Source organism: Pseudorhodobacter aquimaris (genome assembly GCF_001202025.1).
In the GTDB taxonomy this organism is placed as follows: Bacteria; Pseudomonadota; Alphaproteobacteria; order Rhodobacterales; family Rhodobacteraceae; genus Pseudorhodobacter; species Pseudorhodobacter aquimaris.
Genome location: NZ_LGHS01000070.1, coordinates 57,672 through 170,358, shown reverse-complemented (window position 1 = coordinate 170,358; position 112,687 = coordinate 57,672). Strand labels below are relative to the sequence as shown.

General features: G+C 59.6%; 116 protein-coding genes, 1 other RNA gene and 1 pseudogene (2 of these 118 only partly in view). 68 read left to right on the top strand and 50 right to left on the bottom strand.

Annotated elements, in window-relative coordinates; all coding sequences use genetic code 11:
* Positions 1-1,038, top strand: the final stretch of a protein-coding gene (locus tag AKU94_RS15230; protein WP_050528105.1) for an efflux RND transporter permease subunit. The gene continues 2,340 nt to the left of window position 1, outside the view; only the last 1,038 of its 3,378 coding nucleotides appear in the window; its start codon lies off the left edge, out of view; its stop codon occupies positions 1,036-1,038.
* Here AKU94_RS15230 and AKU94_RS15225 read toward each other — a convergent pair.
* Positions 1,035-1,814 carry an alpha/beta hydrolase gene (locus AKU94_RS15225; RefSeq protein WP_050528104.1) on the bottom strand — a complete coding sequence of 260 codons (780 nt, stop codon included), beginning with the start codon at positions 1,812-1,814 and terminating at the stop codon, positions 1,035-1,037. The genes AKU94_RS15230 and AKU94_RS15225 overlap by 4 nt on opposite strands.
* Before the next feature lie 83 nt (positions 1,815-1,897).
* On the opposite strand from AKU94_RS15225, the gene AKU94_RS15220 reads away from it, so the two are divergent.
* The 4 genes from AKU94_RS15220 to AKU94_RS15205 all read left to right on the top strand — a co-directional run bounded on the left by AKU94_RS15220 (position 1,898) and on the right by AKU94_RS15205 (position 5,346).
* The gene (locus AKU94_RS15220) at positions 1,898-3,382 is read left to right on the top strand and encodes an NAD-dependent succinate-semialdehyde dehydrogenase (protein ID WP_050528167.1); all 1,485 of its coding nucleotides are present in this window, start codon (positions 1,898-1,900) and stop codon (positions 3,380-3,382) included.
* A 137-nt stretch (positions 3,383-3,519) separates the two neighbouring features.
* Positions 3,520-4,053, top strand: coding sequence for a peptidoglycan-binding domain-containing protein (locus AKU94_RS15215; protein ID WP_050528103.1), 534 nt, complete (start codon positions 3,520-3,522; stop codon positions 4,051-4,053).
* A gap of 163 nt (positions 4,054-4,216) precedes the next feature.
* The gene (locus AKU94_RS15210) at positions 4,217-4,603 is read left to right on the top strand and encodes a hypothetical protein (RefSeq protein ID WP_050528102.1); all 387 of its coding nucleotides are present in this window, start codon (positions 4,217-4,219) and stop codon (positions 4,601-4,603) included.
* Positions 4,604-4,680: 77 nt separating this feature from the next.
* Positions 4,681-5,346: a sirohydrochlorin chelatase gene (locus AKU94_RS15205; RefSeq protein WP_050528101.1), complete on the top strand. Its 666-nt coding sequence runs from the start codon at positions 4,681-4,683 to the stop codon at positions 5,344-5,346.
* Here the strand turns inward: AKU94_RS15205 and AKU94_RS15200 are convergent.
* From AKU94_RS15200 to AKU94_RS15155, 10 genes are all read right to left on the bottom strand, one after another.
* Positions 5,343-5,540: a hypothetical protein gene (locus tag AKU94_RS15200; RefSeq protein WP_332307235.1), complete on the bottom strand. Its 198-nt coding sequence runs from the start codon at positions 5,538-5,540 to the stop codon at positions 5,343-5,345. The genes AKU94_RS15205 and AKU94_RS15200 overlap by 4 nt on opposite strands.
* Before the next feature lie 25 nt (positions 5,541-5,565).
* Complete coding sequence (locus tag AKU94_RS15195) at positions 5,566-7,119, bottom strand: nitrite reductase (RefSeq protein ID WP_050528099.1); 1,554 nt, start codon at positions 7,117-7,119, stop codon at positions 5,566-5,568.
* A complete protein-coding gene (gene nirJ / locus AKU94_RS15190) occupies positions 7,094-8,308 on the bottom strand; it encodes a heme d1 biosynthesis radical SAM protein NirJ (RefSeq protein WP_050528098.1) in 1,215 nt (404 codons plus the stop codon). Before nirJ ends, AKU94_RS15195 begins: the two co-directional genes overlap by 26 nt.
* A gap of 3 nt (positions 8,309-8,311) precedes the next feature.
* Positions 8,312-8,797, bottom strand: a complete 486-nt coding sequence (gene ahbB / locus AKU94_RS15185) for a siroheme decarboxylase subunit beta (protein WP_050528097.1) — start codon at positions 8,795-8,797, stop codon at positions 8,312-8,314.
* The gene (locus AKU94_RS15180; RefSeq protein ID WP_050528096.1) at positions 8,794-9,267 is read right to left on the bottom strand and encodes an Lrp/AsnC family transcriptional regulator; all 474 of its coding nucleotides are present in this window, start codon (positions 9,265-9,267) and stop codon (positions 8,794-8,796) included. Before AKU94_RS15180 ends, ahbB (AKU94_RS15185) begins: the two co-directional genes overlap by 4 nt.
* Complete coding sequence (ahbB, locus tag AKU94_RS15175; protein WP_050528166.1) at positions 9,267-10,244, bottom strand: siroheme decarboxylase subunit beta; 978 nt, start codon at positions 10,242-10,244, stop codon at positions 9,267-9,269. The genes AKU94_RS15180 and ahbB (AKU94_RS15175) overlap by 1 nt, the downstream gene beginning before the upstream one ends.
* A 2-nt stretch (positions 10,245-10,246) precedes the next feature.
* The gene (locus AKU94_RS15170) at positions 10,247-11,389 is read right to left on the bottom strand and encodes a cytochrome D1 domain-containing protein (RefSeq protein ID WP_050528095.1); all 1,143 of its coding nucleotides are present in this window, start codon (positions 11,387-11,389) and stop codon (positions 10,247-10,249) included.
* A gap of 4 nt (positions 11,390-11,393) precedes the next feature.
* On the bottom strand, positions 11,394-11,690 hold the full coding sequence (locus AKU94_RS15165; RefSeq protein WP_050528094.1) for a c-type cytochrome: 297 nt from the start codon (positions 11,688-11,690) through the stop codon (positions 11,394-11,396).
* Positions 11,683-12,486: a uroporphyrinogen-III C-methyltransferase gene (cobA, locus tag AKU94_RS15160; RefSeq protein WP_050528093.1), complete on the bottom strand. Its 804-nt coding sequence runs from the start codon at positions 12,484-12,486 to the stop codon at positions 11,683-11,685. The genes AKU94_RS15165 and cobA overlap by 8 nt, the downstream gene beginning before the upstream one ends.
* Positions 12,487-12,563: 77 nt before the next feature.
* Positions 12,564-14,330 (bottom strand): nitrite reductase, encoded by a 1,767-nt coding sequence (locus AKU94_RS15155; RefSeq protein WP_050528092.1) that lies wholly within the window; start codon positions 14,328-14,330, stop codon positions 12,564-12,566.
* A gap of 135 nt (positions 14,331-14,465) precedes the next feature.
* On the opposite strand from AKU94_RS15155, the gene AKU94_RS15150 reads away from it, so the two are divergent.
* From AKU94_RS15150 to AKU94_RS15110, 9 genes are all read left to right on the top strand, one after another.
* The gene (locus AKU94_RS15150) at positions 14,466-16,466 is read left to right on the top strand and encodes a 4Fe-4S binding protein (protein WP_050528091.1); all 2,001 of its coding nucleotides are present in this window, start codon (positions 14,466-14,468) and stop codon (positions 16,464-16,466) included.
* An 11-nt stretch (positions 16,467-16,477) separates the two neighbouring features.
* Complete coding sequence (locus AKU94_RS15145) at positions 16,478-17,677, top strand: NnrS family protein (protein ID WP_050528165.1); 1,200 nt, start codon at positions 16,478-16,480, stop codon at positions 17,675-17,677.
* Positions 17,674-18,546 carry an FAD:protein FMN transferase gene (locus tag AKU94_RS15140; protein ID WP_050528090.1) on the top strand — a complete coding sequence of 291 codons (873 nt, stop codon included), beginning with the start codon at positions 17,674-17,676 and terminating at the stop codon, positions 18,544-18,546. Before AKU94_RS15145 ends, AKU94_RS15140 begins: the two co-directional genes overlap by 4 nt.
* A 98-nt stretch (positions 18,547-18,644) precedes the next feature.
* Complete coding sequence (locus tag AKU94_RS15135) at positions 18,645-19,097, top strand: c-type cytochrome (protein ID WP_050528089.1); 453 nt, start codon at positions 18,645-18,647, stop codon at positions 19,095-19,097.
* Positions 19,098-19,109: 12 nt separating this feature from the next.
* Complete coding sequence (locus tag AKU94_RS15130; protein ID WP_050528088.1) at positions 19,110-20,507, top strand: cbb3-type cytochrome c oxidase subunit I; 1,398 nt, start codon at positions 19,110-19,112, stop codon at positions 20,505-20,507.
* A 5-nt stretch (positions 20,508-20,512) separates the two neighbouring features.
* Positions 20,513-21,319 (top strand): CbbQ/NirQ/NorQ/GpvN family protein, encoded by an 807-nt coding sequence (locus tag AKU94_RS15125; protein ID WP_408633703.1) that lies wholly within the window; start codon positions 20,513-20,515, stop codon positions 21,317-21,319.
* Between the two features lie 8 nt (positions 21,320-21,327).
* Complete coding sequence (locus AKU94_RS15120) at positions 21,328-23,286, top strand: nitric oxide reductase activation protein NorD (RefSeq protein WP_050528164.1); 1,959 nt, start codon at positions 21,328-21,330, stop codon at positions 23,284-23,286.
* On the top strand, positions 23,283-23,843 hold the full coding sequence (locus tag AKU94_RS15115; protein WP_050528086.1) for a cytochrome c oxidase subunit 3: 561 nt from the start codon (positions 23,283-23,285) through the stop codon (positions 23,841-23,843). The genes AKU94_RS15120 and AKU94_RS15115 overlap by 4 nt, the downstream gene beginning before the upstream one ends.
* Entirely contained in the window at positions 23,840-24,088 is a 249-nt protein-coding gene (locus AKU94_RS15110; RefSeq protein WP_050528085.1) for a cytochrome C oxidase subunit IV family protein, read from the top strand. Before AKU94_RS15115 ends, AKU94_RS15110 begins: the two co-directional genes overlap by 4 nt.
* Here AKU94_RS15110 and AKU94_RS15105 read toward each other — a convergent pair.
* Both AKU94_RS15105 and AKU94_RS15100 read right to left on the bottom strand, forming a co-directional pair.
* Positions 24,085-24,651: a DUF4202 domain-containing protein gene (locus AKU94_RS15105; RefSeq protein ID WP_050528163.1), complete on the bottom strand. Its 567-nt coding sequence runs from the start codon at positions 24,649-24,651 to the stop codon at positions 24,085-24,087. The two genes, AKU94_RS15110 and AKU94_RS15105, sit on opposite strands and share 4 nt — an antisense overlap.
* Entirely contained in the window at positions 24,651-25,349 is a 699-nt protein-coding gene (locus AKU94_RS15100) for a Crp/Fnr family transcriptional regulator (RefSeq protein WP_050528084.1), read from the bottom strand. The genes AKU94_RS15105 and AKU94_RS15100 overlap by 1 nt, the downstream gene beginning before the upstream one ends.
* Positions 25,350-25,499: 150 nt before the next feature.
* Here AKU94_RS15100 and smpB point away from each other — a divergent pair, with 150 nt between their 5' ends.
* From smpB to rsgA, 6 genes are all read left to right on the top strand, one after another.
* Complete coding sequence (smpB, locus tag AKU94_RS15095) at positions 25,500-25,976, top strand: SsrA-binding protein SmpB (RefSeq protein WP_050528162.1); 477 nt, start codon at positions 25,500-25,502, stop codon at positions 25,974-25,976.
* An 80-nt stretch (positions 25,977-26,056) separates the two neighbouring features.
* A complete protein-coding gene (gene sseA, locus AKU94_RS15090) occupies positions 26,057-26,917 on the top strand; it encodes a 3-mercaptopyruvate sulfurtransferase (protein WP_050528083.1) in 861 nt (286 codons plus the stop codon).
* Positions 26,918-26,950: 33 nt separating this feature from the next.
* On the top strand, positions 26,951-28,135 hold the full coding sequence (locus AKU94_RS15085) for an amino acid aminotransferase (RefSeq protein WP_050528082.1): 1,185 nt from the start codon (positions 26,951-26,953) through the stop codon (positions 28,133-28,135).
* Positions 28,136-28,768, top strand: a complete 633-nt coding sequence (locus tag AKU94_RS15080) for an HAD family hydrolase (protein ID WP_050528081.1) — start codon at positions 28,136-28,138, stop codon at positions 28,766-28,768. It abuts the gene before it with no gap.
* A gap of 36 nt (positions 28,769-28,804) precedes the next feature.
* An RNA gene (ffs, locus tag AKU94_RS19350) (signal recognition particle sRNA small type) lies at positions 28,805-28,903 on the top strand.
* Between the two features lie 14 nt (positions 28,904-28,917).
* Positions 28,918-30,030 carry a ribosome small subunit-dependent GTPase A gene (gene rsgA / locus AKU94_RS15075; RefSeq protein WP_232295779.1) on the top strand — a complete coding sequence of 371 codons (1,113 nt, stop codon included), beginning with the start codon at positions 28,918-28,920 and terminating at the stop codon, positions 30,028-30,030.
* Here rsgA and AKU94_RS19345 read toward each other — a convergent pair.
* Complete coding sequence (locus tag AKU94_RS19345) at positions 30,027-30,443, bottom strand: protein-tyrosine phosphatase family protein (protein ID WP_083445084.1); 417 nt, start codon at positions 30,441-30,443, stop codon at positions 30,027-30,029. The two genes, rsgA and AKU94_RS19345, sit on opposite strands and share 4 nt — an antisense overlap.
* Positions 30,444-30,536: 93 nt before the next feature.
* On the opposite strand from AKU94_RS19345, the gene AKU94_RS15065 reads away from it, so the two are divergent.
* From AKU94_RS15065 to AKU94_RS15050, 4 genes are all read left to right on the top strand, one after another.
* Positions 30,537-32,279 carry a DNA polymerase III subunit gamma/tau gene (locus AKU94_RS15065; protein ID WP_050528080.1) on the top strand — a complete coding sequence of 581 codons (1,743 nt, stop codon included), beginning with the start codon at positions 30,537-30,539 and terminating at the stop codon, positions 32,277-32,279.
* A gap of 53 nt (positions 32,280-32,332) precedes the next feature.
* Positions 32,333-32,677 carry a YbaB/EbfC family nucleoid-associated protein gene (locus AKU94_RS15060; protein WP_050528160.1) on the top strand — a complete coding sequence of 115 codons (345 nt, stop codon included), beginning with the start codon at positions 32,333-32,335 and terminating at the stop codon, positions 32,675-32,677.
* Between the two features lie 3 nt (positions 32,678-32,680).
* Complete coding sequence (recR, locus tag AKU94_RS15055) at positions 32,681-33,280, top strand: recombination mediator RecR (protein WP_050528079.1); 600 nt, start codon at positions 32,681-32,683, stop codon at positions 33,278-33,280.
* A 324-nt stretch (positions 33,281-33,604) separates the two neighbouring features.
* Positions 33,605-34,384 (top strand): LytTR family DNA-binding domain-containing protein, encoded by a 780-nt coding sequence (locus AKU94_RS15050; protein ID WP_198144921.1) that lies wholly within the window; start codon positions 33,605-33,607, stop codon positions 34,382-34,384.
* A 42-nt stretch (positions 34,385-34,426) separates the two neighbouring features.
* Here AKU94_RS15050 and AKU94_RS15045 read toward each other — a convergent pair whose 3' ends face one another.
* Entirely contained in the window at positions 34,427-35,173 is a 747-nt protein-coding gene (locus AKU94_RS15045; RefSeq protein WP_050528077.1) for a DUF1013 domain-containing protein, read from the bottom strand.
* A gap of 126 nt (positions 35,174-35,299) precedes the next feature.
* Here AKU94_RS15045 and AKU94_RS15040 point away from each other — a divergent pair, with 126 nt between their 5' ends.
* Complete coding sequence (locus AKU94_RS15040; protein ID WP_050528076.1) at positions 35,300-35,944, top strand: ribonuclease T2 family protein; 645 nt, start codon at positions 35,300-35,302, stop codon at positions 35,942-35,944.
* A 39-nt stretch (positions 35,945-35,983) separates the two neighbouring features.
* Here AKU94_RS15040 and AKU94_RS15035 read toward each other — a convergent pair whose 3' ends face one another.
* Both AKU94_RS15035 and AKU94_RS15030 read right to left on the bottom strand, forming a co-directional pair.
* On the bottom strand, positions 35,984-36,976 hold the full coding sequence (locus tag AKU94_RS15035; RefSeq protein WP_050528075.1) for an NAD(P)H-quinone oxidoreductase: 993 nt from the start codon (positions 36,974-36,976) through the stop codon (positions 35,984-35,986).
* Positions 36,977-36,982: 6 nt separating this feature from the next.
* Positions 36,983-37,744, bottom strand: coding sequence for a COQ9 family protein (locus tag AKU94_RS15030; protein WP_050528074.1), 762 nt, complete (start codon positions 37,742-37,744; stop codon positions 36,983-36,985).
* A gap of 106 nt (positions 37,745-37,850) precedes the next feature.
* Here AKU94_RS15030 and rpsU point away from each other — a divergent pair, with 106 nt between their 5' ends.
* The 4 genes from rpsU to ald all read left to right on the top strand — a co-directional run bounded on the left by rpsU (position 37,851) and on the right by ald (position 40,867).
* A complete protein-coding gene (gene rpsU / locus AKU94_RS19340; RefSeq protein ID WP_083445082.1) occupies positions 37,851-38,057 on the top strand; it encodes a 30S ribosomal protein S21 in 207 nt (68 codons plus the stop codon).
* Between the two features lie 155 nt (positions 38,058-38,212).
* Positions 38,213-38,911: a phosphatidylserine decarboxylase gene (locus AKU94_RS15020; protein ID WP_050528072.1), complete on the top strand. Its 699-nt coding sequence runs from the start codon at positions 38,213-38,215 to the stop codon at positions 38,909-38,911.
* Positions 38,911-39,660, top strand: coding sequence for a CDP-diacylglycerol--serine O-phosphatidyltransferase (pssA, locus tag AKU94_RS15015; RefSeq protein ID WP_232295778.1), 750 nt, complete (start codon positions 38,911-38,913; stop codon positions 39,658-39,660). Before AKU94_RS15020 ends, pssA begins: the two co-directional genes overlap by 1 nt.
* An 88-nt stretch (positions 39,661-39,748) precedes the next feature.
* Complete coding sequence (gene ald / locus AKU94_RS15010) at positions 39,749-40,867, top strand: alanine dehydrogenase (RefSeq protein WP_050528071.1); 1,119 nt, start codon at positions 39,749-39,751, stop codon at positions 40,865-40,867.
* 57 nt (positions 40,868-40,924) lie between these two features.
* Here the strand turns inward: ald and mscL are convergent, their stop codons facing one another.
* The gene (mscL, locus tag AKU94_RS15005; protein WP_050528070.1) at positions 40,925-41,359 is read right to left on the bottom strand and encodes a large conductance mechanosensitive channel protein MscL; all 435 of its coding nucleotides are present in this window, start codon (positions 41,357-41,359) and stop codon (positions 40,925-40,927) included.
* A 203-nt stretch (positions 41,360-41,562) separates the two neighbouring features.
* A complete protein-coding gene (locus AKU94_RS15000; RefSeq protein WP_050528069.1) occupies positions 41,563-42,522 on the bottom strand; it encodes an L-threonylcarbamoyladenylate synthase in 960 nt (319 codons plus the stop codon).
* A gap of 120 nt (positions 42,523-42,642) precedes the next feature.
* Between AKU94_RS15000 and AKU94_RS14995 the strand changes: the two genes are divergently transcribed.
* From AKU94_RS14995 to AKU94_RS14970, 6 genes are all read left to right on the top strand, one after another.
* Positions 42,643-44,355, top strand: a complete 1,713-nt coding sequence (locus AKU94_RS14995; RefSeq protein ID WP_050528068.1) for an acyl-CoA dehydrogenase — start codon at positions 42,643-42,645, stop codon at positions 44,353-44,355.
* A 5-nt stretch (positions 44,356-44,360) separates the two neighbouring features.
* Positions 44,361-45,392 carry an MBL fold metallo-hydrolase gene (locus AKU94_RS14990; RefSeq protein ID WP_050528158.1) on the top strand — a complete coding sequence of 344 codons (1,032 nt, stop codon included), beginning with the start codon at positions 44,361-44,363 and terminating at the stop codon, positions 45,390-45,392.
* Entirely contained in the window at positions 45,385-45,870 is a 486-nt protein-coding gene (locus tag AKU94_RS14985) for a DUF6173 family protein (protein ID WP_050528067.1), read from the top strand. The genes AKU94_RS14990 and AKU94_RS14985 overlap by 8 nt, the downstream gene beginning before the upstream one ends.
* 73 nt (positions 45,871-45,943) lie before the next feature.
* The gene (locus tag AKU94_RS14980) at positions 45,944-46,078 is read left to right on the top strand and encodes an aa3-type cytochrome c oxidase subunit IV (protein WP_050528066.1); all 135 of its coding nucleotides are present in this window, start codon (positions 45,944-45,946) and stop codon (positions 46,076-46,078) included.
* A gap of 51 nt (positions 46,079-46,129) precedes the next feature.
* Positions 46,130-46,744 (top strand): hypothetical protein, encoded by a 615-nt coding sequence (locus AKU94_RS14975; RefSeq protein ID WP_050528157.1) that lies wholly within the window; start codon positions 46,130-46,132, stop codon positions 46,742-46,744.
* Entirely contained in the window at positions 46,741-47,325 is a 585-nt protein-coding gene (locus AKU94_RS14970) for a GNAT family N-acetyltransferase (RefSeq protein WP_050528065.1), read from the top strand. Before AKU94_RS14975 ends, AKU94_RS14970 begins: the two co-directional genes overlap by 4 nt.
* 1 nt (position 47,326) lies before the next feature.
* Here AKU94_RS14970 and AKU94_RS14965 read toward each other — a convergent pair whose 3' ends face one another.
* Both AKU94_RS14965 and greA read right to left on the bottom strand, forming a co-directional pair.
* Positions 47,327-48,322: a hypothetical protein gene (locus tag AKU94_RS14965; protein WP_050528064.1), complete on the bottom strand. Its 996-nt coding sequence runs from the start codon at positions 48,320-48,322 to the stop codon at positions 47,327-47,329.
* Between the two features lie 24 nt (positions 48,323-48,346).
* Positions 48,347-48,817, bottom strand: coding sequence for a transcription elongation factor GreA (gene greA, locus AKU94_RS14960; protein WP_050528063.1), 471 nt, complete (start codon positions 48,815-48,817; stop codon positions 48,347-48,349).
* Positions 48,818-49,072: 255 nt separating this feature from the next.
* Between greA and AKU94_RS14955 the strand changes: the two genes are divergently transcribed.
* From AKU94_RS14955 to AKU94_RS14945, 3 genes are all read left to right on the top strand, one after another.
* Positions 49,073-50,722, top strand: a complete 1,650-nt coding sequence (locus AKU94_RS14955) for an electron transfer flavoprotein-ubiquinone oxidoreductase (protein ID WP_050528062.1) — start codon at positions 49,073-49,075, stop codon at positions 50,720-50,722.
* A gap of 140 nt (positions 50,723-50,862) precedes the next feature.
* Positions 50,863-52,557 (top strand): tetratricopeptide repeat protein, encoded by a 1,695-nt coding sequence (locus AKU94_RS14950; RefSeq protein WP_050528061.1) that lies wholly within the window; start codon positions 50,863-50,865, stop codon positions 52,555-52,557.
* Positions 52,550-53,371 (top strand): 4-(cytidine 5'-diphospho)-2-C-methyl-D-erythritol kinase, encoded by an 822-nt coding sequence (locus AKU94_RS14945; RefSeq protein ID WP_198144924.1) that lies wholly within the window; start codon positions 52,550-52,552, stop codon positions 53,369-53,371. The genes AKU94_RS14950 and AKU94_RS14945 overlap by 8 nt, the downstream gene beginning before the upstream one ends.
* Here AKU94_RS14945 and AKU94_RS14940 read toward each other — a convergent pair.
* Positions 53,364-54,356: a polyprenyl synthetase family protein gene (locus AKU94_RS14940; RefSeq protein ID WP_050528059.1), complete on the bottom strand. Its 993-nt coding sequence runs from the start codon at positions 54,354-54,356 to the stop codon at positions 53,364-53,366. The two genes, AKU94_RS14945 and AKU94_RS14940, sit on opposite strands and share 8 nt — an antisense overlap.
* Positions 54,357-54,440: 84 nt before the next feature.
* On the opposite strand from AKU94_RS14940, the gene AKU94_RS14935 reads away from it, so the two are divergent.
* The gene (locus tag AKU94_RS14935) at positions 54,441-54,656 is read left to right on the top strand and encodes a putative signal transducing protein (RefSeq protein WP_050528058.1); all 216 of its coding nucleotides are present in this window, start codon (positions 54,441-54,443) and stop codon (positions 54,654-54,656) included.
* A gap of 196 nt (positions 54,657-54,852) precedes the next feature.
* A complete protein-coding gene (locus tag AKU94_RS14930; RefSeq protein WP_083445088.1) occupies positions 54,853-55,017 on the top strand; it encodes a YdcH family protein in 165 nt (54 codons plus the stop codon).
* A 26-nt stretch (positions 55,018-55,043) separates the two neighbouring features.
* On the opposite strand, the gene yddG is transcribed toward AKU94_RS14930, so the two are convergent.
* The 6 genes from yddG to AKU94_RS14895 form a co-directional block, all read right to left on the bottom strand.
* Positions 55,044-55,907, bottom strand: coding sequence for an aromatic amino acid exporter YddG (gene yddG, locus AKU94_RS14925; protein WP_050528156.1), 864 nt, complete (start codon positions 55,905-55,907; stop codon positions 55,044-55,046).
* Positions 55,908-56,331: 424 nt separating this feature from the next.
* Positions 56,332-56,682 (bottom strand): ATP-binding protein, encoded by a 351-nt coding sequence (locus tag AKU94_RS14920; RefSeq protein ID WP_050528056.1) that lies wholly within the window; start codon positions 56,680-56,682, stop codon positions 56,332-56,334.
* 342 nt (positions 56,683-57,024) lie between these two features.
* Positions 57,025-57,351, bottom strand: a complete 327-nt coding sequence (locus tag AKU94_RS14910) for a hypothetical protein (protein WP_050528054.1) — start codon at positions 57,349-57,351, stop codon at positions 57,025-57,027.
* A 1,392-nt stretch (positions 57,352-58,743) separates the two neighbouring features.
* Complete coding sequence (gene phbB, locus AKU94_RS14905; RefSeq protein WP_050528053.1) at positions 58,744-59,469, bottom strand: acetoacetyl-CoA reductase; 726 nt, start codon at positions 59,467-59,469, stop codon at positions 58,744-58,746.
* A gap of 104 nt (positions 59,470-59,573) precedes the next feature.
* Entirely contained in the window at positions 59,574-60,749 is a 1,176-nt protein-coding gene (locus tag AKU94_RS14900) for an acetyl-CoA C-acetyltransferase (RefSeq protein ID WP_050528052.1), read from the bottom strand.
* A gap of 159 nt (positions 60,750-60,908) precedes the next feature.
* Positions 60,909-61,727 carry an EAL domain-containing protein gene (locus AKU94_RS14895; protein WP_050528051.1) on the bottom strand — a complete coding sequence of 273 codons (819 nt, stop codon included), beginning with the start codon at positions 61,725-61,727 and terminating at the stop codon, positions 60,909-60,911.
* A 133-nt stretch (positions 61,728-61,860) separates the two neighbouring features.
* Here AKU94_RS14895 and AKU94_RS14890 point away from each other — a divergent pair, with 133 nt between their 5' ends.
* The gene (locus AKU94_RS14890; RefSeq protein ID WP_050528050.1) at positions 61,861-62,433 is read left to right on the top strand and encodes a DNA-3-methyladenine glycosylase I; all 573 of its coding nucleotides are present in this window, start codon (positions 61,861-61,863) and stop codon (positions 62,431-62,433) included.
* Here the strand turns inward: AKU94_RS14890 and AKU94_RS14885 are convergent.
* On the bottom strand, positions 62,430-62,984 hold the full coding sequence (locus tag AKU94_RS14885; RefSeq protein ID WP_050528049.1) for a TlpA disulfide reductase family protein: 555 nt from the start codon (positions 62,982-62,984) through the stop codon (positions 62,430-62,432). The two genes, AKU94_RS14890 and AKU94_RS14885, sit on opposite strands and share 4 nt — an antisense overlap.
* 27 nt (positions 62,985-63,011) lie before the next feature.
* Between AKU94_RS14885 and argH the strand changes: the two genes are divergently transcribed.
* The 6 genes from argH (at position 63,012) to AKU94_RS14865 (ending at position 68,857) form a co-directional block, all read left to right on the top strand.
* Positions 63,012-64,421 (top strand): argininosuccinate lyase, encoded by a 1,410-nt coding sequence (gene argH / locus AKU94_RS14880; protein ID WP_050528048.1) that lies wholly within the window; start codon positions 63,012-63,014, stop codon positions 64,419-64,421.
* Positions 64,418-64,582, top strand: coding sequence for a hypothetical protein (locus AKU94_RS19780; RefSeq protein ID WP_157056567.1), 165 nt, complete (start codon positions 64,418-64,420; stop codon positions 64,580-64,582). The genes argH and AKU94_RS19780 overlap by 4 nt, the downstream gene beginning before the upstream one ends.
* A 12-nt stretch (positions 64,583-64,594) precedes the next feature.
* Positions 64,595-64,717 carry a hypothetical protein gene (locus tag AKU94_RS20670; RefSeq protein ID WP_269744969.1) on the top strand — a complete coding sequence of 41 codons (123 nt, stop codon included), beginning with the start codon at positions 64,595-64,597 and terminating at the stop codon, positions 64,715-64,717.
* Entirely contained in the window at positions 64,717-65,031 is a 315-nt protein-coding gene (locus tag AKU94_RS14875) for a DUF2834 domain-containing protein (RefSeq protein WP_050528047.1), read from the top strand. The genes AKU94_RS20670 and AKU94_RS14875 overlap by 1 nt, the downstream gene beginning before the upstream one ends.
* 79 nt (positions 65,032-65,110) lie before the next feature.
* The gene (gene lysA, locus AKU94_RS14870; protein WP_050528046.1) at positions 65,111-66,376 is read left to right on the top strand and encodes a diaminopimelate decarboxylase; all 1,266 of its coding nucleotides are present in this window, start codon (positions 65,111-65,113) and stop codon (positions 66,374-66,376) included.
* A 39-nt stretch (positions 66,377-66,415) separates the two neighbouring features.
* Positions 66,416-68,857, top strand: coding sequence for a DUF4175 domain-containing protein (locus AKU94_RS14865; RefSeq protein WP_050528045.1), 2,442 nt, complete (start codon positions 66,416-66,418; stop codon positions 68,855-68,857).
* A 42-nt stretch (positions 68,858-68,899) separates the two neighbouring features.
* Here AKU94_RS14865 and AKU94_RS14860 read toward each other — a convergent pair whose 3' ends face one another.
* Complete coding sequence (locus tag AKU94_RS14860) at positions 68,900-69,757, bottom strand: zinc-ribbon domain-containing protein (RefSeq protein WP_198144920.1); 858 nt, start codon at positions 69,755-69,757, stop codon at positions 68,900-68,902.
* Between the two features lie 176 nt (positions 69,758-69,933).
* Between AKU94_RS14860 and AKU94_RS14855 the strand changes: the two genes are divergently transcribed.
* From AKU94_RS14855 to AKU94_RS14845, 3 genes are read left to right on the top strand one after another with little or no spacing between them, the layout of a single operon-like run.
* On the top strand, positions 69,934-70,605 hold the full coding sequence (locus AKU94_RS14855) for a cell division ATP-binding protein FtsE (protein ID WP_050528043.1): 672 nt from the start codon (positions 69,934-69,936) through the stop codon (positions 70,603-70,605).
* Complete coding sequence (locus tag AKU94_RS14850; protein WP_050528042.1) at positions 70,602-71,501, top strand: cell division protein FtsX; 900 nt, start codon at positions 70,602-70,604, stop codon at positions 71,499-71,501. Before AKU94_RS14855 ends, AKU94_RS14850 begins: the two co-directional genes overlap by 4 nt.
* A complete protein-coding gene (locus AKU94_RS14845) occupies positions 71,501-72,235 on the top strand; it encodes a lysophospholipid acyltransferase family protein (RefSeq protein ID WP_050528041.1) in 735 nt (244 codons plus the stop codon). Before AKU94_RS14850 ends, AKU94_RS14845 begins: the two co-directional genes overlap by 1 nt.
* A 12-nt stretch (positions 72,236-72,247) precedes the next feature.
* On the opposite strand, the gene AKU94_RS14840 is transcribed toward AKU94_RS14845, so the two are convergent.
* The 3 genes from AKU94_RS14840 to fnrL form a co-directional block, all read right to left on the bottom strand.
* Positions 72,248-73,249, bottom strand: coding sequence for an LLM class flavin-dependent oxidoreductase (locus tag AKU94_RS14840; RefSeq protein WP_050528040.1), 1,002 nt, complete (start codon positions 73,247-73,249; stop codon positions 72,248-72,250).
* A gap of 69 nt (positions 73,250-73,318) precedes the next feature.
* On the bottom strand, positions 73,319-74,224 hold the full coding sequence (locus AKU94_RS14835; RefSeq protein WP_050528039.1) for a PhzF family phenazine biosynthesis protein: 906 nt from the start codon (positions 74,222-74,224) through the stop codon (positions 73,319-73,321).
* A 6-nt stretch (positions 74,225-74,230) separates the two neighbouring features.
* Positions 74,231-74,971, bottom strand: a complete 741-nt coding sequence (fnrL, locus tag AKU94_RS14830; RefSeq protein WP_050528155.1) for a transcriptional regulator FnrL — start codon at positions 74,969-74,971, stop codon at positions 74,231-74,233.
* 68 nt (positions 74,972-75,039) lie between these two features.
* Between fnrL and hemN the strand changes: the two genes are divergently transcribed.
* Positions 75,040-76,395 (top strand): oxygen-independent coproporphyrinogen III oxidase, encoded by a 1,356-nt coding sequence (gene hemN, locus AKU94_RS14825; protein ID WP_050528038.1) that lies wholly within the window; start codon positions 75,040-75,042, stop codon positions 76,393-76,395.
* On the opposite strand, the gene AKU94_RS14820 is transcribed toward hemN, so the two are convergent.
* From AKU94_RS14820 to AKU94_RS14795, 6 genes are all read right to left on the bottom strand, one after another.
* Positions 76,392-77,624, bottom strand: coding sequence for a glycosyltransferase (locus tag AKU94_RS14820; RefSeq protein WP_050528037.1), 1,233 nt, complete (start codon positions 77,622-77,624; stop codon positions 76,392-76,394). The two genes, hemN and AKU94_RS14820, sit on opposite strands and share 4 nt — an antisense overlap.
* A complete protein-coding gene (locus tag AKU94_RS14815) occupies positions 77,621-79,216 on the bottom strand; it encodes an ABC transporter ATP-binding protein (RefSeq protein WP_050528036.1) in 1,596 nt (531 codons plus the stop codon). The genes AKU94_RS14820 and AKU94_RS14815 overlap by 4 nt, the downstream gene beginning before the upstream one ends.
* Positions 79,213-80,313, bottom strand: coding sequence for an ABC transporter permease (locus AKU94_RS14810; protein ID WP_050528035.1), 1,101 nt, complete (start codon positions 80,311-80,313; stop codon positions 79,213-79,215). Before AKU94_RS14810 ends, AKU94_RS14815 begins: the two co-directional genes overlap by 4 nt.
* Complete coding sequence (locus tag AKU94_RS14805; RefSeq protein ID WP_050528034.1) at positions 80,313-81,389, bottom strand: microcin C ABC transporter permease YejB; 1,077 nt, start codon at positions 81,387-81,389, stop codon at positions 80,313-80,315. Before AKU94_RS14805 ends, AKU94_RS14810 begins: the two co-directional genes overlap by 1 nt.
* Positions 81,390-81,414: 25 nt before the next feature.
* A complete protein-coding gene (locus tag AKU94_RS14800; protein WP_050528033.1) occupies positions 81,415-83,304 on the bottom strand; it encodes an extracellular solute-binding protein in 1,890 nt (629 codons plus the stop codon).
* A gap of 165 nt (positions 83,305-83,469) precedes the next feature.
* Positions 83,470-83,985, bottom strand: coding sequence for a c-type cytochrome (locus AKU94_RS14795; protein ID WP_050528032.1), 516 nt, complete (start codon positions 83,983-83,985; stop codon positions 83,470-83,472).
* Between the two features lie 119 nt (positions 83,986-84,104).
* On the opposite strand from AKU94_RS14795, the gene AKU94_RS14790 reads away from it, so the two are divergent.
* Positions 84,105-84,935 carry a prephenate dehydratase gene (locus AKU94_RS14790; RefSeq protein WP_050528031.1) on the top strand — a complete coding sequence of 277 codons (831 nt, stop codon included), beginning with the start codon at positions 84,105-84,107 and terminating at the stop codon, positions 84,933-84,935.
* 21 nt (positions 84,936-84,956) lie between these two features.
* Here AKU94_RS14790 and AKU94_RS14785 read toward each other — a convergent pair whose 3' ends face one another.
* Positions 84,957-85,433 carry an SRPBCC family protein gene (locus AKU94_RS14785; RefSeq protein ID WP_050528030.1) on the bottom strand — a complete coding sequence of 159 codons (477 nt, stop codon included), beginning with the start codon at positions 85,431-85,433 and terminating at the stop codon, positions 84,957-84,959.
* A 99-nt stretch (positions 85,434-85,532) separates the two neighbouring features.
* The gene (gene nudC, locus AKU94_RS14780; protein ID WP_050528154.1) at positions 85,533-86,489 is read right to left on the bottom strand and encodes an NAD(+) diphosphatase; all 957 of its coding nucleotides are present in this window, start codon (positions 86,487-86,489) and stop codon (positions 85,533-85,535) included.
* A gap of 339 nt (positions 86,490-86,828) precedes the next feature.
* On the opposite strand from nudC, the gene AKU94_RS14775 reads away from it, so the two are divergent.
* Positions 86,829-88,688 (top strand): bifunctional 2',3'-cyclic-nucleotide 2'-phosphodiesterase/3'-nucleotidase, encoded by a 1,860-nt coding sequence (locus AKU94_RS14775; RefSeq protein WP_198144919.1) that lies wholly within the window; start codon positions 86,829-86,831, stop codon positions 88,686-88,688.
* On the opposite strand, the gene AKU94_RS14770 is transcribed toward AKU94_RS14775, so the two are convergent.
* Complete coding sequence (locus AKU94_RS14770) at positions 88,670-89,968, bottom strand: ammonium transporter family protein (protein WP_050528029.1); 1,299 nt, start codon at positions 89,966-89,968, stop codon at positions 88,670-88,672. The genes AKU94_RS14775 and AKU94_RS14770 overlap by 19 nt on opposite strands.
* Before the next feature lie 279 nt (positions 89,969-90,247).
* Between AKU94_RS14770 and AKU94_RS14765 the strand changes: the two genes are divergently transcribed.
* From AKU94_RS14765 to AKU94_RS14735, 7 genes are all read left to right on the top strand, one after another.
* Positions 90,248-92,446, top strand: a complete 2,199-nt coding sequence (locus AKU94_RS14765; protein WP_050528028.1) for a transglycosylase domain-containing protein — start codon at positions 90,248-90,250, stop codon at positions 92,444-92,446.
* Positions 92,447-92,611: 165 nt separating this feature from the next.
* Entirely contained in the window at positions 92,612-94,348 is a 1,737-nt protein-coding gene (locus AKU94_RS14760; protein WP_050528027.1) for a type I secretion system permease/ATPase, read from the top strand.
* On the top strand, positions 94,345-95,652 hold the full coding sequence (locus tag AKU94_RS14755; protein ID WP_050528026.1) for an HlyD family type I secretion periplasmic adaptor subunit: 1,308 nt from the start codon (positions 94,345-94,347) through the stop codon (positions 95,650-95,652). Before AKU94_RS14760 ends, AKU94_RS14755 begins: the two co-directional genes overlap by 4 nt.
* Positions 95,653-95,760: 108 nt before the next feature.
* Positions 95,761-96,222, top strand: coding sequence for a RidA family protein (locus tag AKU94_RS14750; RefSeq protein ID WP_050528025.1), 462 nt, complete (start codon positions 95,761-95,763; stop codon positions 96,220-96,222).
* 102 nt (positions 96,223-96,324) lie between these two features.
* Positions 96,325-97,095: a glycerophosphodiester phosphodiesterase family protein gene (locus AKU94_RS14745; protein WP_050528024.1), complete on the top strand. Its 771-nt coding sequence runs from the start codon at positions 96,325-96,327 to the stop codon at positions 97,093-97,095.
* 18 nt (positions 97,096-97,113) lie between these two features.
* The gene (locus AKU94_RS14740) at positions 97,114-98,277 is read left to right on the top strand and encodes a GNAT family N-acetyltransferase (RefSeq protein WP_050528023.1); all 1,164 of its coding nucleotides are present in this window, start codon (positions 97,114-97,116) and stop codon (positions 98,275-98,277) included.
* A gap of 11 nt (positions 98,278-98,288) precedes the next feature.
* The gene (locus AKU94_RS14735) at positions 98,289-98,573 is read left to right on the top strand and encodes a 4a-hydroxytetrahydrobiopterin dehydratase (protein WP_050528022.1); all 285 of its coding nucleotides are present in this window, start codon (positions 98,289-98,291) and stop codon (positions 98,571-98,573) included.
* Between the two features lie 3 nt (positions 98,574-98,576).
* On the opposite strand, the gene rnd is transcribed toward AKU94_RS14735, so the two are convergent.
* Positions 98,577-99,734, bottom strand: a complete 1,158-nt coding sequence (gene rnd / locus AKU94_RS14730; protein ID WP_050528152.1) for a ribonuclease D — start codon at positions 99,732-99,734, stop codon at positions 98,577-98,579.
* A gap of 116 nt (positions 99,735-99,850) precedes the next feature.
* Positions 99,851-100,339: a peroxiredoxin gene (locus tag AKU94_RS14725; protein ID WP_050528021.1), complete on the bottom strand. Its 489-nt coding sequence runs from the start codon at positions 100,337-100,339 to the stop codon at positions 99,851-99,853.
* 108 nt (positions 100,340-100,447) lie between these two features.
* On the opposite strand from AKU94_RS14725, the gene AKU94_RS14720 reads away from it, so the two are divergent.
* The 3 genes from AKU94_RS14720 to AKU94_RS14710 are packed head-to-tail and all read left to right on the top strand — an operon-like array spanning position 100,448 to position 102,888.
* On the top strand, positions 100,448-101,650 hold the full coding sequence (locus AKU94_RS14720) for an NAD(P)/FAD-dependent oxidoreductase (RefSeq protein ID WP_050528020.1): 1,203 nt from the start codon (positions 100,448-100,450) through the stop codon (positions 101,648-101,650).
* Entirely contained in the window at positions 101,650-102,222 is a 573-nt protein-coding gene (gene rsmD, locus AKU94_RS14715) for a 16S rRNA (guanine(966)-N(2))-methyltransferase RsmD (RefSeq protein ID WP_050528019.1), read from the top strand. Before AKU94_RS14720 ends, rsmD begins: the two co-directional genes overlap by 1 nt.
* Positions 102,223-102,234: 12 nt before the next feature.
* On the top strand, positions 102,235-102,888 hold the full coding sequence (locus AKU94_RS14710) for an HAD family hydrolase (protein WP_050528018.1): 654 nt from the start codon (positions 102,235-102,237) through the stop codon (positions 102,886-102,888).
* 2 nt (positions 102,889-102,890) lie between these two features.
* Here the strand turns inward: AKU94_RS14710 and map are convergent, their stop codons facing one another.
* Positions 102,891-103,775 carry a type I methionyl aminopeptidase gene (map, locus tag AKU94_RS14705; RefSeq protein WP_050528017.1) on the bottom strand — a complete coding sequence of 295 codons (885 nt, stop codon included), beginning with the start codon at positions 103,773-103,775 and terminating at the stop codon, positions 102,891-102,893.
* Positions 103,776-103,926: 151 nt separating this feature from the next.
* Here map and AKU94_RS14700 point away from each other — a divergent pair, with 151 nt between their 5' ends.
* Genes AKU94_RS14700 through AKU94_RS14690 form a run of 3 tightly spaced genes read left to right on the top strand, consistent with a single transcriptional unit; the run spans position 103,927 to position 106,304 of the window.
* A complete protein-coding gene (locus AKU94_RS14700; protein ID WP_050528016.1) occupies positions 103,927-104,646 on the top strand; it encodes a competence/damage-inducible protein A in 720 nt (239 codons plus the stop codon).
* Positions 104,646-105,362 (top strand): GNAT family N-acetyltransferase, encoded by a 717-nt coding sequence (locus tag AKU94_RS14695; RefSeq protein WP_050528015.1) that lies wholly within the window; start codon positions 104,646-104,648, stop codon positions 105,360-105,362. Before AKU94_RS14700 ends, AKU94_RS14695 begins: the two co-directional genes overlap by 1 nt.
* Positions 105,363-105,371: 9 nt before the next feature.
* Positions 105,372-106,304, top strand: coding sequence for an OmpA family protein (locus AKU94_RS14690; protein WP_050528014.1), 933 nt, complete (start codon positions 105,372-105,374; stop codon positions 106,302-106,304).
* Here AKU94_RS14690 and AKU94_RS14685 read toward each other — a convergent pair whose 3' ends face one another.
* A complete protein-coding gene (locus AKU94_RS14685; protein WP_050528013.1) occupies positions 106,305-107,210 on the bottom strand; it encodes a LysR family transcriptional regulator in 906 nt (301 codons plus the stop codon).
* 347 nt (positions 107,211-107,557) lie between these two features.
* Here AKU94_RS14685 and AKU94_RS14680 point away from each other — a divergent pair, with 347 nt between their 5' ends.
* Complete coding sequence (locus AKU94_RS14680; RefSeq protein WP_157056563.1) at positions 107,558-107,794, top strand: EF-hand domain-containing protein; 237 nt, start codon at positions 107,558-107,560, stop codon at positions 107,792-107,794.
* Between the two features lie 537 nt (positions 107,795-108,331).
* Positions 108,332-109,159 (top strand): annotated as a pseudogene (locus tag AKU94_RS14670) (IS481 family transposase); the annotation flags it as partial.
* A 39-nt stretch (positions 109,160-109,198) separates the two neighbouring features.
* On the opposite strand, the gene AKU94_RS14665 reads toward AKU94_RS14670, so the two are convergent.
* From AKU94_RS14665 to AKU94_RS14650, 4 genes are all read right to left on the bottom strand, one after another.
* Positions 109,199-111,214: an NADPH-dependent 2,4-dienoyl-CoA reductase gene (locus AKU94_RS14665; protein ID WP_050528010.1), complete on the bottom strand. Its 2,016-nt coding sequence runs from the start codon at positions 111,212-111,214 to the stop codon at positions 109,199-109,201.
* A 120-nt stretch (positions 111,215-111,334) separates the two neighbouring features.
* Positions 111,335-111,703, bottom strand: a complete 369-nt coding sequence (locus tag AKU94_RS14660) for a hypothetical protein (RefSeq protein ID WP_050528009.1) — start codon at positions 111,701-111,703, stop codon at positions 111,335-111,337.
* A gap of 15 nt (positions 111,704-111,718) precedes the next feature.
* Positions 111,719-112,498, bottom strand: coding sequence for a DUF6478 family protein (locus tag AKU94_RS14655; protein WP_050528008.1), 780 nt, complete (start codon positions 112,496-112,498; stop codon positions 111,719-111,721).
* 126 nt (positions 112,499-112,624) lie between these two features.
* Positions 112,625-112,687, bottom strand: the 3' end of a protein-coding gene (locus tag AKU94_RS14650; RefSeq protein ID WP_050528007.1) for a hypothetical protein. The gene runs 522 nt beyond the window's last position; 63 of the gene's 585 nt are visible here — the last part of the coding sequence; its start codon lies off the right edge, out of view; the stop codon is at positions 112,625-112,627.

Below are 112,687 nucleotides of genomic sequence, written 5' to 3'. Positions count from 1 at the left end.
CTTACGGCTGATTTTCTCGAAAGCACATTGCTGCGCGCCAGCCCCGGCGTCTACGTCCCCCTGGGCGATATCGTCACCGTAGAGCGTCGCTCCGGTTTCTCCACAATCCGGCGTGAAAACGGGCTGCGCATCGTCACCGTTTCGGGCGATATCGCCGAGGACGACCCCGCCCGCGCCGCCGAGGTCCAGCGCGCCCTGACCGAAGATATCCTGCCCAAGCTGGAACAGGAATTCGGCGTCACCACCCGCCAAAGCGGATTGGCCGAACAACAAAGCGCATTTCTGGGCGATGCTGTCCTTGGCCTGATGCTGTGTCTTTTGGGGATTTATATGGTGCTGGCCTGGGTCTTTGCCAGTTGGACACGCCCTGTGGTGGTGATGGTTGTGATCCCCTTTGGTTTGATCGGGGCGGTTTACGGGCATCACTTCTGGGGGGTGCCGCTGTCGATGTTTTCCATCGTTGGCATGATCGGGATGACGGGGATTATCATCAACGATTCCATTGTTCTGGTCTCTACCATTGATGAATACTCTGAAAAGCGCGGGCTATATCCGGCGATTGTCGACGCGGTATCGGACCGGTTGCGGCCAGTGTTCCTGACGACGGCGACCACCGTGATGGGCCTTGCGCCCTTGCTCTATGAACGTTCCTCACAGGCGGAATTCTTGCGGCCCACGGTGATCACGCTGGTCTACGGGCTGGGGTTCGGGATGGTTCTGGTCCTGCTTTTGGTGCCGGCGGTGCTGGCGGTGCAGGCCGATTTCGGTCGTCAGCTCGGGGCATTGCGGCGCGGGTTGCGCGCCCGAGCAGCCCCGCATCTGCGCCTGTTGCTATGGGGCGCTTTGGTTGCGGTGGCGGCATGGTTCGCACTGACCCTTGGCGGGGTTCTGGTGACGGGCGCGCCGCTTGTGCCGCTGGGGGTTGAGGGCACATCTGCGGTGCTGGGGTTGTTTTTGGGCGGCACGGTGGCGCTTTTGTTGGCCACCTATGCGCTCGGGTTTTGGCTGCTTGGCAAGCGGCAAGCGGGCAGGCCCTAGCCCAGCCCACCAACCAAAGCCTCCACCAAGGGCGAGGCAGGGTCTTCCAGCGCATCGATCACATCGAAATGGTGCCTGCCCGCAGCAACCGTCCAATCGCAGCCCCAATGTTCCGACAAAAGCCGCGCCTGCCACAGAAAGCTGGGCCGTTCCTGCCCGCCGACCCAGACGTGAGCCTGCATGTTGCGGCGCAAATCCAGCCGCGCGGGGCTTTGGGCGGCAATCTCGGCATCATCCAGCCGCAATGTCGCCTGCATATCCGTATGGCGCAGTGGCTCCAGCTCTGCCAAGGGGGATATCGGCACCACCCGCACCACATCCGGCACCGCCAGATCGGCGCATCCCATCCGCGCCGCCAGATGCCCGCCCGCCGAATGGCCGGTCACAACCTGCGGGCCGGGCACATGGGCCGAGATGGCGGCCAAGGCCTGCACCATCTCGGCCGTCATCGCGGTCAGCCGCGCCTCGGGTGCCAGCGTATAGGAGGGCATCGCACAGGCCCATCCCCGCGCCAGAACCCCTGCCGCCAAATGTGACCAGATCGAATGGTCAAAGGCCATCCAATAACCGCCATGGATAAAGGTAACACAGCCTTTGGCCTCCCCCTCGGGGATAAAAAGATCAAACCGTTGCCGCGCGCCCGAACCATAAGTCAATGCCTGCGCCCGCGCCCCCAAACCTGCGCGAAACGTTGCCGCTTTGGCCGTCCAGCGCGGGGGGTAATCCTCGGCACCTGCAATAAAGGCCCCATTCGCATAGGCCAGATCCATATCCATTTTTGTCCCCTTCTTTGCTCGCAGAACTAGACATCCATGCCCGCCCATGGTTTGCATATGCCGAACCTGAAGGGGAGGCTTTTATGTCCAATACATCCACTGCAACCGATCTTCGCGCAATGCTCAAAGATCCCAGCCTGCTGGCCACGCAGGCCTATGTCGCCGGCGAATGGGTCGATGCCGATGATGGCGGCACGTTTGAGGTAACAAACCCGGCACGCGGCGATGTCATCTGTTCGGTCCCGAACCTTGGCCGTGCCGAAACCGCCCGTGCGATTGCCGCCGCCAATGACGCGATGAAGGAATGGGCCGCCCGCCCCGCCAAGGAGCGCACCAACATCCTGCGCGCCTGGTACAATCTGATGATGGAAAACCAGGATGATCTGGGCGCGATCCTGACCGCCGAGATGGGCAAACCGCTAGCCGAAGCCAAGGGAGAAGTGGCTTATGGTGCCTCCTTTATCGAATGGTTCGCCGAAGAGGCCAAACGCGTTTACGGTGAAACCATCCCCGGTCATATGCACGACAAGCGGATCACCGTCCTGAAACAGCCCATCGGGGTTGTCGGCGCGATCACGCCGTGGAACTTTCCCAACGCGATGATCACACGCAAATGCGGTCCAGCACTGGCGGCGGGCTGTGGTTTTGTCTCGCGGCCTGCGGCGGAAACACCTTTGTCGGCGCTGGCGCTGGCGGTGCTGGCCGACCGCGCGGGCCTGCCCAAGGGGATCTTTTCGGTCATCACCTCCAAGCGGTCCTCGGACATCGGCAAAGAGTTCTGTGAAAACCCGATCGTGCGCAAGCTGACCTTTACCGGGTCCACCGAAGTCGGGCGGATCTTGTTGAAACAGGCCGCCGATCAGGTGATGAAATGCTCGATGGAGCTGGGCGGGAATGCGCCGTTCATCGTCTTTGATGACGCCGATCTGGATGCGGCCGTTCAGGGGGCGATGGCGTCGAAATTCCGCAATAACGGGCAGACCTGCGTTTGTGCCAACCGGATCTATGTGCAGGCCGGTGTCTATGACGCCTTTACGCAAAAGCTGGCCGAGGCTTTGGCCAAGACCAGCGTCGGTGACGGCTTGACGGATGCGGTGGAATTCGGGCCGTTGGTCAATGTGGCCGCGGTTGAAAAGGTCGAGGAACATATCGCCGATGCCGTCGCCAAGGGTGGCCGCGTCGTGACAGGCGGCAAACGTCATGCGCTCGGCGGCTCCTTCTTTGAGCCGACCATCGTGACCGGCGTCACCCAGGATATGAAGGTCGCGCAGGAAGAGACCTTTGGCCCTATGGCCCCGCTGTTCAAATTCGACAGCGAGGAAGAGGTGATCGCGCGCGCCAATGATACCATCTTTGGTCTTGCCGCCTATTTCTATGCCCAGAACATCGGCCGCGTTACGCGTGTTCAAGAAGGTCTGGAATATGGCATCGTCGGCGTGAACACCGGTATCATTTCAACCGAAGTGGCGCCCTTTGGCGGGGTCAAGCAATCCGGCCTTGGCCGCGAAGGCAGCCGTCACGGCATGGAAGACTTCTTGGAAATGAAATACGTCTGCCTGTCCGTCTAAGGCCGGTCTGAAGCGAAACCTTTGGAAACGGCCGGTTGTTATCACTTAACAACCGGCCGTTTTTGTCTAACACGGCCTCAAGGCGCATGGTTTTCCCATCACCCCGATTGGCGGGTATCCGAAGAAAGGGAACTATCATGCTGCTGCATTCCAAAACAATCGCTACGGCCTGTGTGCTGTCATTGACGCTGGGGCTTGCCGCCCCGGCACAGGCCTTGGGCAAGAAAGAGCGTAATGTGCTGATGGGCATCGCCGCCGTCGCCGTAGTTGGCGCCATTATAAACAACGATCGCAAATCAAAGGCCGAAGCCGCGCCACAGCGCCACCCCCATAGAGCGCCGGCCTATCAGCCACATAAACCCCAATACACACCTCCCAAGGCCCATATACCCCGCCATAAAACCGGTCGGGTGATCGGCAATGCCGCGCCGTACGGGTCGGGACTATATGACACCGCCGCCGCGCGGGTTTTCAACAACTACTCCTACCGCGAGCGGGTGAAAATCCAGCGGCGGCTTGCGCGGGCAGGCTTTTATAACAGCACGATTGACGGGTCGTTTGGGCCCGGCACTTATCAGGCCGTCTATCAATATGCGCGCAGGTCGGGTAATCAGAACGCGCTCGGCTCTGTTGTCGGCGCGCGCCAGATCTATCGCGCCCTGCTGGGATAGGGGCACACCCCGCGGCGGGTGGCCACCAAGGGCCACCCCGTTCAAGATTACGCAGTCCGGATCGGCATCCGGTCGCGGAATTCGGCAAAAACCCGCGCACTGCGCTTGCATCTGGCCCGCAACAGCCCCCATAGGAAGGGTCCGGCCATAAGGGGGCAGTGACGTGCAGGATTTACTCGAGCCAATCATCCACAAAACCAAAGTCTTTGACCTGCAAATGCCCATCAAGCACAGCGGCCTGTCCATTGGTGACACCGCAGAACTACGGCTGGACAAGAACGGGGTGATTACCGTTTGGTGTGTTGTCACCAAGAAACGACTTTTGATACGCCGCAAGGTGATGGCGCATCTGGGCAATCTTCGGGCCACAGCAGATCAGATATTGTCCCCTGCCCTGCGCCGGGGCGACCACCTGCGCGTGCGTGTGGTCGGTTTGACGCCCGAACATCTTGCCCCCGATGGCAAGGCTGAGATGTATATCTCTGTCTGGGGAACGGCGCGAAATTTCCAGCCTGCAAAACCGGCCCCCGCCGCAGAAAAACCAGACTGATCACACCGCTTGTCAGGGTCTGCGGTCGTCCTATATCAGAACCGTTAGCGTAACGTATCGAACAGGGGACGGGATTTATGACACATGAGGCGATCCTGGTATCCCACGGCTCTCCGGCTGATCCGGTGCCGCAAGAGGCTACAATGAAGGCCTTGGCGGTTCGCGTCGGGATGTGGCTGCCCGGATGGCAGATCAGGGGCACGACGCTGGCCATGCCCGGCGCGCTGGAAGCGGCCTTGGGCGCTATGCAGTCACCGTTGATCTATCCGTTCTTTATGGCCGAGGGTTGGTTCACCCGCACCAATTTGCCGCGCAGGCTGGCCGCAGCAAATGCGCAAGACCTGCAACAGCTCCCTCCTTTTGGCACAGATCCGGCCCTAATTGACCTGATCGCAGCCGCCCTTCCCGATCATGGCGATGTCTTACTTGCGGCACATGGCAGCAAGGTGTCGAGAACCTCATCCGATACGACCTACCTGATGGCCCGGGAACTGGAGGCGCGCGGGATCGGTCCCATCACCGCAGCCTTTGTCGAAGAGGCCCCCTTTTTGGTCGATGTGGCGCGTGAAATGGGCGCTGGCACATGCATACCCTTCTTTGCGCTCAGCGCGGGGCATGTGGTCGGCGACCTGCCCGAAGCCTTGGCCGAGGCGCAATTCGACGGCCCGCTGCTGCCCCCGATCGGTGAGGATATCGGCGTGGCGCGGCTGATTGCCAATGCGCTGGCGCGTGCCGCCGCTTAGGCCTGCTTGCGGCCCTCGGCCTCTCGGATCAAGCCGCGCACCCAGCGCGCGACCGCCCATGTCGCAGGCAGTCCCAAGGGCAATGACGCCCACATTGCATTATAGGGCGAAAGCGCGGGCAGGCCTAGCCACGTCCCGATCAGCCCCACCATGAACAGATTGATCGCAACCGCCGAGGTCGCAAAGGGCCACAAAATCAGCCCCAGCTTCCACAGGTTCTCAGTGGCTGGTTCCGTCTTCGAATGAGATTTTGTTCCAGACATTGTATTTCCCCGAAGGTTTGCGCATCGGAAGGCGCTTGATTTCCGTCTGTGTTGCCGCGTCAAACACGATTACCGCACCATCATCTTCCCAAATAGAGACCAGCGCATGGCTGCCATCCTTGGTAAACTCGGTATGGGCCACGGTCAGGCCCGGCTCTGGTATCAACACTTTGACCACCTCAAGGCTTTGCTTGTCAATCAGGTGCATCTGACCCTTATTCGGGCCGGTAAACACCCCCGCCCAGATATAAGGCGTGCCTGAGTGACTGCGCAGGAAAAAACCGGGGCCAGAAGTTTCAATCACCTTGATCAGCGACCAATCCGTCATATCGATGATAGAAATCCGCCCCTCTTGCAAATGCGGTGAGGCCATGACGCGATGATCCCCCCGCATCCAAGTGATCCCGGACCCCAGATGCGGCATGCCCGGTAACGGCAGGGTTGCGACCTCTCGGCCGACATCCAGATTGACCACGACACCGGAATCGGCACCCCGGTTGGCACCGATCAAATGGCGGTAATCGGGATCGAAAAAGAAATCATCCAAGGGGGCCGAGACATCAATCCGGCGGCGTGCGAACAGGCCTTGCTCCGCACCCAGCGATTCTTTCATGCCTGTCTCATGGCTATGGACAAAGCCGTCATGGAACGGGCCGCCATCGGGGTCGGTCGTCACCTCCCAGATCTCGGGGACATCCTTTAGCGCCAGCACAAAGGATGCCCGCTGTGGCGCCTGATAGACGGCGGAAACGCGGCTTGGCGTGCCGTCGCGTCCTTTGACCTCCATGACCTTAGCCACGGAAAGATCATCGGTCGACAGGATGGTCAGCGTCTTGGGAAGGTAGCTGGCCACCGCCAGCCATTTGCCATCATGGCTCATCGCGATATTGCGGCTGTTAATACCGGCGCGGATGCGGCCCACCTCTTGCAACGACCAGATGTCATATTTCTGCACCCAGCCATCGCGCGACATCACAAAGACAAAGCGCCCGTCGGGGCTGAACTTTGGCCCGCCATGCACGGCATAGGGGGTTTCAAACCGGTCAAGAACCTCGAATGTATCGCCGTCCAGCACCGAGATATGGCTGTCGCCAGTTTCCACGACCAGCGTGATATTCATCGGGTCGGCGGTAAAGACCGGCGCTGTGGCGGGGGTATAATCCGACATCAAATCGCGGCTTTGCATGATCTCATCCGCGCCCCAAACCGGCGGCGTGGCCAAGGGTGCCGAGATATATTCCGCAACGGCCGCAATATCTGCCGCCGAAAGCGTGGTGTGAAAGCTGGGCATCTGGGTCATGGCGCGGCCCTGATCGATCACCGCCTCAAGTGCGGCCCCCTTCAGGCGGCCAAGGCTTTCGGGGATCAAGGCCGGGCCGGTGCCGCCCAGACGGGTATCGGCATGGCAAGAGGCGCATTGATCGGCATAGATCATCGCACCATCGGGCGCGGCCAGAACCGGACCCGCCAGCAGCGCGCAAAGACTAGTTGAAACGATGTGCCGGATCATGGCTTTTGCCTCGGAATGGAGTGACGGTCAGGCGGCTGGCATCCTCGATGCCAATCTCCTCGTTGGTCAGATAGCAGGCCGGATCTTCGGCCCAGGGGTCGCCCGTCACCTGTAGCGCGCGAATGCGGGTGTTCCCGCCGCAAACCGCCTTGAAGGCACAGTCACCACAGCGCCCCTTCAGTGGGCGCGGGCGCTGGCGCAAGGTGGCCAGCATATGGTCATCCCCCGTCCAAAGTTCGCTGAACGGTGTTTGCTTGACGCTTCCCACAGTGTAATCGGACCAATAGGTATCGGGATGGACCTTGCCTTGCGGGTCGATATTGCCCACGCCAAGCCCCGATGAATTTCCGCCCCATGCCTCAAGATGCGTGCGCAGATGGGCGATTTTTTCGGGCGCAAAGCGGGCCTCGGCCCATTGCAGGAAATAAACCGCGTCAGCATCATTATTGCCCGTCACCACTTCGAATGCGTCACCCGCCTGCACGGCCTCCCATGCGCGGTCCATCAACAGGTCCATCGCGGCGCGGGTGTGGTCGTGAACGGTATCCTCACCACGGTGTTTGTCGCCCCGACCGGCGTAAACCAGATGCGAGAGGTAGAATTTATCCACCCCCTCGGCACGGCACAGATCGATCATCGCGGGCAGGGTTTCGGCATTGTCCTTGGTCAGGGTAAAGCGCAGGCCAACCTTGACGCCGCGCGCCTTGCAGGCCCGAACGCCGGCCAACGCCTCATCAAACGCGCCCTCGACCCCGCGAAACCAGTCGTTGACCTGACCGATCCCGTCCAGCGAAATCCCGACATAATCAAAGCCAAGCGCATGGATACGGTCGATATTATCGGCAACTTTGGTCCCATTGGTCGACAGCGACAAATGCCGGAAGCCCAAAGATTTCGCATGTTCGGCCAGTTCAAAGAAATCAAACCGCGACAGGGGTTCGCCCCCTGACAAAATCAGCGCAGGGATGCCAAAGCTGTGCAGATCATCCAAGACACCGATTGCCTGCTCATGGCTCAACTCCCCCGGAAACGGCACGTCGGCGGATGTGGTATAGCAGTGACGACATTTGAGGTTGCAGGTGCGGGTAAGGTTCCAGATCACCACCGGTTTGACATTGCCCGGACGCGCGCGGCGGCGCGGGGCGGTCGGGGTGATAAGTTCATGCATATACTGGCTTAGGCGGAACATGCGTCAAGCCCTTTCTGTCAGGCGCATCCCGGTCTTTTTCAGGATGCGGGTTGAATAGAGTATGTCGCTGGCCCGGCAATCATTACCAAGAAGACCGGCAATTTCGGCGCGCAGCCCCTCTACCGCGTCGCGGGTTTCGCCATGAATCATGGCAAACAGGTTATAGGGCCATTCCGGCAGGCTGCGCGGCCGCAAATAGCAGTGGGACACGAAATGCAAAGCCCCGATTTGCGGCCCGATTTCCGAGGCACGATCATCAGGCACGTCCCAAACGCTCATCCCGTTGGCAACCATGCCCAGGGCATAATGGTTGGGCGCAAGGGCGATGCGGCGAATGATGCCTTCCTCTTGCAACCTGGTGAAACGGGCCATCACGTCTTCTTCAGTCAGGTTCAGCCAATTGCCCACCTCACGGTAGGGATGCGGCGTCAACGGCAGCCCGCTTGCCGTGGCAGAGATGATCTTGCGGTCGATACTGTCGATACTCATGCCTGAACCCTGAAGCCGATGAAGAACTCTTCTAATTTAGGGAACAGATGAACCTTGAGACCGGTTTCCCCTTCGATTTGCGCGCCGATCTCTTTGATCTGTTCGGGCCGTTCGCAGGCCATCACGAACCACATGTTCAACGCGTGCTTGCGTTCATAATTATGCGCAACCTCGATATGGGCATTGACCAAAGTCACGACCTCGTCAAATCGCTCCTCGGGGACGGCCATCGCGCAGAGACAAAATGCGCCGCCCATCGCGGCGGCATCCAGAAACGGGCCGAAACGGGTGATCGCGCCGATATCGCGAAGGCGCGCAAGGCGGGCAATCACGTCATCCTCACTCAGGGCCAGTGCGGCCCCCACCTCGGCAAAGGGGGCGGCGCTGACGGGAAAACCGTCTTGCAGGGTGTTGATCAAGGCACGGTCGGCCTCATCCAAGGCATCTTTAGGCAAGGGCTCCCTGCGCATCACACCACCTCCGCGATTTGGGCACCGGATTGTTTAAAGCAACGGGTCGAGAACAAGACCCGGTGCGGCACTTGGGACAGCGCGGGCAAGGCACGCGCAGTTGCCAGCACAGCCAGCGCCTGATCGCGGCTTTTGCCGTGGATCATACAGTAAAGCTGATAGGGCCAGACGTCCGGCACCGGTCTGCGCTGATAGCACAACGTCACCCCCGGCAAGGCGGCCAGCTTTGGCCCCACCGCCGCAATGTCGCCTTCCGGCACATCCCAAACCACCATGGCGTTCGAGGTCCAGCCCAAGGTGCGGTGCCGCACGATCACGCCGAGGCGCGACACCAGCCCCGCCTTGAGCAAGGCGTCAATACGGGCAAGAACCTGCGCCTCGGTCCAGCCCAGACGGTCGGCCAGGGCGGCAAAAGGGTGGGCCACAATATCAAGTCCTTGCGACAGGGCATGCAGCAGCGGTCGATCCTCAACCCGCAAAGCCGCAGGATCAACCGCGCGGGGGGCGGCCATCGGGCGGGCATGGGCCGTCAACCGAAAACCAAGATCAATGTTAAAAGGTTTGATCAGCCGCAAATCCAGCACCCTCAGCCCTGTGCGCGCCTCTATTCGCGCCAGTGATGCACCCAGTTTGTCAGCATCGGGGGAGGTGGCGACAAACCAGAGGTTCCACTCCGCCTCACGCAGATAGGAATGGTTGACGCCGGGTTCCGCACCGACAATCGCGGCCACCTCATCCAGCCGGTCCTCGGGCACGGCAAGGGCCGCCAGCGTCGAAGCGGCCACCGTATTTGGCCGGATCGTAGCGCCCACCCGTGTCAGCGCGCCCTGCGCTTTGAGGCGGGTCAGACGGTCCAGCACACAGGCCTCCTCCAGCCCCAAGGCTTGCGCCATCGCGCCAAAGGGGCGTGGCACCAATGGCAGATCACGCTGGAACTCATCCAACAAGCGCGTGTCGATTCGGTCAAAATGTTCCATCGTCATAGGCCTGGCTGATGGGCACGGGCGGTAAAGAAGATGCCCGAGGGGGCTGCGGCCTCAATCTCGGCCAGCTTTTCGCGGGTTTTTGTATCATAGATCAGGACGCGGTTGTCATCGCGGCTGGAGATCCAGACCTCAGCCCCGCGTGGTGCAAATTCCATATGCAACACGGCTTTGCCAGGGGTCAGCGTGGCCACCACCTCATGCGAGCGACTGTCGATCACCTGCACCGTATCATTCAAAGGGGTTGCGAAGTTGACCCAGACATAGGGGCTGGCAGGTTGGGCGATGATGAACACCGGCTGACCATGTACCGCTGTACGCGCGTTTTCCTCCAGGCTATTGCGGTCGACCCAAAGAACCTCATGCTGGCCCACGGCGGGCAATACAAACTGACCCGAACTGAAGGCCCAGCCTTGCAGATGGGGCATTTTGTAAACTGGCAGATCCTCGGAGGTTTTGCCGTAATCTTGCAGGAATCGTTTGGGCTCGGGGGCATCCGCCCACAGATCGAAGGCTGTCACACCCTTTTCGCCGAAAAGCCCCACAAGATAGGTATGCGCATCATCGGTCAGCACCGCGTCATAGGGGTTCTTGCCCGCGTTGCCGATCATCTTGATATCCGGCTCCGCGCCAGAGAAATCACCTAGGAATACCTCACCACTGTCCCAGACCGCCCATGCAAAGCGACGGCCGGGCACATCGACCAGACCGATGGTCTTGCCCGCGGCCGGAATATCGGCAACCAGATCAAGCGTATCGGCGTCAAACACCTTGACCCCGCCGGGCTCGTAATTGGACACGGCAATCAGGCGGCCATCATCGGAAATCGCACCGCCGATGGAATTACCTGCCTGAACCGTGCGCGCGACCACCTCTTGCGTCAGGATATCGACCTTGGACAGGCCACCGTCGCGGGCAAAGATATAGGCAAAACGTTCATCCGGCGAATAGGTCATGCTGGCGTGCGACAGATCACCCAGCCCCTCTATCCGGCCAATCGCGGCGCGGTCGGAACGATCAACAACCACAAGGCTGCCGCTTGCACGTTCGATCACCAACCCCAGATCGCCGGTGGACTGCACCCCATCCGCCATCACCGGAGAGGCCAGAAGAGACAAGATAAGTGCTGCGGTTTTCATTGGGTTAGTCCTTTTTAAGGTAGTGTGCGATCCACATCGCCTCAGCTTCGGTCAAAAGCGGGCGCCATGGCGGCATCGCCGTTCCGGGAACGCCGTCGAGAATAATCAACGCAAGCCCTTCGGCATCTGCATGGTCCAGCGCATCAGGTGTCAAAGGGCTACCAAGGCCGCCCTTCATAGTCAAACCGTGGCATGATCCACAATCTTGAATAACCATATGTTCCAGTGCTTTTGCGCGCTCGGCGGGCACTTGAGCATGTAACGGCAGGGCAAGACAGAACAGGGCCACAAGGCTACGCATAGGCCGCCATCCCCGGCCCTTCGCAGGCCATAGCGCGGGCGATGGAGATCTCTTCATACAAGGATACAACCCGTCCGATAATAAACAAGACCGGCGCCTCCAGCATCATGGCCTCAACGCGCCCTGTGATATCTGCAAGGGTTCCAACGACACGCTCTTCGCGCGGCGTGGTGGCCGAAGCAATGGCCATGACCGGCAAATCAGGGGCCATGCCCTCTGCCTGCAACCGCATTGATATTTCGGCAATATTCGACGCCCCCATATAAACAACAAGCGTCGTTTCAGGGGAGGCAAGCGAGGCCCAATCCAGATCAAGCAGCGCATCCTTGGCCCGGTGGCCGGTGACATAGCGCACACCGGTCGCCAGCCCGCGGTGGGTCAGCGGCACGCCCGTCACACTGGCAGCCCCCTGGGCCGCCGTGATGCCGGGCACATAGCCAACCGTCACACCAGCTGCGTAAAGCTCCTCGGCCTCTTCGGAACCGCGGCCAAAAATCAGGGGGTCACCGCCCTTGAGCCGCGCCACCATCAGACCTTTGCGCGCAAGATTGACCAAGAGCGCATTGATATCGCCCTGCGCCATCTTATGGCATTTAGGCATTTTTCCAACGTCGATCAATTTCGTTCCCTGCGGGATCAAGGCCATGATCTCGGGGCTGACCAGACGATCAAACACCACCACATCGGCCGACCGGATCAGGCGCAGGGCCTTGACGGTCAAAAGCTCTGGGTCACCCGGACCTGCCCCGATCAAAAAGACCCGGCCAAGACTTTGCGTGGGAGAGGCATCATTCATAACTGGCTTCCTAAGGGGCTGGCGATGTTAAGGGGGGAATGGCCGGGGATACCCCGGCCAAACAGTTGTTTTTCAGATCAGTAAACGTCTTTACCGGTGTTATACACGTTGAACTTGCCTGTTGGCGTGATCAAACGTGGGTCCTTGATAACCTTTTTCAATTCCAGCGTCTTGTCGTCTACGACCACAATCGCGCTTTCCTTGTCCTTGGCGTTCCAGATAGAGAACCACACTTCGGTGCCCTCTTTGTTGAACTCTGGCTGAACGACGCGGGGCTGACCATCGGTAATCCCGGCCCATTCGACCAGCGGCAGGGTGGTAAAGTCAGGCTCACCCTCAGCCGCCATATCGCCGATCTTGAACACAGCCACAGAACCCGAAGTTTCTGCATCAGGGTTCAGCGTAGCGTCAACATAGAGGTGTTCAGAATTCGGGTGGGATTTCACGAACAGGGATCCACCGCCAAGCGCGCTGAATGTGTCCACGATCTGCCATGCCAGATCGGGGTGACCTTCAGGGTCGGTCCCGATAAGTGCCACCGATTCGTCCCCAAGGTGCGAGCTTGCCCAGACCGGACCATAGGTCGGGTGGGTAAAGTTGGCCCCGCGACCCGGATGCGGCGTCATGCCTTCGGTATCGGTGATGGCAACCAGCTTGGATTCCTTGGTGTCGATCACAACCAGTTTGTTGCGCGCGTTCGCCGCGGTGATGAAATAGCGCTTGGTGCTGTCCAAACCGCCATCATGCAAGAAGCGCTCTGCCTCTACCTCGGTGATTTTCAGGTTAACCAGGTCGGTATAGTCGACCATCAGGATCTTGCCGGTTTCCTTCACGTTGACGATAAATTCCGGCTTGTAATGGCTGGAAAGAATCGCGGCAACACGCGGTTCGGGGTGGTAGGTCTGCTCGTCATAGACCATGCCACGGGTGGAAACGATCTTCTTTGGTTCCAGAGTGTCACCGTCCATGATGACGAACTGGGGCGGCCAATAAGCACCGGCGATTGCCAGCTTGTCTTCCCAGCCCTCAAACTTCGAGGTCTCGACCGAGCGGGCCTCGATGCCGATTTTGACGCTGGCAACCGTTTCAGGATTTTCCATCCACAGGTCAATCATATTGACCAGACCGTCACGGCCGATCACCATCAAATAGCGGCCAGAAGCGGAAATCCGGCTGATATGAACCGCATAACCGGTCTTGATGATGGAGTGGATTTCATAGGTGGCACCGTCGATCAGGGCAATCTCGCCCGCATCGCGCAGAGTCACAGACATCAGGTTCTCGATGTCGATATCGTTCATTTTTTCTGTCGGACGGTCCTCAGGCTTGATCAGAACCTTCCAGGTTTCCATCATTTCCGGCATGCCCCATTCGGGCGGTGCTGGCGGTTCCAAGAGCAAATAGCGGGCCATCAGATCTACATCGTCTTCACTCAGATCGCCCGAGGTGCCCCAGTTCGGCATCCCTGCGGGGGAACCGTAGGTGATGAAGCTGTGCAGATACTCATAACCGTTTTCACGGGTCAGATCGGTGGTCAGCGCCTTGCCTGTCGCACCTTTGCGCAATACGCCGTGGCAGCCTGCGCAGCGTTCAAAATAAATCTTGGTGCCGCGCTGGAATTCTTCCTGGGTCATCACCGGGTCGCCTTCGCGGCGGCCAGGGATTTCGACCCTCAGTTCGCCCAAAGTCGTCATGCTGGGTTCATACATCGCGGCGGGGCCGGTGGTGTGATCCTCTACATCGGCAGGTTTGTCTTGTGCAAGGACAGGACCTGCAAGAAGGCCAAGCGCAAGTGCTGCACTGCCCCATAGAATCGTCCTGGCTTTGGTGGCTCGGGGTTTCATATGAATATCTCCGTTGAGCGGGTAAGGCTGAACACATTATGGTGAACCTTGGCGCATCCCTCCTTGACGTAGGTCAAGGCCCTGCAAGCCAGTGCATAACATAAAGGAAGAAATCTGGAGACTGGCCTTCTAAATATGTATTTATTGCCCCGCCTTTTTGTTTTGCTATTTTGCCTGACCCTCGGGATCGCCCCCGCATCCGGTCAGGGCCGGGAGCAGGGCATCACCGAGCCGACCCCTGACATGGCACAAGAGCTTTTGAAGGTTGATGGGCCGGTCACCCTTCAGCGCGTGGCCGAGGGCGTGCCGGGCTGGAATGTGTATCAAGGCGGTGGGGTTGTCGGGCATATCGCCTCCAGCAGCGAGGTTGCGGGGTCGGTCGGCTATTCGGGGCAGCCTTTGGATGTACTGGTGGCGGTGTCACCGATGGCGGTCATTACCGGCGCGCGATTGGTGCACCATAATGAACCGGTGCTGACGCTGGGGATCTCGGACGCGGATATCGCGCGCTATGTCTCGGGGTTCGCCGGGCTGGATCTGACCGCGCCAGAGAGCATATCCGCAAATGCCCCCGATGTGATCAGCCGCGCCACAGTTTCGACCGGCGTGATCCGCGATGGCATTTTGCGCACCGCACGCACAATTGCAATTGCACGCGGGTTGATCCGCGGCGCAGGTATTGACCGGATCAGCTTTACCCCGCTGGATTGGGTGGGCCTGCAACAGATGAACGCTGTGGCCGAAACGCAAGTCAGCATGACCGCCGCCGCCGCCGCCCTTGCCGGTGCCAAAGTGCCGGTTCAGCCCGGTGACGGGGATTTCTTGCGGCTTTATGCGGCGATCATCGACACACCGACCGTTGGCCAAAACCTGCTGGGACAACAGCAATTTACCCGCATTATCGGTGGGCTTGGCGCGGGGCAATCCGCGCTTATGGTTGCATCTGCAGGGTTGCAATCACATCGCGGCACCGCATGGCGGCGCAGCGGGGTGTTTGACCGGCTGACGATCGTCCAAGGCAACACCCGTTGGCAGCCGGGCGCAGACAGCTATACCATGATCGAAAGTCTGGTGCCCGAAGATGCACCCGCGATGAAAGAGGTCAGCCTCTTTGCTCTGCCCCCCACAATCGACCCCACCGTCCCCTTTTTGGTAGAAGTCACCGCAACCCGCCCCAGCAGCGGTGCCGATATCGAAATGATCATCACTCTGCCCTACAGCCTACCCGAAACGTTTCACTTGGCCGCCCCCGAAGCCGCGCCGCTTTGGCATGATATCTGGATGAAAAAGCGGCCTGAGGCCGTGATTGTCGTGGTCATGCTGACCTGTCTGACGCTGATCCTCTTTGCCCAAGGTGCCATCACCCGCCGCCCGAAACTGTGGCTCCGCCTGCGGCTCGGGTTTTTGCTGACCACATTTCTGGTGTTGGGCATGGGGTTGAATGGCCAGCTTTCGGTGGTGCAGGTCGTGGCCTTTCTCCATGCCCTGCTGACCGGATTTCGCTGGGAGACATTTCTAGCCGATCCGGTAATCTTTTTGCTTTGGGGGTTTACCGCACTGGGGCTGCTATTTTGGGGGCGCGGGGTCTACTGCGGCTGGCTGTGCCCATTTGGCGCGCTGCAAGAGCTGACAAATGCTGCGGCCCAACGCCTTGGCATCCGGCAGATCGCAGTGCCGCAGGGGGTGCATGAGCGGCTTTGGGTGATCAAATATACGCTGTTCGTGGTGATCCTCGCCATGTCTTTTTATTCCATGCATGACGCGATTCTGCTGGCCGAGGTGGAGCCGTTCAAAACCGCCATCTCCATGCGGTTCATCCGCGCCTGGCCCTTCGTGCTGTTCGTGCTGCTGTTGCTTGGCGCAGGTTTGTTCATTGAGCGATTCTTTTGCCGCTACCTTTGCCCGCTTGGCGCAGGGCTGGCAATTCCTGCCAAGTTGAAAATCTTTGACTGGCTGCGTCGGCGTCCACAATGCGGACGTGAATGCCGCCTGTGTGAAACCAAATGTACCGTAGGTGCGATAGACCCCTTGGGCCGCATCAACCCCAATGAATGTGTTTTGTGCCTGCGCTGTCAGGTGATCATGGCGGACCCTACCCAATGCCCCGTCCTGAAACGCCGCGCCCGCACATCCTAAGGAGAATGACGATGACCACCCTCAAACGGTTCTTTAGTGATGGTTACAGGGTCTTTTTTCTGGCTGCAGCCCTGTTTGCCATGCTGTCGATTGCGGTCTGGGAAGGCTGGCTTGCGATTCAGGCCATGGGCGGCATGGCGGATTTGCCTGTGCGCCCTGCCCCGCATCTGTGGCACGCGCATGAGATGATCTTTGGCTTTGGTGCGGCCGCTGTTGGCGGGTTTTTCTTGACAGCGGTGCCGAACTGGACCGGGGCCAAGGCCGCACCGCATGTGTTTGTTGCGGTGGTTGCAGGGCTTTGGCTGCTGGGGCGGTTGGCGCTTTGGTATTCCGGCGTTTTGCCACCCACCATTGTTGCCGTGGCCGATCTTGCCTTTGTGCCTGTCTTGATGCTGAAGGTATTGATGCAACTGCTGCACAAGCCCAAGCCGCAACAGATGATCTTTATGGTGATCCTCACGCTTTACTGGGCGGCCAATCTGATGGTGCATATGGAATGGGTCGATCTGCTGCAAGACGGGGTTTGGGCCGGGTTGCGCATGGGGCTGGTGACGCTTTGTGCCATGATTATGGTGCTTGGCGGGCGGGTCACACCGGGCTTTACCCGCAATGCGATGGTGCGTGCGGGCCGCGAACATGACCTGCCGCGCAACCCCGCGCCCTTGGCGGCCTTTGCGATTGCGGCGGCCTTGATTCAACCTGCGGGCTATCTGTTGGGTCTGCCGGACGGGATCATGGGGGCCACGGCCATTGCGGCCGGTCTTGCCGGATTGGCGCGCGTGGCACTGTGGCGCGGTCTTTGGACATGGCGTCAGCCGATTCTATGGGTGATGCACATCGGTTATGCGCTGAATGCGGCGGGCTTTTTGTTCCTTGGCCTTTCGGATATCGGGATCGGGAACGAGATGGCCGCCCTGCATATTCTGGGTATCGGCGGCGTCGGCACCATGACCTATGCCGTGATGTCACGTGCGATACTGGGCCACAGCGGGCGGGCCCTGATCGCCCCGCGCGGGGTGGCTGTTGGCTATGCGCTGATTCCGCTGGCGGTTCTGGCACGCGTCATCGGCTCGGTCTTGCCCGGGCTTTACTATCCAGCGGTGCTGACGGCGGGGGCGCTTTGGATCATTGCATTTGCGCTGTTTACAGCCTGTATGTGGGAACCGATCTGGGGCGCGCGCGCCAGCCGCACAGAAAAGGCCCCGCAATGATGAAACGTCGTCGTTTCCTTGCGATTTCCGCAGCCTTTGCCGCCGGGCCCGCCCTTGCTACCGCACAGGTGCAAGACTGGCACGGCAAGGGCTTGGGATCCGCGTTGCATCTGCGGCTGGTCGGCGTGCCTGCAGCACAGGCAGCGCTGGTCTGGCATAAGGTGGAACGCGTAATTGCCCGGGTTGAGCAAGCCGCCTCATTGCATCAAGACAGCGCCCTGCGCAGGTTGAACCGGAATGGGCATCTTGCCTATCCCGACCCGGATCTGGCGGGGCTTATGGTGCTTTCGGACCAAATCCACAGCACGACCAATGGGGCCTTTGACCCCTCTGTTCAGCCGCTCTGGCTGGCGCAGGCGCAGGGCGACGACACGCAGGCCGCAGCGAAACATGTTGGCTGGGGCCGGATCACCCATAGCAAGTCCGAGATCACCCTGCCGCGCGGCGCGGCGCTTACTTTCAACGGCATTGCCCAAGGCTGGGCCGCTGACCGTATCGCGGATCTTTTGCGCAGCGAAGGGTTCCGTGATGTCCTGATCGATATGGGCGAGGTGGTCGCCCTCGGTCAAAACCAGAATGGCACACCTTGGCGCGCAGCCATCGCGAACCCCGGTGGCGCCGAGCTGGCACGCGTTGAACTATCCAACCGCGCGCTTGCCACCTCCAGCCCAAGGGGAACGCTGATCGGGCAGGCAAGCCCGCATATCTTGCACCCAAAGCTGGTTCCGCTTTGGTCCACGGTTTCGGTATCTGCCCCCACAGCCGCGCTTGCTGATGCGCTGTCCACCGCCTTCTGCCTGATGCCGCGACCAGCAATTAACACAACCCTGGCGCGCTTTCCGCTCGCCTCATTGGAAAGAATTGTCTAAAACCCTAAACCATGCGCTAGGATTGACTTTGGTTAAGGACCAACTAGCCTAGCCGCTACATACGAAAACAATCTGCAATCATTGGGAAGGATCCTCGCATGCGCGAAGTCATGACCAAGAGCATGGCCCGCAATATCTTTTACGGTGGGTCGCTGTTCTTTATCGCTATATTCGTGGGTCTTTCGGTCCACTCTCACTACTACATCGTAAACGTATCGACGAATAAAGCCACGCTGACCGAAGAAGTCGCCGCGGGCAAGCATCTGTGGGAAAAGCATGGCTGCGTGAATTGCCATACGATTCTGGGCGAAGGTGCCTATTTCGCACCTGAGTTGGGCAACGTTATGACCCGCTGGGGCGTGGAAGATGACCAAGAGGCAGCGTTTGAAAGCCTCAAGGGCTGGATGGACGCCATGCCCAGCGGCATCGAGGGCCGTCGCCAGATGCCGAACTTCAACCTGACCGACGCCGAATACCGCGAATTGGCCGATTTCCTGCTGTGGACAAATACAATCCGCAACCAGGACTGGCCGCCGAATGATGCGGGTTAAGGGGACAGAATAATGAAATACAAAACCCAAAAAATCGCTCTGGCCTATTTCGTGACCGCGATGGCGCTTTTCGCCGTTCAGGTCTCGCTGGGCCTTATCATGGGCTGGATCTATGTCGATGGAAACTTCCTGACAGAGATTTTGCCCTTTAACGTGGCGCGTATGCTGCACACCAACAGCCTTGTCGTCTGGCTGCTGACAGGCTTCTTCGGCGCGGCCTATTACCTTGTGCCAGAGGAATCCGAACAGGAAATCCACTCCGTCAAGCTGGCCTATTTGCAGCTTGCGATCCTGATCATCGGCACTGCCGGTGTTGTGTTGACCTATACGTTCAACCTGTTTGAGGGCAACTTCCTGCTGGGCAAAGAGGGGCGTGAGTTCCTTGAGCAACCCCGCTGGGTCAAGGTCGGCATCGTCGTGGCCGCGCTGATCTTCCTTTACAACATCTCGATGACGGTGCTGAAGGGCAAGAAAACCGCAATCACCAACATCTTGATTCTGGGCCTGTGGCTGATCGCGCTGCTGTTCCTCTTTGCGTTCTACAATCCCGAAAACCTTGCACTCGACAAACAATACTGGTGGTTCGTGATCCACTTGTGGGTTGAGGGTACTTGGGAACTGGTCATGGCCTCTATCCTTGCCTTCTTGATGATGAAGCTGACGGGTGTTGACCGGGAAATCGTGGAAAAATGGCTTTATGTCATCGTGGCCACCGCGTTGTTCTCGGGCATCCTTGGCACCGGCCACCACTATTTCTTCATCGGGATGCCGGGCTATTGGCTCTGGATCGGGTCTATCTTTTCGACCTTTGAGGTGGTTCCCTTCTTTGGCATGATGGCATTCGCCTTTGTCATGGTCTGGAAAGGCCGCCGCGATCACCCAAACAAGGCCGCTTTGCTCTGGTCCTTGGGTTGCGCCACACTTGCCTTCTTTGGTGCTGGCGTCTGGGGTTTCCTGCACACGCTGCACGGGGTCAACTATTACACCCACGGCACGCAGATCACCGCAGCCCACGGCCACCTTGCCTTCTTTGGTGCCTATGTCGCGCTGAACCTTGCGATCATCACCTATGCGATGCCGCAACTTCTGGGCCGTGACCCCTATAACCAAGTGCTCAACATGGCATCCTTCTGGCTGATGTCATCGGGGATGGTGTTCATGACCGTGACGCTTACGCTTGCCGGTACGGTACAAACCCACCTGCAGCGCGTGAACGGCGAGGGCTTCATGGATGTGCAAGATCAGCTTTGGATCTTCTTCGTCATGCGCTTTGGCTCTGGTGTGGCGGTTGTTCTGGGCGCACTCTTGTTCCTCTATGCGGTGCTGCGGCCCCGCAAAGAGATCGTAAGCCCCGGCCCGATCGAACGTGACCGCCTGAAAAGCGATCCCGACCATATTGCAGCGGAGTGATGACAATGGACGGAACCTTGAACCTGAAGGGGGCGGCAGATGCCCCCTTCTACCTGCCGCAAAGCGATGAATGCGATATCTTCGCTGCTGCTGCTGCCCACGACCTTCCCGTTCTGCTCAAAGGGCCGACCGGCTGTGGCAAGACGCGCTTTGTAGCCCATATGGCCGCCCGGCTTGGCCGTCCGCTCTATACGGTGGCTTGCCATGACGACCTTTCCGCTGCCGATCTGATCGGGCGTTACCTGCTTAAAGGTGGCGAAACCGTCTGGGTCGATGGCCCGCTGACCCGCGCCGTGCGCGAGGGTGCGATTTGCTATCTTGATGAGGTGGTCGAGGCACGGCGCGATGTCACCGTGGTCTTGCACCCTTTGACCGATGACCGCCGCATCCTGCCGATCGACCGCACCGGCGAGGAACTGGAAGCGGCCCCCGGATTTTTGTTGGTTGCCAGCTACAACCCCGGCTACCAAAACATCATGAAGACGCTCAAGCCCTCCACCCGTCAGCGGTTTGTCAGCCTCGAATTCAACTTCCCCAAGATGGAACATGAAATCCCCGTTGTGGCCCGCGAATCCGGGCTGGATGAGGATCGGGTGAAACCGCTTGTCCGTCTGGCAAATAAATTGCGCGCCATGAAGGGCCAGGACCTTGAGGAAGGGGTCTCCACCCGTCTTGTGGTCTATGCCGCCACGCTTATTGCAGGCGGAATGGCGATTGAGCGTGCTATCCAAACCGCAATGATCGAGCCTTTGGCCGATGATGCGGATGTTAAGGCGGGGCTCCGCGATCTTGTGACCGCCGTTTTCGGGTGAGGCCGGTGATGTCACGGATCGAATTTGAACCATGGGAACCCGAAGAAACGATCGGGAAACTGTGGCACGCCTTTGCCAGTCGTCTGGACGCTGATCCCGTACACGACGGAGCCCGTGTTCCACTGTCACAAGTGGGCGGACGGCTGGCAGTTCTTTTTCGGGGCTTGGGTGGCGACCCGGCGGTAGAGCTTAAACCCGTCGTCGACGAGGTCAGCCACCACCGCCTCTCGCTCAAGCGCAAACTTGGCACTTGGGCCGATGAAACCCCTCGCGCCACCTTTGATGGTGCGGCCCTGCGCCTGCCCGAGTCGCTGGCGGTCTTTCCGGCACCCGAGGCGAATGCCGCCCTTTACATCTGGCTTGCGGCCTCTGCGGCCCATGCGGGCGGTTTTGCGGCAAATGATGACAAGCTGCGCGCTGATCTGGCCGCCTTGTCGGCCGCACAGAAAATGGTTGCCGATACGCTGGAAAATGCACCCGGTTTCCGCGCGCTTTACACCGATCTGTGCGGGGCCGTTCTGGCCACCCGCAAAACCCCGCGCCTGCCCGATGCCGAGCGCACCGTAGAGGCGGTTATCCTACATATTCTGGGCGACCCTGCCCCGCTATCGCCCAAGGCCGCGCGGATGCTTGCGGCGGTCAACTCGGGCGATCTCTCGGCCTACCGCGCCCCGCGCGGCTACCGCCCCTTCCGGCCTGTGGCGCTGTGGCCCGACCTTCGTAAACTGGACCGCTCAGAGGCGACTGTGGTTGAGAGCCGCGAAACCGAAGGCACCCCCGAGCAGGGCGATACCGAGGGCCGCACCCGCCGCGCCAAGCGCCGCAAATCCGAACAGGCAGAGCGTAACGACAGCTTTATCTTGCATAAGTTCGAGGCGATCCTGTCTTGGGCGGAATTCGTCAACCTCAACCGCCGCGTGGATGAGGATGATGATGACGACGCCAAAAAGGCCGCCGATGATCATGATGAAATCGGCCTTGGGCAGCTTTCCAAAGCGCCCGCCACCCGGTTGAAGCTGCACCTCGACCTCGCCCCCGAAGATGTCGACCGCGAGTCGCTTTCGGGCATCAGCACCTATCCTGAATGGGATGTGCGGACCGGCACCTATCTGCCCGCCCATGCGCGGGTTCTGTTCTCGGACATCGTACCGGGCGACCACATCTCACCGTTTCAGGACGATCCCGGCGCGCAGGCCCGCATCCGCGCGGTACGCCGCCAGTTTGAGGCCTTGCGCCCCAGCCGCGTCTCTACACCCGGTCACCCCGAGGGCGATGAACTGGACATGGACCGCACCGTGCGCGCGCAGGTCGATTTCATGGCGACAGGGGATGGGTCTGATCGGATCTGGCGCCAAACCCGGACCGAGAAACGCGATCTGGCGGTGTCGATCCTGTTGGATGTATCGCGGTCAACCGAAAGTGCGATCCCCGGCCACGGCCACGGCGGACGCGCGGTGATTGATGTCGAACGAGAGGCCCTGACCGCGCTGGCATGGGGGCTGGATACCTGCGGCGATGATGTGGCGATAAACGCGTTTTCCTCGCTCAAGCGGGACCGGGTTTATGTGCAACGCGCCAAGGGTTTCAACGAAAAGATGGGCCCGATGGTAGAGGCGAAAATCGCCAGCCTGCGGCCGGGACACTACACCCGTCTGGGGGCTGCGATCCGTCACGTCTCGGCCGAACTGGCACAGCAGGGGCGCAAGCGGCGGTTGCTTTTGGTGATCACCGACGGCAAACCCAATGACCTTGACCATTACGAGGGCCGCCACGGGATTGAGGACAGCCGCATGGCCGTCCGCGAGGCGCGCCGTATGGGACATTCCGTCTTTGGCATCACCGTGGACCGCGACGGCAAAAGCTGGTTCCCGCGTATCTTTGATCAGGGCGGTTTCACCCTGATCCCCGCGCCCGAAAAGCTGACCCAGGCCCTGCCGATGATTTACCGACATCTGGTGATGGGATGACAGATAACGCGCAAACCACAACCGAGCCGCCCTTTTGGGAAAACCTGCCCGGCGATCTGATGATGTGGGTTATGATCGTGTCGGAACTGCTGATCTTTGGCGCCGGGCTTGCGGTTTTTCTGTTCCTGCGGCTGATGGACCCTGCGGGTTTTGCCGAGGCGCAGACCTATCTGCACCGCACAGGTGCCGGCATTGGCACCGTGGTTCTGGTTACCTCGGGCTGGCTTGCGGCCGTGGCGGCCCATAGCACCGACCGCATCTGGCGGTGCCGTGCGTTGCTGGCCGGTGCCACGCTGCTGGGGGCCGTGTTCATGGGCATCAAAGGCCAGGAATGGGCCGATCTTTTTGCCCAGGGCATCAGCTTTGAAACCCATGTATTCTTTACCTTTTCCTTTATGCTGACCGGGTTTCACGCCGCCCATGTCATTGCGGGCATGTTGTTGCTGGCGTTTGTCGCTATCCGCCCCAATCCGCGCAGCGTCGAGGTTGGCGCCGCCTTTTGGCATATGGTCGATCTGGTCTGGATATTGGTCTTTCCCGTGGTGTATCTGCTATGACCCTGACACGCGCATGGGCGACGTTGATCGCCCTTTCCATCCTGTCCACCGCCGTCGCCGCCTTGGGGCTCGAGGGGCGTTGGCTGGCGCTCATCGTGCTGCCACTGGCCTGGGCCAAGGCACAGATCATCCTCAACCGCTATCTCGGGTTAAGCCAAGCCCCCGATATCGCACGCGGTTTTGCGATATCGCTGGGGCTTTTCATGCTGGTACTGATCGCGCTGGCGGTGATTGGCACCCATTAGGCTGGATCGCGAAAGAACCCGGCAAAGGGTTCGGGCAGCGCAAACTCCTTAAGGGCAAGCGCACGGGCCCGAGCCGACATCTTGCGCGCGGTTTTGTCAACAATGCCCGGCAACTCTTCGGCGGTGCGTTCGGCGGCAAAGGGTGCAAAATACCAGCGCAGGAAGGTGAAACAGATCACATCCTCCAGCGCCTGCACCTCGGCATCGCGTTTGATGCCTTCCTTGCGCAGCAAAACGCCCACACGGTCGCAATCATCCTGGTCATAGCCCGCTTCGGCCATAATCTCTGCCACACGCAGGCCGTGCCGTCGCCCCTGTTCCTTGCGCCACGCGTGATAGCCTGCTTTGCCCTCGGGAAAATCACTGCGCAACAACAGCCAGCGTTCGATATGCTGGCCGCGCGCGGCAATGGCCAGAACCTCGCTTGGCGCGGGCACCAGTTGCGCCAGTTCCACACTCATCCTTTCGCCGTAAAGCAGGGCTGCGGGGCGACCATCCTCAAGCTTTGGGTCGCGGGCGTTTGCGGCGTCGATCATCGCCAGCGCATGGGTAAGCCGGGTCATCAGCGCGCCCATGCCTGAGCAGGGTCCTGCTCGATATAATCACGCAAGAGCGACACATTCCCGATGATCGCCACATTCTGTTTGATTGTCACGTCCTGCTCCTTCAACCTTGCAAACGCCCTGCTGAGGCTTTCGGGTTTCATTCCCAAACGTCCCGCAATCAGCACCTTGTCATAGGGCAGTGTCACCTCACAACGACCCGCGCCGCAAGGGGCAAGTTCCAGCAGGAATTCTGCCACCCGCTGCGCGCCGGTCTGCGCCTTCAAGGCCTCGATCTGCTCCACCAATCCGTGCAGATGTGTATAGGTTGCTGATAACATAGAGATCGCGATTTCCGGGTTTTCACGCAGCAGCCGCAAAAAGACGCTCGCCTCTATACGAATCAATGTGCAATCGGTCACGGCCTCGGAGGCAACCGGATAGGTATCATGGCGAAAGGCGACTGCCTCACCGAAACTATGGCCCTTGGTGAAAACGCCGACCACCGCCTCGGCCCCATTGGGCGCAATGCGGTATAGTTTAACCCAGCCTTCGGCGACGATATAGATCGCGCTGGCGCGCTCTCCTTGCAGGAAAATGCAGGTGCCGCGGTCGTATTGGCGCACATGCGATGCCGCCAAAAGCACCTCAACCACGCTGGCCGGAGCGGCCGACAACAGGACCGACTGACGGGCAAGTTCAATATGTTCGGGCTTCATCGGCGCAAACTCCTTTTATTCAGAAACCCTAACAGAGCCGGTGCCAAAGCGCGACAGCGAAACCGGAAAACGGGGGAATTGGTCGCATCACAGCCGCAGATCGTCTCGCCCCATCTGGACAGAGGACCGATCACACCCTATCTGACAGGAATGGTAAAACACAGCGACCCAAATTCCAAACTTATCGCCGAAAACCGCCGCGCGCGGTTCGATTACGCGATTTCGGATGACATCGAGGCCGGCATCATACTGCTGGGATCCGAAGTGAAATCCATGCGCAAGGGCGGTGCGAATATCGCCGAAAGCTATGCCAGCGTCGAGGATGGTGAGCTGTGGTTGATCAACAGCTATGTCGCGCCCTATCTACAGGCCAAAACCTGGGGCCATGAGGAACGTCGCAAACGCAAGCTCTTGGTCTCGCGCAGGGAACTTGCACGGCTGTGGAACGCCACCGCGCGTGAGGGCATGACCATCGTGCCGCTGAAAATGTATTTCAACGAGCGCGGCATGGTAAAGCTGAAGATCGGTATCGCCAAGGGCAAGAAAAACGCCGACAAGCGCGAAACCTCGGCCAAGCGGGACTGGAACCGGCAAAAAGCGCGGTTGATGAAGCAAAACCACCAATAGGCCGGTTTTGAAAGGCTCCGGCCTTGCCACAGGCCCCCTATCCGCTATACCCAAAGACTTGCAGATCAGGAGCCGCAAATATGACCCCCGCACCGCAAGATGACCCTAAAACGCTGGTTTCCACCGAATGGCTGGCCCAGCATATAAATGACCCCGATTTGCGGATCATCGATGCGTCTTGGCATATGGAGGCTTTGGGCCGTGATGCGAAGGCGGAATACGCCGCCGCCCATATTCCCGGTGCGCGGTTCTTTGATATTGATGATATTTCCGATCACCGCTCAGAATTGCCCCATATGGCGCCCCCTGTCGAGAAATTCATCAGCCGGATGCGCGCGATGGGTGTGGGCGACGGGCATCAGGTGGTGATCTATGACACCTCGGGCCTGTTTTCCGCCGCGCGGGTCTGGTGGACGTTTCGCCTGATGGGCAAGGTTGACGTTGCCGTTCTCGATGGCGGTTTGCCCAAATGGCAGGCAGAGGGCCGCGAGATTGAGGATATGCCCCCGATGGTGCGCGACCGTCACATCACCGTGCAGCGCCAGTCGGGGCTGGTAAAAGATGTCACGCAGGTGGCCCAGGCCTCCAAGCTGGCTGTGACCGAGATTATCGACGCCCGCGCTGCCGAGCGTTTCAAAGGGGAGGCCGCCGAGCCGCGCCCCGGCCTGCGGGCGGGTCATATTCCGAATTCCAAGAACCTGCCCTATGGCGAATTGTTGAATGCCGATGGCACGATGAAGGCCCCTGATGCGTTGAAATCGGCCTTCAAGGCGGCAGGGATTGATCTGTCCAAACCTGCGATCACCACCTGCGGTTCGGGCATCACGGCGGCGATCGTGTCGCTGGCGCTGGAACGGGTCGGACATCGCAACCACGCGCTCTATGACGGGTCTTGGACCGAATGGGGCATGTATGAAGACCTACCCATCGCCAAGGACTAACCCCACAACTATTTGTATAAAAAGGCAAATCCGATGCTGAACGCCCTTCGCCCACAGCCGCAAGACAAGATCCTGCAACTCATCCAGATGTACAAAGAGGACCCGCGCGATGCCAAGATCGACCTTGGCGTGGGTGTCTATAAGGATGCCAACGGGCTGACGCCGGTGATGCGCGCGATCAAAGCCGCCGAAAAACAGCTGTGGGACTCGGAAACCACCAAATCCTATACCAACCTTGCGGGCGATCCGGCCTATATCACGGCAATGCAGGCGCTGATTTTGGGCGATAGCGTGACCGCCGACCGGCTGTCGGCCATCGCGACCCCCGGCGGCACAGGTGCCATCCGTCAGGCGCTGGAGCTGGTGAAAATGGCCAACCCCGATGCGACGATCTGGCTGTCGAACCCGACCTGGCCCAACCACCCGTCGATCATCAAATTCCTTGGCCTGCCAATTGCCGAGTACCGCTATTTCGACGCGGAAAGCCGCGGTGTGGATTTCGACGGTATGCTGGCCGATCTGGCACGGGCGAAAAAGGGCGATATGGTCTTGCTGCACGCCTGCTGTCACAACCCGACAGGGGCCAACCTGACCTTGCCGCAATGGTCTGCTGTGGCTGATCTGCTGGAAAAAACCGGCGCTATTCCCTTTATCGACAACGCTTATCAGGGCTTTGGCGACGGGCTGGATGAGGATGCGGCCGGCCTGCGTCTTCTGGCCTCGCGGCTGCCGGAACTTTTGATTGCGGCCTCTTGTTCCAAGAACTTCGGCATCTACCGTGAGCGGACCGGCATCCTGATCGCCGTTGCCCCCAATGCGGAAATGCACGGCGTGGTGCAGCAAAACCTCGCCTTCCTCAACCGTCAGAATTTCAGCTTCCCGCCCGATCACGGGGCGCGGCTGGTCTCGATGATCCTGACAGATCCCGCCCTGCGCGCCGATTGGCAGGAAGAGCTGGAATCCGTCCGCCTCAACATGCTGTCTTTGCGCGAATCCCTTGTGGCCGAATTGCAGCGCCTGTCGGGGTCGGATCGTTTCGGCTTTTTGGCCCAGCATCGCGGCATGTTTTCGCGCATCGGCGCCACCCCCGAACAGGTAGAGGCCCTGCGCCGCGATCACGGGGTCTATATGGTGGGCGACAGCCGGATGAACATCGCCGGGCTGAACGCGCAAAGCGTGCCGGTGCTGGCCAAGGCGATCATCGACGTCGGCGTCTGAATGTTTGATGCCGTTATCTTTGATCTCGACGGCACCCTTCTTGACACCGAGGCGCTTAGTCAGGCGGCAGGCATTGCCGCCTTTGCCGATCACGGGTTGGCGGTGGACCCTGCCTTTTTGTACGGGCTGATCGGCCATGACGATGTGACGGGGGCGGAAATGATCCGCGCCCGTTTTCCCGATCTGGATTTCACAACCCTTTTGTCGGCATGGGCCGAGCGTATCGGCGTGCTTTACGCGGGCGGCATCCCGCTTAAACCCGGCACACACCGGCTTTTGGGCGCGCTGCAACAGCCCTTGGCGCTGGCTACATCCTCTACCCGCAAGCAGTTGGATCTGAAACTATCGGTCACAGATATCGCCCCCTATTTCCGGCAGCTTATCTGTTTTGATGACGTGACAAGGGCCAAACCCGCGCCCGATCCCTATTTGTTGGCCGCACAGCGTTTGGGCGTGGATCCCGCCCGCTGTGTCGCCTTTGAAGACAGCGAGACCGGCGCGCAATCGGCGCATCTTGCGGGCATGACCGTGGTGCAGGTGCCCGATATCAACCCCGCCTCGGGGCGCTATGCCCATCTGGTCGCGCCCGACCTTTTTACAGGGGCACGCGAAATCGGTTTGCTGCCCAAATGATCTTGCCATTTCGATTCACCGCTCCTATATGAAGGGTGAGGGGTTGGCGCGGGCAAGTGCCTCGCCAACTTGGTCAGGTCCGGAAGGAAGCAGCCACAACGAGCCCCACTTGGGTCGATGTCCAGCCTCTCACCCTATCCGCGGCCTGCGTGCCGCCGCCAACGGGACGCCATATTATTCCCTCTGATAGCACCGACATTCCAACACTCGAAACCCTCGGCTGGGGTGCATATTTCGCGGTTCAACTGACCGAGGAAGACCTTGCGCATGTGCCCGCCCGCGTGGCCCATGTTCACCGCGACCGATTGGGCGTTTTGACCGAGGGCGGCCCCTGCGAGGTTGCCTTGCCCAACGGCCACCCCTCGGGCAGTTTTGCCGTGGGCGATTGGGTGCTGATCTCGGCCAGCCAATCGGTGATGCAGCGCCGTCTTGATCGCCGCAGCCTGTTGCAACGTCGCGTCCATTCCCGCGCCGGCAGCCGCAACATCGGTGAATACCGGCTGATCGGTGCGAATATCGATACGCTTTTCATCACCACCTCGTGCAACGCCGATTTCAATGTCGCGCGTCTGGAACGCTATCTGACGCTGGCGCATGATGCGGGGGTGGAGCCGGTGATCCTTTTGACCAAAGCCGATGTGGCCGATGACCCACAGGCCTATCTGGCGCAAGCGCAGGCTTTGGGGACGGATCTGGCCGTGCTGCTGCTGGATGCCCATGCGCCGGATGTGCCAGACCTGCTGGCGAAATGGACGGGTCAAGGGCAAACCGTGGCGCTTTCGGGGTCATCTGGTGTGGGTAAAACCACGTTGACCAATGCGCTGACAGGCATGTCCGTTGCCACCCAGGAAATCCGCGAGGACGATGCGCGCGGCCGCCACACCACCACGGCGCGGCATCTTTATCCTTTGCCGACAGGGGGGTGGCTGATCGACACCCCCGGCATTCGCGGGCTTGGTGTCTCAGATGCCGCCGCAGGGATCGAGGCGACCTTTGCCGAGATCACCGCCCTTGCCGCCCAATGCAAATTCCGCAATTGCCAGCATGAGCATGAGCCAGGCTGCGCCGTCCAAGCCGCCATTGCCGCCGGTGAGGTGGACCCCGAACGCCTCGCCCGCTGGCGCAAGCTAAGCGCCGAGGACAGCGCCAATACCGCCAGCTCCGGTGCGGCGATGGGCAAGGGTTACGGGATCACCAAACGCTCCAAGGGGCGGGCCTTGGCCAAACAGATCAAAGCGGCGCAAAAGCACAAGAAACGCTAGGCCAGCGCCCAAGCCATCTGCGCATCGGTTTCCACCGCACAAGGCCGCACGGCGCGCAGGCGGGCCAGCGCATCGGGCTCTCCCGCCTCCATCATCAGGCGCAGCGCGATCATCCCCGTGCGCCCGCAGCCTGCCCTGCAATGGATAATCACCCGACCGCCTTGCGCCAAAACTCTGTGCAAATCATGCGCAAGCGCGGCCCACTCCCCCGCCGGAACACCGTAATCGGCAATCGGGAAATGCCGCTGTGCAATCGCGGCGCGGGCCAAGGCCACGCGCAGCCCCGCAGGAACCTCTTCCAACAGCGTCAGCACCAGATCGGCACGCAATTCAGGCACATCGGCCGGTCTCGGGCAGGCACATAGACCCAAAACCCCGCCGCCCACCGCAATTTCTGCCAGTTCAAACGCCATTCTGCCCCCCGTTTCGCAACCATCCTATTCCGGCGGGTGGACGGGCAGCAAGCGAGTGCTTAGATTGGCGCGCAAGCCATCCAAGGGAATCCCATGTCCGATACAGCCCAGCCCGCCTATCAGGTCCTCGCCCGCAAATACCGGCCCGAGACATTCGCCGATCTGGTCGGGCAAGATGCCATGGTGCGCACGCTCAAGAACGCCTTTGCGGCGGATAGGATCGCGCAAGCCTTTATCATGACCGGCATCCGCGGGACGGGTAAAACCACCACGGCGCGAATCATCGCCAAGGGGCTGAACTGCGTTGGACCTGATGGCACCGGCGGCCCGACGACCGAGCCTTGCGGCGTTTGCGACCAGTGTAAATCCATCATGGAGGGGCGCCACGTCGATGTGATGGAAATGGATGCCGCCTCACGCACGGGCGTTGATGATATCCGCGAGATTATCGCCTCGGTCGCTTACCGTGCCACCTCGGCGCGCTACAAGATCTATATCATCGACGAAGTTCACATGCTGTCGACCAGCGCCTTTAACGCGCTGCTCAAGACGTTGGAGGAACCGCCCGCCCATGTGAAGTTCATCTTTGCCACAACCGAGATCCGCAAGGTTCCGGTGACGGTTCTGTCGCGGTGCCAGCGCTTTGACCTCAAGCGGATCGAGCCCGAAGACCAGATCGCCCTGCTGCGCAAAATCGCCCAAGGCGAAGGGGCGACGATTTCCGATGATGCCTTGGCGCTGATCACACGGGCGGCCGAAGGCTCGGCGCGCGATGCGACCTCGCTTCTGGATCAATCGATCAGCCACGGCGCGGGGGAAACCACCGCCGATCAGGTGCGCGCCATGTTGGGGCTGGCCGATCGGGGGCGGGTCTTGGACCTGTTTGATATGGTGGTGCGCGGGGATGCCGCGGCCGCCTTGACCGAGCTTGCCAGCCAATATTCCGATGGGGCCGATCCGATGGCCGTGCTGCGCGATCTGGCCGAGATTACCCATTGGCTCTCGGTGATCAAGATCACGCCCGAGGCCGCCGAAGACCCGACCACCCCGCCGGATGAACGCAAACGCGGTCTTGATATGGCGGGGCGTTTGCCGATGCGGGTGCTGACGCGGATGTGGCAGATGCTCCTCAAGGCGCTGGAGGAGGTGGCCTTGGCCCCCAACGCGATGATGGCGGCAGAAATGGCCGTTATCCGCCTGACCCATGTGGCCGACCTGCCCGATCCCGAAACCCTGATCCGCAAGCTGCAATCCACCCAACCCAGCCCCACGGGCGGCGCGCCTGCGGGTGGCGGCGGCGGGGCGGTTCATGCGACCACCCGTCTGCATGCGCCCGCGATGGGGCCAAGCCACGGCCCCACCATGCAGGGCGGGCAAGCCACGGCAACCGCCCTCGCCCCCGATGCTTTGGCGCATTACGTAACCTTTGCCCATGTCGTCGATCTGATCCGCGAACGGCGCGATATGGCGCTTTTGGTTGAGGTAGAAACCAACCTGCGGCTGGCAAGATACTCTCCGGGGCGGATCGAGTTTGAACCCACCCCCGCCGCCCCCCGCGATCTGGCGGCACGGCTTGCGGCACGGCTTCAGGGCTGGACCGGCGCGCGTTGGGCGGTGACGGTGGTCAATTCGGGCGGCGGCGCCACCATCGCCGAGGAACAGGACAAGGACCGGATCGAGGCCGAGGCCAAGGCGCTGGAGAACCCCTTGGTGCAGGCGGTGCTGACCGCCTTTCCGGGCACCAAAATCAGCGAGATCCGCCAGCCGGAACTTGAAGCCGCCTTTGAGGCCTTACCAGAGGTCGAAGATGAATGGGACCCCTTCGAAGAGGGTTGAAGCCGCAGGCCTTGCACCTTAGGTCAGATGAAACCGGAATGGGAGAATATGCGATGCTGAAAGGTCTAGGCGGGCTTGGCGATATGGCCAAGATGATGAAAACCGCGCAGGAAATGCAAGGCAAGATGGCCGAGATGCAAGAGGGGCTGGAACGGATCACCGTGACCGGCGAAAGCGGTGCGGGCCTTGTTCAGGCACGCGCAACCGCCAAGGGAGAGCTGATCGGGCTGGATATTGATCCCTCAATCTTTGTCGCCTCGGAAAAAGAAGTGGTGGAGGATCTGATCCTCGCCGCGATCAAGGACGCCCAAGGCAAGGCGAGCGAGCGGGCGCAGGCGGAAATGGGCAAGCTGACCGAGGGTCTGGGCCTTCCGCCCGGTATGAAGCTGCCGTTTTGATCCATGGCGCAGGCCCCCAAAGAAATTGAACAACTTATCGACCTGATGGCGCGTCTACCGGGGCTTGGTCCCCGGTCGGCGCGCCGTGCGGTCTTGATGCTGTTGAAAAAACGGGGGCAAGTGATGGCCCCTTTGGCGCGCGTCATGGCCAGCGTGGCGGAAAACGCGCGCGATTGCCGGATCTGTGGCAATATCAGCGGGGCCGAGGTCTGTAGCATCTGCAGCGACGAGCGCCGCGCCACCGGCGAGATCTGCGTGATCGAGGATGTGGCCGACCTGTGGGCGATGGAACGGGGACAGGCCTTTAAGGGGCGGTATCACGTGTTGGGCGGCACGCTTTCGGCGCTTGATGCCATCGGACCGGATGATCTGCGCATACCGGCACTTGTGGCACGGGTAAAGGATGAGGGCGCCCGCGAAGTCATCCTTGCGCTGAATGCCACCGTCGACGGGCAGACCACCGCACATTACATCGCCGAAGCGCTAGAGGATAGCGGGGTTACGATCACCTCACTGGCCCAAGGGGTGCCGATCGGCGGAGAGCTTGATTATCTTGATGACGGCACGATCGGGGCGGCATTGCGCGCAAGACGCCAGTTCTGAAGAGCCTACCTCATACCTGCCTGCAATTGCACTGAATTCAGACCCTCAATAGCGGACAGCAGATGCCAATGCCGCAAACACGGCTGTCCCGCCCATAAAAATGGGCAAGACATAAAATTACCTTCAAAAAAACATCGCATGCAGTATATTGAATAAAACGGGCCGGTATTCGCAATCAAACACTCAGCACGGGCAATAAGCCCCCCGGCCCTGCCGAAACCTAACGCCAGTATCTGACAAAATCATTAACTTTGGTATGAAATGCACATCCTGTTCTTGAATGGTAACGAGTTTAGGGGCACCGGGAGCGACCTCAGGCGCGCTATGTGGCACCCGTTGTTTATTGCACAAACCTTGGGGATGACGGCGATCATATTTATTTTGCGCCCCTATGATCCCTTCATGCCCGAAGACGTAATCATACGAAAACTGATCATCGCAAGCTGCGTCATTGTGTTTTTGACGGTGTTGGTCCTTCTGTTCAAACAATCCCCCCGATGGCCCATCTTTGGACGAACCTTTCCGGTGCTTGTTATCGGTGTGCTGGTGGCATCGGTCTGGGGCGTTGGCATCAGCTCATTGGTCGGCGGGCAGTTTCTTGGTCCTTGGGAATGGTTGCAACTGCTGGCATTCAACACCATTTTCACCACCCTCGGCGAGATATTTCTGGCTAGCTTCCTGCTGAAGTCGATTGTCCGCGATACAGGGCTGACGGCGCTTCCGATTGCCGCAGTCGCCCCGCCCACCCAAGAGCCGCCAAACCCTGTCAAACGCCCGCAATGGCGGGAAGTCCTGGGCAACCGGTTGATGGTGGATGACATCTGGCACCTCAAAGCAGAAGAGCATTATGTTGCTATCCATCTGCGGGACGGGCAATCCCTGCTAGCGCGCGGACGTTTGGTCGATGCGATTGCCCAGCTACCGGACACCTGTGGAATGCAGGTCCATCGCAGCCACTGGGTCGCAAAATCAGCCTTGGCTGCATTGCACCGGCAGCGAAGTGGTTTGCGGCTGGAACTGCACAATGGCCATATCATTCCCGTGGCCCGCAACCGCCAAGCAGATGTCCGGCCTTGGGCCAGCACCACCCTGCAAACCGCATAAAAAAGCACCCCGAAGGGTGCTTTTTCCAAGGATGCTATAACCTTATTTATCGTCGTCACCGTCCTCGGTATCTTCCGCATCGGGCAGATTAAAGAAGCTGTCGGCATCGGAATAGTCGGTTTTCTTCTCTTCCTGCTCCGACAGGCTGAAACTTTCAAGCCCGGCAATATTGGACGGGATTTTCGGCTCATCCGGCATGCCAAGCGATTGCTCGGTTGACACCAGCTTGCGGCGTTCGTCATCTGACATGACGGTGCCTTCGGATGCTTTTTTGCGCACCGCAACCTGAACGGCGGCGTCAAGTTCAGTCTGTTTACACAACCCGAGCGCGACCGGATCAATCGGCGTGATGTTGTTGATGTTCCAATGCGTCCGTTCACGGATCGCCTGGATCGTCGGCTTGGTGGTGCCGACCAGCTTGCCCACCTGACCATCGGACAACTCGGGGTGGAATTTCACCAACCACAAGATAGAGGCCGGACGATCCTGACGTTTGGACAGCGGGGTATAGCGCGGCCCGCGGCGTTTTTCCTCGCCAACGGCTGATGCGTTGAATTTCAGCTTCAGACGGTAGGCAGGGTCGGCCTGCGCTTTTTCGATCTCACCCGGGGCCAGCTGATTGTTGGACACCGGGTCAAACCCTTTGACGCCAATAGCGACATCGCCATCGGCAATCCCTTGCACCTCAAGCTCGTGCAAACCGCAAAAATCCGCAACCTGTTTGAAGGTCAGGGTCGTGTTGTCCACCAGCCACACGGCGGTTGCTTTGGACATCAGTGGCTTGTTCATTGCAACACTCCTTTACAATTCTCTTCCATGCCGAGAAAACGGCTGCGGGCCAGAGCCTCGCGTCTTTTCGTTTTCTGGGAAGTCTTGAACGCGTATAATAGGCCATGCAGTCAGAGGAAAGAGAAAATGCGTGTTTTTGCACTGTTGATCGGTATTGTGATGGCTTTTTCGGGGGGCATGGCACGGGCGGATGGCGAAAAAGCCGGAGATTTCGATTATTATGTGATGGCGCTGAGCTGGTCATCGAATTGGTGCGCGTTGCAAGGCGATGCCCGCGGAGAGGATCAATGCCTGCCCGGAAAGGGGTTGACCTTCACCTTGCACGGGCTTTGGCCGCAGCATGAAAGCGGCTGGCCTTCTTATTGCCGGACCTCGGCGCAGGACCCTTCGCGGGGGCAATCGGCAGAGATGGCCGATATTATGGGCGGGGCCGGGTTGGCGTGGTATCAGTGGAAAAAGCACGGGCGCTGCGCGGGGCTGTCAGCGACGGATTATTTCGCAACCGCACGCAAAGCCTATAATTCGGTGCAAGAGCCGGAGGTTTTTGCCAAGATCAACAAAACGCTGGAGGTGCCCGCCGAGGTCGTCGAAGAGGCTTTTCTGGCCGCCAACCCCGGTTTGGAAAAGGATATGATCACCGTGACCTGCCGCGCAGGCATGATCCAGGAGGTCCGTCTGTGCCTGACCAAGGATCTGGAGCCGCGCCGTTGTGGCCGCGACACCATCCGCGATTGTACCTTGCAGGACGCGGTTTTAGGCTCGGTCCGGTAAGCTCCGGCCGCGAGTTGTTGGCACGACCGGCCCTGCGGGTTAGTGGGCCACCTTCAGCACGATCTTGCCAATATGGCCGGGCGTTTCGATCCGCCAATGGGCCGCAGGCGCCTGATCGAGGGGATATTCGCTGTCCATCACCGGCTTGAAGGCCCCGCGCGCGATCATCGGCCAGACATGCTGTTCCACCTCTGCGGCAATACGCGCCTTGGCCAGATCGGATTGTGGCCGCAACGTGGAGCCGGTGATCGTCAGACGGCGCATCATCACCTCGGCAAAGTTCAATTCCACCTTTGCACCGGACAAGAAGGCGATCTGCACAAGGCGGCCGTCATCGGCAAGGCTGCGGACGTTGCGCGGCAGATAGGGGCCGCCGACCATATCAAGGATCAGATCCGCCCCGCCGACCGATTTCATCATCGCGGCAAAATCGCCCTCATGATAGTTGATCGCCTGTTCGGCCCCCAATTCGGTGCAAACCGCACATTTCTTGTCCGATCCGGCGGTGGTAAAGACTCGCGCGCCCAAGGCCTTAGCAATCTGGATCGCGGTGGTACCGATGCCCGAGGTGCCGCCGTGGACGAGGAACCGCTCTCCGGCTTTCAAACCGCCGCGCATGACCATGTTTGACCAAACGGTGAAACTGGTCTCAGGCAGGCAGGCGGCCTCACGCAGGCCCATACCATCGGGGATTGGCAGCGCATGATCCGCCGCCGTCAGCGCATATTCGGCATAGCCCCCACCGGGCAGCAACGCACAAACCGCATCCCCCACTTTCCAGCGCGTCACACCGGACCCGACAGCCGCGACATGGCCCGAAGCCTCCAACCCTGGCAGGGGCGAGGCATTGGGCGGCGGGTTATAGGCCCCTGCCCGTTGCAGCGCATCAGGACGGTTCACGCCCGCATAGGCCACACGGATCAGGATCTGCCCATGCCCCGGCAGCGGCACAGGAACCGAGCAGGGGGCGAGCACATCAGGTGCCCCCGATTGTGTGATTTCAATCGCTAGCATCGCGTCGGGAACAGTCATATCGCCTCACTTCTCACTCGGGGCCGGGGGTGTTTGGGGCCGGACCTTGCCCGGTAGGTCATCTGGTGTTTTGGGCACATCGGGCATCTTGACGCTTTGCATCGCATTGGCAACGCCGGAAAACGGCCCCGATTTTAGAAATTTTGACAGGGGATTATCGCGCAGCCCCGCTTTGACTTTTTCAATCTGCATCACATTGCCAATGCGCCGGTCAAGGAATTCCCATGTGGCGCTATGGTCAGGGCTGTCATCACCCAGCCAGAATAACACCGTCGCGCCATATACCCCCGAGAGGGTGGCGCGTTTGCTGTACCAGTTGATATCCGTGCTGCTATCACCCAACGCCCGCCAGATCGCATCCGAGGTGCCCCAGATCACCTTGGCCCCTTCGGTCGCGTTTTGCGGCAGGGAAAACAGCGTGGTGCCACGGCGCACCAACTCCTTGTCCTCAACCAGCTCCAGCCTTGTGCGCACCGCCAGCGCCACCCGGTCGGAATAGCGATACTGCGTCAGGTTCAGCGCCGCCAGCCTTGCCAGCATTTGCGCATCTCCTTGCCGGTGATAGGCCAGCGCAAGATCAATTCCACCGCGCGGGAACAGCGCGCGGGCCAATCCTTCGGCCACATCCGAATCAGCAATGGCTGCGCGGAAGGTCGTTTCGGACCAGCCATCAAAGGGCACATGCGCAAGGGCTGCGTCCAAAATCGCCTGTTTTGCTCGCTCTACCCCGTTGTCATCGGGGTTTTTCGTGGTTTGTGCCTCTTTCATCCGTGCCTCCGACCGTTGCAATAGTAGACAAGCCCATTTTGCATCGTTATACGAGCCAAGCCTGCACATCCGTGCAAATTTAACCTAGAAAGGTGGTGAAAACCACATGCAGGTCAGCGTCCGCGATAATAACGTCGAACAGGCCCTTCGGGCCCTCAAGAAAAAGCTCCAGCGCGAAGGCGTGTTCCGCGAAATGAAGCTCAAGCAGCATTTTGAGAAACCCTCCGTCAAAAAAGCCCGTGAGCAAGCAGAAGCTATCCGGCGTGCGCGCAAGCTCGCACGTAAGAAGCTCCAGCGCGAGAACGGAATGTAATTTCCGTCTTTCGGCGTAAGCGAACACTGGCGGGGCGACCCGCTGCCGATCAACCCCCCTTCGCAAGTCGGGGGGTTTTTCTTTGCCTCATTGTTTCATCGCGTGATCTGTGCAAAACCTTATGGCTACCATTCGTCACAAAGGCTGCCTGTTCAATGTCTGCAAGCATGATGTCCACCGTTATCAAGCCCATCCACCGCGAAGGCTGGCGCTTTATCCCGATCTTTGCCGTCGTGGCGCTGATCCTGTTTTTCGTGTGGGAGCCGCTTGGCTGGATCGGCGTCGGCCTGACGGTCTGGTGCTATTACTTTTTCCGTGACCCCAAGCGCGTCACCCCCGAACGCGAAGGCCTGATCATCAGCCCAGCCGATGGTGTTATTTCCCTGCTTGAACCTGCGGTCCCGCCGGTGGAACTGGGCCTTGGACCCGATGCGATGATGCGCGTGTCGGTCTTTATGAATGTGTTCAACTGCCATGTGAACCGCCTGCCGATTGCGGGGGAAATCACCAAGATCTCTTACCGGCCCGGCAAGTTTCTGAATGCCTCGCTTGATAAAGCCAGCGTGGATAATGAACGTAACTCGCTGGTGGTGCGTATGGAGGACGGCCGCGATCTGGCCGTTGTGCAAATCGCAGGGCTGGTAGCGCGGCGGATTGTTTGCGAGGTGCCCGAGGGCGCGCGCCTGCAAACCGGCGAGCGTTTCGGCATGATCCGCTTTGGCTCCCGTCTGGATGTCTATCTGCCCGAGGGGGTAGAGCCGCTGGTCTCCTTGGGCCAAACCATGGTCGCAGGGGAAACCGTTCTGGCGGATATCACCTCAACCGAGGCTGCGCGCACAGGGCGGACACGCTAATGAAAGAGCCGCTGCACAAACGCGAAAGCCTGTCCCTGATCCTGCTGTTGCCCAATATGGTGACCATTCTGGGGCTTTGTGCGGGGCTGACCTCGATCCGCTATGTGCTTTTGGGCCGTTTTGATATTGCGGCGGCGCTGATTATCTTTGCCGCACTGATCGACGGGCTGGACGGGTTGCTGGCGCGGCGGCTGAATGCAGCAAGCGATATTGGCGGGGAATTGGACAGCCTTTCGGATTTCCTCTGCTTTGGCGTGGCGCCCGGTATCCTGGTGTTTCAATTCGCCCTTAGCCGCGATTTTGCGACCGGCTGGATGTTCGTGCTGATCTATGTGTGTTGCGCCTGTTTGCGGCTGGCCCGTTTCAATGTTTCGCGCGATGAGACGCCCCCTGTGGGCAAGCCGCATTTCGTCGGCGTCCCTGCCCCGGGGGGGGCGATGCTGGCGCTGCTGCCATTGTTCTTGACCCAGCAAGGCATTCTGGATGCGCGCAGCTATCCCGAGGTTTTCGGCATCTGGATCGTGTTTGTGGCATGGCTGATGATCAGCAAGGTGCCGACGTTGTCCTCCAAGGCGATCAGGGTCAAACGTGAATGGCAAGTGGTTGTCTTGCTGGGTGCGGCCGTGGTTGTGGGGCTGATGGTCTCGCGGTTCTGGTTGCTGCTGGTGCTTTTGGATCTGGCCTATGCCGCGATCACTCTGGTTGCGATATTCCGCCATTTCCGCAAACCCAAGGCCCTGCGCGGCTGACCATAAATCGACCGCGCCAATGCCGGAAGGCATGGAATTCGGGCTCGTGCCGCGCAATACTCACCCTTACAACAAAGGGAGATCTGCAATGCACATCGGCTGTCCAAAAGAAATCAAACCGCAAGAGTTCCGTGTCGGCCTGACCCCCGCCGCCGTACGAGAGGCGGTTGCACATGGCCATCAGGTCATGGTGGAAACCGATGCCGGCACGGGCGCGGGGTTTACTGACGCCGATTACAGCGCGGCAGGGGCCACCATCGCTGCCAGTGCCGAACAGGTCTTTTCCGCCGCCGACATGATCGTAAAGGTAAAAGAACCACAGGCCGAGGAGCGCGCCCGCCTGCGCAAGGGTCAAGTGCTGTTCACCTATCTGCATCTTGCCCCTGACCGCGCGCAAACCGAGGATTTGCTGAAATCCGGCGTCACCGCGATTGCCTATGAAACCGTGACCGACGCCCGCGGCGGCCTGCCCCTTTTGGCGCCAATGTCCGAGGTGGCGGGCAGACTTGCGCCTCAAGTGGGCGCTTGGGCCTTGCAAAAAGCCAATGGCGGGCGCGGGATCTTGCTGGGCGGTGTGCCGGGGGTTTTGCCGGGCAATGTCGTGGTTATTGGCGGCGGGGTGGTCGGTACGGCTGCGGCGCGGGTGGCGCTTGGCATGGGGGCCAATGTGACCGTGCTGGACAAATCGCTGCCCCGGCTTAGCTGGCTGGATGACCTGTGGCAGGGACGGTTGATGACGCAATACGCCTCAGCGGCGAATACCGCAGAGCTGTTGAAAACCGCCGATATTGTCATCGGGGCGGTCTTGGTGCCGGGGGCGGCAGCGCCCAAACTGGTCAGCCGAGCGCAGCTTGCCAGCATGAAGCCCGGCGCGGTGCTGGTCGATGTGGCAATTGATCAAGGCGGATGTTTCGAGACCTCGCATGCCACCACGCACCAAGACCCGATCTATGAGGTGGACGGCATCATACATTACTGCGTGGCCAATATGCCGGGGGCTGTGGCGCGCACGGCAACGCTGGCCTTGGGCAATGCGACCATGCCTTTCATGCTGGCACTGGCGGATAAGGGCTGGAAAGAGGCCTGCAGGCAGGACCCGCATTTGTTGGCGGGGCTGAATACCCATCAAGGGCATATCACCTATCCGGCCGTGGGCGAGGCGTTGGGCCTGCCCGCCATCACGGGCGTTGAGGCGCTGGACCTTTAACAAAAAAAGCGGCCCGCCGGGGTTTTCCCGACCGGCCGCCCGTCTCAAATCACGATCTTAAGCGCGGCTGCGCAGCAAATCGCGGATATCCGACAACAGCTCTTCCTGGGTCGGGCCTGCGGGTGCGCCGGGGACTTTTTCTTCTTTCTTGACCGCAGCATCTTTGACGCGGTTGACCATCTTAACCAGCATAAAGACCACAAAAGCGATGATCAGGAAGTTGATGACAGCCATGACGAAGGACCCATAAGCAAACACGGCCGCACCGCTTTCACGAGCCGCTTCGAGACCGGTTCCGGGGGCGACTTCGCCGCTTAGCACCACATACATATTCGAGAAATCAATCCCGCCGATGATAAGCCCGATGATCGGGTTGATCAGATCGCCAACCAGCGATGACACGATTGCCGTGAAGGCCGCGCCGATAATGATGCCCACCGCCATATCCATCACATTGCCTTTGGCAATAAAGTCTTTGAATTCCTGGATCATATTCTGTCCCTTTTCTGATCTACGGCCTATTCCGGCCTTCAAGTCCTGTTCGCAAGAACGCTATGCCGCCGCTATGCCACAAAACAAAACGTTTAAAGAAGTAGTAAAGGATTATTTTCGGCAGAGTGGCAATATTTTGCACGATGGGCAGTATCCCAATTCAGGGACTGAAAAAAGGTCAAACTCCACTCACCTAGCGTCAACTACCCCTTGGGACGAGGAGCTGCAGCACGACGCAACCTGTCATTGATCGCGCGCCCCAGGCCAACCTCGGGAACCGGTGCAAAAGCGATGCTGCCATTCGCGCGGCTGTCGGCCACGCGCAGAATGTGAAACAGGTTGGCCGCCGCCTCTACCAGATCGCCCGAAGGCGACAGCGACATATCCGCCCCTGTGCAATCCGGGCCGAAACCCACCCAAAACTCACCCTGCGCAGGGCAGGTCACATTCAACCGCACAGCGGCCTCGGGCGCGTAATGTGATGCAAGCTGCCCCGGCGCACTGGGTTTCTGCGCATTGCCGCCCGTGGTCAGGGTTGTCCCCAAAGCCGCCTCCAGCGCCTCCGCAGGAAGGCCGCCGTGGCGCAACAGGACCGGGCCATCGACCAGCCCCAAAATCGTGCTTTCCACCCCAACGCCACAGGGGCCTGCATCCAGAACCGCCTCTATCTTGCCTGACAATCCCGCCAGAACATGCGCCGCGCGCGTGGGTGACACCCGCCCCGAAGGATTTGCCGAAGGGGCGGCAACCGGCCCGTCAAAGGCACGCAGCAAGGCACGGGCAACAGGATGGGCCGGCACGCGGATTGCCACACTGTCCAGCCCCGCCGTCACCAAGGGCGACAGGCCGGACCCTTCCACAAATGGCAGAACCAGCGTCAACGGGCCGGGCCAGAATTTTGCCGCCAGCGCCTTGGCCTGATCGGAAAACACCGCATAGGCCTGCGCGCGTTGCCAATCGGGCAGATGCACGATCAAAGGGTTGAAATGCGGCCTGCCCTTGGCCTCAAATATGCGGGCGACGGCGCGATCATTGCGCGCATCCCCGCCCAACCCGTAAACCGTTTCCGTCGCAAAGCCGACCAGCCCGCCCGCCCGCAAAATTCCGGCGGCGGCGGCGATATCATCTGGTGTTGTGCCAAAACTCTGGGTTGTTATCTGCATAAGTGACGTAGCGTTGACCTTGTCGGCGCGGGTGGCGCGGTTAAATCGAGACTTGACCCGACATACTTGTGCAATACTCTTTTGCCAAGCCAGACCGGACCATTGCCGAAGGAGAGTTTGATGCCCTACAACGCCCCCTTGACCGAATACCGGTTCTTGCTGGATCATATCGTCGGCTTCGATCAGGTTGCCGCCACCGAGACCTATGCCGATGCAAGCCCCGACACCGTAGAGGCCATCCTGTCCGAAGCGGCGAAACTGGCGCAAACCGTTCTTGCCCCCTTGCAGCGCCCCGGCGATCTGCACCCTGCCAAGCTGGAAAACGGTGTGGTGCGCACTTCGCCCGGATTTGCCGAAGGCTACCGCGCGATTGTGGAGGGCGGCTGGGTCAGCATTGCGGCTAATCCCGAGTTTGGCGGCATGGGCCTGCCGATGACACTGACAACGGCGGTGAATGAGATGATGGGCTCTGCCTGTCTCTCGTTGCAATTGAACCCCTTGATGACCCAGGGCCAGATCGAGGCGCTGGAACATCACGCAAGCGACGAGATCAAGGCGCTCTATATCCCCAAGCTGATTTCCGGCGAATGGTGCGGCACGATGAACCTGACCGAGGCGCAGGCCGGGTCGGATGTCGGCGCGTTGCGCAGCAAGGCCGAACCCAATGGCAACGGCACCTATGACATTACGGGGCAAAAGATTTATATCAGCTGGGGCGATAATGATTTTTCCGAAAACGTCTGCCATCTTGTGCTGGCACGTCTGCCCGATGGCGTGGCAGGCACCAAGGGGATCAGCCTGTTTCTGGTGCCGAAATTCATTCCCGATGATCAGGGCAATGTCGGCGCGGCCAACAGCCTTTCGGTCGTCAGCCTTGAACACAAAATGGGCCTGCATGGATCGCCCACCGCGGTCATGCAATATGACGGGGCTACCGGCTGGCTGATAGGGGAACCGCATAAAGGTATGGCGGCGATGTTCACCATGATGAACAACGCGCGTTTGGGCGTGGGCGTGCAGGGAATTTCCGTGGCCGAGGGTGCCTATCAACATGCGCTTGCCTATGCGATGGAGCGCAAGCAGGGCAAGACACCGATGGCGGGCAATGATGCCATCTCGGGCCATGCAGATGTGCGCCGGATGCTGGCCACGATGAAGGCCGAGGTGTTTTCCGCCCGTGCGATCGCGCTGGCCTGTGCCGTGGCAATCGATATGGCCAAGGCGACCGGATCCCCCGAATGGAAGGCCCGCGCCGCCCTGCTGACCCCGATCACCAAGGCCTTTGGCACCGATACCGGCATCGCCGTCGCCGATATGGGCATTCAAGTGCATGGCGGGATGGGCTTTATCGAGGAAACCGGTGCGGCACAGTATCTGCGCGATGTGCGCGTCACCGCGATTTATGAAGGCACTAACGGCATTCAGGCGATGGATCTGGTCGGCCGCAAGATGATGGACAAGGGAGAGGCCGCCTTTCGCCTGATCGAGGAGATTGAAAGCAACGCCCATGGTGTGCGCGCGCAATATCCCGATATGGCCGCCGCCGTCTGGGATGCAGCCGAAAGCCTGCGCGAGGCCACCGAAGGCCTGATCGCCCAAGAGATGAACGACCGCTTTGCCGGTGCTGTGGCCTATCAGCAGGCCTTTGCCCGTGTCTTGGGCAGCCATTACCACCTGTGCGCCGCGATGGCCGAAGGCAAGGATGGGCCGCGCACAGCATTGGCGCGGGTCGCGATCAAACGGCTGTTGCCCCAGCACAAGGCCCTCTTGGCGCAAGTCTCTCTTGGGGCAGAGGGGCTTTATGCGCTGTCGGATGCGGATCTTTTGGCATGAATGTCATGGCCGGCGGCATCCGCTATCCGTTTGAGGTTCCACCGGCAGAAGGCGAGGCGCTGGAAGTGGCCGATGGTTTGCTTTGGATGCGCCTGCCGTTGCCGATGGCGCTGGACCATGTGAATGTCTTTGCGCTGGACGAAGGCGATGGCTGGACCATCATCGACACCGGCTTTGACAGCAAACGCGCGCGGGCGATCTGGGAACGCTTGCTGGCCGGTCCTTTGGCGGGCAAGCCCGTGACGCGCATCGTGGTGACCCATTACCACCCTGACCATGTCGGGCTTGCCGGCCGGTTTCAAGCCCAAGGGGCCGAGCTGCTGACGACCCGCACCTCATGGCTTTATGCGCGGATGCTGTGTCTTGACGAACAGGCAACCCCCCTGCCCGAACAGATTGCATTCTGGCGCGGGGCGGGCATGCCCCCTGCCCTTTTGGCACAGCGCGAAAAGGAACGACCCTTCAATTTTTCCGATGTGGTGGCCCCCCTTCCTGTCGGCTTTACCCGCCTGCAAGAGGGGCAGGAAATCACCCTTGGCGGCCGCCGCTGGCGCATCCATACCGGCGATGGCCACGCGCCGGAACATGCCACCTTCTGGTCACTGGATGATCATCTGGTGCTGGGCGGGGATCAGCTTTTGCCCTCGATCTCGGCCAATATCGGGGTCTACCCGACCGAGCCGGATGCCGACCCTTTGGCCGAATGGCTGGCCAGCTGCGCACGGTTCCAGCCGATGGCCCGCCACAGCCATATGGTCTTGCCCGGTCACAAGCTGCCCTTTACCGGGCTGCCCATTCGCCTGAAGCAAATGATCGAAAACCACATCAGCGCGCTGAAACGTCTGCGCAAACACCTGCAAACACCCCAGACTGCGGCGCAGTGTTTTTTGCCTATCTTCAAGCGTGATATCACGGGCGATGCTTATGGCATGGCATTGGTCGAGGCCGTCGCCCACCTCAACCACCTCTTGCATCGCGGCGAGGTTTCCCGGACGATGGGGGCTGATGGGGTCTGGCAATGGGTGATGAATGACTGACGACGACATAATGACCGCCGCCGAAGCGATGGAAGCCAGCGCAATGCCGCAGGCCCGCGTTGTTCATTGCAACGATCAGACCCGTGCCACGCCAGAACAGCTACCTCTGCCCAAGGCGGTCGCCAAAAAACCCGTGGGTGACAAAAGCCCTGCAGAATGGGCTTATGAGCGGGTTATCCTTTACCTCAAGAATTTTGAGGAACAGCTCGACAAGGATCACGAGGTTGCCATGGGCTTTACCGGCAGCTCTGCGGGGATTTTGCGCATTGAGGGGCTGGGATATTTCGATCCCGACATCATCACCTTTTACGGATCAGATGAATCCGGTACACGGATGCAACTTATCCAGAATGTCGCCCAGCTTAACGTCGTCTTGCGGGCCATTTCCAAAAACACCCCCGAAGAGGAACCCGCCCGCCGCATCGGCTTTCGTCTGGCGCAAAATCTGGGCGAGGGCGAAGAAACAACCGAGAATTAGCCCTCCATCCCCCGTGACAGCATGGGAATATTGGGCTAAAGCCAAAACAAGATCATGTCAGGGAGAGACTCTAATGAGCGAATATAAACACGGCAGCATGGACATCAAGGTTCAGGAAAAAACCTTTGCGGGCTTTATGCGCCTGGTCTCTTGGGGGGCGGGCATCACCATCGGCGTGCTGATCTTTTTGGCGCTGGCCAACGGCTGATCGCACAAACAGTTGATGTGGCGCGTGGATGTTGCGCCCAAAGGGGTGAGCATGCGCCGTATCTTGATTGCTTTTCTTGCAGTGCTGTTTGTCGCCGCCTGCGGCACCGCAGAGCCGAAATGGGCCTCGGATGAGGCTGTGGCACAGGCGCGTTATGTTGCAGGTGGCCCGCCCTCAATCACGCTGTTCACGGTGCTGGCAACACGGGATGGATCTGGTGCGCATGCAGGCCTGCTGATCAACGGATCGCAGCGGGTGATGTTTGACCCCGCAGGCACCTGGCAGCACCCCAACCTGCCGGAGCGCAATGATGTGCATTTTGGCATGACGCCGCTGATGGTGGATTTTTATATCGATTATCACGCCCGCGAAACCTTTGATGTTGTTGAACAAACTATCATCGTTTCACCTCAGGTTGCCGAAATTGCGATGCGGCGGGCGATGGAATATGGCGCAGTGCCAAAGGCGCAATGCACGGTTGCGATTTCCTCCATTCTGCGCGGTGTTCCGGGGTTTGAGGGGATGCCAAACACCTGGTATCCCAAAAAGCTGATGAAGGATTTTGGCGCGCTTTCCGGCGTGAAAACCCGCACCTATACCGATACCGACACCAACGACAATCACGGCGTCCTCTTGGTGCAAGCGGGCGATCCCCGCCTGCAATGAACATCACCCTTTGTCGTGACCTGCCAGCGCATTTGCGTGATCCGGCCGCGGAATTATACTGGGATGCCTTTGGCAGCAAGCTTGGCCGCGTCATGGGGCCACGCCGCAGGGCCTTGGCCTATTTGCAACAATCGATGCGCGCGGATCACGCCATCTGCGCCCTATCGCCAAACGGCAGCTTGCTGGGGCTGGTCGGCTTCAAAACCCATATCGGTTCATTTGCGGGCGGTGGCCCCAAGGAAATGCGCGCCGTCTATGGCCGTTTTGGCGCATTATGGCGGATGGGGTTGATGTCCCTATTGGAGCGCGATGTCGAGAACGAGCGCTTCTTGCTGGATGGAATTTGTGTGCATGCCACAGCGCGAGATCAGGGGGTTGGAACGCAACTGCTGATGGCGATTTGCGATGAGGCACGCGCGCAAAACTATCCGGCGGTGCGGCTGGATGTGATCGACAGCAACCCCCGCGCCCGCGCCCTTTATGAACGCCTCGGCTTTGTTGCCGAGCATACGGACCAGCTTGGCCCGCTGCGCTATATCTTCGGGTTTGCTGCCTCTACCTCAATGATCAAACCGGTATAGGTCAATCAAACGTACCCGTCACACGGCCCAGCAACATGAAGGCGCGGGCGGTTCGGGTTTCGGCCAGATCGGCCAATTCGGAATCTGTGGCGTTTTGTTCGAATTCTGCAAATGTCTTATCAAAACTGCGCAGAAAATGGTGCGCCGCGTCACGAAATATCGGATCTTCACGCATACGGGCGGATGAAAGCGCAAGGCTGCTGCGGTCCCGGATCCCGCCCAGCGAGGCAATACCACGGCCCCTCTCACCGCTGGCGAACCGGCGCCAGACCTCGGGGCGGCAACGCTCGGGCTTGAGGTCGTCCATATAGATGCCTTCCTGGCTCAGCAGGGTCAGTACATCCTGCGCGGCACGAATAAGGCGCGAGGTTTTGCGATCTTCCAGCGCCAGCCGCAGGGCGCGGAAACCGGCCTTATCCTCGGCGCTTTCAGGAAAATGCAGGGCGCGCACGAAATCACCGACAGACAGCGGCGCGCGCAGATCCTCTGCGGGGGTGCCAAGGGCCAGTGCGGCCTGCTCATCACTTTGCGTCTTGACCGGCATGGTCAAAGCGGCCTTGCGATCTGCCGATGGCACCGTCAGCGCGGTATCACGGCGCGAGGTAAACATGGCCAGCGCGCTTTCGGTTTTGCGCTGCGCGGCGGCGATTTCATCAAGCTTTTGTTCCAGCATCGGCTTGGCATTCGGGTTTTGCGGCAGGCCGGCATAGGATTGTTGCATCTGATCAACCGCAATCCGAAGCTGCCCTGCCTCAGCGCGCAGGCTTCTGATCGTGCGCGCCGTGGCAACAATACCCCAAAGCAGGGCAAGCGGTAACAGCACCACGAGGACCATAATCAAGAAGGACAAGGGGCCCGTCAGAATGCTCTCGGGTGCAAGAAAGAATTGCGCAACAACCGTTACCAGCCAAATCACGGCCAAACCTGCAGCCAGTTTGTCAAATGACGCAAGGCCGGGCTGGTCTGTCGAAGGCGTGGGGTGGGGCTGTTGGGTCATCACTCTCTCTCGATTCGCCAGATCCTAGATATATTTGATCGCAAGCACTTCATAGCTGCGCTGGCCACCGGGGGTTTTGACCTCGGCGGTATCCCCCTCATCCTTGCCGATCAGGGCGCGGGCCAAGGGTGAGCGGATGTTGAGCAGACCTTTTTCCAGATCGGCCTCTGGCTCTCCGACGATCTGATAGGTGCGTTCTTCATCCGTGTCCTCGTCGACCAGTGTCACAGTCGCGCCAAATTTGATTGTACCCGAGAATTTGGTCGGATCAATCACATCCGCAAGCGACAAAATCGCCGCGATTTCTTTGACCCGCCCTTCGATAAAGCTCTGCTTTTCGCGGGCGGCGTGGTATTCGGCGTTCTCCGACAGGTCGCCATGCTCACGTGCGTCCGCAATCGCGCGGATCACAGCAGGACGTTCCACTGACTTCAACTGCTTCAACTCTTCGTCCAACGCGATATAGCCCGCGCGTGTCATCGGAATTTTTTCCATTGGCCTACTCATAAAAGTAAGAAAGTCACAGCCGTTGCGGGCCATGACCTTGTTTCGGTTTGCTTCCCGCCACCCAACAGCAGCCGCGCAGCAAATGCAAGCGTTATGGCGGGGCATGGGCTGCTTCCTGCGTAACTTTGCGGCGAATCGATGCGGTTATGATTGAAACCGCAGTCCGGCTGCGGTAGCCATTCACGAAAGAATATATCGGGGCAGCGCGCAGATGCGCCTGAAAAGAAGCGAGGGGATAGCCACATGGCCGAGATTGAGCGCGAAGCGATGGAATATGATGTTGTGATTGTGGGGGCTGGCCCTGCCGGTCTGTCAGCGGCAATCCGCCTCAAGCAGCTGGATGCAGATCTGAATGTGGTCGTGCTGGAAAAAGGCTCCGAAGTTGGCGCGCATATCCTGTCAGGCGCGGTGCTGGACCCAAGCGGGCTTGACGCGCTGCTGCCCGATTGGCGCGATATGGGGTCGCCGATCAAAACCGAGGTGGTTGAGGATAATTTCTTTATGCTCGGCGAAGGCGGCCAGATCCGCATCCCGAACTGGCCGATGCCGCCTTTGATGAACAACCATGGCAATTTCATTGTCTCTATGGCCAATGTCTGTCGCTGGATGGCCGAAGTCGCCGAGGGGTTGGGCGTCGAGGTGTTCCCCGGCATGTCCTGTTCGGAATTGGTTTATGGCGATAAGGGTGAGGTCAAGGGCGTCGTGGCCGGCGAAATGGGGCTGTCTGCCGATGGCACCCCCGGCCCGAACTATGAACCGGGGATGGAACTGCACGGCAAATATGTGTTCCTGTCCGAAGGCGTTCGCGGCTCGCTGGCCAAAGAGGTGATTGCAAAATACGACCTCTCCAAAGGCAAAGAGCCGCAGAAATTCGGCCTCGGCATGAAAGAGATCTGGGAGATTGACCCCGCCAAGCACAAGCTGGGCACCGTCACCCATACGATGGGCTGGCCCTTGGGCAGCAATGCGGGCGGCGGCTCGTTCATCTATCACATCGAGGGCAATCAGGTTTATGTCGGTTTCGTGGTGCATTTGAACTACCAGAACCCGCATTTGTACCCCTACATGGAATTCCAGCGTTTCAAACATCACCCGATGGTGGCTGAGCTGTTGAAAGGTGGCAAACGTGTGGCCTACGGCGCGCGGGCAATCTCGGAAGGGGGCTGGCAGTCGATGCCCAAGATGGTCGCGCCGGGCGTGGCGATGCTGGGCTGTTCGGTTGGCATGGTCAACGTGCCGCGCATCAAGGGCAACCATAACGCCATGCTCTCGGGCAAGGCCGCAGCCGAGGCCGCCCATGCCGCAATAGGCGCAGGCCGCGCCAGTGACGAGCTGACCGCCTATGAGGAAGAGGTCCGCGGTGGCGCGATTGGGGCCGACCTGAAAAAAGTGCGCAACGTCAAACCCTTGTGGTCGAAGTTCGGGCTTGTCGCCTCATTGATGGGCGGGGGCTTGGATATGTGGACGAACACGATGGGCTTTTCGCTGTTCGGCACGCTGTCTCACGGCAAAACCGATGCGGCGGCGACCGGCAAGGCCAAGGATTTCGCGCCGATCGCCTATCCCAAACCCGATGGGGTGCTGTCGTTTGATCGGCTGACCAATGTGGCGTTCTCCTTTACCAACCATGAGGAATCGCAGCCCGTCCACCTCAAGCTCAAGGATCCGTCGATCCCGATTGCCGTCAACCTGCCCGAATATGCGGAACCGGCGCAACGTTACTGTCCGGCGGGCGTCTATGAGGTGGTCGCCGAAGAGGGCAAGGACCCGCGGTTTGTGATCAACTTCCAGAACTGCGTGCATTGCAAAACTTGTGACATCAAGGACCCCAGCCAGAACATCAACTGGACCACCCCGCAGGGGGGCGACGGCCCGAACTATCCCAATATGTAACGTCCAACGCCTCGGCGCGTTGGAAAACTCACCTGACAATCACGCGAGGCGGGGGCAATCCCCGCCTTTCGCCGTTTTGGCGCATTGCCATGCCCCCCGCCAAGGATTAGCTTTGCCCAGAACCTGTTGGAGGCCTTTTTATGAAGTTTCGCCCCGTCATCGCCGTCATGCTGGCCCTGACCGCACAGCCCGCAATCGTGCAGGCCGAGGATATCGACAGCGGGGCCTATCTGGCGGCGCGCGTGGCGGGGGCAAGTGACGACTACCGCGAGGCGGCGCATTGGTTTACCCGCGCGCTTATCGCCTCCCCCCGCGATGTCTGGCTGCTGGAGGGGGCGATGGCAGCACAGATGGGCGCAGGCAATATGGCCGCGGCTTTGGCCGTTGCACAGCAGCTCACGTCGATCGGTGCAACCTCCCCAACGGCAAGTCTGGTCCTGATCGCCGATCAAGCCAAACGCGGCGATTACGCAAGATTGCAAGAAACCGCACAGGCCGAAGGCTCTGGCGCGCGCCTGCTTGACGGGTTGGTCAATGCCTGGGCCGCCCTTGGGGCTGGTAAGATGTCCGATGCGCTGGCCGAGTTTGACAGGCTTGCGAAAACCGATGGAATGCAAGCCTTCGGGTTGTTTCACAAAGCATTGGCGCTTGCCTCGGTCGGGGATTACGAATCTGCCGAAAATATCCTTTCCGGTGAGGCGGCCGGCACCATCAATGTGATGCGACGCGGCGTCTTGGCTCATATCCAGATCCTCAGCCAGCTGGAGCGGAACGAGGATGCGATTGCCCTGCTGGATAATGCCCTTGGCAATGACAGCGACCCTGAGCTCAAAGCCCTGCGCGCAAAACTGGTCGCCGGTGAGACCGTGCCTTATGACATCGTGCGCAACGTCACCGACGGGCTATCGGAGGTGTTCTTTACCCTTGCGCTAGCCCTGAACGGTGAGGCCTCTGACACATTTACGCTGCAATATGCCCGCGTCGCCGCCTACTTGCGCCCCGACCACAGCGAGGCGATCTTGCTCGCGGGGGCAATGCTGGAGAACCAGGAACAGTTTGAGCTGGCAACCGAAACCTATGCATCAGTGCCGCAAGCGGGGGGCAGCTTTCTAGCAGCCGAGATAGGGCGCGCGCGGGCGCTGAAAGGTGCGGACAAGCTGGACGCAGCGCTTGAGGTGCTCAACACCCAGATCCGCGCCTATCCAGATCAGCTTCCGCTGCGCCTGGCGCTGGCCGATATGCTCAGCGGGGCCAATCGCTGGGAAGAGGCATCCGCGGCCTATGACGCCGCCGTGGCCCTGATCCCGCAGCCACCCGTGGCCGGATATTGGGCGGTCTATTATTCCCGCGCGATCACACTGGAACGACAAAAGCTGTGGGATCGTGCCGAGGCCGATTTCCGCATGGCGCTGCGCTTGCAGCCCGAACAGCCGCTGGTCTTGAACTACCTTGGCTACAGCTATCTGGAGCGCGGCGAGAATTATGACGAAGCGCTGGACATGATCGAGCGGGCCGTCATCCAGCGCCCCGGCAGCGGCTATATCATCGACAGTCTGGCCTGGGGCTATTTCCTTGCCGGTCGCTATGAGGATGCGGTGGAACCGATGGAGCGCGCCTCGGTGCTGGAGCCGGTCGATGCGACCGTGACCGACCATCTGGGCGATGTCTATTGGGCGGTGGGCCGCAAGCTGGAAGCGAACTTCCAATGGCGTCGCGCGCTCTCTTTTGACCCCGAGGAAGATCTGGCAGCACGCATCCGCCGCAAGCTGGAAATCGGGCTTGATGCGGTTCTGGCCGAGGAAGGCGCACAACCCCTGACGACTGATGATAACTGAGGCGGCACCGGCCAAGATCAACCTGACCCTGCATGTGACGGGGCAGCGGGCGGATGGTTACCATCTGCTCGACAGTCTGGTGGTTTTTGCCGATATCAACGACCAGATCACCGCCTGCCCGGCGGAGGAGTTGCGCCTGACGGTTGATGGCCCTTTTGCGGCGGGGCTGGGGGGGGATGATAACCTTGTGCTGCAAGCTGCGCGATTTTTGGACCCAGGACGCAAGGCCGCGATCACCCTGACGAAGAACCTGCCCGTGGCCTCTGGCATCGGTGGGGGGTCTGCCGATGCGGCGGCGGCTTTGCGGGCCTTGTCGCGGCTGTGGGATCTGCCATTGCCACAGGATGTAACGGCCTTGGGGGCGGATGTTCCGGCCTGCTTGCACGCAAGACCCTTGCGCTTGCAGGGTATCGGGGACCGGATTTCTGCCCTGCCTGCGCTGCCTGCACTGGATATCCTTTTGGTCAATCCGGGGATAGGCGTATCCACGCCCGCGATCTTCAGGCTGCTGACGCAAAAGGAAAACCCGCCGATGCCCGAGGCCCTGCCACACTGGTCCAATGCTGCGGATTTCGCGAATTGGCTGGCCCAACAACGCAATGACCTTGCAGCCCCCGCCATGCAGCTTGCCCCTGAAATCAACGCGGTTCTGCAACGCCTACGGACAAGCAACTGCCTGTTTGCAGGAATGTCAGGGTCGGGCGCGACCTGCTTTGCGCTGTTTCAACCCGATGGCCAGAGCGCCAAGGCCGCCCAAGCACAGATTGCCGAAGAAAAGCCCGGCTGGTGGGCGGCGGCAGGCAAGGTCAATTGATCCGCGACACCACGTAATCCGCAAGGCCGGTCAGCATATCGCGCAGGGGATGTTCGGGCAGAACCTCCAACGCCGTTTTGGCCTTTGCCACCCAATCGAGTGCGTCCTGCCGGGCCGCCTCCATCGCGCCGTGACGGGCCATGATCGCCATTGCCTGTTCCAGATCGCCCTCTTGCTGCTTACCCTTGGCGATGGTGCGCTGCCAAAAGGCGCGCTCCTCGGCATCAGCCAGCGCAACAGCCTTGATTACAGGCAGCGTCAGCTTGCGTTCACGGAAATCATCGCCCAAATTCTTGCCGGTCGCTTCGGTGCCGCCATAATCCAGCAGGTCATCCACGATCTGAAAGGCAATGCCCAAAGCATCCCCATAGGCAAAAAGCGCGGCAACCTGATCTTCGGAAGCCCCGGCGATAACGCCGCCCACCTCGGTCGCCGCCGAGAAAAGCGCTGCCGTCTTGCCGCGGATCACTTGCAGATATGTCGCCTCGGTCGTGGCAAGATCCTGCGCCGCGGTCAGTTGCAAGACCTCCCCCTCGGCAATCGTCGCAGAGGCATTGGCCAGAATATCCAACACCCGCAAAGAGCCGGTTTCCACCATCAGCTGAAAGCTGCGCGACAACAGGTAATCGCCGACCAAAACCGAGGATTTGTTGTCCCACAACAGATTCGCCGTCGGCCGCCCGCGCCGCTGCGCGCTTTCGTCCACCACATCATCATGTAACAAAGTTGCGGTATGGATAAATTCCACCGTCGCCGCCAGATGCACATGATACGGGCCCTCATACCCACAAAGACGCGCCGCCGCCAAAGTCAGCATCGGGCGCAGACGCTTGCCGCCCGCATCAACCAGATGGGCGGTCACCTCGGGGATGCGTGGCGCATGGTCGGATGCCATGCGCGTACGGATAAGCGTATTCACCGCTGACATATCCGCAGCCAGCCATTCGGCCAAGCGATCCTGCGGCTTCAACACATCCCGATCCATCTTCAACTCCGCCTTTATTCCGGTATCGCCAACAGCGTGGCCAATTCCCTCGACAGTTCACGGCCTAACGACTATGTCCAAGGTATGAAAGAGCTTTTACGCACCACAGATCCAACGATCATTCCATGGGCCACCGCCATTCTGCAGGGCGAAGGTATAGAGACCTTTGAGCTGGACGTCCATATGAGCGTACTTGACGGATCGATCGGAATTTTGCCGCGCCGCTTGATGGTCAGCGACAAGGATCTGTTCGTCGCGCGCGCCGTGCTTGCCGACAACAATATACCGACAGGCCAGTAAAAAGCCCGCCCGATCTGTGCCCCCAGATCCTGCACGCGGCGCTATGTCGCAAGCAGTTCCACCCGTATTCCAGACGAAATTAATAAGTTTCACCTAATTGTCAGCAATCCCCCGCCACCGCGCTCCGGTTTCTCGTGACAATGCAGGCAAGTTATGTTGCACTGTTATGACGGCAACTGAATTTAGGAGGATACAGATGACTATCGCCTCGCATTTGCAGGAACTGAACCGCAAGCATGAGCACCTCTCGTCTATGGTTGAAAAGGAACAGCGTAGCCCCGGCACCGATACCTTGAAGATTGCCGAATTGAAAAAGCAGAAACTCAGGCTGAAAGAAGAGATCGCCCGTCTGGCACAATAAGACCAGCAGCGGTTTTACATAGCCGCTTAACCTGCGGCGCTGGCGCGAGCTGCCAGTGCCGCCCCGGATGTGATAAGCACCGTCGCCAGTGCCAGTGACCAAGTCGCCTCGGCCATCCCTGCAAGAACGAGCACCAGAGTCGACAGCAACGGTGCTGCATAGGATGCAACGCCCAAAAGCTGTATATCGCCCTGCTTCATCCCCATATCCCAAGTAAAAAACGCGGCCCCCACCGGTCCCAGACCCAGCGCCAGAACCGATGCCCAGCCCAATGCCCCTTCGGGCCAGACGCGTTGCTCTAACCCCAGATGGGCAAGCAACGACAGGACTGCGGTCGCAATGCAAAATACGGTCACACTCTCGGTCGGAATCGCCCCGAAATAGCGCGATACAACTGAATAGCTGGACCAGGTCAGCGCGCATAAGAACGCAAGCGCCAAGGCCGGAAGCGATGCACTTGCCGCACCGCCGCCAGCCGACACCACAATCACCCCCGCTCCGACCAAAGCGATAAGCGCGCCCATAACATGCCCCTTGCGCAGGGTCTCACCCGGCAAAAGTCCCGAGAACAGCACGATAAACAACGGCCAAAGATAGGCTATCAAACCGGTAGAGGCATTGGGGCCCCAACGAAACGCCGTGAAATAAAAGAAATGATATCCGAAAAGCCCAAGCGTTCCTAAGACATAAACCTTCCAGTCAATCTTTGCCAACACCCCCAGACCTGCACCACGCGCAGTCCAGACCAAACCAATCGCCCCACCGATACCAAAACACATCGCACAGAGTAGAAACGGCGGCGTCGGCGCCGAACCAATGGTGAAAAGCGCCAAAAGCGCCCACATCAGAACCGCCGTAAATCCGATGCCAGTGGCTTTCTTGCGTGTCATCATTGGCATCCTGTTCGTGGTGTTTGCGGGCCTTAGATTAGGCCGGTATTAAGCGTTACAAAGAATCCGGTAAATGCGGAGCCATTTCGTCCGGCAGGGCATATAACTTTGAAAACTGTCGGCCGAAAAGCTAGCAGGTTTTTCGTTCTAAACCCTAAATGAGACGAAATATCAATACTCAATTCACAGGCATCTCGAACGCACCATGAACGGAATAATTTTGTCATCGGAGTTTTGCGTCAAGCCAGTTTGGCCAAGATTATAGGTGAGCAAACTCATGAGGAAGTGGGCCGAGGGACCGAACCGAATGCCGAGACTGCCATACCTTACGCTTGCTCAAACAGATGTCTGACCTGCTATTGCGTCCTGTCGCTTTTTCTTTGCGGTCCCGAGGATGGCTGAAAAGAACGAGCAGAGCTCGTGATCATCTTCGCATCCCTTGGCCGCAACGCTGGCCCGTTCTCTGACGCTCATGTTGGTAGCGATGCTCGGTGAGCTGGATGCCGAGGTCGGTGGCAACATGGCTTTTTGCAGTGCCCGGACCGCCGATCAGCATCATATCCTCGGCCGCATGCACGAACTCACCGTGATGGGGTTGAAGGACTAGGGCTTCACGGATTTCGCTGAAGGCCAGATCGAAGCCGGTGAGGTCCTTATAGGTCGGAAAGCGGGCGGCAGTGGCATTTGCGACAGGATCGGGCACGCTCGCAGCATAACGCATTTTCAGGCTACGCGACATGATGGCGATGGTCGCGCCGACTGAATCATGGCGCATTGCGCACTCCTTTCCGAGCGCGCAACCCATCATCGCATGCGACATTGACTTTGGGCTGCTTGACCGGCCACAGGGCGGTTGGAAAGCCAATCTTTAGCGGATCGGGCCGTTTACCATCCAGCATCTTGTGGAACAGATTCAGCACGTGGATTTTGGGCGATCCGCTGACGTCAGTTCCGCTGCGCAAGGCACCGCCTTCTCGTCATGTTGAAAGCAATGCCTCTGGCATGACGTGCTGCAAGGCCCGTGAAAAGATATCGACCATTTCGCGGCCCCCGCGGGGCTGCCGTAGTATCGTCGCCTGCAGCGAGCTTGATGCGCACGCCGCCTCTAACCTTTCCATTAACGCGCAACGGCCGCAGGAACTGAGATATTCAAGCTTGGCCGCTCGACGCCCTTGCCTGATTTGCGCTGATCAGTCATCAGCCATTCTGCGTTACGCTTGGCATAAAGGTCCTGCCTGCTGCGACGATCCGGCGCTTGAAACGCAGGCTCAGTAATCCCCTCCCACAAATAATACTTGATCGTATTGCAAGACACGCCCATCCGCCGAGCGATCTCGCGAATGGGCATCTTGTCGCGTAGCATTAATTTGCGGATAACTTCCAAAAACCCAAATCTGACACTCCACGTGCCGCCAACAGATTCAAACCAGGAAAGGTGGCACATGGCGCAATTCTCAACGACATTTCCTGCGGTTGTCGGCCCAGTTCGCAATGACAATCGACATCCATGGGGCCGCCGAACGGCGGTACTTCGGATGCTATATCTGACCTTTCGATCGTGCATCCGATAATAAATCGTGCATCCGATAATAAAACGGACGCACTTGAGGAAGAGAAGAACCGATTTGTAAAAATGGCTTAACCAGTTATTTTGAGCGGCGCCCCCAACTTCTAATGGTGTGGGGTCGCGGAATTCACGCGAACCTATTTAATTTAATCGCATGTATAATCTTGCACCTGCTTGATGTTTTTGAGGTTGTATTGGTCGCACTATTTGTGTCTGATCGGGTGGGATGCGCTGGATGGCAGCCCCATGCTTTTGGGCCCATTTCATTAGCTTTTTGCTGATGCAATCGGGTCCTCTGTCTATTGTCCGGCAAGGGTTACGCGTCGCATGATCCCGTGAGGCGCAGTTTCAACACCTGCTCGTAGCAGATCCGGCAAACCCTTTTTTTACCTTCTCATGAATGTGTAAGAGCACTGCCAACGAATTGTATCCAAGGGCGCGCTTCACATACAGCGAATGCAGGAAGCGCAGGACGAACGCCCAAGTTTTGGGGCGTCGGCCAGATCAGTCAGCAGATCGGTAATTTCTTTGTTCTCTGGCCGTAACTTGCAGCCCTAACGATCATAAGTTTCGCTGATCCCGCAGACCGGCGTTATGCTGCCTAAGCGCCGTGGCACAGCGTTCCGGGCCATCTCACGGCGTTGGCCCACCGCAATGAACGGGGCCGCGTCATGTTTTTCCAAGGGTCTCCTTCAGCACCACAGCTTGCTTACTCCGATCCGCATAAACAGACTTCAGACTGCGATTTCTTGTTCGGCCCCGAACTTGAACCAATGGCGTTTGTGCCTCACTCCGTCTTTTTCATCTGGCTGACCATGGAGGCAACTATTACCCGGCATGGTCTCGCAAAGCAAAAACCCAAAAGCGCACGCCACAATGCTTTGCCTGCTAGTTGTAGGGTGACGCACTGCCTCTCAGCGGTTGCAGAAAACACTGAGGGGCACATGCCATGCTCACCCCGCGTTAGGCACTGGCTTGGCCAAGGGTTGCAAGAATTGGGGTGCGCTGCATCTGTTCATCGTCACCTGAAACTCATCGTTCATCCTGCCAAGAACATTCCACTTCCACAGCCTTTTATTGTCGGTGTGGGATTAACATTTCTTCGCGTTGGTCGCAAATACGGGCCTTTTCTCGGTAAACCTAAACTCACCCATAAGACATGCAGGCACCAAAAAAACACGGACGGTAAGAAACTCACCGTCCGTGTCCTATAATTCGGAATGGCTCGACAAAAAGCCTGCACCGTCTCGAGTCAGATCGATCGCTACGCTAGACGAAATACTGCCCGCCATTCGCAGTAATTGTAGAGCCTGTGATAAAGCCCGCATCATCCGAAGCCAGGAAGACGACACAGCGTGCAATCTCTTCCGGTTCTCCCAGACGCCCGACGGGAATTTGCGGAATGATCCGCTCTTTCAAGACTTTTTCATCGATGGCACGCACCATTTCGGTACCGATATAACCGGGACAAATCGCGTTCACGGTGATACCCGCCCGCGCACCCTCTTGGGCCAGTGCTTTGGTCATTCCCAAATCGCCCGCTTTTGCTGCCGAGTAATTCGCCTGACCAGCTTGGCCTTTCTGGCCGTTGATCGACGAGATATTGATAACACGGCCGAATTTCCGGTCACGCATCCCGCCCCAGATCGGGTGAGTCATGTTGAAAACACCTGAAAGGTTGGTGTCGATCACCTCTTTCCACTGCTGCGGCGTCATTTTGTGGAACATCGCATCACGGGTGATACCTGCGTTATTGACGAGAACCGCAATCGGGCCAAGTTCTGCCTCAACCTTAGCCAAACCAGCGGCGCAAGCATCGTAATCGGCCACCGACCATTTAAAGGCTTTGATGCCGGTTTCTGCGGTGAACTGCGCCGCCGCTTCGTCATTGCCGGCATAGTTGGCGGCAACAGTATAGCCTGCAGCCTTCAGTGCGACCGATATTGCAGCCCCGATCCCACGGGTCCCACCGGTGACGACAGCAATCTTTGACATATTACCTCCTAAACGTTGTTGATTTAACAAGTGTTATCCACAAAGCGCAGTGGGCGCAACATTGTTGCGCCCACATTTATATCATTCCTGAGATTTAGCTGTTGTTATGGCCGTTCAAGGCACATCGCCACACCCATGCCACCACCGATGCACAAGGTCGCAAGGCCTTTTTTCGCATCGCGCCGCTTCATCTCAAACAACAAGGTATTAAGGATTCGCGCGCCCGAAGCACCGATCGGGTGCCCAATCGCAATCGCCCCGCCATTCACGTTCACAATGTCAAGATTCCAGCCCATTTCCTTGTTCACAGCACAGGCCTGCGCGGCAAAGGCCTCATTTGCCTCGACCAGATCAAGCTCGGATGCAGACCAACCCGCTTTGTCCAATGCCTTGCGACTGGCATGAATCGGGCCGGCACCCATGATCGCCGGGTCAAGACCCGCGGTGGCATAGGATGCGATCCGCGCGAGCGGCGTCAGGCCACGTTTCTTGGCCTCTTCCTCTGTCATCAGCAAAACAGCCGCAGCCCCATCATTAAGGCCCGAAGCATTTGCCGCCGTCACGCTGCCATCTTTGGTAAAGGCGGGGCGCAGCTTTTGCATCGCCTCAATCGTCGCGCCGTGACGGATATATTCATCCGCATCAACCACGGTATCGCCCTTGCGACCCTTGATGGTAAATGGAACAATCTCGTCCTTGAAACGCCCGTCTTTTTGCGCGGCTTCTGCCTTGTTCTGGCTGGCCACAGCAAAGGCGTCTTGCGCAGCGCGGTCGATCTGCCATTTCTCCGCAACATTCTCGGCGGTTTGGCCCATATGGTAATTGTTGAACGCATCCCACAGACCGTCTTTAATCATGCTGTCGATGAACTTCATATCGCCCATCTTTTGCCCTTGACGCAGATTTGCGACATGGGGCGCCATCGACATATTTTCCTGACCACCCGCAACAACAATGGACGCATCACCCAACTGGATATGCTGGGCTGCAAGCGCCACAGCCCGCAGGCCCGAACCGCACACCTGATTCAACGACCAGGCAGAGCTTTCTTGCGGCAAACCAGCAAGAATATGCGCCTGACGCGCCGGGTTCTGGCCCTGACCAGCGGTCAAAACCTGCCCCAGGATGGTTTCATCCACATCAGCCTTGTCAATCCCTGCGCGGGCAACCACCTCGGTGATAACGGCGGCCCCCAACTCATGCGCGGGCGTGTTCGCGAATGCGCCGTTAAAGCTGCCGACGGCAGTCCGTGCTGCTGAAACGATTACAACATTTGTCATGCTTTGTCCTTCCCCTGTGCCGGCCCGTTTGCCGGAATACGGGCGAGGAATACCCTCGCCGCCCAGCAGTATGGCTAAGGCCAAACCCGTACAAAAGCAAGGTTTTCGCATAACGCGGAAGGGAATTGCCGTGACAAGCGACCATATGCCACCGACACGTTATTTGATATTGTGCTTCCAGCTAGGGCGCACCGTTGGCGCACCAAAAAGAAAGCCCTGCATGCAATCGATGCCCGCAGCCTGAAGCCATTCAGCATCCTCGACCGTTTCCACGGACTCCGCGATGGTCATCATTTCAAAATGTTTCGCAATCGACATCAGCGCACGGGTCAGCGCCTGATTGTCCGGATCGCGGTGGATGTTGCGGATGAACTGCCCGTCGATCTTGACCACATCAAAAAAGAAATCCCGAAAATAGCGGAAAGCCGTCTGCCCTGCCCCGAAATCATCCAGTGCAAAGGATACACCAAAGGTTTGCAGGTCATCCATGAAGGCCACAACCAGTTCCGGCACCATCATGGCAGAGGTCTCGGTAATCTCCAGTATCAGCCGCTCACCAATGGTATTATCCGCCGCCAACCCCTTGCGCAAAATCCGCATCCAGCGCGGATAGCCGACCGAGCGGGCCGACATATTCACCGAAAGTCGCACATTCGGAAAGCGGGCAAGGGTGGTCAGCCCGATATCCAGCGCCAGACAGTCGATCTGGCGTCCCAGTTCGTCCCCCTCTACCGCATCGATAAAATCACTTGCGGGGATCACACGGCCCGTCGGGTCAATCACCCGCACCAACCCTTCATAAAAAGCATTGCGTGATGGATCCGACCCTAGCACCACGGGTTGATAGGCAAGCTTGATACGCTTCTCTTTTATGGCTTGGCGCACCATATCTATCGTATCGGCCTCACGCGCCGCAACGACAGCCGCAAGCGGGCTTTCATCTTCGATCTGCCGATCTATCCGTGAAATTAGTGCCATATCCGTACCTCAGCTACCGAGCGGGAATCCGCTGTTCAGCCGTCACAATGCCGCCTTGAAAGTAAAGGGCTGGTAAAAATTCGCGGTTTGTTCCAATTTTAGACAAATTTCCCCTCCCAGCGAAAGCGCCCCAATGACCAGTTGCACATGGCCCGGCACCGACCCGATGTATCTTGCCTATCACGACAGCGAGTGGGGCGTTCCGGAATGGGACGGCCGCGCGCTGTGGGAAAAGCTCATCCTTGACGGGTTTCAGGCGGGGCTGTCGTGGATCACGATCCTGCGCAAACGCGAGGCCTTTCGTGAGGCCTTTGCGGGCTTTCATCCCGAAGTCATTGCCAAATGGGGCGAAGAGGACGTGCTGCGCCTATTGGCCAACCCCGGCATCGTGCGCCACCGCGGCAAGATCGAGGGCACGATCAAATCCGCCCGTGCCTATCTGAAAATCGAGGCGGAAACGGGGTTTGCCAAATGGATGTGGGCCTATGTGGACGGCACCCCCATTCAGAACCGGATGCAGAGCATGGAGGATGTGCCGGGCTTTACGCCCCTTTCCACACAAATCTCCAAGGATCTGAAAAAGGCAGGCTTTACCTTTTGCGGGCCGACCATCGTCTATGCCTTTATGCAGGCGACAGGGATGGTCAATGACCATCTAGTTGACTGCCCTTGCCACGCCAAGGTGGCGGCACTGGCGCGCCCTTAGTCTTGGGTCAATGCCGCGAGCATCGCGCGGGCATCCGCGCTGTCCCATTCGGCATCACCGATCATACGCGCGACCTCTTGCCCTTCGGGGTCAAGGATAACGGTCACCGGCAGGCCAAGCACGCCCATCTTGCGGGCCAGTGCCGATTTCGGGTCCAGCAATGCCGGCAGGTTCTCTACACCGATCTCGGCGAAAAACCGTTCTATGGCGGGGGGCGGGTTGCGCCCTGTGGCCACGGTTACCACGTCAACGCCCGTTTGCGCCGAATCCGCGGCCAGCCGTTCAAGGCTTGGCATCTCGTGGCGGCACGGCGCGCACCATGTCGCCCAAAAGTTCAAGACAACCCAACGGCCATCCCATTCCGCCAGCGACCTGTCCACCCCATCAAGATCCTGCATCCCCATTTCCGGCAGGGGTTTGGCCGCATCATGAAAGGCCAGTTTGCGCATATCGCCCGCAAGCACAGCCTGCGCGGCGGCCACATCGGCCTGCGCCATGTTTGCACCAAGCATCAAGCCGGTATAAAGACAAAATAACATCTTCCGCAGCATAGTCTCTTCCCCTCAAAGGCAGGCCCCATGACCCAATCTTCCAAACCCGCAAATTCCCCCGCAAATGCCATGTGGGGCGGCCGCTTTGAAGGCGGCAATGACGCGATCATGCAAGCGATCAATGCCTCGATCGGGTTTGACCGCCGTCTGGCCGCGCAGGATATCGCAGGCTCTCGTGCCCATGCGGCAATGCTTGCGGCACAGGGTGTGATTACCTCTACTGATGCAGAGACGATCCGTGAAGGGCTTCTCACGGTGTTGTCAGAAATCGAGGGGGGAAATTTCGCCTTTAGCGTGGAGCTGGAAGATATCCACATGAATGTGGAGGCGCGCCTCAAAGAAATCATCGGAGAGCCTGCGGGCCGCCTTCATACGGGGCGTTCGCGCAACGATCAGGTGGCGCTCGATTTCCGGCTTTGGGTGCGCGATCAATGTGATGCCGCGATTACGGGGCTTGAGGCGCTGATGAAGGCGTTTCTGGCGCAGGCAGAGGCAGGCGCCGATTGGGTGATGCCGGGCTTTACCCATCTGCAAACCGCGCAGCCGGTGACTTGGGGGCATCACATGCTGGCCTATGTCGAAATGTTCGCCCGTGACCGCTCGCGGTTTATCGACGCGCGCGCACGGATGAACGAATGCCCCTTGGGGGCCGCCGCCCTTGCAGGCACCTCCTTCCCGATTGACCGTGAGGCCACCGCCGCCGCTTTGGGTTTTGACCGCCCCACGGCCAACAGCCTTGATTCGGTCTCCGACCGCGATTTCGCGTTGGAGTTCCTGTCCGCCTCCTCGATCTGCGCGATGCACCTGTCGCGTTTTGCCGAGGAATTGGTGATCTGGTCCTCGGCCCAGTTCCGTTTTGTGAAACTGTCGGACAAATGGACGACGGGTTCCTCGATCATGCCGCAAAAGAAAAACCCCGATGCGGCAGAGCTGTTGCGCTCCAAGCTGGGGCGGATTTTGGGGGCCACGGTGGCGCTGTTCACGATCATGAAGGGGCTGGCGCTGACCTATTCCAAGGACATGCAGGAAGATAAGGAACAAACCTTTGACGCCGCCGACAGCCTGATGCTGGGCCTTGCCGCCATGACTGGCATGGTCAGCGATATGGAGGCACTGCGCGACAACCTGAAGGCCGCCGCCGCCTCGGGGTTCTCGACCGCGACGGATCTGGCCGACTGGCTGGTGCGCGAATTGGGCATGCCCTTCCGCGACGCACACCACGTCACCGGCAGCCTTGTGGCCATGGCCGAAAAAGCCGGGATCGACCTGCCCGACCTGACGCTGGAACAGATGCAATCGGTGCATGGCGGTATCCGCGCGGATGTGTTTGACGTGCTCGGTGTGGATAATTCGGTGCGCAGCCGGATGTCCTATGGCGGCACGGCCCCCGAACAGGTCCGCGCGCAAATCGCCCGCTGGCAAGAGCGGCTGGCATGAGGGGCCTGCCCCTCATCCTGTTGGCCCCGCTATTGCTGGGGCTGACCGCCTGCACCGATCCCGGCCTTTATGCCGGGGTTGGCATCGGCCCCAATGGTGTTAGCGTAAAACCCGTAGCCACCGCCCGTGTGGGTGGGGCGCGTGTCTCTGTCCGACCATAACGAGGAACCCCGATGCGTATCCTGCCCGCCCTGCTCGTTACCCTGATCCTTGCGGCTTGTGGCGCCGATGGCGTGCCAACCGCGCCCGGCGCCGATACCACACAAGACCCGCGCATCGGCGAGATATTTGAGTGATGTCGCCCCTGCGCATGGCCTATCTGGCGCTTGCGGTTTGGGGCGCGCTGCATCCGATGTATTGGTTCATCGCCCATATGCAGACGACAGACAGCGGGCTGCGCGGCTTAATCGATGCGTGGTACGCCAATGCCGCAACCACGGGGCTGACCTGGGATCTGACGATCGCCGCGGTGGCCCTGACCCTTTGGATTCTGGCCGAGACCGCCGTGCGCCGCAACTGGTCCGCCCTGATCGCCATTCCGGCCTGTTTTTGCATCGGGCTGTCTTGCGCTCTGCCGCTTTACCTCTTTTTGCGCACGCGGGCGCCTTGACCCCGCAAAACCACGTGGCTTTTCCTTGGCTTTCCATTCGTGATAGAGATCATCCAAGCAAGTTAACAAAGGGCGCGTGATGGATCATTTTCTTTATAAAAACGGTGCTTTGCACGCCGAGGATGTGGCCATCGCCGATATCGCGGCGCAAGTGGGGACGCCGTTTTACTGTTATTCCACCGCCACGCTGACCCGCCACTACCAGCTTTTCACCGAGGCGCTTTCCCCCCTGCCCCATCTGGTCTGCTTTGCCATCAAATCGCTGTCCAATCTGGCGGTACTGAAAACGCTGGCCGATCTGGGGGCGGGGATGGATGTGGTGTCAGCCGGCGAATATCTACGGGCAAAGGCGGCGGGCGTTCCGGGCGATAAAATCGTCTTTTCCGGGGTTGGTAAAACCCGTGAGGAAATGCAGCTGGCGCTGACCGGCGGCATCCGTCAGTTCAACGTCGAATCGGAACCGGAAATGCGTGCCCTGTCACAAGTCGCGCATGGCCTTGGCCTTATCGCACCCATCACCATCCGCGTGAACCCCGATGTCGACGCGAAAACCCATGAGAAAATCTCGACCGGCAAGAAGGGCGATAAATTCGGCATCCCGATTTCGCGCGCCCGCGAGGTTTACGCCGAGGCGGCCTCTTTGCCCGGGCTGGAGGTGGTCGGCATCGACGTGCATATCGGCAGCCAGCTGACCGCATTGGAACCCTTTGAGACCGCCTATCTGAAAGTGGCCGAGCTGACCCATGCCCTGCGCGCGGATGGTCACAACATCCGGCGGCTGGACCTTGGTGGCGGCTTGGGCATCCCCTATGCCCGCGACAACTCCGCACCGCCCTTGCCGATGGAATATGGCGAAATGGTCAAACGCACCGTCGGCGATCTGGGCTGTGAGATTGAAATCGAACCTGGCCGGCTGATCTCGGGCAATGCGGGGATTATGGTCAGCTCCGTGATTTATGTAAAAGAGGGCGAGGACCGCGATTTCCTGATTATCGATGCCGCGATGAATGATCTGGTGCGCCCGGCGATGTACGGCGCACATCACGACATCATCCCCCTTATCGAAGCCGAGGCAGGCGCCGAACAGCGCGCCTTTGATATCGTCGGCCCGATCTGCGAATCGGGCGACACCTTTGCCAAGGGACGCAATATGCCCCCCTTGACCGAAGGGGCCTTGATCGCCTTCCGCTCGGCGGGGGCTTATGGTGCGGTGATGGCCTCCGAGTATAATTCCCGCCCGTTGGTGCCCGAGGTTTTGGTCCGCGGCGATCACTTTGCGGTCATCCGCGCCCGCCCGACCTTTGACGAAATGCTTTCGCGCGATACCATACCCGAATGGCTGTGATCCGCAGCGCCCGTCCGTACCGCTCGAAAGCATAGGTAAATGAGGCAGACGCCAGATGATATCAACGCCCGGCTGAAGCGCCCCGTCACGCTGACCCTCGCGGGTCTGTGGGCAGAGCGGCTGGTCTGGAGTTTCTGGCCAGTCTGGACCGTTTTGATCTTCGTGCTGGCGGTACTGGCCTTTGGTGTGCAGGATGTGGCCCCGCTCTGGGCGGTGCGGGCTGGATTGACTGCGGCGGGTGTTATGGCCCTTGCCGCACTCTGGCGCGGATGGTGCGGGTTTGCGCGCCCGACACGTCAGGATGCGCTGAACCGGCTTGATGCCACATTGCCCGGCCGCCCGATTGCCAGCCTGACCGATGCCCAGGCGATCGGTGCAAAAGACAGCGGATCACAAGCGGTCTGGGCCGCCCATCAGGCCCGAATGGCCGCCGCCACCGCCAAGGCGCGCGCCGTCCGCCCCGACCTTCGGCTGGCCTCGCGCGATATCTTTGGCCTGCGCTATATCGCGCTGACGGCCTTTGTGATCGCAATGATCTTCGGCTCTCTTTGGCGCATCACATCCATCACCGGGCTTGGCCCCTCGGGCGCCCAAGCCCTTGCCAACGGCCCAAGCTGGGAAGGATGGGTGCAGCCGCCGCCCTATACCGGCAAGCCGGTGCTTTACCTCAATGACATCGACCGCGCTGAATTTGAGGCACCAACCGGCAGCCGCATCCAACTGCGCTTTTATGGCGAGGTTGGCGCGCTAGGCCTGTCCGAGACCGTCTCGGGCAATCCCGTCCCCCCCGATGATGCCACCCCTTTGCGTGACTTTGAAGTGGCCCGAAACGGCACAGTTACCATCTCGGGCCCGGGCGGACAGAAATGGACCATCATCGCCACCCCGGACACCCCCCCCAGCATCATCGCTGCGGGCGAGCTGAGCCGCGAGGCAGACGGGCGCTTGAAGATGCCTTTCTCGGCCAAGGATGATTTCGGCATAACGGCAGGGCAGGCAGTGATCGTATTGGACCTGCCTGCGGTGGACCGCCGCTATGGGCTGGCCGCCGCCCCTGAGAATACGGATCCCGTCACCCTGGATCTTCCCTTGCCGATCTCGGGGCAACGCAGCGATTTCACCGAAACACTGGTTGATGATCTGTCCAAACATGTCTTCGCCAATCTGCCCGTGACCATAACCCTATCGGCCAGTGACGCCACCGGCCAGACCGGCAGCGCGCCACCGCTCTCGGTCACCCTGCCCGGCAGGCGTTTCTTTGATCCGCTGGCAGCCGCCGTGGCCGAGATGCGGCGCGATCTGCTTTGGTCGCGCAGCAATGCCCCGCGCGCGGTACAGGTTTTCAAGGCGGTCACCCACCGGCCAGAGGGGCTTTTTCGCAATGAAAAGGCGTACTTGCGCCTGCGAGTGGCGCTTCGTCGGCTGGAGGCAATAGCCGACACCCTGACGGTTGAGGCCCGCGATGAACTGGCCGAGGCCTTTTGGGATATCGCCCTGCTGATCGAAGAGGGCGACCTGCAATCCGCCCGCGAGCGACTCAAGCGCGCTCAGGACATGCTGGATGAAGCGATTCGCAACGGGGCTGATCCCGATGAGATTGAAGAGCTGATGCAAGAGCTGCGCGAAGCGACCGACGACTATATGCGCCTGCTTGCCGAAGAGGCCGAGCGCAACCCCGATGGCGCCGCCGCGGATGAGCAGAACGCGATGGAGATGACCGGCGACCAGCTCTCGCAAATGCTGGAAGAGTTGCAAAAGCTGTTGGAAGAAGGTCGGATGGAAGAGGCCGCCGAGCTGATGGAGATGCTGCGCCAGTTGATGGAAAACATGCAGGTAACCCAAGGCCAGGGGGGGCAAGGCGGCCCCGGCCAGCAAGCCATGGAGAACCTCGGCGAGACGCTGCGCGATCAGCAAGACCTCTCGGATGACAGCTTTTCCGAATTGCAGAACCCCGATGGGGAACCGTCACAAGAGGGCGAAGAAGGGCTGGCCGAGCGGCAACGCGATCTGCGCAAACGTCTGGGATTGCTGAGCGGTGGTCCCCTGCCCGGTGCCGGTTCCGAAGCGGGCGAGGCTGGCAGGCAGGCGCTTGATGATGCGGCCCGTGCAATGCAAGACGCTGAGCGTGCATTGGAAGAAGGCGACCTGCCCGGCGCACTGGACCGGCAAGCCGATGCGATGCGCGACCTGCGTGACGGAATGCGTAACCTTGGCGAGGCGCAGGCGCAAGACCGTCGCGAGGAGGGTGGCGACGGACAAGGTGAGGCCGCCGACCGTACTGCCCCCGGCTCTGCGCGTGACCCCTTGGGACGAGAGCAAGGCGAGGGCGCGCGCATTGGATCGGACCAGAACCTGTTGCAGGGCGAAGATGTCTATCGCCGGGCCCAAGACCTGCTGGACGAAATTCGGCGTCGGCAAGGCGACCAATCGCGCCCCGACACTGAGCGTGACTACCTTAAACGGCTTTTGGACCTGTATTGATCCGGCACTTCGCAAGCGCCTCGTCTAACGCTGGATCGCGGGTTAGGCACCGCCCAGATATTGATCCAACCAAAGTCGCAGTCCATTCACCGCCGCGACATAGGATTTCAAAACGCCCTCGGCTGCAGGGAATTGCTCCACCAACTTTGGCGCGGCCATATATGTCACCATAAGCAGGAAGGCGACCAAAAGGATCAGGAGAAACCCGCTGCGGAATGCGGCTTTTGAATGTTCGGTATCCAGCGCGGCACTTTGTTCCGGACCGTCCGCCTCGCCATGGCGGTTCTCGCTGCTGGCACGCAGGGTCGAATTGATTTCCTCTATGTCGGGCAAAAGATCGCGGCGCGCGGTCGGCTTGTCCGTATCTTCGGCCACAGGCTCGGGGACACGCAGACGTGCCAAACGGTCACGCACAGCTTTGGCGGCACCTGCGGTTTCCTCCAGCCCAAGATCAGGCTGGATTTCCAGCGGGCGCGGCACCTCGGAACGGCGGACCGCCGCCTCACGGTCGGCCTCTTCGCGCAGCACCGAAAGCAGGCTGTCATCCATACCCCGCCGCGGGGCGACCGGCTGCGGTGCTGGCGCACACTCCGCATCTTGCTCTTCCTCATCATCGTCCTCATCATCGTGATCGTACAACGGTGGAGGACTTCCAAAGGGTTCGGACGCTGGCGTTGGAGCAGGCTCAGGGATCGGGTCTTGTGGTGGCGCGACAGATTCAGCAGGGCGCACGGCCGCCTTGGGCGTCAAACGCGCCTCTTCTGCCTCGAAATCAATATCCAGAGGGGCTTGGAACCACGCATGGCCACAATCAGAGCATTGCACATCACGCCCGGAATCAGGGATCGCCCCTGTATCTACTTCATATTGCGCGCCGCAATTCGGGCAAACGAGCCTCATTTGCTTTTTCTCCGCCCCCATTACCGCATTTCCTAACTCAGTTTGTAGACCCGAAGTCCATTATATCCAAGCCTTTGCGAACAAATCGTTTACAAAATAGCGTTGAAACATCCATGACACTGCGCGAAACTGTGCCGAATGCGTAACCCTGTGGTGCGCACAACCGAGGTAGCTGCGTGATCGCATTTGAAAATGTCGCCTATTCCTATGGCGGGGGGGAATTGTTATCCGAGGTCAGCTTGCGGCTGGCACCGGGGTCGTTCCACTTTTTGACGGGGCCGTCCGGTGCGGGCAAGTCCACGTTGTTAAAACTGTGCTATGCAGAGCTGTTGCCAACGGCCGGTCATATCACCCTGTTCGACCGCGACGTCCACGGATTGGACCGTGATGAGGTCGCCATGCTGCGCCGTCGCATGGGGGTGGTGCATCAGGATTGCCAGTTCCTTGACCATCTGCCGCTGACCACCAATCTGACCCTGCCCGCGGCGGTATCGGGACGTCAGGCCGAGGCCGCCGACCTCAAGGATCTGTTGGGTTGGGTCGGCCTGTCACGCCTTGGCGATGCCTTGCCGCCACAGCTTTCAGGCGGGGAGCGACAGCGCGCCGCATTGGCCCGCGCGGTCATCATGTCGCCCGATGTGGTGCTGGCGGATGAGCCAACGGGCAACCTTGATTGGGATATGTCATTGCGCCTGCTGACCTTATTGGTAGAGTTGAACAAGATGGGCAAAACCATTCTGGTGGCCACCCATGACCTCAACCTGATCCGGGCCGCGAAACAGCAGGTGCCCGCAAGGGTGCTGCGGATTTCCAAGCGGCGCTTGCAACTGGCGGGGGCGGATCTGTGAAGTTTTCCGCGATCACCGATATCTTGCGTGGCGACAAACAGGCCGACCGTGTGGTGCCGCCCTCGGGACATACTGCATGGCTGACCAGTTTTACCGCAGCCGCCATGACCTTTCTGGCGGTGTTTGCGCTGGCTTTGTCACTGGCCACCGGCCGACTGGCCGACCGCTGGGGCGACGCGCTGGCCCACAGTGCCACGGTGCGTATCTCCGCCCCTACCGGACAGTTGGATGCGCAAACTCGTGCCGTTTTGGATGTGCTGGCCACAACGCCCGGTATCGCCCGCGCCCGCGCGATGGAGGATGCCGAGCAGCGGGCCTTGCTGGAGCCATGGTTCGGCCCCGACCTGCCGCTTGACGCGTTGCCCATCCCCAGACTGATAGAGGTCACCGAAAGCCGCGAGGGCTATGACAGCGAGGGATTGCGGCAGCGACTGGCGGCCGAGGCCCCCGGTGCCGTGCTTGATGACCACACCCGCTGGCGCAGGCCCTTGGCAGTGGCGGCGGGACGCCTGCGGCTTTTGGGTGTGACCTCGATCTTGCTGATCGGGGGGGCGATGGCGGCGATGATCACCTTGGCGGCAAATGCATCGCTGGCGGCAAATTCCCAAGTGATCCGGGTTTTGCGTCTGGTGGGGGCAAGGGATGCCTATATCGTGCGCGCTTTTGTGCGGCGGTTCACTCTGCGGGCGCTGGCGGGATCAGTGGTCGGCGCGGTGCTGGGGATGATCGGTGTCGCCTTTCTGCCAGCCGCTGATATGGCGGGCGGGTTTCTGACGGGGCTTGGATTTCAGGGGTCCGGATGGCTTTGGCCGTTTCTTCTGCCGCCGCTGGCCGCTATGGTGGCCTTCTTTGCAACCCGATTTGCCGCTTTTCGCAAACTCAAGGAACTGACCTGATGCGCTATGCCCTGCAATGGCTGCTTTCGCTGATCTTCATCGTGCAGATGTATCTTGCCTTGTTTGTCGTCGGGCTGCTCTATCTGCCCTATGCGATCTTCTCGCGCAAAGGGGCGCTGGCGGCCTGTCATGCCTATGCGGCTTGGGTGATGTTTTCGCTGCGTTGGCTGACGGGGATGCGCACCGAGGTTCGCGGCACACCGCCCACCCATGCAGCGCTGGTCGCGGCCAAGCATCAGAGCTTTCTGGATGTCCTGATGATCTTTCATGCTGTACCCCGCGGCAGGTTCATCATGAAACGGGAATTGATGTATGCCCCCGTGGTTGGCTGGTTCGGGCTGCGCATCGGCTGCGTTCCGGTGGACCGTGGCAAACGCGGGGCGGCGATTATGAAGATGATGGCAGATGTGAAGTCCGGCGTGCAACAGGCCGGGCAGTTGATTATCTATAGCCAAGGCACCCGCGTCGCCCCCGGCGTCAAGGCACCCTATAAGGCAGGCACGGCGGCGCTCTATACCCAGTTGGGACAAGACTGCGTGCCTGTTGCCACCAATGTGGGCGTGCTTTGGCCCAAACACGGGATCATGCGCAAGCGCGGCGTGGCCATTGTGGAATTCCTACCAACCATCCCGCCGGGCCTGCCAAAGCCCGAGTTTATGGAAAGGTTGGAACGTGAGGTGGAGGCAGCATCCGATGCCCTGATGGCCGAGGCAGGCTTTACCGCCCCGACCTAAAGGGGGCGCGCTTTACGCCGACACCCCGCACAAACCAGACAAAACATCCGCCGCGATCTGGAATGAGCCTATCCGCGCCGCGCTATCATGGATCATCCCTGTCACCATAATCTCATCGGGTTGATGGGTGTCGATCAAGCGCCCCAGCTGCTCTTTTACCGTTGCCGCGGATCCGGTCGCCGAACAGGATAGCGCCTGTTTGACCCCCGCCATAACCGGCGCAGGGATCTGACCCGCAAGATCATCCGTCGGATAGGGCAGCTTGCCGGGTTTACCCGTGCGCAGGTTTGCAAAGGCAAGAAATTGCGAGGACCGCAGATAATCCGCCTCGGCATCCGTGGGCGCGGCAAAAACCCCCGCCGCCATCATCGCATAAGGGCGCGCCAGATGTTCGGAGGGCTGAAACGACGACCGGTAAATCGCCAACGCCTCGGCCAGCATGCCAGGCGCAAAATGGGAGGCGAACGCATAGGGCAACCCCAGATAGGCCGCCAGTTGCGCGCCATAAAGGCTGGACCCGAGGATCCAGACCGGCACATGCGTCCCTGCCCCCGGAATGGCGCGCACCGGCGCATTGTCGGGCATGTCACCCAGATAGGCGATCAGCTCTTGGACATCTTGTGGAAAGCTGTCTTCGGGCGCCATATGACGGCGCAACGCGCGGGCGGTTGCCATATCGGTTCCGGGTGCCCGCCCGAGGCCAAGGTCGATCCGGTCGGGATAAAGCGTGGCCAGCGTGCCAAACTGTTCGGCCACAACCAAAGGCGCGTGATTGGGCAGCATGATCCCGCCGGCCCCGATCCGCATCGTCTTGGTCGCCCCCGCCACATGGCCAATCACCACGGATGTGGCGGCACTGGCGATGCCGGGCATATTGTGATGCTCTGCCAGCCAGAAACGGTGATAGCCCGCAGCCTCGGCGGTGCGGGCCAGATCAACCGTATTGGACAGGGCAGCGGCGGCGGTTTCACCCTCGGGAACAGGCGATAGGTCGAGAATTGAGAATTTTTGCATGGCAGACTCCTTAACGCCCTACCTAAGCAGTCGAAGCACCCGAACCAAGATGTGAGCGTGATGTTTACGTCAGGCGGGGACCCGGATGCGCCCGTCGCTGATGCGCACAGCCTGGCCTGCGACACGCACCGAGATGACCCCATTGGCATCGCATACCACCGTCAGCGCGATCTTGCTTTTGCGGCCCATCTCAACCCCTTGCAGCAGGGACAAACGGGTCTCACCCTGCCCCAGCGCACCAGCGGCCCAAAGCTGGGCACCAAGAATGGCCGAGGCAGAGCCTGTCGCGGGGTCTTCTGGGATGCCCGCGGTGGGCGAAAACATCCGCGCCTGATAATCCGCGCCCTCCCCCTTGGTATAAAGATAGGCGCTGTCCACACCCCCCGCCGACATGACCTGTGACCATGCAGGTTCATGGACTTGCGCATTGGCCAGCGCCGCGCGATCTGCAACGGGGATATAGAGGAATCTCGGCCCCCCTTGCCACAGGCCGGGGCGGTGACGGCCAAAGCCGATAACACCGGTGCCCACACCCACAGCACGCGCCAAAAGCGCAGGGTCCAACGCCTTTGCATGATCCGGCCCCTCGGCCACAAAGGGGGTGACCGGCGCGGTCAGCTCGGCGACTACCTCGCCTTGGGTGCGGGTCAGCGTTACGGGGACCAGGCCCGCCTCTTCCTCCAGCACGATGCGCAGCGGGCCCGCGCCCATAGCAGCCTCGGCCAGCAGGATGGCACAGCCAATGGTGGGATGGCCTGCAAAGGGAATTTCGGCTGTCGGGAAAAATATTCGCACGCGGGCGGTATTGGCCGGATCTACAGGGCGCTGAACAAAAATTGTCTCGGAAAGGTTAAACTCCCGCGCGATGGTCTGCATCTGCGCGTCCGTCAACTCATCGGCCCCCAGAACAACTGCCAAAGGGTTCCCTGCAAAGGGCGTATCGGTGAAAACATCAAGGGTGTGAAATGCCAGCATCCGCGCCTACGACAACATGCCGCCATCGCTGTCATCACCAGCCACTTCCATCAAGTTATCGAAATCCTGAATTGTCACATTGCGCTTGCCATCCAGCGCAATAATCCCGTCCTTACGCAGCGCCGACATCTGCCGCGAAACGGTTTCCAGGGTCAGCCCCAAGTAATCGGCCATTTCCTCACGCGTCAGCGGCAACTCAAAAGAGATCCGCCCCGAGGGACGCCTCTGCATCAAACTGGCATCGCGCCGCGCGATGATCGCCAGCAGGCTTGCGATCTTTTCGCGTGCCGTTTTACGGCCAAGCAGCAACATCCATTCGCGCGCTGAATCCAGCTCATCCAGCGTCATCTCAAGCAGGCGTTGCCCGATGCGCGGCGTGTTCAGCATCATTTCCTCAAACGGTTTCTTGCGAAAACAACACATCACCAGATCCGTGGTGGCCGTCACATCATAGGCCGCATTGGCACGCCCCGGACGGCCCAGAAAATCAGACGGCAGCAACAGGCCCACCATCTGGCGGCGGCCATCCTCCATCGTCTGGCTCAGCGTTGCGATCCCTTTGACCACAGAGGCCACAAAATCCATCCGGTCACCCGACCAGATGACCGTCTGTCCGGCCTGAAAACTGCGGTAGTATTTGATCTCTTCCAGACGGTTCAATTCGGTTGCCTCGCACCGAGAGCAAACCGCGCGGTGGCGAATGGGGCACTCACCACAATCGTGGGCAAATGAATGTGTGTCCAGCATGGGCATATCCGCGTTCCGATTGATTTAGGTCAAGGTCTAAACTCTACATATACGCCAAATGATTAGATATGAACACACAATCAGAGCTAAAGCGCCTTGGGCTATTTGACGCGCGCGTCCCGCGATACACCAGCTACCCGACTGCTCCGCATTTTGCACCGGGCGTCGGGGCGGAAACCTTTACCAGTTGGATAGAGGCAATTCCTGCCAAAGCTTCGATATCGCTTTATATTCACGTGCCGTTTTGTCGGCGCCTGTGCTGGTTTTGTGCCTGCCGAACGCAGGGCACATCCTCGGATGCACCGGTTATCGCCTATGCCGAGATGCTTGCCGCCGAGATTGAACTTTTGCGCCGCCATCTTGCGCCCGGCGTTACCCTGTCGCGCCTGCATTGGGGGGGCGGCACACCTACGCTATTGATGCCCGACCTGATGCGCAACCTTGCCGATCAGGTCTTTGACGTGGTGCCTTTGGCCGAGGGGGGGGAGTTTTCGGTTGAAATCGACCCCAATGAGATTGACGCCGCACGGCTGGATGCGTTGGCTGCAGCCGGTATGAACCGCGCCTCTATCGGGGTGCAGGATTTTGACCCCGAGATTCAGAAAACCATCGGGCGTGAGCAAAGCTATGAGCTGACAAAACAGGTGGCGGATATGATCCGCGACCGCGGGATCAAAAGCCTGAACGCCGATATCCTTTACGGATTGCCGCATCAGACCAATGACCGTATTGCCGATTCGGTGGGGAAACTGCTGACCCTTTCGCCAGACCGTGTGGCGCTTTATGGCTATGCCCATGTACCATGGATGAGCCGCCGCCAGCAATTGATCCCATCTGACAAGATCCCGACGCCCGAAGCGCGGCTTGACCTGTTTGAAACCGCGCGCAAAATGTTTGTCGATGACGGCTATGCCGAGGTTGGCATCGATCACTTTGCCCGCCCCGCCGACGGGTTGGCCATTGCCCAGGACAAGGGTGCGCTGCGCCGGAATTTTCAGGGCTATACCGATGATACCGCCACTGCACTTATCGGGCTGGGTGCATCCTCTATTTCGCGGTTCCCGCAAGGGTTTGCGCAAAATGCCAGCGCCACGGCGGCCCATACCAAGGCCATCAAAGAGGGGCGTTTCTCCATCCACCGTGGCCATGTCTTTGGCGGGGACGACCTGCTGCGCGCTCGCATCATCGAGGCCTTGATGTGTGACTTCCACGTCAGTCGGCCAGAACTGTTGCACGACTTCAATGCCGATCCAGAGGTGCTGGAAGAGATGTTCCAAAACGCTGTCGCCCAATTTGGGGATATGTTGCATCTGGATGCCGAGGGCCTTAGCATCCCTCCCCGTGCGCGCCCGCTGACACGGCTGATCGCGCGGGCCTTTGATGCCTATGACCATGCCAAAGCCCAACATTCTGCGGCAGTTTAGGCCGGTTTTAGTGCGAAACCTTCGACAAAATCGATCATGCGCGGCAAACAGATGCCGTGCAGGTCGTAATGATCAAGTACCGTCTGCCGCGCGGCTTTGCGCTGGGGCATGAAACGTTCCGGCGCGGCCAGCCCTTCGGTCAGCGCTGCAGACCACGCCTCGATATCAAAGAAATCAACCAAGCGGCCATTGACGCCATCCTTGATCACCTCCTCTACCGGGGCGGTTCTGGAACCGACGACATAGGCCCCCGTCGACATTGCCTCAAGCATCGACCAAGACAGAACGAAAGGATATGTCAGGTAAACATGCACGCGGCTGACCTGCATCAACGAGACGAAATCGGGGTAGGGCACTTTACCCAGAAAATGCACGCGGGCCATATCAAGACGGTCCGCCACCTCATCCAGAAAAATCTGTTTCCACGTCTGCCCCTTGGGCGCGGCGGCACCATAGCTGACCTCATCGCCGCCAACCAAAACCACCTGCGCCTTGGGCCGTGCTGCCATCACATCAGGCAAGGCCCGCATAAAGCTGTGATAGCCGCGGTAGGGTTCAAGGTTGCGGTTCACAAAGGTCAGCACCTCATCGCCCGCATGCAATATCTGACCGTTCGGCAAGGTCAGATGTGCCTGCGGATTCGGGGCCATCACATCGGTATTCACCCCGTCAAAGATCACCTTGATCATCGGCTGCAAGGCGGGGGGATAGGCGCTTGCCTGCCATTTCGTCGGCGCAAGGGCGGCATCGGCATGTAGCAGGGATTGCCCCAGATGGGCCGCACGTGATTGCGCCATCATCACCGCATCAAAGCCGGGGCGGCTGAATTCGGGGTCGAACCCCACATCCCGCCCCACCCCGCGATAGTAGAACTCGGCATAGGCGATCAGCTTGGCCTCGGGCCAGACCTCTTTTAAAAACAGCGTCTCCCCCCAGCCGGAATGACCCAGAATCACATCCGGCACATAGCCATGCTTGTCGCGCAGTTGCAGGCAGGCACGGGCCACAGTCACCCCCCGGTCCGACATCTGGGTAAAGTTGCGGCCTAACCGGGTGGCGGCCGGATCAGGGGGGGGCGTGTTATGCCGATAGCGCAGAACGGGGATCTGGCTTTTGCGGGCGTTCTTGATGTCCGTCAGGGCGCGGCAATCATGCCCGCGCGCGGCCAGCGCCGGGGCAAGGTGTAAGAACTGCCCAGGAAAATTCTGATGGACAAAAAGGATTTTCATAGGTCGCGCCCGAAGGCCGCCGCCATCAACCCGCGCGTATATTCGGTTTGTGGCGCGTCAAAAATCTGCGTGCCCGGCCCCTGCTCAACCACATCGCCCTCTTTCATCACGATCACCTGATGCGCCAGCGCGCGCACCACACGCAGGTCGTGGCTGATGAACAGATAGGCCAGCCCGTGTTTGCGTTGCAAATCGCGCAACAGCTCTACGATCTGGACCTGCACCGTCATATCCAGCGCCGAGGTCGGCTCATCCAGAAGCACCAGTTTCGGGCGCAGGATCATCGCGCGGGCAATCGCCACACGTTGCCGCTGACCGCCCGAAAACTCATGCGGGTAGCGGCCCATCATGGCAGGGTCCAGCCCCACCTCACTCATGATCTCGGCCACCATATCACGGTGGCTCTTGCCCGAGGCGGTGCCGTGAACGCCCAAGCCCTCGGCGATGATCTGCTCGATCGTCATGCGCGGCGAGAGGCTGCCGTATGGGTCTTGGAACACCACCTGCATTTCACTGCGCAGGGGACGCATTTCCTTGGGCGAGAGGCCTTGGATATCGCGGCCCATAAAGGCCACGCGCCCCTCGGATGCGATCAGGCGCAAGATGCCCAAGGCCAGCGTGGTTTTGCCCGACCCGCTTTCGCCCACAATCCCCAAAGTCTCACCGGCGCGAACCGAAATGCTGGCCGCGTTCACCGCCTTTACGTGACCCACCGTGCGGCGCAAAAAGCCACGATGGATCGGAAACCAGACACGCAGATTGTCGGTTTCCACCACCGGCGCGCCTTTGTTCGGGGCCGTGTCGGGGCGGCCTTTCGGCTCTGCAGCCAGCAGGGTTTTGGTATAGGGATGCTGCGGGTTGTCAAAGATCTCCGCGGTGCGGCCTTGCTCCACAATCTCGCCGTTTTGCATTACACAGACACGATCCGCGATGCGGCGCACTATGCCAAGATCATGGGTGATGAACAACATGCTCAACCCCTCGGCGCGCTTCAATTCGGCCAGAAGCCCAAGGATCTGCGCCTGAATGGTGACATCCAGCGCGGTTGTCGGCTCATCCGCGATCAACAGCTCCGGCCCGTTTGCCAGCGCCATCGCGATCATGACCCGCTGGCGCTGTCCACCCGAGAGCTGATGCGGATAGGCACCCAGACGGTTTTCGGCATCGCGAATGCCCACCCGTTCCAACAGCTCCAATATCCGCGCGCGTGCAGCCGCACCGTCAAGCCCCTGATGCAAAGACAGGCTTTCGCCAAGCTGCTTTTCGATGGTGTGCAAGGGGTTAAGGCTGGTCATCGGCTCTTGGAAGATAAAGCTGATGTCATTGCCGCGCACGCGGCGCAGCTCGGCCTCATCGGCGCCGATCATCTGGGTGCCGTTATACAGGATAGAGCCTTCAACTTCGGCCGCGCCGGGCAACAATGCCACAGTCGACAGCGCCGTCACCGATTTGCCCGACCCGCTTTCCCCCACCAGCGCCACGGTTTCACCCTTGGCCACGGTAAAGGACACGCCTTTGACGGCACGAATAACGCGGCCATCCTGACGAAAACCGACGTTCAGATTTTCAACGGAAAGGACTGTATCGCTCATTGGAAAGTCTTTCGCGGATCAAAGGCATCGCGCACGCCCTCAAAGATGAACACCAAAAGCGAGAGCATGATTGCAAACACCGAAAAGGCGGTAAACGCGAGCCAAGGCGCCTGCAGGTTCTGCTTGGCTTGCAGCGTCAGCTCCCCCAAGGAGGGCGCCGAGGCGGGCAGGCCAAAGCCCAGAAAATCCAGCACCGCAAGCGACCCGATGGTGCCGGTGATGATAAAGGGCAGCATCGTTAGCGTGGCAACCATCGCATTGGGCAGCACATGGCGGAACATGATCACCCGATCCGACACGCCAAGGGCCCGCGCCGCGCGCACATATTCAAAGTTACGCGCGCGCAAGAATTCAGCCCGCACCACGCCCACAAGCGCGGTCCAGCCAAACAGCACCATCAGCCCCACCAACAGCCAGAAATTCATCCGCCAGATCGCGGCGACAATGATGATGATATAAAGGCTGGGGGTAGAGCCCCATATCTCCAGCACGCGCTGGAAAATCAGGTCGACCCAACCGCCGAAATAGCCCTGCACCGCCCCCGCCGCGACCCCGATTACCGAAGTCAGCAACGTCACGATCAACGCAAAAGATACCGAGAGGCGGAAGCCATAAATCACGCGCGCCGCCACATCGCGTGCGGTATCATCGGTGCCCAACAGGTGGTTGGCATCGGGCGGGCTGGGCGCCGCGCGGCCGATATTGTTGATGGTGTTATAGCTGTAGGGGATCGGCGGCCAAAGCATCCAGCCGGGGGTCGTGCCCTCCAAGTTGCCTGCCTCCAATGCCTCCATCGCGGTATCGGGGTCATCCAAGCACATCTCTACGCCGCCGGAACGGATCAGACAGCGGACCTCGATATCGCGGTATTTGGCCTCGGTTCTAAAATCGCCGCCAAAGGCGGTTTCAGGATAAAACTGAACGAAGGGCGCGCGCAATTCGCCCTGATAGCTGACCAAAAGCGGCTTGTCATTGGCCAGCACCTCGGCAAAAAGCGACAGCCCGTAAAGCACAAACAACAGCCAAAAAGACCAGAACGCGCGACGGTTGGCCTTGAAGTTACGCCAGCGACGTTGATTTAGCGGGGAAAGAGCCATTAGCCACGCCCCTCGAAATCAATGCGCGGATCAATCCAGACATACATCATATCCGATAAAATCCCGACCAGAAGCCCCATGATCCCAAAGGCGTAAAGCGTGCCGAACATCACCGGATAATCCCGCTCTACCACGGCCTTGAACCCCATCTGCCCCAGGCCATCAAGCGAGAAGATGGTCTCGATAATCAGGCTTTGGCCAAAGAAGATCGACACGAAAGCCGCCGGAAACCCAGCGATCACGATCAGCATCGCATTGCGGAACACATGGCCATAAAGCACCCCGCCCTCGGACAAGCCCTTGGCGCGGGCGGTCATCACATATTGCTTGCCGATCTCATCGAGAAAACTGTTCTTGGTCAGCAGGGTCAGCGTCGCGAAACTGGCGATGGTCGAGGCCACAATCGGCAAAGTCATATGCCAAAGATAATCACCCGCCTTGCCCAGCATCGACAGGTCCTCAAACCCCTCGGACGTCAGCCCGCGCAGGGGGAACACCTTCCAATAAGAGCCCCCCGCAAACAGCACCAAAAGCAGAATCGCGAACAAAAACCCCGGAATGGCATAGGCCACGATAATCACCCCAGAGGTCCATGTATCAAAGGCCGTGCCATCGCGCATCGCCTTGCGGATGCCCAAAGGAATAGAGACAAGATAGGCAATCAATGTGGACCAAAGGCCCAGACTGATGGAGACCGGCATTTTCTCCAGCACCAGATCGGTCACGGATATCGACCGGAAATAACTTTCGCCAAAATCGAACCGCGCGTAATTCCACATCATATCGAGGAAACGCTGCAAGGGTGGCTTGTCAAACCCGAACTGTTTTTCCAATTCCTCGATGAATTCCGGCGGCAGGCCGCGCGCGCCCAGATATTCACTGCCGCCCGCGCTTTCGATGCCCGCATCGCCCGATCCAGAGATGCCTTGCAACGCATCCCCGCCACCATCAAGCCGCGCCAACACCTGTTCAATCGGGCCGCCGGGAACGAATTGCACAAGGGCAAAGTTGATGATCATAATTCCGATCAATGTCGGAATGATCAGCAACACCCGCCTGAGGATATAGGCTCCCATAATCTGCTTACCTGCCGTCTTATTATTATTTCAACACGCCTGACGCCTCCAGCGCCGCCGCTTTTTCCGCGTTGTACCACCAGAAGGTCAATTCGCCCAGCGCATAGGGCGGCAAGTTTTCAGGGTGCTCATACATATTGTAATAGGCCACCGTATGCGTCGGCTTATACCATTGGAAAATGCCAAAACGTTCCGCCCGCATCACCCGGTCCAGCGCCATCGTCGCGGTGGTCAGGCTGTCGAGTGTATCCGCGGCCAGCACCACATCGATCATCCGGTCCACCGCCGGACTTTTCAGCCCCATCGCATTGAAAGAGGACACATCCGCCGTTTCCGACCCGTAGTATTGCTTTAACTCGGTCCCCGAGAAATAGCCGGTCTGGTTGAAATGGTTGGTAATGTCGAAATCAAATTTCGGCGGGCGGGTGCGATCTTCCATCTGGGCGTTTTCCACGCGGGTCAGTACCGCATCAACGCCAAGGCTGCGCAGGTTGTCCACGAAAGGGTTGATCACGCGGTCAAAGGTCGGGCTGTCCTCCAGAAACTCTATCCGCAGTAATTCACCCTTGGCATTGCGGCGCATCCCGTCATCACCCACTGCCCAGCCCGCCTCATCCAGCAGTTTCGACGCCTTGCGCAGATTGCCACGGTCCATCTGACGCGCGCCCGATACCGGCGGCAGTACCGCCTCATCCGTCAGGATCGAAGGGTCAAGCAACCCGTCATCGACCAAGGGTTGCAACAAGGCAACCTCGGCCTCGGAGGGCGTGCCTTTTGCCTCCATAAAGCTGTTGCCCCAATAGGACGGGATGCGCGAATAGATCCCGTAGAACAGCGTATCATTGGACCATTCAAAGTTGAACATCAGGCCGATGGCCTCACGCACACGGGGGTCCTGAAACTTTTCACGCCGCAGGTTGAAGATAAAAGACTGACCCGTAGATTTCTGCCCCGAGGGCAGTTCCGCCTTGATCACATCGCCGTTTTGCACAGCAGGAAAATCATAGCCCGTCGCCCATTTGATCGAGGATGCCTCGTTACGGAAGGTATAGCTGCCGCCCTTGAACCCTTCAAACGCCGCATCATAATCCGAGAAATATTCAATCCGGATGCTGTCGAAATTATTCGTCCCCACGCGCAGCGGGTGGTCAGCGCCCCAATAGTCGGGATTGCGCGCATAGGTCACCGATTCCCCCGTCCGCATCTTATCCAGAACATAGGCCCCCGTTCCAAGGAAAGGCGTCAGGCTGCTTTCGGCCAGATCCAGTCCGTTTGCCTCATAATGCGCCTTTGACAGGATCGGCAAGCCGCCCACATCCTGCGGCAGATCGCGAGTGGGAATGTCGGGCTTGAAGGTGAACTTCACGCGCAGGGGATCAAGCGCCTCGACCTTTTCCACCTTGGTCGCAAAGATGGTGCGAAAATCGGTCAGCCCTTTGGCCAGAAAGGTCTCATAGGAAAAGATCACATCCTCGGCCGTCATCGGGCTGCCATCGGAAAAGCGCACATCTTCGCGCAGATTAAAGATCACCCAAGAACGGTCCTCGGGGTATTCCAAACTGGAACATAGCAGGCAATAGGCCGCGCCGATCTCATCATCAGGGGCCTCCAGAATTGATTCGAAAGCAGCCGATGACAGCGCCGCCGCACGCCCCTTGATCGAATAGGGATTCATGCTGTCAAACCCGCCCGAGGTCCATTCCGAAATCTCGCCTCCCTTGGGCGCATCGGGATTTACATAGGCAAGATGCGTAAAATCAGACGCGTATTGCAACTCGCCAAAGGTAGAGATGCCATGCGATGTGATCACAGTCTCGGCCTGCGCCGCGCCGAAAACCCCGGCAAGCGCCACAATCAATGCACCGCTTGGCAGGTGTTTGGCGTTGTGTGCCCCGCCTGTTCGCATCCGTATCATCGCTGTTCCTCCGTTTAGGCCAAAAGTACCGGCATCCCGCCGCAACTCGACAGGCCGGATGCTAAAGCGCTGCATTTGCGGTCTCAAGTTGCGATTGCGTGAGATTCGACGCAAAACGCAAAAGACCGCCCGAAAGGCGGTCTTTTCAAATCAATTTCAATACGGTCACTCTTGTGTGGCCAACCAGGCGATCAGGTTTACACGGTCTGTCGGCTTGGGCAGACCAGCAAAGCTCATCTTGGTACCGGGGGCGTATTTTTTGGGGTTCAGCAAGAATGCATCCAGATTTTCCGGTGTCCATGTATCGCCTTTCATGGCCAGCAACACGTCGGAATAAGCGAACCCATCAGAAGATGCCTTGGCGCGATCCACGATGCCGTTCAGATGCGGACCAGTGCCATCACTGCCGTCAAGCCGGTGGCAGGCCTTGCACTTCGCGAACACCCTCTCACCCGACCCCACATCGGCGCTTGCATAAAGTTCTTCGAATGTCGGGCCTTCTTCGGCCACTTCATCGGCGTCATCCGAACCTGTATCAATGGTATAGGCTTGGGTTACCTCCCCGCCGTGTCCACCGCCTGTGACATAAAGCGCACTTGCAGCCCAGCCCCCAAGCATAAATACCAAAAGAGAGCCGCAAACGGCCCCAACCACTTTTGTCATCGTCATCGTGTCGAACATGTCGCGCCCCGCATCAGCGTTTTCCTGACGTGCTTCTAACCGCTTCCCATAGCGTATTTCAAGGTATAGTAGCACCAACACCCACCCTTGCGCCGCTTTTATTGACGGAGACTGCAAAAATGACCGGACGTATCGCCTTTCAAGGAGAGCTGGGCGCCTATTCCCACGAGGCATGCCGTCAGGCCCGCCCGGATATGGAAGCCGTGCCGTATCATACATTTGAGGACGCGATTGAGGCCTGCCGCTCTGGCGAGGTTGATCTGGCGATGCTGCCGGTCGAAAATTCCACCTATGGGCGCGTGGCCGATATCCATACGCTGCTGCCCGGCTCCGGTTTGCGGATCGTCGACGAGGCATTTGTCCGTGTGCACATCAGCTTGCTGGCACGGCCGGGCACAAAACTGGCCGATGTCACCCGCGCAATGAGCCATACGGTCTTGCTGGGCCAATGCCGCGACTTCCTGAAATCCCATTCGATTGCGACGGTGACGGGCGTGGACACCGCTGGCTCGGCCAAGGCCGTTGCCGAGCAGACTGACCCATCCCTTGCCGCCCTCGCCTCGGAACTGGCCGGCGAGATTTACGGGCTGGATGTTCTGGCCTCCCGGATCGAGGATCAATCCAACAACACAACCCGTTTTCTGGTGATGTCGCGCGAGGCCGACCATTCGCGCCGCGCCGAAAAGATGATGACGACATTCACCTTCCGGGTGCGCAATATTCCCGCCGCACTTTACAAGGCGATGGGCGGGTTCGCGACCAATGGCGTCAATATGACCAAGCTGGAAAGCTATATGGTCGGCGGCTCCTTCACCGCGACCGAATTTTACGCCGACATCGAAGGCCATCCCGAAGACCCCAACGTCATGCTCGCGCTGGATGAGCTGCGTTACTTCACCTCCCAGCGTGATATTCTGGGTGTCTACCCGGCAGATCCGCGCCGTAACTAGCAGGTTTTACCACAGGCTGGCTTAAACGGATTTTGCCTGCTTGCGGTAACGGTCTTCGATACCAGCCGCGGCTTTGATCAACTGTTGTCTGAAGCGTTGGTTGACCTTTGCCTTGGCCAAACGCAACGATTTCAGGAACAACCGCGCGGCAAGCGTATTGGGTTTGATCTCTGTCGAGATCACAAGCCGCGTACGGGCCGCGCCAATCGCTGTCATTTCAACCGTCGTCACGCCATTGCCCGGTTTGGAGAGGCACTCCAGTGTCATCTCCTGCTCTGGCGTCAGTGACAAAAGCCTCAGCGTTGCCGCCCGCCTTTTACCGCGAAAGTCGAAACCCAACCTCCAATTCATTCCCGGACCGGGTTGCGCAAGACTGTCCAGACGGTCCACCTCGGCCCCGCGGGTACGAGCAGACCCTTCCCACTTGTCAAAATCGGTCAAAAGCGCATTTACAAAGCCAATCGGCGCGTCAATTTCTTCTTTGGCGGTCAGTTTCAACTGGGTGTCCTATTGTTAAGCCCGTGGCGGGATGGCGCTACACAGGCTGCATGAATTTGCGAACAATGTCTGTAGGTTTTCACAATGCAAAACGATATGTCACGCGATCCGACCCGCAAGCCATCCTACAATCAGATGATAGGCAATCGCACCCTTGCGGGCAGGTTTGACGGTTGGATGCGTGCCGGCCATCACCTCCAGCATCTCCTCGCGGGTCATCCAGATCGCATCATCCAGCTCTTCCGGGTCCAGCGTGATCTGGTCCGAGGTGGCATCCCCGATAAAGCCCATCATCAATGAGGCGGGAAACGCCCACGGCTGGCTGGTCACATAGCGCACATCGCCGACGGTGATGCCGGTTTCTTCGACCACCTCGCGGCGCACGGCGGCCTCGATCCCCTCCCCCGGCTCCAGAAACCCTGCAAGACAGGAATACATCCCCGCGGGCCAACCATGAGAGCGCCCGATCAAAAGCTTATTTCCCCTTTGGATCAACATGATCACCACCGGATCTGTGCGCGGGAAATGCTGGGCGGCACATTTGGGACAAGCGCGCTGCCAGCCCGCATTGATGGGTTTGGACTGCGCGCCACAAACCGCACAAAAGCGGTGGCTGCGATGCCAATGCAGCACCGCCTTGGCTGTGGCGACCAGTTCGGCATCCCGCGCCGAAAGCTGAACCATGACGCCGCGCAGCTCTACAAAAGCATAAGCGTCGGACAGGCTTGGATGAAACTGGGTCGAGCCGTCAAAGAACCCCGATTCCACCGCCTCCGCCCCCGCTTCGGGCGCCCAATCCGAGATATCCTGTGCAAAACGCGCGATCCCATCGTCCATCCCAAGAAACACCGCCTCTGCCCCATGCGCAAGCACCGGATGCCCCTGCGGAACCCATGCCAGCCTGTCACCGCCATGCACCAAGGGTTTGCCCCGCCAAAGTGGCACCACTTGCCCGCCATTTGCCAATAGTTCCGCGACCCTGACGCTATCCCGACGCAGTTCGGCACAACGCTCCAGGCCGGAGCCCGCAAAAGTAAGTACGTCCAGCGAAATCATGGCGGCCCTGTCTGTCATCTTAGAAATGAATTGCCAATGGTGCCATGAGGACCGCCCCCACGCAATCGGCAGATACCGAATTTTCAGGCAGGAACAGTAAGTTTGGCAACCATTTTTGGACATTTGCGACAATGGCTTGCATAAAATGCAACTAAAATGCGAAACCTATTGCAAAATGCCAGCTTGTGATGGCAATTTTGCAAACGGGCCGTTAACACAGTTCAGTCCCGTATTTTGTCAGCCTTGGTTAGGCACAACCACACAAACAGTCACCGCCAAGGGACCGCCTTGACCTCATCCAACCCTCTTTGCGCCGGCATAACCGGAGATGAAGCCACCTTGCGCATCCTGCAGACCGGTGACCTGCACGCCCATGTTTTCCCGTTCGATTATGACCATGACCACCCGATCGATACCTTGGGACTTGCCCGCACCGCTTCGCTGATTACTGCGGCGCGCAAAGAGGTTGGCAATTCCATCCTGCTGGACAATGGCGACTTTTTGCAAGGCAGCGCCTTGGGCGACTATGTCGCCTATGACCGCGGGCTGCGCGACGGCGACCTGCATCCCGTCATCGCCGCGATGAATGTGATGCGCTATGACGCGGCGACATTGGGCAACCATGAATTCAACTTTGGCCTTCCATTCATGATGGCCGCCATCCGGCGCAGCCAGTTTCCTTTTGTCAGCGCCAACACTTTGATAGAGCGCGGGGAAACCCCGCATGACGACAAGCGCCTGCTGCCGCCATATGTCATCCTCAACCGCCGCATCCGGGACAAAACGGGCAAGGCGCATCCCATTCGCATAGGGGTGCTTGGCCTGCTGCCGCCACAATTCACCACATGGGATGAAACCCAGATCGACGGCAAGCTGTTTTCCCGCGACATCGTGGAAACAGCAACGGCCCTGATCCCGGAAATGAAGGCCGCGGGGGCCGATATCATCGTCGTTCTGGCCCATAGCGGTATTGGCGAGCGCATCTATTCCAACGGCATGGAAAATGCGGCCTACCCTCTGGCCAGATTGCCGGGGGTGGATGCGCTTGTTACCGGGCATACGCATATGCTGTTCCCTTCACAGCAATTTGCAAACATGCCGGGAATAGACATCACACGCGGCACCCTGGAGGGTACGCCCACTGTCATGGCAGGGTTCTGGGGGTCGCATCTGGGATTGATCGACCTGTTCCTGGAACATAAATGCGGCAAATGGCGGGTGCTGGACAGCCAGTCTTCCATCCGCGCGATCGCCGAGACCACTCCCGACGGAAAACGGGTGCCTTTGGTCGAATCTTCGCCCCGGGTCTTGCGGGCGGTGCAACATCACCACGATGCGACACTGGATTACATGCGCTATCCTGTGGGCAAGACAAAGGTGCCGATCCACAGCTTCTTCGCGCTTGTCAAGGATTGCATCTCGGTGCAACTGATATGCCGCGCACAACAACGTTTTGTTGCGCAGAAAATGAAGCGGGGGCCACATTCGTCCCTGCCGATCCTATCGGCCGCCGCGCCCTTTAAATGCGGTGGCTGGGGCGGGCCGGAAAATTATACCAACATCCCTGCCGGGCCGCTGCACCAACGCAACCTGTCCGATCTTTATTGCTTTCCCAATACCATATGCGCCCTTCGATTACGGGGCGCGGATATTCTGGACTGGCTGGAACGGTCAGCCGGAATATTCAACCATGTAACACGCGGCAAGCATGACCAGCCGCTTTTGAATGACGCCTTTCCCTCCTACAGCTTTGACGTCATCTATGGGCTGACCTATCAGATCGACCCGTCACAGCCCCCCCGTTATTGCCCGCAGGGCACCTTGATCAACCCTCAGTCACAGCGCATCCGCAACCTGCATTACAAGGGTAAACCTCTGGATTTGGATGCGTATTTTCTGGTCGCCACCAATAATTACCGCAGCAGTACCCGCTCGGCAATTTATGGGGCGGATGCATCCGAGGTGGTCTTTGCCGAGCCGATCAACATTCGCACGATCCTGTATAATGAAGTGACCCAAAAGCCTGTACTAGATGCGCGTCCTTTGCCGAACTGGTCAATTGCGCCGATGCCGGGCACCAGTTTCACGTTTGAAACCTCGCCGGATGCGGCGAGGTTTCTGGCAGATCTGGGAAATATCTGGATCGACCATTTGGGTGAAAATGCTAACGGATTTGGCCGCTACCGGCTGTGGCCGTAAGCTTCGATACCAAGCTCAGCCTTGTCGAGACCAAGGACCTCATCCTCTGAGCTTGGCCGCAGACCGATGGTGACCTTCAAGAGCGTCCACATCAGGCCCGATGCCGCAATCATGAAGCCACCAATCGCGGCAAACCCCAAAAGCTGTGTACCAAAGCTGGTGCCAGCGGTGTAGAATGGCACCGCCATCGTGCCCCAGAACCCGGCAACAAGGTGTACCGGGATCGCACCAACCACATCATCAATGCGCAGGCGGTCCAGCATCGGCACAACAACCACGGCAATCCCACCGCCAATCGCACCGATCCACAATGCGCCAAAGAGAGAGGGATCAAGCGGCCCTGCTGTAATCGACACCAAACCGGCCAGCGCGCCATTCAGCACCATGGTCAAATCGATCCGGCGATAGATTGCCTGGGTCAGCACCAGCGCACCGATTGCCCCGCTGGCAGCAGCCATATTGGTGTTGGCAAAGATGATCGCAACAGCATTCGCATCTGCCTCGGTCCCCAGTGCAAGCTGTGAGGCACCATTGAAGCCGAACCAGCCCAACCACAGCACGAACGTCCCCAAGGTCGCAAGGGCCAGATTGTTGCCCGGCATCGCGGTCACCTGACCGTTTTTGCCGAATTTGCCCAGACGAGGCCCAAGGATCAGCGCGCCGGTTAATGCGGCAAACCCGCCCGCAGCATGCACCAGGGTAGAGCCTGCAAAGTCACTGAACCCTGCTTCCGACAGCCAGCCCCCGCCCCACTGCCATGATGCACCGATCGGGTAAAAGACGCCCGTCAGCATCACCGTAAACGCAAGGAAGGGCCATAGCTTGATACGTTCCGCCAAGGTGCCCGACACGATAGAGGCAGTCGTTGCGCAGAACATCAACTGGAAAAAGAAATCCGAACCGACTGCATAGGTCGCATCCGCCGCGATATCGCCTTTGATCGATGTCGTGGAAAAGGCGCCAATCAGCCCCGGAATGGTCCAGCCATCGCCGGGGTACATCAGGTTATAGCCAACCAGCCAGTACATCACCGCGGCAATCGCAAAGAGGACGATGTTTTTGGTCAACTGCATGGCCACATTCTTGGAACGCACCAGCCCGGCTTCGAGCATGGCAAAGCCTGCGGCCATCCAGAATACCAAAAAGCCGCCGATCAAGAACAGCAAGGTGTTAAAGATAAACGCGTTATTGACGGGCGGTTCTGCGCTTTGCGCCCATAGTGGCAAGGGCGCAAGGGCCATTGCCGCCCCTGCAACAAGGGTTGCTGTTTTCAGTTTCATTTTCCGTTTCCTTTTTGCGCCGGTCAAAGCGTTTGGTGGTCGGGTGGCGGGCCGGATGACCCTGCCTTTAACGGGGCCATTTTGCAGGCGCAGCACAAGCAACGGGCCCCGTCACTGGTGCAAAAAACAGCATTTGCCCATAAATTTTGCACATTTTGGCAAAACCGCTTAGAAAACCGACTTCAATGATACGTCAGCAAGCTGTCTTAACACTCCACAATCGGGCGTAGGCAAGCTATGGTCGCGCCAAATAATGCGTGAAAACACGAAAGACATTGCATGAGCAGTTCAGGCAAAAAGCCAATGGTCGCGGATCGCCGCTACAAGAAACCGGCTGGCGGGGGCAAATCCAAGCCGCCCAAAAAGCCGCGGTCCAAGGGCCGTGCGCCACGACGCGCAACCGCCAGACGCGGGATATTGGGCTGGGTCATGGCATTCTTTGGCCTGATCTGGCGCATCCTTTGGGGCTTTACCTGGCGGGTGGGGGCGGTTCTTGCGCTGATCGTGGCGGGTGTCTCCTTTTACTTTTACGCGCAGATGCCGCCGGTGGGCGATATGCTTGATGCCCGCGCGCGCGGTTCGGTGACCTTGCTCGACCGTGATGACAAGGTTTTTGCCTGGCGGGGCGAAACCTTTGGGGGCTCGGCCACGGCGGGGAATGTCTCGCAATATTTGCACGATGCGGTGATCGCGACCGAGGACAGGCGTTTTTATCGGCATTTCGGGATTTCCCCGCGCGGGATCGCGTCAGCCGTGCGGATCAACCTGCGTGAGGGGCGCGGACCGTTGCAGGGCAATGGCGGCTCTACCATCACGCAACAGGTGGCCAAGCTTTTGTGTCTGGGCGTCCCTTTCGATCCGACCGAATGGAAATCCGAGGCGGAATATGAGGCCGATTGCCGCAAAGGTGGTCTGATGCGCAAAGTCCGTGAGGTGCCTTATGCCTTTGCCCTTGAGGCGCGCTATACCAAGGAAGAGATCCTGACGATCTATTTCAACCGCGCCTATCTGGGCGCAGGGGCGCGCGGGTTCGAGGCCGCCGCACAACGCTATTTCGGAAAATCCGCCAATGTGGTGAATGCCGCCGAGGCCGCTATGCTTGCCGGATTGTTGAAGGCCCCCTCTACCTATGCGCCCACGGCCAGTCTGCAACGGGCGCAAGACCGCGCACAACTGGTGCTTGACCTCATGCGCGAACAGGATTTCCTGACCATGGCAGAGCATGAGGCCGCAACCCGCGACCCTGCCACTTTGTCCGAGGCGGCTGACGCGCGTGTCGGCACCTACTTTGCGGATTGGGTGATGGGCGAGGGACCCAACTTCCTGACCAAGGACACCACCGAAGATGTAATCATGCGCACCACGCTGGACCAACGCCTGCAAACCGCCGCCGAAGAAGCCTTGGCCGATATTTTCGCGACCAAAGTGCGCGACGGTTCAAAGGCAGAGGCAGCCGTGGTGGTAATGTCGGCCGATGGTGCGGTGCGCGCGATGGTCGGCGGACGCAAAAACGCCCCTCCCGGCAGCTTTAACCGCGCGACCATGGCCAACCGTCAAACCGGATCGGCCTTCAAGCCCTTTGTCTATGCCGCCGCGATGGACCTTGGCTATACCCCCGCCGATTATGTCGAGGATGCACCGCTGACGATCAACGTCCCAGGCTCCGGCCCCTATTCGCCGCGCAATTATACCAATAAATATCTGGGGCTGATCACCCTGACCAAAGCATTGGAGCAATCGGTCAACACCGCCGCCGTGCGTATATCTGAGGCGATGGGCCGCGATGTGGTGCGCAAAGTGGCCTCTGACTTCGGGATCGAGAGCGATCTGGCCGCGGGGCCGGCCCTTGCGCTTGGGGCCTCCGAATCGACCCTGCTGGAAATGACAGGCGCCTATGCCGGCATCCTGAACGGGGGGTCCTCGGTGCGCCCCTACGGTTTGATCGACCTGCGTCTACAAGGCGACGACACCCCGCTTTTGGGTCAGGACGGCGGCATCGGGGAACGGGTAATCGCGGATCAATCCGCCAAATACCTGACCTATATGATGCATATGGTGGTCGAAGAGGGTACCGGCGGGCGCGCCAAGCTGGCAGATCGGCAGGCAGCGGGCAAGACCGGCACCACCTCGGCGGCGCGGGATGCGTGGTTTATCGGCTTTACCGCCGATTATGTGGCCGGCGTCTGGATGGGCTATGATGACAACACGCCCCTCAGCGGCGTGACGGGCGGTGGCCTGCCCGCCGAGATATGGCATGAGGTGATGACCCGCGTGCATGAGGGTATGCCCCCCCGCGCGCTTCCGATGATCATCCCCGAGCCGCGCCTGCCCCCCCAGCCGCAATATCAAGATCCGCAATACCAGCCGCAACAACCGCAGATGCAAAGCAATGACCCGCAGGCGCAACAGCAACCCGGCGGGGCCCCCTTGGCCGACCGCATTTTGCAAGAGGTCTTGGGCATTCTGGGCGGCAACTAACGCCCGCAAAGATCAGGTGCAAAGCATGCAGGGACCATCCGTCATGCACGCTTTGCGCCTTTTTTGATCAGGTCCTGTGGCGGGCAAGGTTCTGATAAGGATTTGGCACTAATCTGGGCAATATCCCGGCATTTTTGCGCAACCTTACAGAAAAGAACCCCAACCATGACGCAGCAGAGCCATCGCGCAGGCTTGCAAGAGCTACAGGATGCAAGGGCCAAGGGCCGCGCGCTCTACATCGCGATTGTCCTGTTCAGTTTCTTTGTGAACCTGCTGATGCTGACCGGCCCGCTCTATATGCTACAGGTCTATGACCGGGTTCTGGGCAGCCGCTCTGAGGAGACATTGCTGGCGCTTTCAATGCTGGTTCTGGTACTTTTTGTCGCGATGGGGTTTCTGGACTATGCGCGCAACCGGATTGTCGCGCGGATCGGCGCAAGATTTCAGTCGGCCTTGGACAGGCGGGTATTTCAGGCCGCTGTCCGACGGCTGGCGATTGCACCCGATGATCAGGCCGCAATGGTTGCGCTGCGTGATCTGGAGGCGGTGCAACGCTACCTTTCATCCCCGGTGCATCTGGCCTTTTTCGACATCCCCTGGACGCCACTTTTTCTGACCGCGATTTTCATGTTCCATCCGGCTCTGGGATGGCTCGCGGTTGCGGGCGGGCTTTGCCTTGTGCTGCTGACCTTTCTGAACCGCAATATGGTCAAAGCCCCGCTTGCCCATGCCAATCTTACCTCTGCTCAGGCCGACCGGATGGCGGAAAACCTCAAGAGCGAACCAGAGGCTGTGCAGGCGCTTGGCATGGCCGAGGCGGGATTTGGCCGCTGGCAGATCGCGCGGGGGGCAGCCCTGCATGCAAGCGTTGATGCCGCTGATATAGGCCGCATGTTCACCGCCACCTCCAAGGCATTTCGCCTGTTCTTGCAATCGGCCATGCTCGGGGTCGGCGCCTATCTGGTTTTACATGACGCGTTAAGCGCGGGCGCGATGATTGCCGGCTCAGTTCTTTTGGGCCGCGCTTTGGCCCCGATCGAGGTTTTGGTCAGCCAATGGGCCTTGGTACAACGGGCACAGGAAGGACAGGCACGGCTGGCGGGCCTTTTGTCATCACAACCCGCCCATGTGGCGCATACCCCTTTGCCCCGCCCCCGCGCATTGCTCGATATACGGTCCCTGACGGTGGTGCCGCCGGGCACGACCCAAGCCGTGCTGCGCATGGTCACATTTGCGGTACAGCCGGGTCAAGCGGTCGGCGTTATCGGGCCGTCAGGGGCGGGGAAATCCACATTGGCGCGGGGTTTGATCGGGGTCTGGCAACCCGCTGGCGGGTCTATCCGGCTGGATGGGGCCACGCTTGAGCAGTATGATCCTGATATGCTGGGCAGCTATATCGGCTATCTACCTCAGCGCGTTACGCTGTTTGACGGCACCATTGCCGAAAATATCGCGCGGCTTTCCGCACAGGCCGACCCGGCAAAGATTGTTGCCGCCGCCCGTCGTGCCGCCGCCCATGAGATGATATTGAAACTTCCCGACGGATATGACACCCGCATCTCAACCCTTGGCGGGCGGCTTTCTGGGGGGCAGATACAGCGAATCGGCCTTGCCCGCGCGCTCTATGGGGAGCCGGTGTTTCTGGTGCTGGATGAGCCGAATTCCAACCTTGATAATAAAGGATCGCTGGCCCTGAATCAGGCCATTCGCGCGATGAAAAAAGCGGGGAATGCGGTTTTGATCATGGCGCATCGCCCCGCTGCAATTCAGGAATGCGATATGCTTTTGGTGTTGGAAAACGGCACCCGCCGCGCCTTTGGTCCGCGTGACCAAGTGCTACGCGAGATGGTCAGGAACCACACTGAAATCAGTCAGGCCAGCCCGCAAGGGGGCGCCGCATGACCAAGGCCCCACAATCCGCGCAGGAATGGCCCGTGCGCAGGCCCGTCATGATCGGGCTGACAACATTGGCTGTGCTGATCGTCTTTATCGGTGGGTGGGGCGTGATGACCACCATCACCGGGGCGATCGTCGCCTCGGGACGGATCGAGGTGGAACAGAACCGCCAGATCGTTCAGCATCCCGATGGCGGGGTTGTCGCCTCTATCCACGTCACAGAATCGCAGCCTGTCAAGGCCGGGGATCTTTTGCTGCGGCTGGACGGCGCCGCCGTGAAATCAGAGCTGGCAATTGTCGAGGGTCAATTCTTTGAAGTGCTTGCCCATCGCGCCCGCCTAGAGGCAGAGCGCGACAATCTGGACCAGATCGTCTTTCCCGCAGAGCTACAGGGGGCCACGTACCAACCCATCGTTTCCTTGATGGAAGGGCAGCGCCGCCTCTTTGCCGCGCGCAAAGAGACAATGGCGCAACAAATCGCCCAGCTTGCCAAGCGTAGCGCCCAGATCGAAAGCCAGATCACCGGAATCGACGCGCAATCCCATGCGCTTGACCGCCAGATCACCTTGATAAATGAAGAACTTAGAACACAGCAAGACCTGCTGATCAAAGGTCTGGCCCAAACCCCCCGCGTCCTGAGCCTGCAACGCGAAGCCGCCAGACTTGTAGGACAGGCCGGAGAGCTGACCGCCACACGCGCGCAATCCCAAGGGCGTATCACCGAGATTGAAATCGAGGTGCTGAAACTTGCCGCCACCCGGCGTGAGGAGGCGACCAGCCAGCTGCGCGACATCGCCAACCGCGAGCAAGAGCTGGCAGAACGTCGCCGCGCCCTGATGGAGCGTATCACACGGCTCGATATTGTGGCGCCGGTGTCAGGCATTGTGCTTGGCCTTCAGGTAACCACCCCGCGCGCGGTGCTGCGCCCTGCCGATCCTGTTCTTTATCTTATCCCGCAGGACAAACCGCTGGTGATCGCAGCACGGGTGCAGCCCTATCACATTGACCAAATCCATGTCGGCCAACCTGCGAAACTTGTTTTTTCGGCCTTTCCATCCCGCACCACCCCCGAGATTCAGGGCCATATCACTGCGGTTTCCGCCGATGCGCTGACCGATGAGCACACGCAACAGCCCTTTTACCGCGCCGAAATAACCCCCGACCCGAAAGAGATCGCCAAGCTCGCCGGTTTGACCCTGATCCCCGGCATGCCGGTTGAGGCCTTCATCCGCACCCAAGAGCGTACCCCCCTGGCCTATCTGCTCAAACCCTTTACCGATTATTTTTCCCGCGCCTTTCGTGAGGAATGATCGGAAAAACCAGACAAAATCGCGTGTTACCACCGCAACAAAGCGAAATTCCATTTCACCATGGGGGGAAAAGGGGGTAGCCTCTCCTAAACAGTAGAGAGGACCAAAATGACGGTTACTTCCCGCCTTGCCGAACGTGGTATCACATTGCCAAACGCCCCTGCCCCCGCCGCCAACTATGTCCCCTTTGTGCTGGACGGCAACACGCTTTACGTGTCGGGCCAGATCAGCCAAGGCCCCGATGGCCTGATCAAAGGACGCCTCGGTGACACCATGACCGCCGAAGAGGGCGCCGCCGCGGCACAGCGCTGTGCCATTTCGCTGCTTGCGCAGGTCAATGCCGCCTGTAATGGCGATCTTTCACGGCTCAAGCGGGTTATCAAACTCACGGGTTTCGTGAATTCCACGGCCGATTTCACCGATCAGCCCAAGGTCATCAACGGCGCTTCGGATTTTCTGGTTGAAATCCTTGGCGATGCGGGCAGCCATGCACGCTCTGCGGTCTCTGCTGTATCCTTGCCCTTGGGCGTGGCAGTAGAGATCGAGGGAATATTTGAGATCTCTGCCTAAAAATCATTTCGGAAACACCGAGACTCGGGCGCCGGTTCTGGCACCACGAACACCGGCTTGGGGGCGTCTCGCCCCCTTTCCGATCAACATAAGCGAAATGCCATGCCACTTGCCCTACATCCCGATTTTCTGACCAAACCTATTGCCCACCGCGCCCTGCACGATATCCGCGACCGCCGCCCCGAAAACTCCCGCGCCGCCATTCGCGCGGCAATCGCGGCGGGCTATGCGATCGAGATTGACCTGCAACTGTCGCGCGACGGTCAGGCAATGGTCTTTCATGACGAGGATTTGGACCGGCTGACGCTGGAAACCGGCCCCGTCAACCAGCGCTCTGCCGCAGAGCTGTCACATATCCCCCTGCGGGGTGGGCGCGAAACCATCCCGGGCCTGCCCGAAATCCTTGCCCTTGTGGCCGGTCAGGTCCCCCTGTTGATCGAACTCAAAGACCAGCAAGGAGAGCTTGGCCCCACCGATGGCAAGCTTGAGGCCGCAACGGCCGCCGCACTCGAAGGCTATGACGGGCCGGTGGCGGTCATGTCGTTCAACCCCAACTCGGTGATCATCATGGCCCGGCTTTGCCCGCTGATCCCGCGCGGCATCACCACCTGTGCCTTCGATCCGGCAGATTGGGCACCGATACCGGCGGCAACCTGTGACCGGCTGCGTATGATCCCCGATTATGACCACGCCAATGCCAGCTTCATCAGCCATGCCGCCAAGGATCTGGACAATCCGCGCGTGACGGAGTTGCGCAACCAAGGCGCGGCCATCCTCTGCTGGACCATCACCTCACCCGAGGCCGAGCGCGAGGCCCGCGAATTTGCACAGAATATCACGTTTGAGGGCTATCTTCCCGCGCCGCTGACGTGATTGGCACCATAGGTTCCCATGGCTGATATTGACGTGACATTGCACAGCAGTTTCGCCGAAATCCCGGCCAAGGACTGGGATGCGCTGGCCTGCCCGGAACAGGAAACCGGCCGCGCGATTGACCCTTTCACCACGCATAGGTTCATGCTGGCGCTAGAGGGGTCCGGCTCCATTGGCGGGCGGTCGGGGTGGCATCCCCGCCCCACGGTCGTGCGGCAGGCAGGGCGCGCGATTGCCGCGATGCCGATGTTTGCCAAATCCCATAGTCAGGGCGAATATATCTTTGACCACAGCTGGGCGCAGGCCTTTGAGCGGGCGGGCGGGGCCTATTACCCCAAACTTCAGGTGGCGGTGCCCTTTACCCCTGCAACCGGCCGCCGTTTCCTGACCCTGCCGGGCGAGGAGGAACAGGGCACCAAGGCCTTGATCACCGCCGCCACCCAAGTGGCCCGCCAGAATGACCTTTCCTCGCTGCATATCACCTTTTGCACCGAGGAAGAGGCAACCCGCGGCTCAGAGATGGGGCTGATGATGCGCGTCACCCAGCAATATCACTGGCAAAATGACGGTTACGCCGATTTTGACGCCTTCCTGACGCGGCTTTCATCGCGCAAACGCAAGGCCATCCGCAAAGAGCGCCAGACCGCCAATGCAGCCGGGCTTGATATCCGCACGCTGACCGGCGACCAGATCACCCCCGCGCATTGGGATGCCTTTTGGGTGTTCTATCAGGATACCGGCGCGCGCAAATGGGGCACGCCCTATCTGACCCGCGCGGCTTTTGATGCATTTCACGCCACGATGCGCGAAGATATCTTGCTGGTGCTGGCCTTTGACGGTGACGCGCCGGTGGCAGGTGCGCTGAATTTCATCGGGCGGGACACGCTTTTCGGGCGCTATTGGGGCTGCACCCAAGACCACCCCTGCCTTCATTTTGAACTGTGCTATTACCGCGCGATTGATTGGGCGATTGCGCATGGTCTGCAACGGGTCGAGGCCGGCGCGCAGGGCGACCACAAGCTGGCGCGCGGCTATCTTCCGACACCGGTTTACTCGCTCCACTGGATCGCGAATGAGGGCTTTGCGCGGGCGGTCAGCGACTATCTTGATGCCGAGCGCAACGCCGTAGAGGAAGATATAGATATCCTCACCAGCTACGGCCCATTTCGCAGCACATCATAACGGAGGACAGAATGAACAGACCGGATAACGCCACCCTTGCCCCGCTTCTTGCCAATGGCTGGGAAATGGAGCCAACCCGCGACGCCATCACCAAGACCTACCGCTTTGGCAATTTCATCGAGGCATTCGGCTTTATGACCCGCGCCGCGATCTGGGCAGAAAAATGGAACCATCATCCCGAGTGGTCCAACATCTATAACCGCGTCACCATCAGCTTGATCACCCACGACACGGATGGGCTGACCGAAAAGGACGTCAAGCTGGCCAGCAAAATGGATCTGCTGGCCGCGCCATAACCGTTAGAGGCGTACAACCTTGATGTTATTGCCCTTGGCCGAAAGCGCGATTTCACCGCGGCACAGGCGCAGCGCATCCTCACCAAAGGCTTCTTTGCGCCAACCGGCAAGGGCCGCGACCTGACGCTGCCCCCCCGCGATCTGATCGAGGTCCGAGGCAGAGGCGATCAACTTGGCCGCCACGCCCAACTCTTCGGATTTGGCCTTGAGCAAGACACGCAACAGATCGGCAAGTGCTGGATTTACCTGCATCTGGTCCTTGCCGTTAACCACTTTGGGCAGGCTGTCGGGCTTTGCCTCTACACCGGCCTTGACGGCGGCAAGCAATCCTTCGGCAATCTCGCCACGCCGGGCCTCACGCAACAACAGGCGGGAACGGCCAAGATCTTCGACTGTGGCCGGTTTGGTTGAGGCAAGCTCCAGCAACGCGTCATCCTTGACCACGCGGCTGCGCGGCACGTTATGGCCCTGCGCATAGGCTTCGCGGAACTCGGCCAATTCCTTTACAATCGCCAGAAACCGTGCCGAGCTTGTGCGCGTCTTGATACGCTGCCATGCCTCATGCGGGCGGATGGTATAGGTTTCGGGATCGGTTAGAACCGCCAGCTCTTCCTCAACCCATTTCTGACGGCCGCTTTCGGCGATCTGTGCGGCCAAGGCCTCATAGATCACGCGCAAATGGGTGACATCAGCCAGCGCATAGGTTTTCTGCGCCTCGCTGAGGGGACGACGGGACCAATCGGTGAAACGGCTGGTTTTATCCAGCGGCTCATGCGCGATTTTACGCACGAGAGTCTCATAGCCGACCTGCTCACCAAAGCCGCAGACCATCGCGGCGACCTGCGTATCAAACAGCGGCTTGGGGAAACAGTTGCCTTCAACAAAGAAAATCTCGAGGTCCTGACGCGCGGCGTGAAACACTTTGACGGTCGCCTCGTGGCGAAACAGGTCATATAGCGGGTCCAGCGACATCTCGGCGCCGTCAATCGGGTCCACCAGCACGGCATCGCCATCCTTGCCCGGCAGCGCCATCTGGATCAGGCACAGCTTGGACCAATAGGTGCGTTCGCGCAGGAACTCTGTGTCGATCGTTACATAGCTTTCGTTCTTGGCAGCCTCACAAAAGGCGGCCAGCTCTTGCGTTGTTGTTATCGTTCTCATCAAAATCCTGCTATAAGCAATTTGCACGGGGTCATCCCGCATAATTTGCTATAGGCGCGCTTTGCCGCAAAAGAAAGCCCTGCAACGCAAGGGGGCAAGGCTTTCTTTGCGTATTATCAGATCGCGTCCAGCATGGATTCGCCGCCAGACACGTCACACGCGCCGGGGCTTTCCTCAAGATGCAGCACCTTGACCACCCCGTTTTCGGCCAGCAGCGCATAGCGTTTGGACCGAGCCAACAGGCCAGCAGGCGGTGCGTCAAATGTCATGCCCATCGCGCGGGTAAAGGCGCTGCCACTGTCGGACAGCAAGGTGATGCCAGCCTCCGCACCGCCTGTTGCCTCACCCCAGGCCTTCATCACAAAGGGGTCATTGACGGCAATACAGATCACCTCTTCCACGCCTTTGGCGGCAAGCGCGTCCTTGCTGCGGATAAAGCTGGGCATATGGGAAGAATGGCAGGTTGGCGTGAAGGCCCCCGGCACGGCAAAGATCACCACTTTGCGGCCCTTGGTCAGCGCACCAAGGCTGACCTCTTCCGGACCATCCGCACCCAAACGCAGCAATTTTGCCTCTGGCAATGTATCCCCGATAGAAATTGTCATATTGTACTTCCTCTCGCGTTGCGTTTCCTCTGCTCACAGATATAGGCTTCCCCCAGACGCACGGCTAGTGATGATTTGGAAAAACCGCCGCCAGCAGGAAGGATACGAATGACGCATACCGTCGTAATCGGGGCCGGGCAGGCCGGGGCATCGCTTGTGGCCAAGTCGCGTAGCCTTGGGGAAACCGGGCGCATCACGCTGATCGGGGCCGAAACCGTGCCGCCCTATCAGCGCCCCCCGCTGTCCAAAGCCTATTTGCTGGGCGAGATGCCCGCCGAGCGGTTGTTCCTGCGCCCCGAAGAATTTTATGCCGAGCATGACATCGCCTTGCGTCTTGGCACCACTGTCACCGCGATTGATCCGGTCGCCAAAACCATTCGTTTGGGCGATGAGGTGCTACGCTATGACAGGCTGGCGCTGACCACCGGATCGTCGCCCCGCCGCTTACCTGCCGCGATGGGGGGCGATTTGCAGGGGGTCTTTACCCTGCGCGATCTGGCCGATGTAGACGCCATGCAGCCCTATTTCATCCCCGGCAAACGGCTGGTGATCGTGGGTGGCGGCTATATCGGGCTGGAGGGGGCTGCGGTGGCGGCCAAGCTGGGGCTGAAGGTGACCTTGCTGGAAATGGCCCCGCGGATTTTGCAACGTGTTGCCGCGGCGGAAACTTCTGATTTCTTTCGTAATTTGCATCGCTCCCACGGCGTGAAGATCCTTGAAGGCACGGGGCTGGACCGTTTGCTGGGCGGGCCCCATGTCACCGGCGCGCGCTTGTCGGATGGTCAGGAAATTGCGGCAGATTTCGTGATGGTCGGCGTCGGGATCAACCCCAACACCGCATTGGCCGAGGCGGCGGGACTGGTGATCGACAACGGCATCGCCACCGATGCACTTGGCCGCACCTCAGCGCCTGACATCTGGGCCGCGGGCGATTGCGCCAGCTTTCCGGTGCCAAACGGCCGGATGCGGCTGGAGTCGGTGCCCCATGCGATCGAGCGGGCCGAATGTGTTGCCACCAATATGCTGGGGGCCGCCAAGGATTATGTGCCCGCGCCGTGGTTCTGGTCCGATCAATATGATATCAAACTGCAAATTGCGGGACTTAACAGCGGCTATGACAACATCATCACACGCCGTACCGAAGGGGCCGTTTCATTCTGGTACTATCAGGGCGACAGGCTGCTTGCGGTGGATGCGATGAATGATCCGCGTGCCTTTATGGTGGCCAAGCGCTTGCTTGCGATGGGGAAATCCCCCGATCCGGCGCGGGTAAGCGACCCCGCGACCGAGCTAAAGACCTTGTTGGCATAATGCGCATCATCGGAGGAACCCACCGCGGCACCCATCTGGCAGATGTTGGCAAAGGCGATATCCCCGCCCATCTGCGCCCCACTTCGGACCGCGTCCGCGAGGCGATATTCAACCTGCTGATCAACGGGCGTCTTGATGGCGGGCCAAATCCGGTAACGGGCGCACGGGTGCTGGATCTGTTTGCAGGCACCGGCGCGCTGGGGCTGGAGGCGGTCAGCCGTGGCGCGGATCATGTGACCTTTGTCGATGATGGCAAACCGGCGCTGGCACTCTTGAAACGCAATCTGGAAATCACGCGGATAAATGCCACCGTGCTGCGGCAATCCGCGCTTAGACTGCCGCCGAACCCTGCCGCGCCTTATGATCTGATCTTCCTCGACCCGCCCTACGGCAAACAGATGGGCGAGGCCGCGCTGGCCGCCGCCATCACCGGCCGCTGGATTGCCCCCGATGCCGTGGTGGTCTGGGAGGAGAACGCCACCACCACCCGGCCCGACGGTTTTGCCCTGCTCGATCAGCGCAAATATGGCGACACCACAATCACCATCCTGCGCGCAACCGCACAACTTTGAAAGAGGCCCCGAATGACCCCCAAAGCCGTTTTGTTCGATTGCGATGGCGTTCTGGTTGACAGTGAAACCATCACCTTTTCCCTGCTGGAGACCGAGCTCGCCGATCACGGGCTGACCCTGACACGCGCCGAGATGAAGCGCCGTTTTCTGGGCGGGACAATTGGCACATTGTTTACCACCGCGCGCGACCTTGGCGCCACCCTGCCCGATGATTGGGTCGATACATTTTATGCCCGTCTTTATACGCAACTGGGTCAGGGCACGCCGTTAATTGATGGGGTAGAGGCTCTTCTGGCCATTCTGGACGCCGCCGCGATCCCCTGTGCGGTCGGATCGAATGGATCGGATCAAAAGATGCAGGTCACGCTGGGGCAACACCCCCATGTGAAGACACATTTCCATGGCCACCTCTATTCCGGTCAGGCCCTCGGTTGCCCCAAACCCGACCCGGGATTGTGGCTCCATGCGGCAAAGGCCCTTGGCGTGGCGCCCGCCGATTGCGTGGTTATTGACGACAGCCCGTCGGGCTGTCTCGGGGCCGCGCGCGCGGGCATCCGGTGTCTGGGGCTGGCCCAGCATGATGACGGCACAAGCCTGGCCGCGACAGGGGCAGAGGTCATCCACTCCCTGTGCGCGGTGCCTGCAAAGCTGGGGCTAGACGGTTAGGCCTAGCCCTCAAGCGCGGATTTGTAGACACCGCCCGGCGAGAGGGTAAATATCTCGGCCCCTGTGGCGGTCACGCCCACGGAATGCTCATATTGCGCGCTCAGCTTGCCATCGCGGGTAACAGCGGTCCATTCGTCGGCCAGCACCTCGGTTTCGGGGCGGCCCAGATTGACCATCGGTTCAATCGTAAAAAACATTCCCTCTTCAAGCACCGCCGTACGATCCTCGATATTACGCCGCAGCGCCGAGATTTTATTACCCTGAGCGTCTTTACGGAAACCCGCGTAATGCACCACATTCGGCGGAGCGTGAAAGACACGGCCAATGCCATGCCCGCAGAAATCGCGCACCACCGACAGACCCTGCTTTTCCACGTAAGATTGGATCGCATAGCCGATATCGCCAAAGGTATTGCCGGGTTTGACCGCCTCGATCCCCAACATAAGGCTGTCATGGGTGACCTGCATCAGACGTTTGGCAAAGGGTTTGGGCTTGCCCGCCACATACATCCGGCTGGTATCGCCATACCATCCGTCCAGAATAATGGTCACATCAATGTTCAGGATATCCCCTTCGCGGATCATGTCATTGGAGCGTTTGGGGATCTTGCTGCCCGGAATTCCGTGACAAACCACATGGTTGACCGAAATGCACGAGGCATGCTGATACCCACGATAGCCGATGGTGGCCGAGGTCACGCCGCGGCGGTCTACCTCATCGGTGATGAATTTATCCAGCGCATAGGTCGTCACACCCGGCACGACCAAGGGGCCGACAAGGTCCAGTATTTCGGCCGCAACCTTGCCCGCCGCATGCATCCCGGCAAAATCCGCGTCCTCATAGATTCGAATGCCGTCTTTTGTAATCCGTCCGCGCGTCTCGTCCACAACCCGTGCCTTCCTGCAACCGCTTTGGCCCCTAATTAGGCCCGTCGCGCCAAAATTGCCAGACCTTGCGGGCGGCTCGTTGATTTTCAGGGTTTGAAACCACCCGGACCTCGCCCTATACCAATATCATACCAACCCGAGAGGAGGCCATATGACCAACCCCACCGCCGCGATGCTGGTCATCGGAGACGAGATCCTTTCGGGTCGTACCCGTGACAGCAACATGCATTTTTTGGCCGGAGAGCTGACCCGCCACGGCATTGATCTGGCCGAGGTACGTGTCGTCTCGGATGACCGCACGGCCATTATCGCCGCCGTCAATGCGCTGCGGATGGCCTATGATCATCTGTTCACCTCGGGCGGGATCGGCCCGACCCATGATGACATCACCGCCGAGGCCGTGGCCGCCGCCTTTGACACACCGATCAGCCAGCGCGCCGATGCGATGGCGCTTCTGGCCGCGCATTATGAACGGTCCGGCATGCCGTTCAATGAAGCACGCCAGCGGATGGCGCGTATCCCCGATGGTGCAAGCCTGATCGACAATCCGATCTCTACCGCGCCGGGTTTTACCATCGGCAATGTGCATGTAATGGCGGGTGTTCCGAATGTTTTTCAGGCAATGGTTGCCGGCGTCCTGCCGACCCTGACCGGCGGCGCGCCACTGCTAAGCCAATCCCTGCGTGTTGATCGCGGCGAAGGCGAGGTGGCCGGACCCTTTGGCGACTTGGCAAGTGAATTCCCCGATCTGTCGATGGGCTCTTATCCCTTTGTCGTGAACGGGGCTTACGGAACCAATCTGGTGATCCGTGGCACCGATGCGGCGCAGATCGATGCCGCGATGACACGGCTTGCGGCGATGTTTGCCTGATGGAGTCAAAGGATTTCAACGCCGTAACAGAGGCCACATGGCCCCCCGCCAGCATCACACAGCACGGACCGTGGCGCATCCGCCAAGGCCTTGGCGGGGGGCAACGTGTCTCTGCCGCCACCCTTGAAGGGCCCGTTGAAACAGCCGATATCGCGCAGGCCGAGGCTGCGATGGCCGCCCTTGGCCAGCCGCCACTGTTTATGGTTCGCCCAGACGAGACAGCGCTGGGCGGGCTGCTGGAGGCGCGCGGCTATGTGCGACATGATCCGGTGGTGGTATACGCAGCACCGGTGGCAAAACTCGCCACACCTGCCCCCTCGGCCATGGCGGCTTTTCCCACGTGGCCACCGCTTGGCATCGCCACGCAACTTTGGGCCGAGGCCGGAATTGGCGCTGCCCGTATGGCAATAATGGAACATGCGCCAATGCCCAAGACCTGTCTTTTGGGCCGCATCAATGACCGCGCGGCAGGGGTTGCCTTTGTCGCCTGCCACGGCAAAACCGCGATGCTGCACGCGCTGGAAATCTCGCCCAGCCAGCGGCGCAACGGGGCCGCGCGCAATATGATGCGGGCCGCGGCCGTCTGGGCCGCAGATCAGGGGGCAGATACGCTCTGCCTTGCGGTAACCGAAGACAACCATGCCGCCCGCGCGCTTTATGCCCATCTTGGCATGGAGCAGGTTGCGGCCTATCACTACCGTATCAAACAGGGCTAGGGACACATCATGGGCAGATTGATGCGGGTGTGGACCGGATTGGCACTTTGGGTGGCAGCCTCGGGCGCGCAGGCGTTTACGCTGGAATTTCCTGGCCCGGCCACGCCCACCACCAACCCCGAAACGACTCGCGCCAGTTTTGCCATGCCCACCGGACGCTGGACCAAAGACGGGCTGCCGACCCAGATCTTTGACGGCACCGTAGAGCGTGCCGCATGGCAGGTCGACACGCCCGGCCTGAGCAGCCTTGATCTAATCCAACCGTTGCGCGCCCAACTGGATGCAGTCGGTTTTTCACCCGTCTTTGAATGTGAGACCGAGGGCTGTGGTGGCTTTGACTTTCGGTTTGCAATCGATGTGCTGCCCGAACCCGATATGCATGTCGATCTAGGCGATTTCCGCTATCTTTCCATGCGGCGCGGGGATGAGGCCGTGGGTCTTTTGGTCAGCCGTTCTGCCGACAAGGGCTTTGTGCAAATCACCCGCGCCGTGGTCGATGCGGGCCCGACCCTTTTTGCCGCAACGAATATGGTGACGACCGAGGTGCCTTTGCTGCCTGCAACAGACAATGATCTGGCCCGGCTTTTCGACAAAGGGGCAACCGTGCTGGAGGGGCTCGACTTTGGTACGGGGGCTGCCGATTTAAGCGAAGGGCCCTATGCCGCGCTGGCCACCTTGGCCGATTGGCTGCTTGCCAATCCTGACCGGCGCGTCGCCCTTGTGGGCCATACGGATGCCTCGGGCGGGTTGGAGGGCAATATCGTCATCTCCAAACGCCGCGCGGAATCTGTCCGCACCCGCTTGATTGAAGTTTACGGCATCCCGCCCGCGCAGATAGAGGCACAAGGCATAGGCTATCTGGCCCCAATCGCCAGCAATCTGACCGAAGAGGGCCGCCAGAAAAACCGGCGGGTTGAGGCGATCCTGACCGCCGCTGAATAGTTACCAGCCGTCCGGTCCCTTATCGGCATAGCGCCGCGCCAGAAAATCGATAAAGGCGCGCACTTTGGGCTGGGTAAACCGACCCGGCGGATAGACAGCATAGATGCCAAGCGTGTCAACCGGCAAGTTGGGAATCGCCTCAACCACCTCGCCCTTTTTCAGCGCCTCAGCATATAGAAACGATGGCAGATAAGCGATACCAAGCCCCGAAATCGCGGCGTTCAACAGGGATTGCCCATCATTGACCGTCAGCCAGCCCGCCGTGCGCACCTGTCGCTTTTCCCCCGTTGGCGAAGGAATTTTCCACATATTTCCGTTGGCTTGGTTCGAATAATGCAAAAGCTTATGCTCGTTCAGATCGTCGATCTTCATCGGGCGGCCATGCTTTTGGAAGTAGCCCGGAGAGGCGATCATACGTTTTGACGTCTCGGTCAATTTGCGGGCACGCAGGCTGCTGTCTTCCAGATCGCCAATCCGGATCGCCATATCAAAGCCCTCGGAAATCAGTTCAACATAGCGGTTGTTCAGCACCATATTCACGGTGATATCCGGATATTCCGCCAGAAAATCCCCCAGGATCGGTGACAGCAGGTTCACGCCAAAATCCGTCGCCACGCTGATACGCAACAAGCCGGATGGCGCGGATTGCATCGAGGTGACAAGCGCATCCGCCTCACCTGCGTCATTAAGCACCCGGCGCGCGCGGTCGTAATAGGCAAGGCCAATCTCGGTCGGGCTGACACGGCGGGTGGTACGGTTCAACAGTCGCGCCCCCAGCCGCGCCTCAAGCGAAGAGACATGTTTGGAAACAGCGGATTTAGAAATCCCCAGCTTGCGCGCCGCATCGGTGAACCCGCCTTGATCCACCACCGTGGCGAAAGCTTCCATTTCAGTCAGTCGATCCATTGTGTTCCCCATGCGATAAGTACAGGCCTGCTTCCCTTACTGATCATCAAATCGGGCAATATCGCGGCGCTGGCGCGGCCAGTACGGGTCATTTGCAAGCATCGTTAATAGTGTGGAAACAAACATGGGCGGCAAAAGCATGCCGGTTTAGCCCCGCCCAGATGGCAGAAAAAGGGACAGCACTCCGCCCTAAGCGGAAAATTGTTTCTCATCTCGGGCCATAAAGGCGCTTTATAGGCGGAAATTTCCGCCTGGCTGCGCCCCCTCTGGAATAGTGTTCCGCCGCACAATAGCTCTGGTGAAGCAAAGGCATGGTGCCTGCGCCGAACCTGTTAAAGGAATATGAAATGACACGTTTTATGATCGCACTTGGCCTTGTCGCCGGCATGACCACCCTTCCCGCATTTGCCCAAGAGGCCCCCGCTGACGTCGACGGCAATGGGACATGGTCAATGGAAGAACTGATGGCAACCTATCCCAACATCACCGAAGATGTCTTTGCCGCGATGGACACCAATGCCGATGGCGAGGTTGATCCGGCCGAATTCAATGCCGCAACTGGGGCGGAGCCGCCTGCACAATAAACACCTCTGGTCCCGATTGATACACTCCCAACTGTCGGAAATAACTGGCCAGAACCTGCCGCGCAATGCGCGGCAGGTTGCTGTTTTAAAGAGCAACGCATCTCAAAGCGGTCACTCACCCCGCCGGCATTTCCATACCCTTAACTGATGAACGCATAAGCGTGGACGGCAGCGCAGAGCAGGGCCCTTACAGTCCGGGTGACGGCAGCAGGCTGTCTCCCGCGCATTTGGACCAGGAGCGATCGTTATGGCGGCGTCTCAGCGCCTCAAACCCAGTGCCCCAATGCATATGAATCTTCGGATTAGGCCCTCTATCAGCGTTTTGGGGCTGATCTGGTCGATGTTCATGGATCGGACTCTTTCGCGGAACCCGCCGCCGAAACGGGTCATCGGATCATGCACTGAAAATGCAGGCTGCAACCACCCTGCAAGGCAGATGTTGCCGCACCCAAAACTCATCCCGAAGGACACCGACCTAAGCATCTGATCCCACGTGTTGATGCGTGCGACCCTTTCTCAGAAATGGAAACAGGCATTATGGAACAAATTCGTCACGGGAGCGCCACGACAATGGTCGCCGTCAGAGCAGTACTACAGCGAACCCCTGCCCTTCTCGCGGCGCTGCGCACGGAACTCGGCATCAATCCCAAGACGGTTGCCAAATGGCGGAAGCGGGCGACAATCGAGGACATGCATACGGGTCCGAAAGAACCGCGCGAACCGAGGCCGAAGAAGCGGCCATCATCGCATTTCGGCGTCATACGCTGCTGCCGCTGCACCGGTGCCTGCATTGGCACAGCATCTCCAGCCTGCCGGACGTCCAAAGGTTCAAACGCTACCCGATTGGGTTCTTTTATTCCGATATCGCAGGGGTGCAGACAGCTGAGGACCGCTCTACCTGTTCGTTGGCATCGATCACACCAGCAAGTTTTCAGTGACCTAAGGCTTTGACAATACTGATATTTGAACCACCCTGGGGTTCCTTGCAACACATGCTCAAAGACGTGCCCTATCAGGTCCATACAATTCTAACCGACAATGGCATTCAGCTCGCCGAGCAGCCCCGGAACAGGAACACCATCTGCTCGCGGCAAATGCATTTCGACATGATCTATAAATCCAACGGGATTGAACACCGATTGACCACGCCTGATCGCCCCAAGACCAACGGTCAGGTCGAGCGGATGAACTGCACAATCAAAGAAGCCACGCTCAAGCGTCTCCACTACGACAGCCTACAACTTTTCCCGAAGGCGGGAGACCCGCAATGGCCTTACGCCCTAGGAATACATCTGCAAAATTTGCACATCAGAGCCAAAAAGATGCAGCCCCCACCCGATCCAACAGATGCCGGGACTGAACAGTCAGGCCGCCGTTTGGGTTGCATCACAGGATTGGAACCGCCTAGAGCGCCGCGCCCAGACGGGCCCCTTGGTCAATAGCCCGTTTTGCGTCCAGCTCTGTCGCGACCTCTGCGCCACCGATAACATGGCAGGCAATTCCAGCCGCGCCTAACGCATCGGCCAAATCACGATTGGGAAGTTGGCCTGCGCAGAGCACGACGGCATCAACGGGTAAAAGCTCGTTTCCTTCTGCGGCACTGATCTGCAAACCTTCAGGGGTTACCGCGTCATAGGTCACCCCCCCACGCATCGTGACGCCCTTCATCTGCAAGGCTGCGCGGTGTATCCAGCCGGTGGTTTTACCCAAACGCCGACCCAGCTTTTCCGCCTTGCGCTGCAACAGGATCACCTGTCGTGCGGGCGGTTCGGGCCGTGGGCCTGCGGCGGCCAATCCCCCCGGCACATCCGCCGGATCGCCCACCCCCCATTCCCGCCGCCAAAGCGCAAGATCCTCGGTCGGGCTTTGCCCCTGATGCACCAGAAATTCCGAGACATCAAAGCCGATGCCCCCCGCGCCGATAACCGCAACCCGGTTGCCAACAGGCGCCCCAGCCAGCACGGCCCCATAGTCCAGAACGTTGGCACCGTCCTGCACTGCAATCCCTGGGTCACGCGGCAAAACACCGGCGGCCACGACCACCTCATCAAAACCCGCTAGATCCTGTACGGTGGCGCGCCGGTTCAGATGCAGCTCCACACCCGAACGCTCCAACATCACCGTAAACCAATCGACAAGACCGCGAAATTCCTCTTTGCCGGGGATAACCTTGGCAAGGTTCAAAAGACCACCCACGCGGTCCTGCGCCTCAAAAAGCGTGACCTGATGCCCGCGCCCCGCCGCAACAATCGCACAGAACATTCCCGCAGCCCCCGCGCCAACCACCGCCACCCGTTTCGGCCTAGAGGTGGGCAAATAGCGCAGTTCGGTTTCCGCGCAGGCCCGTGGATTAACAAGACAAGAGGTCAGCTTGCCGCTGAACGTATGGTCCAGACAGGCCTGATTGCAGGCGATACAGGGCGCGATTTCTGCCGCCCGTCCGGCCGCCGCCTTGGCCACAAAATCAGGATCGGCCAAAAAGGGCCGCGCCATAGAGACCATGTCGGCCTGCCCATCAGCCAAAATCCGCTCGGCCACATCCGGCGTGTTGATCCGGTTGGAGGTGATGACCGGAATTGACACCTCGGGGCGCAAACGGGCCGTCAACCACGCAAAGGCGGCGCGCGGCACGGATGTGGCAATGGTCGGCACCCGCGCCTCATGCCAACCAATCCCGGTGTTGAGCATGGTCGCCCCCGCCGCCTCGACCGCCTTGGCCAAGGTCACGACCTCATCCCAGCTAGACCCGTCGGGGACCAGATCAATCAGGCTGATGCGGTAAATAAGGATGAACTCCGGCCCCACGGCCGCGCGTACCCGCCGCACCACCTCGACCGGAAGGCGCATACGGTTGGCATAATCACCGCCCCAACCATCCGTGCGTTTGTTGACATGGCGCACAAGGAACTGGTTCAGGAAATACCCCTCCGACCCCATCACTTCCACCCCGTCATAGCCCGCCTCTTGCGCGCGGGTGGCGGCAGTAACGATCGCCTCGATCTGTGCCTCGATCCCGGCCTCATCCAGAGCTTTGGGCGCAAAGGGAGAGATCGGCGATTTGACCGCACTGGCCGAGACACAATCCTTGGAATAGGCATAGCGCCCTGCGTGCAAGATCTGCATCGCAATCCGCCCGCCCGCCGCATGAACGGCATCGGTAACGCCGCGATGATTGGCAATATCCTGCGCTGAATACAGCCCCGCCGCCCCCGGAAACACGCCGCCCTCAGGGTTGGGGGCCATGCCGCCGGTGACGATCAAGGACACTCCACCGCGCGCCCGCGCAGCATAAAATTCAGCCACCCGCGCCCAATCGCCAGTCTCTTCCAGCCCCGTGTGCATTGATCCCATCAGCACCCGGTTGGGCAGGGTGACGAATCCAAGATCAAGCGGCTTCAATAGGTTTGGGTAATGCATCATGCGCGACCTCTCTGCGTTTTGGCCAGCATGGCGCGGCACAACCCGACTGTCACCCCCAATGCGGCGTCACCAGTCGCACGGCGGCTGTAAAACTGGGTGTCCCGCCGGAATTGGGGCCGGTCAGCCAGCCGAATTGAGGCAATGCTGTCGGAAGCTGCGCTTGAGCATATCCATCTCTGCCCGCAAAAGATGTACCTCGGCACGAATATCATCGCCCGGTACGTCACCGCTGATAATGTTGAAATGGCCTAGATTTTCATTCGACAACGCATCGACGATCACAAAAGTTTGCACCCCGTCGCATAGGGCGTCCGAAGGAATAGGCGCGCGCAAAGCCCAGTCACCCTTCGCCATCGCGGTCAGGGTAACGCTCGGTATAGGCAGCCCCATATGCAAGACCTTGACCTTGGGCGCAGGGCCGGCGCCGGTCAATACCCCCTCCCAGATGCCAGCCCGAAAGCGCGTTTTGATCAGCTTGGTTTTAAACATTCCTGCCTCTTTGCATCACAGTTCCGCCCTTGGCCGACGGGAAAATGTCACGTCCCGCAGCGTAATCTGGTTCATCCCGGCACGATCAAAGATCAGGTCCAGCCAAAGCCGGTCAATCTGCTTTTCGGCAAGATTGCTGTAGGCAAGGTCGAATTCCACAAGCACATTCGCCTCCCCCCCCTCAAGCGGCAGCTGGCGGGTGATCTGTTCCACATTCGGCCCCTGTTTGACGTTCAGACGCGCATAAATCCCGATCGCTTTCTCCGCCTCGATCGTCGCGTTGAGCCCGATCAGGTGGGTCAGGCGCAAGCCATCAACCGCCGCATCGGGCAATTCCAGCACCAGCGACAGAAAAGACCCCTCAAACCGGAAGACATCCATCCGCAGCCCGAATGGCGCAAGGTGGGTTGCATCTGAGTTGCGCAGCTGACGGACTGTCAGCTCACTCCGCGGGCAATCGTGAAAGATCGTCGCCCCGTCACAGATCGCGGTGTGGTTCGCTACGCTCGACAGGCCGGAAAAGGCGATCGGCCCGGACCAGGGTTCCGGTCGCCATGCCCAATCAGAGCCAATCGGTTTGGGGGCCTCTGCCGATCCGATCAAAGGCAACGCTAACCGGTTTTCGGCTTGATGTATCACCCGGTCCAGATTGCGGCGCAACGCAAGTGCCTGCCCGCGATAGTGCTGCAAGCTGTCAAGATCGAGTCGCTCAACCATATCGGCCAATCTGGTCCAACGCCGCAACAGGCGGCGGTACATCACTTTGTCAATCCATCGCTCTCGATGTTTCACCATGGTTAGCGCCGTCACTCTCTCTTCGGGCACCGCCCCCGGGATGCCGCATTGGAAACTATGACTGTGGTCTCACATATTCGTTAAAATTCTTCTTCCACCGACCAAGCCGCTGGCAGGGCGCACCGCTCACAGCCCGTTGGCGCGGCGCACAGCCGCTGCAAAGCGGTCAATATGGCGGCGGCCAACGCT

Bases quoted from the DNA above. Each gene is read 5' to 3' on its own strand.
- AKU94_RS14720 (WP_050528020.1), top strand. From the start codon at position 100,448: ATGACGCATACCGTCGTAATCGGGGCCGGGCAGGCCGGGGCATCGCTT.
- AKU94_RS14940 (WP_050528059.1), bottom strand. From the start codon at position 54,356: ATGGATCGGGATGTGTTGAAGCCGCAGGATCGCTTGGCCGAATGGCTG.
- AKU94_RS15105 (WP_050528163.1), bottom strand. From the start codon at position 24,651: ATGACCCGGCTTACCCATGCGCTGGCGATGATCGACGCCGCAAACGCC.
- recR (WP_050528079.1), top strand. From the start codon at position 32,681: ATGGCGCAGGCCCCCAAAGAAATTGAACAACTTATCGACCTGATGGCG.
- AKU94_RS14930 (WP_083445088.1), top strand. From the start codon at position 54,853: ATGACTATCGCCTCGCATTTGCAGGAACTGAACCGCAAGCATGAGCAC.
- AKU94_RS15225 (WP_050528104.1), bottom strand. From the start codon at position 1,814: ATGGATATGGATCTGGCCTATGCGAATGGGGCCTTTATTGCAGGTGCC.
- lysA (WP_050528046.1), top strand. From the start codon at position 65,111: ATGGATCATTTTCTTTATAAAAACGGTGCTTTGCACGCCGAGGATGTG.
- AKU94_RS15040 (WP_050528076.1), top strand. From the start codon at position 35,300: ATGCGTGTTTTTGCACTGTTGATCGGTATTGTGATGGCTTTTTCGGGG.
- AKU94_RS14755 (WP_050528026.1), top strand. From the start codon at position 94,345: ATGACCAAGGCCCCACAATCCGCGCAGGAATGGCCCGTGCGCAGGCCC.
- AKU94_RS14700 (WP_050528016.1), top strand. From the start codon at position 103,927: ATGACCAACCCCACCGCCGCGATGCTGGTCATCGGAGACGAGATCCTT.
- AKU94_RS15030 (WP_050528074.1), bottom strand. From the start codon at position 37,744: ATGAAAGAGGCACAAACCACGAAAAACCCCGATGACAACGGGGTAGAG.
- AKU94_RS14770 (WP_050528029.1), bottom strand. From the start codon at position 89,968: ATGAAACTGAAAACAGCAACCCTTGTTGCAGGGGCGGCAATGGCCCTT.
- AKU94_RS14990 (WP_050528158.1), top strand. From the start codon at position 44,361: ATGGCCGGCGGCATCCGCTATCCGTTTGAGGTTCCACCGGCAGAAGGC.
- AKU94_RS15125 (WP_408633703.1), top strand. From the start codon at position 20,513: ATGGACGGAACCTTGAACCTGAAGGGGGCGGCAGATGCCCCCTTCTAC.
- AKU94_RS15205 (WP_050528101.1), top strand. From the start codon at position 4,681: ATGACACATGAGGCGATCCTGGTATCCCACGGCTCTCCGGCTGATCCG.
- AKU94_RS14955 (WP_050528062.1), top strand. From the start codon at position 49,073: ATGGCCGAGATTGAGCGCGAAGCGATGGAATATGATGTTGTGATTGTG.
- AKU94_RS15145 (WP_050528165.1), top strand. From the start codon at position 16,478: ATGACCACCCTCAAACGGTTCTTTAGTGATGGTTACAGGGTCTTTTTT.
- ald (WP_050528071.1), top strand. From the start codon at position 39,749: ATGCACATCGGCTGTCCAAAAGAAATCAAACCGCAAGAGTTCCGTGTC.
- AKU94_RS14735 (WP_050528022.1), top strand. From the start codon at position 98,289: ATGAACAGACCGGATAACGCCACCCTTGCCCCGCTTCTTGCCAATGGC.
- AKU94_RS14725 (WP_050528021.1), bottom strand. From the start codon at position 100,339: ATGACAATTTCTATCGGGGATACATTGCCAGAGGCAAAATTGCTGCGT.
- AKU94_RS14875 (WP_050528047.1), top strand. From the start codon at position 64,717: ATGTCGCCCCTGCGCATGGCCTATCTGGCGCTTGCGGTTTGGGGCGCG.
- argH (WP_050528048.1), top strand. From the start codon at position 63,012: ATGACCCAATCTTCCAAACCCGCAAATTCCCCCGCAAATGCCATGTGG.
- AKU94_RS14950 (WP_050528061.1), top strand. From the start codon at position 50,863: ATGAAGTTTCGCCCCGTCATCGCCGTCATGCTGGCCCTGACCGCACAG.
- AKU94_RS14750 (WP_050528025.1), top strand. From the start codon at position 95,761: ATGACGGTTACTTCCCGCCTTGCCGAACGTGGTATCACATTGCCAAAC.
- yddG (WP_050528156.1), bottom strand. From the start codon at position 55,907: ATGACACGCAAGAAAGCCACTGGCATCGGATTTACGGCGGTTCTGATG.
- phbB (WP_050528053.1), bottom strand. From the start codon at position 59,469: ATGTCAAAGATTGCTGTCGTCACCGGTGGGACCCGTGGGATCGGGGCT.
- AKU94_RS14805 (WP_050528034.1), bottom strand. From the start codon at position 81,389: ATGGGAGCCTATATCCTCAGGCGGGTGTTGCTGATCATTCCGACATTG.
- AKU94_RS14680 (WP_157056563.1), top strand. From the start codon at position 107,558: ATGACACGTTTTATGATCGCACTTGGCCTTGTCGCCGGCATGACCACC.
- AKU94_RS14745 (WP_050528024.1), top strand. From the start codon at position 96,325: ATGCCACTTGCCCTACATCCCGATTTTCTGACCAAACCTATTGCCCAC.
- ahbB (WP_050528097.1), bottom strand. From the start codon at position 8,797: ATGAGTATCGACAGTATCGACCGCAAGATCATCTCTGCCACGGCAAGC.
- rpsU (WP_083445082.1), top strand. From the start codon at position 37,851: ATGCAGGTCAGCGTCCGCGATAATAACGTCGAACAGGCCCTTCGGGCC.
- fnrL (WP_050528155.1), bottom strand. From the start codon at position 74,971: ATGCTGGACACACATTCATTTGCCCACGATTGTGGTGAGTGCCCCATT.
- mscL (WP_050528070.1), bottom strand. From the start codon at position 41,359: ATGATCCAGGAATTCAAAGACTTTATTGCCAAAGGCAATGTGATGGAT.
- AKU94_RS15115 (WP_050528086.1), top strand. From the start codon at position 23,283: ATGACAGATAACGCGCAAACCACAACCGAGCCGCCCTTTTGGGAAAAC.
- AKU94_RS14985 (WP_050528067.1), top strand. From the start codon at position 45,385: ATGACTGACGACGACATAATGACCGCCGCCGAAGCGATGGAAGCCAGC.
- AKU94_RS14810 (WP_050528035.1), bottom strand. From the start codon at position 80,313: ATGGCTCTTTCCCCGCTAAATCAACGTCGCTGGCGTAACTTCAAGGCC.
- AKU94_RS14660 (WP_050528009.1), bottom strand. From the start codon at position 111,703: ATGTTTAAAACCAAGCTGATCAAAACGCGCTTTCGGGCTGGCATCTGG.
- AKU94_RS14695 (WP_050528015.1), top strand. From the start codon at position 104,646: ATGGAGTCAAAGGATTTCAACGCCGTAACAGAGGCCACATGGCCCCCC.
- AKU94_RS15110 (WP_050528085.1), top strand. From the start codon at position 23,840: ATGACCCTGACACGCGCATGGGCGACGTTGATCGCCCTTTCCATCCTG.
- AKU94_RS15170 (WP_050528095.1), bottom strand. From the start codon at position 11,389: ATGAAAACCGCAGCACTTATCTTGTCTCTTCTGGCCTCTCCGGTGATG.
- AKU94_RS14965 (WP_050528064.1), bottom strand. From the start codon at position 48,322: ATGACCCAACAGCCCCACCCCACGCCTTCGACAGACCAGCCCGGCCTT.
- AKU94_RS14890 (WP_050528050.1), top strand. From the start codon at position 61,861: ATGACCAGTTGCACATGGCCCGGCACCGACCCGATGTATCTTGCCTAT.
- AKU94_RS15060 (WP_050528160.1), top strand. From the start codon at position 32,333: ATGCTGAAAGGTCTAGGCGGGCTTGGCGATATGGCCAAGATGATGAAA.
- AKU94_RS14800 (WP_050528033.1), bottom strand. From the start codon at position 83,304: ATGATACGGATGCGAACAGGCGGGGCACACAACGCCAAACACCTGCCA.
- AKU94_RS14975 (WP_050528157.1), top strand. From the start codon at position 46,130: ATGCGCCGTATCTTGATTGCTTTTCTTGCAGTGCTGTTTGTCGCCGCC.
- AKU94_RS15215 (WP_050528103.1), top strand. From the start codon at position 3,520: ATGCTGCTGCATTCCAAAACAATCGCTACGGCCTGTGTGCTGTCATTG.
- AKU94_RS15120 (WP_050528164.1), top strand. From the start codon at position 21,328: ATGTCACGGATCGAATTTGAACCATGGGAACCCGAAGAAACGATCGGG.
- AKU94_RS15220 (WP_050528167.1), top strand. From the start codon at position 1,898: ATGTCCAATACATCCACTGCAACCGATCTTCGCGCAATGCTCAAAGAT.
- AKU94_RS14820 (WP_050528037.1), bottom strand. From the start codon at position 77,624: ATGAAAATCCTTTTTGTCCATCAGAATTTTCCTGGGCAGTTCTTACAC.
- nirJ (WP_050528098.1), bottom strand. From the start codon at position 8,308: ATGTTCCGCCTAAGCCAGTATATGCATGAACTTATCACCCCGACCGCC.
- AKU94_RS14860 (WP_198144920.1), bottom strand. From the start codon at position 69,757: ATGAGGCTCGTTTGCCCGAATTGCGGCGCGCAATATGAAGTAGATACA.
- AKU94_RS14865 (WP_050528045.1), top strand. From the start codon at position 66,416: ATGAGGCAGACGCCAGATGATATCAACGCCCGGCTGAAGCGCCCCGTC.
- pssA (WP_232295778.1), top strand. From the start codon at position 38,911: ATGAAAGAGCCGCTGCACAAACGCGAAAGCCTGTCCCTGATCCTGCTG.
- AKU94_RS19345 (WP_083445084.1), bottom strand. From the start codon at position 30,443: ATGGCGTTTGAACTGGCAGAAATTGCGGTGGGCGGCGGGGTTTTGGGT.
- cobA (WP_050528093.1), bottom strand. From the start codon at position 12,486: ATGAATGATGCCTCTCCCACGCAAAGTCTTGGCCGGGTCTTTTTGATC.
- AKU94_RS14835 (WP_050528039.1), bottom strand. From the start codon at position 74,224: ATGCTGGCATTTCACACCCTTGATGTTTTCACCGATACGCCCTTTGCA.
- AKU94_RS15135 (WP_050528089.1), top strand. From the start codon at position 18,645: ATGCGCGAAGTCATGACCAAGAGCATGGCCCGCAATATCTTTTACGGT.
- AKU94_RS15085 (WP_050528082.1), top strand. From the start codon at position 26,951: ATGCTGAACGCCCTTCGCCCACAGCCGCAAGACAAGATCCTGCAACTC.
- AKU94_RS15065 (WP_050528080.1), top strand. From the start codon at position 30,537: ATGTCCGATACAGCCCAGCCCGCCTATCAGGTCCTCGCCCGCAAATAC.
- AKU94_RS15165 (WP_050528094.1), bottom strand. From the start codon at position 11,690: ATGCGTAGCCTTGTGGCCCTGTTCTGTCTTGCCCTGCCGTTACATGCT.
- smpB (WP_050528162.1), top strand. From the start codon at position 25,500: ATGGTAAAACACAGCGACCCAAATTCCAAACTTATCGCCGAAAACCGC.
- AKU94_RS14665 (WP_050528010.1), bottom strand. From the start codon at position 111,214: ATGATGCATTACCCAAACCTATTGAAGCCGCTTGATCTTGGATTCGTC.
- greA (WP_050528063.1), bottom strand. From the start codon at position 48,817: ATGGAAAAAATTCCGATGACACGCGCGGGCTATATCGCGTTGGACGAA.
- rsmD (WP_050528019.1), top strand. From the start codon at position 101,650: ATGCGCATCATCGGAGGAACCCACCGCGGCACCCATCTGGCAGATGTT.
- AKU94_RS14980 (WP_050528066.1), top strand. From the start codon at position 45,944: ATGAGCGAATATAAACACGGCAGCATGGACATCAAGGTTCAGGAAAAA.
- AKU94_RS14885 (WP_050528049.1), bottom strand. From the start codon at position 62,984: ATGCTGCGGAAGATGTTATTTTGTCTTTATACCGGCTTGATGCTTGGT.
- AKU94_RS14790 (WP_050528031.1), top strand. From the start codon at position 84,105: ATGACCGGACGTATCGCCTTTCAAGGAGAGCTGGGCGCCTATTCCCAC.
- AKU94_RS14690 (WP_050528014.1), top strand. From the start codon at position 105,372: ATGGGCAGATTGATGCGGGTGTGGACCGGATTGGCACTTTGGGTGGCA.
- AKU94_RS14685 (WP_050528013.1), bottom strand. From the start codon at position 107,210: ATGGATCGACTGACTGAAATGGAAGCTTTCGCCACGGTGGTGGATCAA.
- nudC (WP_050528154.1), bottom strand. From the start codon at position 86,489: ATGATTTCGCTGGACGTACTTACTTTTGCGGGCTCCGGCCTGGAGCGT.
- AKU94_RS20670 (WP_269744969.1), top strand. From the start codon at position 64,595: ATGCGTATCCTGCCCGCCCTGCTCGTTACCCTGATCCTTGCGGCTTGT.
- AKU94_RS14935 (WP_050528058.1), top strand. From the start codon at position 54,441: ATGAAAGAGCTTTTACGCACCACAGATCCAACGATCATTCCATGGGCC.
- AKU94_RS14920 (WP_050528056.1), bottom strand. From the start codon at position 56,682: ATGCGCCATGATTCAGTCGGCGCGACCATCGCCATCATGTCGCGTAGC.
- sseA (WP_050528083.1), top strand. From the start codon at position 26,057: ATGACCCCCGCACCGCAAGATGACCCTAAAACGCTGGTTTCCACCGAA.
- rnd (WP_050528152.1), bottom strand. From the start codon at position 99,734: ATGAGAACGATAACAACAACGCAAGAGCTGGCCGCCTTTTGTGAGGCT.
- AKU94_RS15050 (WP_198144921.1), top strand. From the start codon at position 33,605: ATGTGGCACCCGTTGTTTATTGCACAAACCTTGGGGATGACGGCGATC.
- AKU94_RS14740 (WP_050528023.1), top strand. From the start codon at position 97,114: ATGGCTGATATTGACGTGACATTGCACAGCAGTTTCGCCGAAATCCCG.
- AKU94_RS14895 (WP_050528051.1), bottom strand. From the start codon at position 61,727: ATGGCACTAATTTCACGGATAGATCGGCAGATCGAAGATGAAAGCCCG.
- AKU94_RS15195 (WP_050528099.1), bottom strand. From the start codon at position 7,119: ATGATCCGGCACATCGTTTCAACTAGTCTTTGCGCGCTGCTGGCGGGT.
- AKU94_RS15100 (WP_050528084.1), bottom strand. From the start codon at position 25,349: ATGAAGCCCGAACATATTGAACTTGCCCGTCAGTCGGTCCTGTTGTCG.
- ahbB (WP_050528166.1), bottom strand. From the start codon at position 10,244: ATGGAACATTTTGACCGAATCGACACGCGCTTGTTGGATGAGTTCCAG.
- AKU94_RS15130 (WP_050528088.1), top strand. From the start codon at position 19,110: ATGAAATACAAAACCCAAAAAATCGCTCTGGCCTATTTCGTGACCGCG.
- AKU94_RS15080 (WP_050528081.1), top strand. From the start codon at position 28,136: ATGTTTGATGCCGTTATCTTTGATCTCGACGGCACCCTTCTTGACACC.
- AKU94_RS14710 (WP_050528018.1), top strand. From the start codon at position 102,235: ATGACCCCCAAAGCCGTTTTGTTCGATTGCGATGGCGTTCTGGTTGAC.
- AKU94_RS15045 (WP_050528077.1), bottom strand. From the start codon at position 35,173: ATGAACAAGCCACTGATGTCCAAAGCAACCGCCGTGTGGCTGGTGGAC.
- AKU94_RS15180 (WP_050528096.1), bottom strand. From the start codon at position 9,267: ATGCGCAGGGAGCCCTTGCCTAAAGATGCCTTGGATGAGGCCGACCGT.
- AKU94_RS14910 (WP_050528054.1), bottom strand. From the start codon at position 57,351: ATGTGCCACCTTTCCTGGTTTGAATCTGTTGGCGGCACGTGGAGTGTC.
- AKU94_RS14815 (WP_050528036.1), bottom strand. From the start codon at position 79,216: ATGAGCGATACAGTCCTTTCCGTTGAAAATCTGAACGTCGGTTTTCGT.
- AKU94_RS15035 (WP_050528075.1), bottom strand. From the start codon at position 36,976: ATGACTGTTCCCGACGCGATGCTAGCGATTGAAATCACACAATCGGGG.
- AKU94_RS14760 (WP_050528027.1), top strand. From the start codon at position 92,612: ATGACGCAGCAGAGCCATCGCGCAGGCTTGCAAGAGCTACAGGATGCA.
- AKU94_RS15155 (WP_050528092.1), bottom strand. From the start codon at position 14,330: ATGAAACCCCGAGCCACCAAAGCCAGGACGATTCTATGGGGCAGTGCA.
- AKU94_RS14840 (WP_050528040.1), bottom strand. From the start codon at position 73,249: ATGCAAAAATTCTCAATTCTCGACCTATCGCCTGTTCCCGAGGGTGAA.
- AKU94_RS15000 (WP_050528069.1), bottom strand. From the start codon at position 42,522: ATGCAGATAACAACCCAGAGTTTTGGCACAACACCAGATGATATCGCC.
- AKU94_RS14995 (WP_050528068.1), top strand. From the start codon at position 42,643: ATGCCCTACAACGCCCCCTTGACCGAATACCGGTTCTTGCTGGATCAT.
- AKU94_RS14795 (WP_050528032.1), bottom strand. From the start codon at position 83,985: ATGTTCGACACGATGACGATGACAAAAGTGGTTGGGGCCGTTTGCGGC.
- AKU94_RS15020 (WP_050528072.1), top strand. From the start codon at position 38,213: ATGTCTGCAAGCATGATGTCCACCGTTATCAAGCCCATCCACCGCGAA.
- AKU94_RS19780 (WP_157056567.1), top strand. From the start codon at position 64,418: ATGAGGGGCCTGCCCCTCATCCTGTTGGCCCCGCTATTGCTGGGGCTG.
- AKU94_RS14970 (WP_050528065.1), top strand. From the start codon at position 46,741: ATGAACATCACCCTTTGTCGTGACCTGCCAGCGCATTTGCGTGATCCG.
- AKU94_RS15150 (WP_050528091.1), top strand. From the start codon at position 14,466: ATGTATTTATTGCCCCGCCTTTTTGTTTTGCTATTTTGCCTGACCCTC.
- AKU94_RS15140 (WP_050528090.1), top strand. From the start codon at position 17,674: ATGATGAAACGTCGTCGTTTCCTTGCGATTTCCGCAGCCTTTGCCGCC.
- AKU94_RS14765 (WP_050528028.1), top strand. From the start codon at position 90,248: ATGAGCAGTTCAGGCAAAAAGCCAATGGTCGCGGATCGCCGCTACAAG.
- AKU94_RS14900 (WP_050528052.1), bottom strand. From the start codon at position 60,749: ATGACAAATGTTGTAATCGTTTCAGCAGCACGGACTGCCGTCGGCAGC.
- hemN (WP_050528038.1), top strand. From the start codon at position 75,040: ATGAACACACAATCAGAGCTAAAGCGCCTTGGGCTATTTGACGCGCGC.
- AKU94_RS14655 (WP_050528008.1), bottom strand. From the start codon at position 112,498: ATGGTGAAACATCGAGAGCGATGGATTGACAAAGTGATGTACCGCCGC.
- AKU94_RS14845 (WP_050528041.1), top strand. From the start codon at position 71,501: ATGCGCTATGCCCTGCAATGGCTGCTTTCGCTGATCTTCATCGTGCAG.